The following is a 115,343-nucleotide window of genomic DNA, read 5'->3' as shown; positions in this document are numbered from 1 at the left end:
TCAGCACCTGGGGAAACCAGGAGATCTCGTCCGGCTTCCCCGTCAACATGCTCGGCGTGTGGGCGCAGTTGGCGACCGCCCAAGGGGTCGCGTCCGTCGGCGGCGACATCGGCTCGGGCCTCTCGGAGGGCCTGGGATTGTCCTCGGCCACGCTGGCCAACGCGATCAAGGGCATCGGCGCGGGAGCGTCGGCGCCGACGGGGGCGTTGGGTGTCGGCGTTTCGCTGGGCAAGTTGACCGCGCCCCCCGCCGTGGTGGGGCTGCTGCCGGGCACGCAAACCGGGGTGCAACTCGCGTCCGCGGCGTCCCCGCTGCCCGCCGCGGAAACAGGATTCCCCATGATGCCGATGATGGTGCCGCCGCCGAGCGCCTCGGCGGGCACCGGCTGGCGAAAACGTAAGCAGCAAAAGTACGAGGACGCCGCCGTTGGCCGGGAGGTCAAAGGCAAAGTGATGCCTCGAAATCCGTCGGCCGGATGACATTGACGTTGGCGCCGCACGCCTACGGGCGCCGCTCGCATCCACCGGGTCTGTCGGGTCTGTCCAAGGCGACCAGCACCAGCGCCGACGCGCGGCGTTCGCCCCACCCACTTCTTCTTCCCCAAGGTAAAAGTTCATGGATTTTGGGATACTGCCGCCCGAGATCATCTCGGCGCTGATCCACTCCGGACCCGGCGCTTGGTCATTGATCGAAGCCGCGGGCTTCTGGCAGGAATTGAGCGCGGAGCTGGAGCAATCGGCCAGCAGCTATACCGCGGAGCTGTCGTGGCTGTCCACGACGTGGCACGGTCCGTCGTCGATGGCGATGGCCCAGGCGCTGGAGCCCTATCTCGCCTGGCTGCGTCTCACCGCGCAGCAGTGCCAGCAGACCGCCGCGTCGGTGGAAGTCGTCGCCGCCGCATTCGAATGGACCCACTGGACGGTGGTTCATCCCTCGCTGGTCGCCGCCAACCGGGCGCGCCTGGCGATGTTGTTGGCCACCAACTTCTTCGGGATCAACTACCCGGCCATCGCCGAAACCGAAGCCGAGTACCACACCATGTGGGTGAACAACTCGGCCGCCATGTATCGCTACGCCGCGACCTCGGCGGGCGCCGTCAAACTGCCCCAGTTCTCACCGCCACCCCAGGTGGCCAACCCCTCGGCGGTGCCGACACAGGCCGCTATGGTGCACGCGACGACCACGAGCAATTCCGGGGCGCAAATCCTGGCCGCGGATTCGGTGGTCGGTCAAGGGGCCACCGCCGCAGACGCTTTCGACCCCAACGACGGTTGGTTCGGGTATTGGAGCACCTGGGGAAACCAATTTATCGCCGGCGGGGTACCCGTCAACATCCTCGGTGTGTGGGCACAATTGGCCACCGCCAACGCGTTCCGGTCGCTGGGCGCCGACATCGCCCCGGGTTTGGCCGACGGCGCCGCCGCGCTGGCGTCGGCGGAGACGCGACTCGTCAGCGCGGTCGGTGCCGCGGGATCGTCGTTGGCGCCCCGGGGGGCGCTGGGTATCGGAATTTCGCTGGGCCACCTGACCATGCCGCCCGCGACGGTGGGAATGCTGGGGACTTCGCAAGCGCCGGTGCAACTCGCCTCGGCGGTGTCCGCCCTTCCCCCGGGCGGCGCGCAGCCGCCGATGCTTCCAATGGCCCCAATGCGCCCGGGCCGGAGTTCGAGCGGCGGGCGTCGGCGTAACGGCCGCGACTACGACGACATCGAGTACGGCGCGGAGCTTCCGGGCACGGTGATGCACCGGCCGCCGTCGGCGGGCTGAGAAGATCGCGACGCGGTCAGTTCGATTCAGCACCACCGCGTTTCGGAGGGCATCGACCGACCGCGATCGTGGCCTTTACGGGCAGAACATTCCCCACCCGGGCTTCGATACGGCGCCCGGATGCGCGGCCGCCACCAGCGCGATACTCGTTCTGAAGGTGGCGGGGTCGGCAGTGTTCAACCGTCGCGATTGGCTGTCGGCGGCGGCGCGGTCACTCCGTGACGGGGGGTGATGAGGCGGAAAGTCCGTGCTGGATGCCCTGATTGATTTTGTCCCGCAGGGCCGGGCTGCCTGGCGGAGCTGACTCCGTGCAGGCGCAGCTGAGATGACTGAAGGGATTAGGGTCGGTGCTGGCCGATGCTGCGGTCCAGCCGGAAGCGCCAAGAACGATGGCAACACCCGCAACACCGACCAAAAGTTTCGGAATCATTTTGGCCTTGTGCTTGTCACATTAGTTTCGGATGTTCCAACTTTAGCCGCGAATCCGTCACCAGTCTGTCAACCGGCTGTAAATTTCAGGACCCAGATGCCGCCGTCGCGTACTTCGGGCAGTACGCCTTGATGCTGACGCCGACGAAGTAACCGGCGTGATAGCTGTCCAGCGAACTGCTGGACAGCACGTTGTTGGCGACCTGTTCCGGCGTCTGACCCGAATCGAGTTCGTGGCACACGGTGTGACCGGAGTTGACCGCGGCGTCGGGCGACTCGTAGTTGATCCCCTTGGCTTTCAGCGCGGCGAGGAACGCATCATCGGCCGAGGTGGCGTGCGCGGTTGCCGATGTGGCGATGGTGCCGAGTAGCCCGGCCACCGGCACGACGCCGATAGCCAAGAGCGAACGCGCCCGGCTGGGCTTGCGAATCTGGGTGCTCGTCATTTGTGATACTCCCGTGGAACAGAAGTGCCGAAGCTTGCTGAAGGCGGGGCTAGTTGGAATGCTCGCACGCCGCAGCGCCACCCGATGGGGGATCGCCGATAATGCGGTCCGTGCCACACCAACGTTTGCTCTGTCTTCGCCGGCGCGTTACCCACATGTCCTCGACGCTGTGTCGTCGGTGACCTGACGACATGCCGTACACCCGATGGCTGTGGCTCGCTGTGGTGGCGATATGTGTGGCCGGCTGCGGCGTGCGGCACGTGTCGGCGGCAAGCGCCCGAGACGTGCCCGGTACGTTCCGAAGCGGCGGCATGGACCGAACCTACATGTTGCACGTCCCGGCGGGCGACCCCGTCGGTCTGGTGCTCAGTTTGCACGGCGGCGGTGGAACCGGGATCGCGCAGCGCGCGCTGACGGGTTTCAACTCCGTTGCTGACGCCCACGACCTGCTGGTGGTCTACCCCGACGGCTACGACAAGAGCTGGGCCGACGGGCGCGGGGCGTCGCCCGCCGATCGCCGCCGCATCGACGACGTGGCCTTCCTCGTCGGGCTGGTCGGCAAGCTGCAAAACGACTACAACGTCGCCCCCGGCCACGTTTTCGTCACCGGGATGTCCAACGGCGGCTTCATGTCCAACCGGCTGGCCTGCGACCGGGCCGACGTCTTCGCCGCGGCGGCGCCGGTGGCCGGCACCCTGGGCGTGGGCGTGGCCTGCAACCCGTCGCGGCCGGTGTCGGTGTGGGAAGCCCACGGCACCGCCGACCCGCTGGTGCCGTTCAAGGGTGGGGCGGTGCGCGGTCGCGGCGGGCTCAGCCATTCGATCTCGGCGGATGCCATGGTGGCGAAGTGGCGCTCGGTGGACGGATGCGCCGGCGATCCGTCGATGGAGGTGCTGCCCGATGTCCGGGACGGCACCGTCGTCCGCCGGTTTGTCTCCGCGGCGTGTTCGGCGCCCACCGAGGTGGTCTTCTACAAGGTCGACAAGGGCGGGCACACCTGGCCGGGCGGCAAGCAATACCTGCCCGCGGCCGTCATCGGACCTACCACGCACGCGCTTGACGGGTCGGAAGCCATCGCCCAGTTTTTCCTCGCGCACGCACGGGACTAGCGCTGACACGACGGGCACCAATAGGTGACCCGCTGCCCGGAGTCGTCGACCTCGATCGGAGTGCCGCAACGACGGCACCCCCGCCCGGCCCGACCGTAGACCCAGAGCTGGCGCCCGCTGCGGGTGTCGCCGGTGGTGCACCGGTTCCAGCGGAAACGATTGAGCCAGAGCATGTCCCGGGCGCGGACGACCAAGCGGTGCGGATCCGCGATGTCGCTCACCGGCGCGGTGGGCAGATGCCCGCTGACGAAACACAGCTCGTTGCAATAGACGTTGCCGATCCCGGCCAGCACCCGCTGGTCCAGAAGCGCCTCGGCGATCGGCCTGTCCGGGACGCCCGCAAGGTTGGCGGCGGCACGTGCGGGGTCCCAATCCGCGCCCAGCAGATCGGGTCCCAAATGCGCGACGGCGTCGCCGTCCCGGTCACGATCCAGGATCTCCAGCACTCCCAGGTCGACGCCGACCGCCCGGGCGGTGTTGGTCTCCAAGACGATGCGCGCCCGGTGGTCCACCCGTACCGGGTGCTCGCTGACCCGCCAGCTGCCCTCCATCTTCAGGTGCGAGTGAATGCTGGCCTTCCCCACCCGGATGAACAGATGCTTGCCGCGGCTGACGACCTCGTCGACCACCTGCCCGGTGAGGTCGACGGTGGCGAACCGCGGCACCCGAACGTCGCAGCGGGTCAGTGTCTCGCCGAGCAGGTGCTCGCGCAGCACGGCGGCGGTGTGCCAGACGGTGTCACCTTCGGGCATCTCAACGCAGCCGCATTCCGCGTGGCGTCGTGTGGAATCCGGCTTCGGCGAGCGCGCTGAGGGGACCGGGTGTGTCCGCGCGGGGCGCGAGGGCCGGCGCCCCGTCGATGCGTTCCACCAGCATCCCCGCGACCCGGTGGGAGGCCACCAGGTCGGCCAGCGCCGTCGCCGCCGCCTGATGGGCCGCGGGATCGTCGGTGAACGTCAGCAGTGAGCGTCCGCCGCGCTCTGAGAACCAGGCCAGCTCCCCGTCGACCAGGACGACGAGCGCGCCCGCCTTGCGGCCCGGGCGGGCGCCCTCGCCGCTGGCGGCGGGCCAGGGCAGCGTCGCGCCGTACGGATTGGCCGGGTCCGCGGCGGCCAGCGCGACCGCGCGGTACTCCGGCCGTTCCGGGTCGACCCCCTCGCTGAAGGCGCGCAGCCGATCGACCGTCGACGCGACGGCGAACTGCGCCCCGCCCAGCGACTCGATGAAGTAGCCGCGCTGGGCCCGGCCCGCGTCCTCAAAGGTGCTCAGCACCTTGTACAGGGTGGCGAACCCGCCGGGGACGCCCTCGGCGGTCACCGCGCCCCGGGTGAGTACGCCGTGGCGGGCCAACAACAGTTCCGCCTGGTAGTGGGCGCGCAGCGTCGAATCCGGCTCGGGGGCGGGCAGGATCGACCATCGGCCGGCCACGGTCGGATCGGCGGGCCGGGCCTGCGCATGCGCGACGCTGTACCGGCTCAGCCGCGGCGGGCGCTGCGACCGGTGCGCCGGGGCGGAGGGTCGCGCGCGCTTGCGGGCGCCGCCGGCGCCGCCGAGGACGGCGCGCACCGGGGCGAACGTGTCGCCGGTGATCCAGCCCGCCCAGATCAGTTCCCACAGAGCGGCTTTGAGCGCGGCGTCGGCGAACCCGCTCTGCGCGAGTTGACGGAAGAAGTAGGCGCCTCCCCCGGCCAGCGTGTCCAGGATGGCGCGGTGCGCGTCGCCCAGGTCGATGTCGGCGGGCCCGGCCAGTGTCAGAGGCGCGGATTCGCCGGCGTGCAACGCGATCCAGCCGTCGCTACTCGAGATCGACCCGGCACCCGACCAGGTGACCTCGCCGGTCGCGAGCAGTTCGTCGAGCAGCGCGGGGGAGTAGTCGCGGACCCGCGGCCCCAGCACCAGCGGCTCGATCGCCGACGCGGGCATCCGCACACCGGCCAGCTGATCGATCACCGACATCAGCCCGTCCAGTCCGGAAAGGCCCGGGGCGCGTGAGGATTCGGCCCCCACGTGATGCCAGGCCGGCAGGAATCGCCCGTACGCGGCGGTACTGACCGGCTCGACCTGGGCCCGCAGCGCCGCCAGCGACCGCCGACGCAGGATGCGCAACACGTCGGCGTCGCACCACTGCTCGGCCCCCGCGACACCGGCGGATGCCGCCGTGATGTCGGCCGCGACGAAGTCGCCGCGCACCAGCCGGCCGTCACCGGCCAGCCGGCCCAGGACATCGGCCGTCACCCGCAGCCCCAGGCCGAACCGGGCGGCGGCGTCGGCCGTGCTGAACGGGGTGCGGGTGCGCGCGTAGCGGCCCAGCAATTCGCCCAGCGGGTCGGCCACCTCCTCGGTGAAGGCGGCCGGCACGCCCAGCGGGACTGGGATGCCGATCCCGTCGCGCAGCCGCCCGATGTCCTCGATGGCCACCCACCAGCTGCGGCCGGCGAACGACACCGTCAGCGCGCGGCGGGCCGCGCGCAAGCCCTCCAGCCAGCCGCCCACGTCGGCGCCGCCCGCGCGGGCGGCCACCTCGTCCTCGGTCAGCGGGCCCAGCAGCCGCAGCAGGTCCGCGACGCCTTCGGCGTCGCGCGCGGCCCGTTCGGCCGAGAGGTGCTGCAGCTGGCGGCCTGTGGCGGCGATGACCTCGGGATCGAGCAGATCGCGCAGCTCGACGCGGCCCAGCAGCTCGGCGAGCAGCGTGCTGTCCAGCGAGAGCGCGGCGGCCCGGCGCTCGGCCAGCGGGCTGTCGCCTTCGTACATGAACGCGCCGACGTAGCCGAACAACAGTGAGGTGGCGAACGGTGAGGGCCGCGCGGTCTCGACTTCGAGGACCCGCACCCTGCGCTGGGCGATGCCGGTCATCAGCGCCACCAGGGCGGGCACGTCGTAGACGTCCTGCAGGCATTCGCGGATGGTCTCCAGCACCACGGGGAAGTCGGGGTACTTGCGGGCCACCTCCAGTAGCTGGGCCGCGCGCTGGCGCTGCTGCCACAGCGGCGAGCGGCGGCCGGGGTGCCGGCGCGGCAACAACAGGGCGCGGGCCGCGCACTCGCGGAACCGCGACGCGAACAGCGCCGAGCCGCCCACCTCCGCGGTGACGATCGGGTCGATCTCGTCGGCATCGAAGACGAAAAGGTCTGCGCCGGGCGGGGATTCAATCCCCGTGTCCGACGCTAAATCAGACACAGTGTCGGGCAACCGCACCACGACGCCGTCGTCGGAGGCGGTGGGTTTCTCGTCGATGCCGTAGCGTTCCCGCAGCCGCCGGCCCACCGCCAGCGCTAGCGGCCCGTTGACCGGCAGCCCGTAGGGCGAGTGCAGGATCACCCGCCAGTCCCCGAGTTCGTCACGGAACCGCTCGACCAGCAGCGTGGTGTCGGTGGGCACCACCCCGGCGGCGGTCCGCTGCTCGTCGAGTAGCCGCGCCAGGTTGTCGGTGGCGTAGGCATCGAAACCCAGTGCGGCGCAGCGTGACTCGAACGCCACCCGGGTCAGTCCGGCCAGCTCACCGGTGAACGCGCCGAGCGCGGCACCCAGCTCGGCCGGGCGGCCTACACCGTCGCCCCGCCAGAAAGGCAACCGGGCCGGCTGCCCCGGCGCGGGGATCACCAGTACCCGGTCGTGGGTGATCTCGGTGATCCGCCAGCTGGTGGCGCCCAGCGAGATGACATCACCGGGCCGTGACTCGTAGACCATCTCCTCTTCGAGTTCGCCTACCCGCGAAGGTTTTTCGGCTTCGGAGGCCAGGTACACGGTGAACAGCCCGCGGTCGGGGATGGCCCCGCCGGAGGTCACGGCCAGCCGCTGCGCGCCGGGGCGCGCAGTCAGCGTCCCGGTGTCGCGGTCGTAGACCAACCGCGGCCGCAGCTCGGCGAAATCGGTGGACGGGTACTTGCCGCTCAACAGGTCCAGGGTGGCCTCGTACACGCTGCGCGGCAACGTCGCGAACGGGGCGGCCCGGCGCACCGTGTCGAACCACCGGTCGGCGTCCAGCGGCTCCAGCGCGGCGGCGGCCACGGTCTGCTGCGCCAGGATGTCGAGCGGATTGGCGGGCACCCGCATCGTTTCGATCTGGCCCGCCAGCATGCGCTGCACGCTGACCGCGCAGCTGATCAGGTCGGTGCGGTGCTTGGGGAACAGCACCCCCCGCGAGACCTCGCCGACCTGATGTCCGGCCCGGCCGATGCGTTGCAGGCCGCTGGCCACCGACGGCGGCGCCTCCACCTGGATCACCAGGTCGACCGCACCCATGTCGATGCCCAACTCCAGGCTGGAGGTGGCCACGACCGCCTTGAGCAGCCCGCGTTTGAGGTCCTCTTCGACCAGGGCGCGTTGTTCTTTGCTGACCGAACCGTGGTGGGCGCGTGCCAGTAGCGCGTCGGCGCCGTAGGTCTGGCCCGAGCCCATGATGTGGGCCGGCGCGCCGCCTGCCACCTTCGGATTGGCGTCCGTGGACAGTTCGACCCCGCTGCGTTCGGCGTGAATCTCGTTGAGGCGGGCGGTAAGTCGCTCGGCCAGCCGCCGCGAATTGGCGAACACGATGGTCGAGTTGTGCGCCTCGATCAAGTCGACCAGGCGGTTCTCGACGTCGGGCCAGATGGTGTTGTTCGCCGGGTTGGCCATGTCGGGCACCGGCACCGCCACGGTGAGCTCGACCGTCTTGGCCGACGGCGGCGCCACGATCGTTGTCGGGGCTCCGCCGGACAGGAACCGGGCCAGCTCCTCGGGCGGTCGCACCGTCGCCGAGAGCCCGATGCGCTGGGCGGGTCTGTCCTCCCGCAGCGCATCGAGGCGCTCCAGCGACACCGCCAGGTGCGCGCCGCGCTTGCCGGCCGCGATGGCGTGGATCTCGTCGACGATCACCGTCTGCACCCCGGCCAGGGTCTCGCGGGCGGCGGAGGTGAGCATCAAGAACAGCGACTCGGGCGTGGTGATCAGCACGTCGGGGGGCCGGTTGATGAGTTGGCGACGGGCGGCGGGCGGGGTGTCCCCGGAGCGCACGCCCACGCTGATGTCCGGCGGCGCCAGGCCCCGGCGTTCGGCGATGCGGGTGAGCCCGGCCAGGGGTGTGCGCAGGTTGCGCTCGACGTCGACGGCCAGCGCCTTGAGCGGGGACACGTAGAGCACGCGGGTGCCGGGCGGGCGGATTGCGGAGCCGGCCAGGCTGTCCAAGGCCCACAGGAACGCCGCCAGCGTCTTGCCGGACCCGGTCGGGGCGATCACCAGGGTGTTATGGCCATCGGCGATGGCGTTCCAGGCGTCGGCCTGCGCGGTGGTCGGCGCGGCGAAGGTACCGGTGAACCACTCGCGGGTGATAGCGCTGAACCGGCCCAGCGGGTCGGCGGGGCCGGGTGGCCCGGGATCGGCGCGAGTGCTCACCTTTCCATGGTGCCAAGGGGGACCGACATGATGCCGCCGCGCTCAGAGGCGCGAGGTGTTCATCGCCTCGCCGAGCTCGTCCGGAATCTCGGGGACCCGCGCGATCGCGTCCAGCAGCGCGTGCGCGCAGGCGTCGGCGAGCTTGTCGGCGTCGGTGGTGGGGTCGATGATCCGTTGCCGGCAGATCTCGAACGTCAGCGCCAGCCAGCCGTTCAGGATCACCCGCAGGTGCCGCTCGACCGCGGGTTCCATGCGCGCCGCGGGGAGTTCGGCGATCAGCCGGTTGATCCGGGACATGATGTGTTCCATCTGGCGGTTCTTGGCGTCGTCCTCGACGCCCAGCAGAACCGGGTCGGAGCGGCCCAGCCCGACGTACGCGGCCCACGCGGCCTCCGGGTTCTGCTCGTGGTAGGCCATGTAGGCCAGCACACCGACGCGGATCTCCTCGTACATGGTCAGACCGGTGGCGTCGTCCATGTTGGTGTTCTCGTACAGGCGGTCGGCCTCGTCCTTGACCACCGCCGCGAAAAACGCTCGCTTGTCGGGGAAATAGTGGTACATCAGGGCCCGCGACACCCCGGCGCGTTCCGCGATCTCATCGATGCGGACCTCGTCGTAAGGTCGCTTCCCAAAAACCTCTGCCCCTAAAGCGAGCAGCTCAGCGCGCCGATCCTCGGGGGATAGACGCCTTCGGGCGGTCGGCATGTGTCAGATAGTACTCATACGACACGAGACGACGACCACAATGGATTCATCGGCGTCATCCGAACTCCACCCCCTGGGCCAGCGGCAACTCGCCGGAATAATTGACGGTATTGGTACTTTGGCGCATGTAGGCCTTCCACGAGTCCGTGCCGGATTCTCGCCCGCCGCCGGTTTCCTTCTCGCCGCCGAACGCGCCCCCGATCTCCGCCCCGGACGTGCCGATGTTGACATTGGCGATTCCGCAGTCGGATTCGGCCAGGAACCGTTCGGCCTCGCGCAGGTCCGTGGTGAAGATGGACGACGAAAGCCCCTGTGGCACGGCGTTGTTGAGCGCTATCGCGTCGTCCAGCTCGCTGTAGGTCAGCACGTAGAGGATGGGTGCGAACGTCTCGCTCGCGACGATGGCCGTCTGCGCGGGCATCCGCACCACGGCCGGCGCCACATAGTAGGAACTCGGCTGCTCGGGTCCGTGCGGGTGCCTGCGGTCTCCGTCGATGACCTCCCCGCCGTCGGCGCGCGCGGATTCCAGCGCCCCCACCATGTCGCGGTAGGCGGTCTCGTGAATCAGCGGCCCGACCAGCGTGCCCGGTGTCGACGGGTCGCCGATCGGCAGTTGCCGGAAGGCGGACACGACGCGGGTGACAACCTCGTCGGCCACCGAATCGTGAACGATGAGCCGGCGCAGGCTGGTGCAGCGTTGACCGGCGGTGCCGGCGGCGGCGAACACCACGGCCCGCACCGCGAGGTCCAGGTCGGCCGACGGCGCCACGATGGCGGCGTTGTTGCCGCCCAATTCCAGCAGCACCCTGCCGAACCGCGCGGCGACGCGGGGGCCGACGTCGCGGCCCATCCGGACCGAACCGGTCGCCGACACCAGCGCGATGCGGGGGTCGTCCACCAGCAGCCCGCCGAGGTCGCGGTCGCCCAGCACCAGCGAGCTCACCGCGGGCGGGGCGCCGACGTCGGCCGCCGCCCGGACGATCAGCGCCTGCGTGGCCAGCGCCGTCAACGGCGTCAGCTCCGAGGGCTTCCACACCACCGGGTCCCCGCATACCAGGGCCAGCGCGGCGTTCCAGGCCCACACGGCGACGGGGAAGTTGAACGCGGTGATCACCCCCACCACACCGAGCGGGTGCCAGGTCTCCAGCAACCGGTGCCCGGGGCGCTCGGACGCGATGGTGCGGCCGTAGAGCTGGCGCGACAGGCCGACGGCGAACTGGCAGACGTCGATCATCTCCTGCACCTCGCCCGCCGCCTCGGAGGTGATCTTGCCGACCTCGACGGTCACCAGGGTGGCCAGCTCGTCCTTGTGCGCGGTGAGCAGCTCGCCCAGGCGGGCCACCAGCGCGCCGCGGACCGGGGCGGGCGTTGTTCGCCACGCCGAAAAGGCTTGGGCCGCTTCGGTGATCGTTTCCTCGGTCCGCTCGGGCGTGGTGGGCGCGACGGTGAACAGCACCTCGCCGGTGATCGGTGTGCTGGCGGGCAATCCGTGCCCGTCCGGCTCGCCGAGGCCGGCGGTGACGCCGATCGCGTCGAAGGCCTTGCGCACCCGGGCGCGTAACTGTTCGGTGGTCATGCGCATGCCTTTTCATAGAGGGCGTACGGGTCGCCGATGTCGCGGCCGATCGCCCCGGCCAGCCACTGCGCGTCGTAGCCGGATTCGTCTGGCGCGTCGGCGGTTTCGCCGTCGGAGTCGAGGTTGGACCGGAAGATGCCCGCGGCGGACGCGGGCAGGAAATCCTCGTAGACGATCGGCGCCGACGGGTCACCGCCGCGGTAGTAGCCGAGCCCCTCGGCGGCCATCCGCTCATCGGTGGGCGGGAAGTGATCCGCCCACACCGCGGCCGGGTCGGCGGCGCTCATCGCGGCGTCGTAGCGCTCACGGCCCTTCGGCGTCAGCGCGACACCCCGGGCCTCTACTTCGCCGAAGCGCACCCGCAGCGCCCCTTCGGTGATCCGGCCGTCCTCGCCACGGAACCGGCGGGGTTCGGCCATGGCGCGAAAAGAGGTCTGGCGCAACAACACCGCCGGCCCGCCGGTGCGCGGCGGCCCCTGGATGGCATCGATCATGGTGATGCCGTGCCCGCACATCCGCCGGTACAGCTCGTCGATGTCGAGGACCCGGGGCGTCAGGTGGTTGATGTGGGTGGAGCCGACGCCGGCGATGTCGGCGGCCACGGCGGACACCCGTGACAATTCGTCGTACCAGGACTTGTCGATCGGCTCGCCGGACAGCGCGAACGCCGCCACCGCGGCCGCGACGAACTCGCGCGCCCGGTCGCCGGGGCAGCCGCCCGCGGCGGCGACGGCGCGGGCGCGGTCGAGCAACGCGGGATCGAACAGCCGGCGGCGCGCCAGGAAGGCGTCGACGCGGCGGCGCAGGCCACGGTCGAAGAAGCGCGCGTCGCGGGTGGCCAGCATCGAGGTGAACACCCGGAAAGGGTTGAGCGACAGCTCGTTTGCATCAATGGGCCGGAAGGCGGTCGACACCACCGGGACCGGGGAGGCCGCGCAGCGCAGGTCGTAGTAACCGACCGCCAGCATGCCGAATGCGGCAAAAAGGTCGGCGACCGCGGCGAGTTCGGCTGGGCTGCCAACCCGGATGGCGCCGTGCCGCTCGGCCGTGACGCGCCGTAGCGAGCCGAACCGTTCGGCATCGGCATGGCGCGCCACGTAATCGGCGTTCACCTCCTCGCTCACCGCGACCAAGGTGCCGTAGGCGGGCACCTCGGCGGCGTACATCGCCGAGAGGCCCGCCGCGAACAGGGCGCGAAGCTGCCACGTCGGCAGCCATTTCGTGCGGCTCACGGCGCGCCGTTCCTGCGATAGTCTCCGGCCATGAGTGAGACGCTCGACGAAGTCGACCGGATTTTGGTGCGCGAACTGGTCGCCGACGGACGCGCGACGCTGGCGGAGTTGGCGGCCAGCGCCCGGCTGTCGGTGTCGGCGGTCCAGTCCAGGGTGCGCAGGCTCGAGGCCCGCGGCGTCATCGCCGGATACTCGGCGCGCATCGACCCCGAGGCCGTCGGGCATCTGCTGTCGGCGTTCGTGGCCATCACTCCTCTGGATCCCTCTCAACCCGATGATGCGCCCGCCCGCCTCGAGCACATCGAGGAGATCGAATCGTGCCACTCGGTGGCCGGCGAGGAAAGCTACGTCCTGCTGGTGCGGGTCGCATCCGCCCGCGCGCTCGAGGACCTGCTGCAGCGGATCCGGACCGCCGCGAACGTCAAGACCCGAAGCACCATCATTCTGAACACTTTTTACATCGATCGGCAGCATATTCCGTAAATTATCCCGTCGATATGTCATCGTACTGTAAAAGTCACGTGTTCTGTCCGTACAATGCCCGTACACTGGGCGCCATGACGGCCGCTCTGGAACGCTTCGCCCGCGCCGGCGCGCACACCGATCCCGACCGCGTCCACGAGGTGCTGGCCCGCAGCATGTTGGTCAACGGCTTCGACTTCGTGCTCGATCTGGCGCGCTCGGCCGGCTCCTACCTTTATGACGCCCGGGACGGCCGGCGCTACCTCGACATGTTCACGTTCTTTGCCTCCTCGGCGCTGGGCATGAACCACCCGGCGCTGGCCGACGACGACGAATTCCGGGAGGAGTTGGTCCACGCCGCGCTGAACAAGCCCAGCAATTCCGACGTGTACTCGGTGGCGATGGCCCGTTTCGTCGAGACGTTCGCCCGCGTCCTGGGCGACCCTGCCCTGCCGCATCTGTTTTTCGTCGACGGCGGCGCGCTCGCGGTGGAGAACGCGCTCAAGGTGGCGTTCGACTGGAAGAGCCGGTTCAACGAGGCGCGCGGTGTGGACCCTGCGCTGGGCACCCGGGTGCTGCACCTGCGCGGGGCCTTCCACGGCCGCAGCGGCTACACGCTGTCGCTGACCAACACCAATCCCGTCACCGTGGATCGCTTTCCCACGTTCGACTGGCCGCGCATCGACGCTCCCTACCTGCGGCCGGGCGCCGACGTGGCGGCGCTCGAGGCCGAGTCGCTGGCCCAGGCCCGCGCCGCCTTCCGAGCCCATCCGCACGACATCGCCTGCTTCGTGGCCGAACCCATTCAGGGCGAGGGCGGCGATCGGCACTTCCGGCCCGAGTTCTTCGCCGCCATGCGTCAACTCTGCGACGAACACGACGCCCTGCTGATCTTCGACGAGGTGCAGACCGGCTGCGGCCTGACCGGAACCGCTTGGGCCTACCGGCAATTCGGCGTGCAACCCGACGTGGTCGCGTTCGGTAAGAAGACCCAGGTGTGCGGCATCATGGCGGGCCGCCGGGTCGACGAGGTCGCCGACAACGTGTTCGCGGTGCCGTCCCGGCTGAACTCGACGTGGGGCGGCAACCTGGCCGACATGGTGCGCGCCCGCCGCATCCTGGAAGTGATCGAGGCCGACGAACTGTTCGATCACGCCGCCGCGCAGGGCGCCTACCTGCTGGGCTGCCTCGACGAACTGGCCGGGGAGTTTCCCGGTTTCGTCCGTCATCCCCGCGGCCGCGGCCTGATGTGCGCGTTCAGCCTGCCGACCACCGCCGACCGCGACGAGCTGATCCGCCGGCTGTGGCAGCGCGCGGTGATCGTCCTGCCCTCGGGTCGCGACGGCGTCCGGTTCCGTCCGGCGCTGACCGTCACGCGCACCGAGATCGACGCGGCGATGCGGGCCATTCGCGGCGCCCTGGCCGCCCGGTCCTGACGGCCTGACCCGAGCCCGGGCCCGTTTGTCACGGTTTGTCAGGGGGTATCTCTTAGAGCCGCCGCCGCGAGGCGCGTAACAAAACGACGCGGCGCGCGATGAACATAGGCGGGGCCGAATCCGGGGAGGTGAGGACGATGCAGAAAGCAGGCGAGCGACCAGGCGGTGACCGCCTGGGGCAGGAAGACCGCGAGGTGCTCGCCGCCATCCGGTTCGCCGTAGCGGCGACGGCCGCCGCCGTTGGCTTCATGCTGATCGCCGCGGTGTGGGTGAGCACCTGTCCGACGGGGGGCGTCGACACGGTGGCCTGCGGCCCGCCGCAACGCACCCTGTTGGCGTTCGGGGGACCAGTGATCGCGCTGGCCGCCGGGATCTGGGCGTTCGTGCGCACCTACCGCGTGTGGAAGGCCCAGGGGACCTGGTGGGGATGGCAGGGCGCGGGTTGGTTTCTGCTGACCGTCATGGCCCTGATGGTCGCCATGGGCGTTGCCCCGATCGCCGGTCCGGTGCTGGCCCTTTAGGTTTGCTTCCCCGCGATCTAACGTTGACGGTGCGGTGAGGAGCAGCCATGGGAGACACTTTTCACGACCCGGTCGACCATCTCAGGACCACGCGGCCGCTCGCCGGCGAGTCGCTGATCGACGTCCTGCATTGGCCGGGATACCTGTTAGTGGTCGCAGGTGTGATCGGGACCTGCGGGAGCCTTGCGGCGTTCGCGACCGGGCATCACCACGAGGGCATGACCGCGGGCGTCACGGCCGTCATCGCCGTGGTGCTGGGACTGGTCTGGCTGGCGGTGGAGCACCGCCGGATCCGCCGGATCGCGGACCGCTGGTACTCCGAACATCCCGAGGTGCTCCGGCAGCGGCCCGCCAGCTAGGGCCGACCTCCTGCAACGACTGAACCCGCTTTTTCGCGGGTGACCTGCCACGACGTCACGTGCGGTGAGATTTTGCCGGAAACCCGAATCCGAGGTTACGGGCGGGCCCGAGTGGGTATCAGGTTTGCACCATGATGAGTGCCGGAACGGTTGCGTTTGCGTGGTCACCCCATCATGGGGGACGGAATCACGAACACACCGACATAAATGCCTACTGCGACCACCAGCAAAACGATCAGCGTGACCCCGGCGATTACGCGACGCGCCTAAGCCGGCGCGTCCGGTCTGTATCGGTCGTGTCAGGCCCGTCCATAGCGGGCCGAATACCCGGCGGCGATCATGACTAACCGGCTCGAACGCACCGTCCACGGCGGGCTGCGCAGCGGTAGTAGTGTCAGTCAAACCATGCCGGGAGACCATATGAACGATGCTGGATTGCACGCTAACAAGCGTCCGCGCGGCCATCGCGCCGTCGAACTTCACGTCGCAGCGCGGCTGGAGAACCTCGCGATGCTGCGCACCCTGGTCGGCGCGATCGGCACCTTCGAGGACCTGGATTTCGATGCCGTGGCGGACCTGCGGCTCGCGGTCGATGAGGTGTGCACTCGGTTGATTCGCTCGGCTACTCCCGACGCGACGCTGAGCGTGGTGGTCGATCCGCAGGACGACCAATTGGTGGTGGAGGCCTCCGCGGCATGCGACACCCACGATGTGGTGGCGCCCGGCAGCTTCAGTTGGCATGTGCTGACGTCTTTGGCCGATGACGTCCAGACTTTTCACGATGGTCGCGAGCCCAATGAAACCGGCAGTGTTTTCGGCATCACGCTGACGGCGCGACGGGCGGCCTCCAGCAGGTGACACCGCGAGCTGCGGGCGGTTCGGTCTCGCGCCCGAACGAATACGCCGATGTTCCGGGCATGTTCCGTGAGTTGGCCTCGGTCGCGCCCGACTCCCCGGAAGTTCAGCGGCAACGGGACAAGATCGTCGAGCGTTGCCTGCCGCTGGCCGACCACATCGCGCGCCGCTTCGAGGGCCGCGGGGAACCACGGGACGACCTCGTCCAGGTGGCGCGCGTCGGGTTGGTCAATGCGGTGGTGCGCTTCGACGTCGACGCCGGCTCCGACTTCGTGTCCTTCGCGGTGCCCACGATCATGGGCGAGGTCCGCCGGCACTTCCGCGACAACAGCTGGTCGGTCAAGGTGCCGAGGCGGCTCAAAGAACTGCACCTGCGGCTCGGCACCGCCACCGCCGATCTGTCCCAACGGCTGGGCCGCGCGCCCACCGCGACCGAACTCGCCGCGGAGCTCGAGATGGACCGCGAGGAAGTGGTGGAGGGCCTGGTGGCCGGCAGCTCCTACAACACCTTGTCCATCGACAGCGGCGGCGGGGGCGAGGAGGAGGAAGCTCGCGCGATCGCCGATACCCTGGGCGATGTGGACACCGGCCTGGACCGGATCGAGGACCAGGAATCGCTGCGTCCGTTGCTCGAGGCGCTGCCCGAGCGGGAACGAACGGTGTTGGTGCTGCGGTTCTTCGAGTCGATGACCCAAACGCAGATCGCCGAGCGGGTCGGCATCTCACAGATGCACGTGTCGCGCTTGCTGGCGAAGTCGCTAACGCGGCTGCGGGACCAGTTGCAGTAGCGGCCGGGGGTTTTCGTCGTCCTCGACCCACAGCGGCTCCAGCAGCGGCTCGGCCTTCTGCGTCGTCACCGGGAGCGTGCCGTCCGGGTCGCAGACACGCAGCAGCCTGGCCACCGCCGGGCTCGGCGCCATGGCCCACGACACCTGGGCGGCCGAGCACATGACGTTGATCCGGTGCAGCGCCGAAAAGCCGGCGGTGCCAACGAATTTCAGGCCGCGCAGGTCGAGGATCACCCGCCGGGAGCGGTTGACGTTCTGTTGGACGTACGCGACGAGCTGATCCGCGTTGGCCGCGTCGAGCTCACCGTCGACCGTGATCAGGGTGCCCACCGGGCCCCGCCGGGCGGTGAACTGCGCCGTGCGGCTCTGCTGCCAAGATTGGGCCACAGACATTGCTGACTCCATTTTGTCGAGGAGGATTGCTGCTGTGGAATACGTCAGCCGACGTTGAATAGTTCGAAGAAACAGGGAATTCGCCTACCGCCACGCCATCGACGTATCCTGGGCGGCTGTGAGCTCAACCTTGTCTGTCACCTTACCCGCGGTGGCCAGGGGCGACAACGTTGTCTCTGTAGGCCTCTCAGGAGCCGCTACTTGATCTCGGCCAGCACCGTGCCCTGCGTGATGGCGGCGCCGGCCTCGACCGCGAGCCCGGTGATGACCCCGTCCTTGTGCGCGGTGACCGGGTTCTCCATCTTCATCGCCTCGAGGACCACCACCAGGTCGCCCGTGGCAACCTCCTGGCCTTCCTCGACCGCGACCTTGACCACGGTGCCCTGCATGGGCGCGGTGACCGCGTCGCCGGAGGCGGCCGCACCCGCGTGTGCCCCCCGCTTGCGTGCCTTGGGCTTCTTGCGGATGACACCCGCCTCACCGCCACCGCCGCCGCCGTTGGACAGCGCCAGTTCACCGGGCAGCGACACCTCCAGCCGGCGGCCGCCGACCTCCACGACCACCTTCTGACGGGGCCGGGCGTCCGCTTCGTCGTCCAGCGGCTCCCCGCCGGTGAACGGCTCGATGGTGTTGTCCCACTCGGTTTCGATCCAGCGCGTGTGCACCGAGAAGCTGTCGCCGTCGCCGACGAACGCCGGGTCCGACACGACGGCGCGGTGGAATGGGATGACCGTGGCCAGGCCCTCGACGTGGAACTCGTCCAGGGCGCGGCGGGAGCGGGCGAGCGCCTCCTCGCGGGTGGCGCCGTACACGATCAGCTTGGACAGCATGGAGTCGAACTGCCCGCCGATCACCGAACCGGCCTCGACGCCGGAGTCCAACCGGACACCGGGCCCGGTGGGGATGTCATAGCGGGTGACCGGTCCCGGCGCGGGCAAGAAGCCGCGCCCGGCGTCCTCGCCGTTGATCCGGAACTCGATGGCGTGCCCGCGGGGGGTCGGGTCCTCGGTGATGTCCAGCTTGTCGCCGTTGGCGATCTTGAACTGCTGCAGGACCAGGTCGATGCCGGCGGTCTCCTCGGTGACCGGGTGCTCGACCTGAAGACGGGTGTTGACCTCGAGGAAGGAGATCAGGCCGTCCTGGCCGACCAGGTATTCGACGGTCCCGGCGCCGTAGTAGTGGGCCTCTTTGCAGATCCGCTTGGCGGACTCGTGGATCTCCTTGCGCTGCGCGTCGCTCAGGAACGGCGCCGGTGCCTCTTCCACCAGCTTCTGGAACCGGCGCTGCAGCGAGCAGTCGCGGGTGCCGGCGACGATGACGTTGCCGTGCTGGTCGGCGATCACCTGCGCCTCCACGTGGCGCGGCTTGTCCAGGTAGCGCTCGACGAAGCACTCGCCGCGGCCGAACGCCGCGACGGCCTCACGGGTGGCCGACTCGAACAGCTCGGGGATCTCTTCGAGGGTGCGGGCCACCTTCATGCCCCGGCCGCCGCCACCGAAGGCCGCCTTGATGGCGATCGGCACGCCGTACTCCTGGGCGAAGGCCACCACCTCGTCGGCGTCCTTGACCGGGTCGGGGGTGCCGGGCACCAGCGGGGCCTGGGCGCGGGCGGCGATGTGGCGGGCGGTGACCTTGTCACCGAGGTCGCGGATGGACTGCGGGCTGGGGCCGATCCAGATCAGGCCCGCGTCGAGGACCGCCTGCGCGAAATCGGCGTTCTCCGACAGGAATCCGTAGCCGGGGTGGACGGCGTTGGCGCCGGACTTGGCCGCCGCGTCGAGGAGCTTGCCGAAGTCCAGGTAGGACTCCGCGGAGGTCTGCCCGCCCAAAGCGAACGCCTCGTCGGCCAGACGCACGTGGGGCGCTTCGGCGTCGGGCTCGGCGTACACCGCCACGCTGGACAGGCCCGCATCGCGGGCCGCGCGGATCACCCGGACAGCGATCTCGCCGCGGTTGGCGACGAGCACTTTGGAGATCCTCGAGCTGGCGTGACTGGCCACTGCCCCTCCTGTATGGCATCGGTCGCAGACGTATTTTCTGCGGGCGTCTTTAAGAGAATTTCTTACAACGAGTTCTCGGGAAGTCTAAGCGCCGCGCCGTTGGGCCGGCGAGGCGGTCCGGATTTATCCGGTCGGCTCGCGCAGCCTGCGCTTGATGCGGGCGAGCATCGCCGAGAGGCCGCGCAACCGCAGCGGGCTGATCAGCGCGGCCAGTCCGAGGTCGTCGTAAAAATCCTCGGGCACGGCCAGGATCTCGGCGGCGGGCTGCGCGTCGAGGCCGGTGGCCAGGATCGCCGCGAACCCCCGGGTGGTCGGTGATTCGGCGGGTGCGCTGAAGTGCAACCGCACCCGGTTCGGGTCGCTGGCGTCGACATGCAGGAACAGCGGCGTCTGGCACTCGGGGACCGGCTCCATGGCCCGCTCCTCCAGCTCGGGCGGCAGGTCCGGCAGCTCGTCGGCGAATTCCAGCAGCAGCTTCAGCTTGTCCTGCCCCTCGACCTCGGCGAAGTCGGATACCACCTCGGCCAGCGGTGCGGGCATGCTCATCGCGCACCCATCAGACGGAGACTGCCCCCGGCGCCTGCCCCGGGTCCGTGCCGGCGACGATCGGGGTGCGCACGGTGTTGCCCCACTCGGTCCACGAGCCGTCGTAATTGCGGACGCCGGGCTTGCCCAACAGGTGCGTCAGCACGAACCACGTGTGGCTGGACCGTTCGCCGATGCGGCAGTACACGACGGTCTTGTCGTCCGGCTCGAGGAAACCGTAGAGCTCCTCGAGCTCGTCGCGGCCGCGGAACCGGCCGCTCTCGTCGACCGCCTTGGCCCACGGGATCGACCGGGCGGTCGGGATGTGGCCGCCGCGCAGCACGCCCTCCTCGGGGTACTCGGGCATGTGGGTGCGCTTACCGGTGTACTCGTCCGGCGAGCGCACGTCGATCAGCGGCTGGCTGCCGAGAATCCCCAGCACTTCGTCCTTGAAGGCGCGGATGGGCTCGTCGTTGCGTGTGACCACGGGGTAGCCGGTGGACGTCTTGGTGGGGACGTCCAACGTGGTCTCCCGGCGTTCGGCCAGCCACAGGTCGCGACCGCCGTTGAGCAGGCGCACGTCCGGGTGGCCGAACAATGTGAACACCCACAGCGCATAGGCCGCCCACCAGTTGCTCTTGTCGCCGTAGATCACCACGGTGTCGTCGCGGGCGATGCCTTTGCGGTCCATCAACTCGGCGAACTGCGCACCGTTGATGTAGTCGCGGACCCGGGGGTCGTTGAGGTCGGTGTGCCAGTCGATTTTCACCGCGCCGGGGATGTGACCGACGTCGTAGAGCAACACGTCCTCGTCGGATTCGACGATCACCAGGCCGGGGGCGCCCTGGTGGGCGGACAGCCAGTCGGCGGTAACCAGTCGCTCGGGGTGGGCGTAGTTCGACAGTGTCGGGCTTGGATCGGGGGGTAATGCCACGTTGTCGAGCCTACTCATCCCGACATTTCGCCACCAACGTCGACGTGTTGTCGTGACGTCAGCCGGAGGAGCCCACCGCGTCGACGCTCGGCGTCAATTCGCCGCCCACAGCGCGGCCACCGACAGCCCGGCCCGCCCCACCAGGCGCCGCAGCAGCGGCAGGCTCACGCCGATCACGTTCGACGGGTCCCCCTCGATTCCGTCGACGAACCAGCCACCCAGGCCGTCGAGGGTGAAGCCGCCCGCCACGTGCCACGGCTCGCCGTGGGCGACGTACGCCCGCAGATCCGCCTCCGTCGGAGTAGCGAAATGCACTGTGGTACACAGCGATTCGACTTCGCGGTGGGTGATGGCGCCGTCACGCAGGCGCAGCAGGCAGTGCCCGGTGTGCAGCTCGCCGGAGCGGCCACCCATCAGGCGCCACTGGCTCACGGCGGTATCGGCCGACCCGGGCTTCCCACACAGTCGGCCGTCGATCTCGAGCATCGAATCACAGCCAATGACAACGCAATTGGCCGCGACGCCGCCGTCCAGTTCGGCGGCCACCTGTTCGGCCTTGGCCCGCGCCAGGGCGCACACCACGTCGGGCGGCGACGCGTCGGGGCCCAGCGCGGCCGCGATCGCGTCTTCGTCGACGCCGGACACCACGACCAGCGGATCGACACCCGCCTGACGCAACACCTTGAGCCGCCCGGCCGAGGCCGACGCCAGCACCAGGCGGGTCAATGCCTCATGTGCGTCATTTGCTGCATGGTGAGCCGCTGGTAGTTCGACATCGCGAACCGCAGCCGGTCGACCGGCAGGCCCCAGCGGGTCTGCTCGGGCTGTTGGGGCTCCGGCGCGCCACCGGCGCAGCCCAGCACCGCGAGCAGCGCGGCCACCTCCTCGACGGTGGGCTGACCCTTGAGGATCTGGATGTGCGGCTCGTGCGCTTGGGACGCGGGTTCAGTTGCCGCAGAACCGCTTTCGTCACTCACAGTGGCCTGATCGTTCGTCTCGTTCCCGTCACTCACTGCGTTTGTTCCGCTCACTCGACTCACAGCGGAATGTTCCCGTGCTTCTTGGGGGGCAGGTGGGCGATCTTGCGTTCCAGCAGGCGCAGCGCCGTGGCGATGTAACCGCGGGTGTGCGATGGCGGGATGACCGCGTCGACGTATCCCCGCTCGGCGGCGACGTACGGGTTGACCAGGGTGTCCTCGTACTCCTGCTGCAATTCCAGGCGCAGCGCGTCGACGTCCTTGCCCTCCTTGGCCGCCTCCTTGAGCTGCTGGCGATAGACGAATCCGACGGCGCCGGAGGCCCCCATCACGGCGATCTGCGCCGTGGGCCAGGCGATGTTGACGTCGCAGCCCATGTCCTTGGAGCCCATGACGCAGTAGGCGCCGCCGTAGGCCTTGCGGGTGATGACGGTGATCTTGGGGACGGTGGCCTCGCCGTAGGCGAACAGCAGCTTGGCGCCGCGCCGGATGATGCCGTTGTATTCCTGCCCGGTGCCCGGCAGGAAGCCCGGCACGTCGACCAGCATGATGATCGGGATGTTGAAGCAGTCGCAGGTGCGCACGAACCGGGCCGCCTTCTCCGAGGCGTTGATGTCCAGGCAGCCGGCGAACTGCGTGGGCTGGTTGGCCACGATCCCGACCGGCCGGCCCTCGATGCGGCCGAACCCGACGACGATGTTCTGCGCGTAACCCCCCTGGACCTCGAGGAATTCGTCGTCGTCGAGGATGCGGGTGATCACCTCGTGCATGTCGTAGGGCTGGTTGGGCGAGTCCGGGATCAGCGTGTCCAGCTCGAGGTCCTCGTCGGTGAGGTTGTCCTCGATGGCACCCGCGGGATGCGGCTCGGCGTAGCGGGGCGCGTCGGTGGCGTTGTTGGGCGGCAGGTAGCTCAGCAGGTCGCGAACCCAGTCGAAGGCGTCCTGCTCGCCGGAGGCGACGTAGTGCAGGGTGCCCGACTTGGCCATGTGGGTGTGGGCGCCGCCGAGCTCCTCCATGGTGACGTCCTCGCCGGTGACGGTCTTGATGACGTCGGGCCCGGTGATGAACATCTGGCTGGTCTGGTCGACCATGACCACGAAGTCGGTCAGGGCGGGGGAGTACACGTGCCCACCGGCGGCGGCGCCCATGATCAGCGAGATCTGCGGGATGACGCCGGAGGCCAGGATGTTGTTGCGGAAAATCTTGCTGTACAGGCCGAGCGAGACGACGCCCTCCTGGATGCGGGCTCCCGCGCCGTCGTTGATGCCGATCAGCGGGCGTCCGGTCTTGATCGCCAGCTCCTGGATCTTGACGATCTTCTCGCCGTACACCTCGCCGAGGCTGCCGCCGAACACCGTGGCGTCCTGGCTGAAGATGCACACGTCGCGGCCGTCGATGGTGCCGTAGCCGGTGATCACGCCGTCGCCGAGCGGGCGGTTGTTTTCCAGGCCGAAGTTCTTGCTGCGGTGCTTGGCCAGCGCGTCGAGCTCGACGAACGAGTCCTCGTCGAGCAGGGCGAGGATGCGCTCGCGGGCGGTCAGCTTGCCCTTGGCGTGCACCTTCTCGACGGCCTGTTCACCCACCGGGTGCAGCGACTCTTCCCGGCGCTTGTGCAGTTCGGCCAGCTTGCCCGCGGTGGTGTGGATGTCGATGGTGTGTTCGGCAGCAGGCTCCGCGGTGTGGTCGGTAACGCTCGTCATAGGAATCGAGCTTAGCGGCGGTAATCGCCGCGGCCGCATCAAGCCCGGGCGGGCGGTTCGGTCGGTACCGTGATCGCGTGGTCGACTGGGCGCGGGAATGCGACGTACTGGTCGCGGGATCGGGTGGTGGCGGCGTGACCGGCGCGTACACCGCGGCGCGCGAAGGCCTCGACGTGCTCCTGGTCGAGGCCACCGGCAAATTCGGCGGCACCACGGCGTACTCCGGCGGGGGCGGCGTCTGGTTCCCGTGCAATCCGGTGCTGGTCCGCGCCGGCACCGACGACACCATCGAGGACGCGCTCACCTACTACCACGCCGTGGTCGGCGACCGCACCCCGCGCGAGCTGCAGGAAACCTATGTCCGCGGCGGCGCCGGGCTGATCGAGTACCTGGAGGCCGACCCGAGCCTGAAGTTCGTGCCGCTGCCCTGGCCCGACTACTACGGCAAGGCGCCCAAGGCGCGCCTCGACGGTCAGCGTCACATCGCCGCCAAGCCGCTGGCGGTGGCCGCCGCCCCCGAATTCCGTGACGCGATCCGCGGGCCGCTGGACACCGACCGGCTCGGCGCCGCGCCGCCGTCGGACTACTACATCGGGGGCCGCGCCCTGATCGCCCGATTCCTCAAGGCCATCGGCCAGTACCCGACCGCGACGCTGCAACGCGACACCGCCCTGGTCGAACTCGTGCGGTCCGACGGCCGGGTCACCGGGGCGATCGTCGAGACCGGCGGGCAGCGCCACGCCATCGGTACCCGCCGGGGCGTGCTGCTGGCCGCCGGCGGCTTCGAAGGCAACGACGAGCTGCGCCACGCGTACGGGGTGCCGGGTAGTTCGCGAGACACCATGGGCGGCCCGGGAAGTCGCGGCCTGGCGCTGCAGGCCGGCATCGCCGCGGGCGCCGACACCGATCTGCTGGATCAGGCGTGGTGGTCGCCGGGCATGACCCACCCCGATGGCCGGTCCGCCTTCGCGCTGTGGTTCACCGGCGGCATCTTCGTCAACCAGGACGGCGACCGGTTCGTCAACGAGTCCCGGGCCTACGACCGGGCCGGCCGCGAGATCATCGCGCAGCTGCACGACGGGTCAATCACGTTGCCGTACTGGATGATCTACGACGACAAGGAGGGCGAGGTGCCGCCGGTCAAGGCCGCCAACGTCTCCCTCGTCGAGACCGAGAAGTACGTCGCCGCCGGCCTGTGGCATACCGCGGACACCCTCGAGGAACTGGCCGACAAGATCGGGGTGCCCGGTGAGCGGCTGGCGGCAACGGTGTTGCGGTTCAACGGTTTTGCCGCCTCCGGCGTCGACGAGGACTTCGGGCGCGGCGACGAGGCATTCGATCGCGCGTTCTCGGCGGGCGCGTCGCCGCTGGTGCCCATCGACCGCCCGCCCTATCACGCCGCGGCGTTCGGCATCTCGGACCTGGGCACCAAGGGTGGCCTGCGCACCGACGCCGCGGCGCGGGTGCTCGACACATCCGGCGAACCGATCGCCGGCCTGTACGCGGCGGGCAACACGATGGCCGCACCCAGCGGCACCGCCTATCCCGGCGGCGGCAACCCGATCGGAACGAGCATGCTGTTCAGCCACCTGGCCGTGCTGGACATGCGCGACCGTCGGCCCTGAGTTCTAGGCTGGGTCCGGTGACAGACCGAGATCAACTCCGAGCACCACTGGACGCCGCCGCGCTGCGCGCCGAGTTGATCGGCACCGGGCTGGGCTGGCGTCAGCTCGACGTCGTCGAGCAGACCGGCTCCACCAACGCCGACCTGCTGGCGCGCGCGTCGTCGGGCGATGACGTCGCCGGGGCCGTGCTGATCGCCGAGCACCAGACCGCCGGGCGCGGACGGCACGGCCGCGGCTGGTCGGCCACCCCGCGCGCGCAGATCACGATGTCGGTCGGAGTCAGCGTCGTCGACGTCCCGACCACCGGGTGGGGCTGGCTGCCGCTGGCCACCGGGGTGGCGGTGGTCGACACCGTCGCCCCGTTGCTGGAAGGCGCCGGGGCCCGGGTGGGGCTCAAGTGGCCCAACGACGTGCTGGCCGGGCCGGCGGATTCGCCGGGCAAGCTGGCCGGAATTCTTGCCGAAGTGGCAAAGCCGGTCGTGGTTATCGGCTTGGGGCTCAACGTGACTCAGGCCGCCGACGAGATCGACGGCCCGGGCGCGACGTCGCTGCTCGACCTCGGCGTCGCGGCGCCCGACCGCACCCGGCTGGCGTCCGCGCTGCTGGTCGAGCTCGGTCGGCGCATCGTGGCCTGGCGCGCCGCGCGCGGGGCCGACTGGGCGCTGGCCGCCGACTACCGGGCGCGCAGCCTGACCCTCGGCGCCCGGGTGCGCGCGCACCTGCCCGGCGGCAAGCAGATCGACGGGACCGCGACCGCCATCGACGACCAGGGCCGGCTGTGCCTGGACAGCGGCGGACAGACTGCCGTCGTCGCGGCCGGCGATGTGGTGCATTTGCGCTAGTTGGCCCGGGTTGTCGCGTCGCGCAGCTAAGGTCGGCGGGCATGGGCTATCCGGACAATGTGCTGGCCGCCGGCGAGCACGTCATCGTGCACCGCCACCCGCACTGGAAGCGATTGATCTGGCCGGTGCTGGTATTGCTCCTGACGACCGGGCTTGCGGCGTTCGGCTCCGGTTACCTGAACTCGACGCACTGGGAGCAGCTCGCCAAGAACATCATCTACGGCGTCATCTGGGGGATCTGGCTGGTGATCGTGGGCTGGCTGACGCTGTGGCCGTTCGGAAGCTGGCTGACGACCCATTTCGTGGTGACCAACCGGCGGGTGATGTTTCGGCACGGGGTGTTGACGCGCACCGGCATCGATATCCCGCTGGCCCGGATCAACAGTGTGGAATTTCGCGACCGGATCACCGAGCGAATGTTCCGCACCGGGACACTGATCATCGAATCGGCGTCACAAGATCCGTTGGAGTTCTACGACATTCCGCGGCTGCGCGAGGTGCACGCGCTGCTATATCACGAAGTCTTCGACACCCTGGGTTCCGAGGAATCGCCCAGCTGACCCAGGCGCCCGGCCCGATTACGCCAGGCGCGCAGCAACGTGACGTTGCCGCCCTCGATCTCGTCCTCGAAGATCTCGGCAATACCGCCGGCGGTGAGGGCGGATTCCAGGACCTTGTCGGGAGTGCGGACAAACTGGTCGGGAAATACCCAGCGCCGAAACGCCCAGAAGCGGAACGCCATCTGCAACAGGTTTCCGATGATGTAGGCCGAGATGAAGTCGGCGACGTTTTCCGCCGCCAGCGACACCGTCGGCTCGCGCAGCTGCAACACGTAGCTGGAGAACCACAGCGGCGCCATGGAAAGCAGCACCCCCACGCCGCTGAACGCGAAGAACAGCAGCGCCTCGTGGTGACGCTCGCGCCCGCCACGGTTGCGGAAGCTCCATTCCCGGTTCAGTACGTAGGACGCGATGACCGCCACGATGCCGGCGATCACCTTCGCGGTCACCGGTTTGGGTTCAAGAATTGTCAGCTTGAGCGTGTAGAAAATCGCCGAGTCGATGACGAACGTGGTACCGCCGACAATGGCGAATTTGATCAGTTCGTGGTGGCGTAGCAAATAGGGCTGCAAAACCCTTGGCAGACGCGCGATCGTGGCTTCGGCGAAGGACACAACACGTCAGTGTACGGACGGACACAAATTCGACGCAAAATTGTCCATAACGATTCGGTGTCAGGCCCGGTCAACACGCTTTTGGCGTCGGTTTGTCCCGCCGTGACACCATGATGGCCGTGCCGAGTACACGCCCGCCGGGCGCAGCCCCCCTCGAAACGCCGCCCGCGGCTGCCCGCGCCGTTCCCCGGGCCACCCCCGTCGTCGCGATGGTCGGCGGCGGCCAGCTCGCCCGGATGACCCACCAGGCGGCGATCGCTCTGGGGCAGACGCTGCGGGTGTTGGCCACCGCCGCCGACGAATCGGCCGCGCTGATCGCGCCCGACGTCGTGATCGGTTCGCACACCGACCTCGAAGACCTGCGCCGGGTGGCCGCGGGCGCCGACGTGCTGACCTTCGACCACGAGCATGTGCCCACCGAGCTGCTGGACAAGCTGGTCGCCGAGGGCGTCAATGTGGCGCCGCCGCCGCAGGCGCTGGTGCACGCCCAGGACAAGCTCGTGATGCGTCGGCGGTTGGAGGCCCTCGGCGTCCCGGTGCCCCGCTATGCAGAGATCCGAAGCGTCGACGAACTCGATGCCTTCGCGCGCGAGATCGCCGGCCCCGTGGTGGTCAAGGCGATCCGCGGCGGTTACGACGGGCGCGGGGTGCGGATGGCCCGCGACCCCTCGCACGCCCGCGAGATCGCGGCCGCGTTTCTGGCCGACGAGGTGCCGGTGATGGCCGAGGAGCAGGTGAACCTGCGCCGCGAACTGTCGGCGCTGGTGGCGCGGTCGCCGTTCGGCCAGGGCGCGGCGTGGCCGCTCGTCGAGACCGTGCAGCGCGACGGGATCTGCGTGCAGGTGATCGCCCCCGCGCCGGGCCTGCCCGACGACCCCGAAAACCTGGCCGCCGACGCGCAGCAGCTGGCCCTGCGGCTGGCCGGCGAGCTCGGGGTGGTCGGCGTGCTCGCGGTCGAGCTGTTCGAGACGGTCGAGGGGGCGCTGCTTGTCAACGAGCTGGCGATGCGGCCGCACAACTCGGGGCACTGGACCATGGACGGGTCGCGCACCAGTCAGTTCGAACAGCATCTGCGCGCGGTGCTGGACTATCCGCTCGGCGACACCGACGCCATCGCGCCGCTGACCGTGATGGCTAACGTGCTGGGCGCCGCGACACCGGCCGCGATGTCTCTCGATGAGCGGCTGCACCATCTGTTTGCGCGGATGCCGGACGCCCGCGTCCACCTGTACGGCAAACAGGAACGCCCCGGCCGCAAGGTCGGCCACATCAACTTCGTCGCCTCCGGGCCGGCGGATCAGCCAAACGTGGCGAAGCTGCGGGAACGCGCCGAGTTGGCGGCACACTGGTTGTCACACGGGCAGTGGACGGACGGATGGGATCCGCACGCCGGCGACGATAAGCAGAGCAGTGCGATCGGAAAAGGCGGGAGAAGCGGCGTAGATGACCACGGGTAGCACTCAGCAGGCTCGGGTCGGTGTGATCATGGGCAGCGACAGCGACTGGTCGGTGATGCAGGACGCGGCGGCCGCGCTGGCCGAGTTCGACGTACCCGCCGAGGTCCGGGTCGTCTCGGCGCACCGCACCCCCCAGGTGATGTTCGACTACGCCCGCGACGCCGCCGGGCGCGGCATCGAGGTGATCATCGCCGGGGCCGGGGGAGCGGCGCACCTGCCCGGAATGGTCGCGGCGGCGACGCCGCTGCCGGTGATCGGCGTGCCGGTGCCGCTGGCGCGCCTCGACGGCCTGGACTCGTTGCTGTCGATCGTGCAGATGCCCGCCGGGGTGCCGGTGGCGACGGTCTCGATCGGCGGCGCCCGCAACGCCGGCCTGCTCGCCGTGCGCATTCTCGGGTCGTCGGACCCGGCGCTGCGGGCGCGCATCGTCGACTTCCAGCAGCACCTGGCCGAGAGCGTGCGGGCCAAGGATGCGGCGCTGCAGCAACGTCAGGGTAAAGTTACCGGCGAGTAGCAAGGAGATGAGGAGGCGCTCACGATGGCTGGATGGGCCGGAAACCCCGACTTCGATCTGTTCCAACTTCCCGAGGAGCACCAGGAGTTGCGGGCGGCGATCCGGGCGTTGGCGGAGAAGGAGATCGCCCCGCACGCCGCCGACGTCGACGAGAACTCCCGTTTCCCGCAGGAGGCGCTGGAGGCCCTGAACGCGTCGGGGTTCAACGCCGTGCATGTGCCCGAGGAGTTCGGCGGGCAGGGCGCTGATTCGGTCGCGGCGTGCATCGTCATCGAAGAGGTCGCCCGCGTCGATGCGTCGGCGTCGCTGATCCCCGCGGTCAACAAGCTGGGCACGATGGGCCTGATCCTGCGCGGCTCCGATGAGCTGAAGAAGCAGGTGCTGCCGTCGGTCGCGGACGGCTCGGCGATGGCGTCCTATGCGCTGTCCGAGCGTGAGGCCGGCAGCGACGCGGCCTCGATGCGGACCCGGGCCAAGGCCGACGGGGACGACTGGATTCTCAACGGCGCCAAGTGCTGGATCACCAACGGCGGCAAGTCGAGCTGGTACACGGTGATGGCGGTGACCGATCCGGACAAGGGCGCCAACGGGATCTCGGCGTTCATGGTCCACCGCGACGACGAGGGTTTCACCGTCGGCCCGAAGGAAAAGAAGCTGGGGATCAAGGGGTCGCCGACCACCGAGCTGTACTTCGAGAACTGCCGCATCCCGGGGGATCGGATCATCGGCGAGCCGGGTACCGGCTTCAAGACCGCGCTGGCGACGCTGGATCACACCCGGCCCACGATCGGCGCCCAGGCGGTCGGTATCGCGCAGGGCGCGCTGGACGCCGCCATCGCCTACACCAAGGACCGCAAGCAGTTCGACCGTCCGGTCAGCGACAACCAAGGTGTGCAGTTCATGCTCGCCGACATGGCGATGAAGGTGGAGTCCGCGCGGCTGATGGTCTATCACGCCGCCGCGCGCGCCGAGCGCGGCGAATCCCACCTGGGCTTCATCTCCGCGGCGTCGAAGTGCCTGGCCTCCGACGTCGCGATGGAGGTCACCACGGACGCGGTGCAACTGTTCGGCGGCGCCGGCTACACCGTCGATTTCCCCGTCGAGCGGATGATGCGGGACGCCAAGATCACCCAGATCTATGAGGGCACCAATCAGATTCAGCGCGTGGTGATGTCGCGGGCGCTGCTGCGCTGATCGTTTCGCGGGGCTGTTGGGAAAACGCCGTCCGCACCGCATAGGATCGCCACGGCGCGTGAAGTCCAAGCCGACGGTCGGTAAACAGTCACCGGCTATCTCGTCGGATCGCCGCCACCGAGCAAGGGTCTTATCGCGGCCAGGGGGACTGCAGTGCGGAACGTGACTTCCCACACCCGTCGACAGATGGCCGGGAATTGATCCCGGCGCGTGCGGCGGTCACGCCGCCCGCGCAGCGGCAGTCACCGCAGCCGTTGTCGTTGCTCTTGGTCGAGGACGACCGCGCCGACGCGGTCCTGGTGGAAGACCTGATCACCGACGCCGTCACCGACACCCGGGTCGTGTGGGCCAAATCGATGGCGGACGCGGAACGTGAGCTGGAATCCGCCCGACCCGACTGCGTGCTGCTGGATCTGCACCTGCCCGACGCCAGCGGGATCGACGCGCTGGACCGCGTCGCCAAGCTGGACGCCACCGTCCCGATCGTCGTGCTGACCGGCCTGAACGACGAGTACTTCGGGGCGTCCGCGGTCGCCGCCGGTGCCCAGGACTACCTGGTCAAGGGCCGCGTCGAGCCGGAAATGCTGCGCCGGGCGCTGCTGTACGCGATCGAGCGCAAGCGCGCCGAGCTCATCGCCGCCGATCTGCGCGCGAGCCAGCTGCGGACCCGGGAGAACGCACTGCTGGAACGCGGACTGCTGCCCTCCCCGCTGCTGCTGGACAACCCGGGCGTCGACATCGTCGCCCGATACCGGCCCAGCCGCGAAGACGCCCTGCTCTGCGGTGACTTCTACGACGTCATCCAGACCCCCGACCGGATCGTGCACGTCCTGATCGGCGACGTCGCCGGGCACGGCCCGCACGAGGCCGCCCTGGGCGCGGCGCTGCGGATCGCGTTTCGGACGCTCACCTTTGCGGGCGTGCACGGCGTCGACGTGATGCGGCAGCTGGAGCGGGTGCTGTATTCGGAACGCACCGGCACCGGCATTTTCGCGACCGTGCTCACGCTCGAGATCTCACCCGAGCGCCCGCGGGTCGGCGTCATCCGCGCCGGCCATCCGGGGATGCTGCTGCAGGGCGGCGGCGCGGTGGAGTGGGTGGAGCCGCCGGGCGGCCCGGCCCTGGGCCTGCGCGCCGGCGACTGGCCCCGCCACGAGCTGGAGCTGCCCGCGGGTCACGGCCTGCTGTTGCTGACCGACGGGCTCTACGAGGGATATTCGGGACAGGGAACCGAACGGCTCGGCGAGGACGGCCTGCTCGAGCTGGCCCGCTCGCACGCAAACCGACCCGGCCCGGCGTTCGTCGACGCCCTCATCGACGGCGCCCAGGAACTCGCCGAGCCGCGTGGGGGCCTCACCGACGACATCGCCGTGCTCCGGATCGAGAGGACAACGAGGTGAACGCGTTGCGCCAACTTCGGCTATCGCAACTCACCGTGCGCGGACTGCTGGCCCTCGTCCTGTGGGGTATGGGCGCAATGGTCCTCGTCTGGGCGGCGGTCGGCGCCTTGTTATTGCAACGCGCCGACGAGGTTTCGCGCCAGATGGGCGACCAGATACAGCCGGCGCGCGTCGCGGCGACCCACCTGCAGGCGGCATTGCGGGACCAGGAGACGGGCCTGCGCGGTTACCTGATCTCCGCCGACCGGCAGTTCCTCGCGCCGTATTACGACGGGCAACGCGCCGAACAGGCGGCCGCCGACGAGATTCGGCGGCTGCTGGGCGGGCGCGCGGGGCTGATGGCCGATCTGGAGGCCATTGAATCGGCCGCCTCCGATTGGCGAACCAGCTATGCCGAACCGGTCATCGCGGGAGTCACCCCGAAGGCTCCCACTGTCGTCAGCACCCCGACGGCCGACCTCGGCAAGGCCAAATTCGACCGTCTGCGAGTGCTTTTCGATACTCAGAACGCGCACCTGTCGGATGCGGCGACGAGTGCCGCCGACGAGCTCAACGACATCAACGGCTGGCGCGACTGGGTGCTGGGCGCCATGGTGTTGATCGTGTTGGGCTCAGCCCTGCTGCTGGGGTTGCTGAGTCGCGCCGCGATCACCCGGCCGATCGCGAATCTGGCCGCGGCTTGCCGCCGGATCACCCAGGGCAACTTCGACGAAACCATCTCGGCGCCCAAGCGGCCCAAGGATATTCGCAAGATGGCTATCGACGTGGAGAGCATGCGCAAACGCATGGTCGAAGAGCTCGACGTGTCCCGTTCGGCCCAAACCCTGCTCGATGAGCAGACCGCCGAATTGCGCCGCTCCAACACCGAACTCGAACAGTTCGCCTACGTCGCCTCCCATGACCTGCAGGAACCACTGCGCAAGGTCGCCTCCTTCTGCCAGCTGCTGGAGAAGCGATACAGCGACAAGCTCGACGAGCGCGGCATCGAGTACATCGGATTCGCGGTCGACGGCGCCAAACGCATGCAGGCGCTGATCAACGACCTGCTCACTTTTTCGCGGGTCGGCCGGCTGGGCACCACCGAAACCGAGGTGCAGCTCGACGCGACGCTCGACGCCGGCCTGGCCAACCTGGCCATCGCGATCGAGGAAACCGGCGCCGAGGTGGTGCGGCCGGCGGAGCCGCTCCCGCAGATCGTGGGCGATCCGATGCTGCTGACGATGCTGTGGCAGAACCTCATCGGCAACGCGATCAAGTTCCGGCACAAGGATCGCCCGCCCCGCGTCGTCATCGAATGCGCACCCGGCGACGGCACCCACGACGGCGAATGGTTGCTGAGCGTGTCAGACAACGGCATCGGCATCCCGGAGGAATTCTCCGACAAGGTCTTCATCATCTTCCAGCGGTTGCACGGCCGGGAGGTGTACGCGGGAACCGGTGTCGGCCTTGCGTTGGTAAAGAAGATCGTCGAACACCACGGCGGCACCGTGCGAATCGACACGTCCTACACCGAGGGGACGCGATTCGAATTCACGTTGCCCATGCCCGTGCCCGTCGAGCAAGACTCAGTCGCTTTGGAAGGAGCGCATCAGTGATGACCGAAGGCAGAGTGGTCGACATCCTGCTCGTCGAAGACGATCCGGGCGACGAGCTCATCACCCGCGAAGCGTTCGAGCACAACAAGCTCAAGAACAGGCTGCACGTCGCGCACGACGGCGAGGAGGGCCTCAATTACCTGTATCGGCGCGGTGAGTTCGCTGACGCGCCGCGGCCCGACCTGATCCTGCTCGACCTGAACCTGCCCAAATACGACGGCCGCCAGCTGCTGGAGAAGATCAAGTCCGACCCTGAGCTGGCGCAGATTCCAGTCGTGGTGCTCACCACCTCCTCGGCGGAGGAGGACATCCTGAAAAGCTACAAGCTGCACGCCAACGCCTACGTCACCAAACCCGTTGACCTGGACCAGTTCATGAAGGCGGTCCGGCAGATCGACGAGTTCTTCGTTCAGGTGGTGCGGCTGCCGACCGGCTGACGGGCTACCCGGATTCCGAGTGCCGCCGCGCGAACCAGGTGATCAGCCGACCGAGCATGATCAGCAGGAACACGAAGATGATCAGCAGGAACGCCGCGTCGTAGGACAGGTCGCGAGCCGTCTTCGACGGCAGGTTGTAGAACGTCCAGATCGGGTAGGTCAGGTAGCCAACCGGTGAGTCGGTGAGCTTTCCGCTCGGCGCCGAATTCGACCAGCCCGCCGTGTACAGCATCGGCGCCGTCTCGCCGACCGCCAGCGCGAGGGCCACCAGCAGACCGGTGACGATCCCGGGGATCGCCGACTTGAGCACGATCTTGCGCAGCGTCCAGCCGAGCGGCAACCCGAGCGCCTCGGCCCCCTCCCGGTAGGACGTGGGCACCTGAGCAAGCGCGGACTCGGTGGCCTTGGCGATGTACGGAATGCTCATCGCCGACAGCGTCAGCACCCCGGCCCCCAGGGAAAACCCCCATCCGAATTTCACCACCAGCGCCAGATAGCCGACGTAGCCGAGCACGATCGACGGGATGCCGGACAAGATCTCATAGGCACCCCGCAGGATGGAACGCGTTCTGCCGCCGGCGAATTCGGAGAGATAGATCCCGGTCAACACGCTGACGGTGCCCCCGACCAGCATGACGCCGACACCGATGACCACGGTGCCGATGATGGCGTTGCGCAGCCCGCCGCCGTTGCCGCGGGTGTTCTCGGTCAGGACACTCCACTTGAATACCGGCAGGGCCCGCCCGACGACTTCGATCAGCATCCACAGCGTCGGCACGACCACCACCGCCAGGCAGCACACGCAGGCGATCCAGAACAGCGCATTGACGACCTTGCGTCGGGCACCGACCATCTCAGACACCTCGTCCCACCGGCAGTGCGGTGCCCGACACCCGGCGCACCATCGCGCGGGCCGCCACGTTGGTCAGCAACGTGATCACCATCAACACCAGGGAGACCTCGGCGAGGGTCTTCACCGCGAAGTCGGTGAAGTCGGTCATCGCCGAATCCAGCTGCGACACAACGGTGGCGGCAATCGTGGTCATCGTCGCGTAGATATTGGTGGGCATCGCGCCCAGCACCGCGCCCGACACCATGGCGACGGCCATCGTCTCGCCCAACGCACGCCCCAACCCGAGGACCACCGCGCCGATGATGCCGCTTGACACCCACGGCAGGGTGACCCGCCGCGCGCACTCCCAGTCGGTCATCCCCAGCGCCACGGCGCCCTCGCGCGGCAGCACCGGCACCTGCCGGAGCAGGTCGCGGGTGGTGCTGGCGATGATGGGAATGACCATCACCGCCAGCACCAGGCCGGACACCAACAAACCCTCCCCGTTACCGGTGTTGCCCCGGAAGTAGTCGAGCACCGGCACGTCGGGCGCGTTGCGGGCGATCACCGGAGCCACGGAGTGGGCGATGAACGGCCCGAACGTCATTGCGCCCCAAAGGCCGACGATGACGCTGGGGATGCCGGCGAGCAATTCGAGCACCATCCCAATCGCCGACGCGAGACGCTTCGGCAACCGCTCCACGATCACCAACGCCGCCCCGATCGACACCGGCACCCCGATGATCAGGGCGATCGCCGAGGTCGCCAAGGTCCCGACGATCAGCGGCAACGCCCCGTAGTAGGCGCCGACCGGATGTCGGACGCCACGGGTGACGACGGCGTCGCCGTACGTGTTGCCGGGAATCCAGTCGGTGGCGGTGAAAAAGTGCAGGCCGTTGACCCTGATCGCGGGCAGCGCCTCGAGCAGCAGGGTCGCGAGCACAAACACGAGCGCGAGCAGCGGAACCACCGCGCCCACCGCACCCAGGGAACGGATGGCCAGGCCCGGGCGGCGCGCGCCGCGGACCCGCGCCAGCGCGCCACCCATCGTGAAGTCGGTCACCAAACCCCTACTGGCCGCTGATCTTCGCGATCTGGGCGTCCGATAACTTCGCCACCTCGGTCGGCAGCGGCTGGAAGTGAACCTTGTCCAGGAACGAGGCGTTGTTGCCGTCGGTGATCGCCCAGTGCAGGAAGGCCTGCAGCGTCTGGGCGGTGGCGCCATCCTTCTGGCCGCTGTTGACGATCGCGTACTCGTAGTTGACGATCGGGTACGCGTCGGCGGCAGGACCGTTGATCAGCGAGATCGCCTGGTTCGCCGGGGTTTTCGAGGCGAAGCCGGCGGCCGCGGCCTGGATGCTTTTGGCGTCGGGCAGCAGGTACTTGTCCGAGGCGTTGGCGAGCTGCGCCTCGCCGAGCCCCTTGCCCTGGGCCTGGTCGAGGAAGCTGATGCCGATGTAGGCCACGCAGCCCGGGGTGTCCGCGCAGCCGGTCACCATGCCGCCGTTGCCGTTCTCGCCCAGCGCGCCGGGCACCGTGGGGAAGGCGACCGTGGTGCCGAAACCGGGCGATTTGCCCCAGCCGTCGGGGTCCTGCTTGGACAGGTACTGGGTGAACAGGAAGGTGTCACCGGAACCGTCGGAGCGGTGCAGCGGAACCACCGGCGTGGCCGGCAGGTTCACGCCGGGGTTCAGCCCGGCGACCTGCGGGTCGTTCCAGGTTTTGACGGTGCCGTTGTACATGCCGGCCAGCACCTTGCCGTTCAGCTTGATGTGTTCGGTGACACCGGGCAGGTTGTAGTTGACCTGCTGCGCCGAAATGGCCAGCGCGATGTTCATCAGCCCCTTGTGCGCGGCCATGTCGCCCTCGGACAGGTAGGCGTCGGAGGCGCCGATCTCGACCGCCCCGGCCGCCGCCTGGGAGATCCCGGTCCCCGAGCCGGTGCCCTGGGTGGTGATCGTGACGTTCGAATACTTGTCGTGATAGGCCGGGCCCCACAGGTTGAACAGCGGGTACAGCAGCGTGCTGCCGGTCTCCGACAACGTCACCGGCGATGACGCCCACGTCGTCGCCACCGGGCCGCCGCCGCCACCCTGAGTCGGCGAACCGTTCTGCGAGTTCGAACCGCACGCCGCCGCGGCCAACACCAATGGTGCTGTCGCGGCCATCGCCAGCAACTTACTCAAACGAACTTTCACGTTCTTCTCCTTTTCCTTTGTGCGCCTTGCGTTACCGTGCTCATCCGCTGATCTTGGCGATCTGGGCGTCGGACAACTCCACCACCGGGTCCGGCAGCGGCTGGAAGTGAACCTTGTCCAGGAACGACGGGCCGTTGCCCTCGGTGATCGCCCAGTGCAGGAACGCCTGCAGCGACTGGGCCGTCGCACCGTCGCGCTGGTTCTCGTTGACGATCGCGTATTCGTAATTGATGATCGGGTACCCGTCGGGGGCCGGGCCGTTGATCAATGAGATCGCCTGGTTCGCCGGGGTTTTCGAGGCGACGGCGGCGACCGCGGCCGCAATGCTCTTGGCCTTGGGCAGCAGGTATTTGCCGGAGGCGTTGCCCAGCTTGGCCATGCCGAGCCCGTGCTGGTCGGCCTCGTCGAGCGAGCCGATGCTGGTGTAGGCCACGCAGCCGGGGTTCGCGGCGCAGCCGGTCACCATGGCGCCGTCGCCGTTCTCGCCCAGCGCGTCGGCCACCGCCGGGAAGGCCACCGTGGTGCCGAAACCGGGCGAGCGGCCCCAGCCGTCGGGGTCCTGCTTGGACAGGTACTGGGTGAACTGAAACGTGCTGCCGGACCCGTCGGAACGGTGCAGCGGGACCACCGGGGTGTCGGGCAGTTGCAGGCCGGGGTTGATGCCGGCGATCTGCGGGTCGTTCCAGGTTTTGATCGCGCCCTGGTACATCGCGGCCAGCACCTTGCCGTTGAGCTTGAGGTGCTGATGGACACCGGGCAGGTTGTAGTTGACCTGTTGCGCCGAAATAGCCAGCGCGATGTTCATCAGCCCCTGGTGCGCGGCCATGTCGCCCGCGGACAGGTAGGCGTCGGAGGCGCCGATGATGACCGCCCCGGCCGCGACCTGGGAGATCCCGGCGCCCGAGCCGCTGCCCTGGGTGGTGATCGTGACGTTCGGGTACTTCGCGCGATAGGCGGCGCCCCACTCGCTGAACAGCGGGTAGAGCAGCGTGCTGCCGGTCTCGGAGAGCTCCACCCTGGACGTCGCCGGCGCGGTGGCGACGCTGCCGGCGCGCGGCGCACCGCCCCTGGCGGTCTCGGCATGCGAACCGCAGGCGGTGATCCCCAGGGCCGGCGGCGCAATGGCCACCAGCCCCAGCAGCGTACCCAGACGACTCTTCACGTCCTCGCTTCCTCTTCCCCGGCGAGACCCTTTCCCGCTATTGGCTTTCCGCGACCTCGGCCGTGTGCGAGGAGCCCTGATCCGAGCCCTGTGCCGGCCGGAACGGCGCGAAGTAGCGGACGGTCTCCTCATGCTTCGGCGACAGGAACAACTGCTTGGTCGGCCCCTCCTCGACCAGCCTGCCCTCGAAAAAGAAGGCGGTCCGGTCGCCGGTGCGGGCGGCCTGCGCGAGATCGTGGGTCACCATGATCACGGTCAGCCGGTCGGCGAGGGACCGGATGAGCCCCTCGATCTTTTCGGTCGTGGTGGGGTCCAGCGACGACGTCGGCTCGTCGAGCAACAGCACGTCCGGGTTCACCGCGAGCGCGCGGGCCAGGCACAACAACTGCTGCTGGCCCCCGGAGAGCCGGAACGGGGAATCACCGAGCCGATCCTTGACTGCGTCCCAGAGGCCGACCTCGGTGAGCCGGGCCTCGGCGACATTTTTGAATTGCTTGCGCGGCGCTATCTTGTGCGCGCGCACGCCGGCCACCACGTTGTCCATGATCGACATCGGGAAGGGGTTGGGACGCTGAAACAGCATGCCCACGCTGCGGCGAAACTCCATCAGGTCGCGGTCGGAGAAGATGGTGCGCCCGCCCAACAAAACATCACCGCTGTGCCGGAATCCGGAGACCTTGTCGTTCATCCGGTTCAGGGTGCGCAGGAAGGTGGTCTTCCCCGAGCCGGTCGGACCCAGCAGGGTGGTGACGGAGCGGGCGGGGAAGTCGAGGCTGACCCGCTCGAGGACCGTTTTGGGACCGAACCCCAGGGTCAGGTCGACCGCCCGCATGAGCTGGCCACCATCATCGGCGACAGGAGCCGCATCTGCGGCCGGTAACTGTTGTTCGCGACGCATTGACAACCGATGCTACGTGTTTGCGCCCGGCGGGTCGTCACCGGCCATTCACCTCTTATTCTTTGTCAAGGGTTTGTATATTCGCGATTGGTTAACTTTTGTTGACGATCGAAGGAGTTTTGTGAGGTTCGCTCGATCTGGCGTCGCACTGAGCCTGGTAGCCACCGCCGCCCTCGCGCTCGCGGGATGCGGCGACAACAACTCGTCGTCGGGATCGAGCGCCAAGTCGGCGTCGGTGGACTGCGGCGGCAAGAAAGTGTTGAAAGACAGCGGCTCGACCGCGCAGCAAAACGCCATCGAGCAGTTCGTCTATGCCTACGTGCGGGCCTGCCCGGGTTACACGCTGGACTACAACGCGAATGGGTCCGGCGCCGGCGTGACCGAGTTCCTCAACAACCAAACCGATCTCGCGGGTTCCGATGTCCCCCTGGACCCGTCCACCGGCCAGAACGACCGGGCGGCGCAGCGATGCGGTTCGCCGGCCTGGGATCTGCCCACGGTGTTCGGGCCGATCGCGGTCACCTACCACCTCAGCGGGGTCAGCGGGCTGAAACTGGACGGGCCCACCGTCGCGAAGATCTTCAACGGCACCATCACCAAGTGGGACGATCCGGCGCTCAAGGCCGTCAACTCGGGCCTCAGCCTGCCGTCGACGCCCATCACGGTCATCTTCCGCAGTGACAAATCCGGCACCACGGCCAATTTCCAGAAGTACCTCGACGGCGCGTCGGACGGCGCCTGGGGCAAGGGCGGCAGCGAGACGTTCAACGGCGGCGTCGGGCAGGGCGCGAGCGGGAACAACGGCACGTCCGCGCTGCTGCAGAACACCGAGGGGTCGATCACCTACAACGAGTGGTCGTTCGCGGTGGGCAAGCAGCTGAGCATGGCTTCGATCATCACGTCGGCGGGTCCGGACGCGGTGCCGATCACCAAGGACTCCGTCGAGAAGACGATTGCCGGGGCGACCTTCAAGGGGCAGGGCAACGACCTGGTGCTGGACACCTCGTCGTTCTATAAGCCGACACAGTCGGGCGCGTATCCGATTGTGCTGGCGACCTATGAAATCGTCTGCTCGAAGTACCCGGACGCGGCGACGGGCACGGCCGTGAAGGCGTTCATGCAGGCCGCGATCGGGCCCGGCCAGGACGGTCTGGAGCAGTACGGTTCCATCCCGCTGCCCAGCTCGTTCACAGCGAAGCTGTCGAGCGCGGTCAATGCGATTTCCTGACGACGTGAAGGACAAGCGAAGGAGGCTCGACGGTGAGCGATAGCGGGCCGGCCGCGCGAGTCGGGTCCAGGTTCGGCCCCTATCGGCTGGTGCGACTTCTGCGCCAGGGCGGCATGGGTGAGGTCTATGAGGCCGAGGACACGCGCAAGCGCCGCATGGTGGCCCTGAAGCTGATCTCGCAGCAGTTCTCCAGCAACCCGGAGTTCCGCGCCCGCCTGCAGCGGGAGGCCGACATCGCGGGGCGGCTGACCGAACCGCATGTGGTGCCGATCCACGACTACGGCGAGATCGAAGGGCGCTTCTATGTGGAGATGCGCCTCGTGGACGGCGTCGACCTGGGCACGCTGTTGCATCGGGACGGACCGCTGGCCGCACCGCGGGCGATCGCCATCATCCGCCAGGTCGCCGCCGCGCTGGACGCGGCACACGCCGCCGGGGTGACGCACCGCGACGTCACACCGGGAAACATCCTGATCACCGGCAGCGACTTCGCCTACCTGGCAGATTTCGGCATCGCGCGGGCCGCGACAGATCCGGGGCTGACCCAGGTCGGGACCGCGATCGGGACGTATTACTACATGGCCCCGGAACGATTCACCGAGGATACGGTCACCCACAGCGTCGACATCTATTCGCTCGCCTGCGTGTTAAGTGAGTGCTTGACCGGCTCGCCGCCATACCGGGCCGACACGATCGAACGGCTGGTCGCCGCGCACCTGACGAAGACGGCCCCGCCGCCCAGCCAATTGCGTCCCGGCGCGTTTCCGCCCGCCCTGGATCAGGTCATCGCCAAGGGCATGGCCAAGCATCCCGAGGAGCGCTATCGCACCGCCGGCGAATTCGCCGCCGCCGCCCATGACGCGCTGACCACATCCGAGCAGCAGAAGGCCACCACGATCCTGCGCGAAGGGGAAAACGCGGCCCAGCGCGCGGAGGCATCCGGTCAGCGACCGGAGCGCGAGCCACAGTCATGGCCCGGCGCCGAGACCATGGCGGGTCCGGTGGCCCCGAGGGCGGGCGGCACCGGTTGGCCCGAGCGCTCCGGCGAGCACCCGTCGCTGATTCGCCCCGCACCAACGACATTCGGCCACGCCTACGGGCCCGGGCCGGACTTCAGGAGGCCCCCTGTGCAGATCGACAGCAAGCGAAAGCAGTGGATCATCGTCGGCGCCGTCGCCCTCGTCGCCCTCGTCGCTTTCATCTTGGCCGTCGCCGGTTACCTGTCCACGCGGTCCTCGGGGCCGCCAGAGCAGGCTTCCGGTCAAAGTGTGTTGCCGTTCAACGGCATTGACTTCCGCCTGTCCCCGGGCGGGGTGGCACTGGACAGCGCCGGCGACGTCTACGTCACCAGCGAAGGCATGTACGGCCGGGTGGTGAAGCTGACGGCCGGTTCGAACGCCACGACGGTGCTGCCGTTCCACGGGCTCTACCAGCCACAGGGTCTGGCCGTCGACGGGGCGGGCACGGTGTACGTCGCCGACTTCAACAACCGGGTGGTCAGCCTGGCCGCGGGCTCCAACGACCAGAAGGTGCTGCCGTTCACCGGTCTGAGCTATCCCGAGGGCGTCGCGGTCGACAGCCAGGGCAGCGTGTACGTCGCCGACCGCGGCAACAGCAGGGTGGTGAAGCTGGCGGCGGGATCCACGACCCAGACCGACTTGCCGTTCACCGGACTCAAGAACCCCGACGGCGTCGCCGTCGACGCCGCGGGCACCGTGTACGTCGCCGACACCGACAACAACCGGATCGTGAAGCTCGACGTCAATTCAAACACCCAGGCCGAGTTGCCGTTTCAAAATATCTCCGTGCCGTGGGGCATCGCGGTGGACAACAGCGGCACCGTCTTCGTCACCGAACACGACAAGAGCGACGTGCTGAAGTTCCCGGCGGGCTCGAACGCGCCGACCGTCCTGCCGTTCAACGGACTCAACACGCCCTTGGCGGTGGCGGTCGACAAGGACCGTAACGTCTACGTCGCCGACCGCGGCAACGACCGGGTGGTCAAGCTGACGCCGTGAGGCTCACGAAGCCGGCTGCGGCGCGCCTAGGTACTCCTCGGTGTGCTGGCCGAGGGCTGGGGGAGGGTCGGTGGCGTCCGCGTCGAAGCTCGAATAGCGTGCCGGGGTGCGGATGACGGTCACCGCGTCCTCACCCTCGCCGACCGGCAGGGCGAGGTCGTTCTCGGCGAACAGCTCGGTGCCGACCACCTGCTTCCAGGTGTAGGCGTGGCAGGCCATCAGGCCGCCCTCCTGCAGCAACTGGACCCATTCGTCGGCGGTCTTGGCGGCCAGCGCCTTCTCGAGTTCCTCGGTCAGCTCGGGATAGTGAAGCGCCCGGGCGCGCTGGTCGATGAACCGCTCGTCGTCGCGCATGTCGGGACGGCCGATGATCTCGCACAGCTTGTCCCAGTGCTTGGGCACGTACGCGCTGATCACCAGGTACCCGTCGGCCGCCCGGAATGCGTCTGACGGCTGGGTCGCGAACCCAACGCCCTTGCGCCGCTTGGGCTTTGACGTAGAATCGGCAGGTTTGGGATCCGCGTTCGGCTTGTTCAGATGGATCGTCAGCTGGCTGGCCTGCAGGCTGACCGCGACGTCGTACATGGCGACGCGCACGACGTCGGCGACCCCGTGGCGCTCGCGGTTGAGCAGGGCGGCCAGCACCGCCTGGGCCAGCACGTGACCGCTGGCGGCATCGACCAGCTGGAACGGAATGATCTGGGGTTTGCCGCTGGGCGTGGGCATCCCGGTGGTCATGCCCGATTCGGCGGCGACCATCAGGTCCACACCGGGCCGGCTGCCCTGCGGGCCGTTGCCCCCGTAGGCGGACAGGCGCGCGTAGATGAGTTTGGGGTTGCGGGCTTGCAGCTCGTCGGGACCCAGACCCATGCGTTCCATCACCCCGGGCCGAAACCCTTCCAGCACAACGTCCGCCGTATCGACCAGACGCATGATCTGCTGCTTGGCCTCGTCGCTGCGCAGGTCCGCCATCACCGACTTCTTGCCCCGGTTGTGGGGGAGGAACAGCGTGGCCAGCGGCGGGCGGCCGGGCAAGACCGCGGTGATGTGGCGGGCCGCCTCGCCGACGGGCGCCTCGACCTTGATGACCTCGGCCCCCAGGTCGGCCAGCACCTGTCCGGCCATCGGCCCGGCGATGTTCTGGGTGAAGTCGAGTACCCGGAATCCGTCAAGAGGCTTGGCGGGCTTGCTGTTTGGCATGTGATTGTCTTCCTTTAACGCGCCGTGTTCAGCACCGCGGTGCAGTAATAGTTCTGGGCGAAGGGCGCCTCGGGGTCGGACGACTGCAGCGGCAGCCCAGTGTTGGCCAGCAACTGATTCAGCGGGGTGCGCACCGGCTGCCAGCCGCGCTGCTGCAGATAGGCCGCCACGTCATTGCGCGGGCCGGGGAAACCGAGATCCCCCAGGGCGATGTCGAGGCCGCTGCGCCGCCACTTTTCGCTCGCCGCGTTCAACGCGTCCCCGTTGATACCCGTATTCGCGAAGACCTCGACCACCAACTGGCTGCCGTCGGCGGACAGCGCGGTGATGTTGTCCAGCAAGCGATCCTGGGCCTCCGGCGGCAGGAAGCCGACCAGCCCCTCGGCGGCCCAGGCGGCGGGGCGCCCGGTGTCGAAGCCGGCCCGCCGCAGCGCGGACGGCCAGTCCTGGCGCAGGTCGACCGCGACGGTGCGCACCTCGGTGGTCGGCCGCGCGCCGAGTTCGGCGACGGTGGCGGCCTTGAATTCCAGGACCTGCGGCTGGTCGATCTCGAACACCGTGGTGCCGGCCGCCCAGGGCAGCCGATAGGCGCGTGCGTCCAGACCGGAGGCCAGGATCACCACCTGCTGGATGCTCGCGGCGCCCGCCTCGGCGAAGAACGCGTCGATGTAGCGGGTGCGGGCGGCCAGCATGTCGGTCATGCGCTGCATGCCCCACGGGGCGCCGGGCTCGTCGACGTCGGCGGCGTCGAGGTCACCGGCGGCCCACCGGGTCATGAAGTCGACACCGACCGCGCGCACCAGCGGCTCGGCGAACCGGTCGTCGATCAGCCCGTCCCGGGTCGCCCGGGCGCGCCCCGCGGCCACCATGGTGGCGGTCGCCCCCACGCTGGTCGCCAGGTCCCAGGTGTCGTCGTCGGTTCGCGCCATCGAGGAAATCCCTTCGGGTCTACTGGTTAGCCACAATAACTACCAACGCCAGGCGGCGACCCGCGGCCCGGGGCCGCGACACGGATCGGTCACGGCCGGGTGTTGCGCTCCGGGCCCCGCCGCGCGCTCGCTAACCTGGCCCAATGACCACTTCGGTTGCCGGCGCGCGGGAATGCACCGCCACGCACGACGCCGGCTGGCAGCGCGGCGCGCGGTGGGCGCGCCGGCTGGCGTGGATCAGCCTGGCCGTGGTGCTCATCGAGGGTGTCGTCGGACTGTGGCAGGGGCTCTCGGTCGGCTCCGTCGCGTTGACCGGGTGGGCCCTGGGTGGGGCGTCGGAGGCGCTGGCCAGCGCGATGGTGGTGTGGCGGTTCAGCGGTGCGCGCACCTTTTCGGCGAGCGCCGAGCGGTTCGCCCAGCGCGGCGTCGCGGTGTCGTTCTGGCTGACCGCCCCCTATATCGCCGCCGAATCCCTGCACGACCTGGCCGGTGAACACCGCGCCGAGACGTCGGTGATCGGCATCGGGCTCACCGCCCTGGCCTTGCTGCTGATGCCGGTGTTGGGCCGGGCCAACCACCGGCTGGGCGCGCGGCTGGGTTCGGGGGCCACCGCGGCCGAGGGAATCCAGAACTACCTGTGCGGCGCCCAGGCCGCCGGGGTGCTGATCGGCCTTGCGGTGACGGCGCTGTGGTCCAGCGCCTGGTGGGTCGACCCCGCGGTGGGGCTGGCCATTGCCGGTGTGGCCGGGTGGCAGGGCGTTCGCGCCTGGCGCGGCGAGGAGTGCGGCTGCTGAGCAGTGCTCAGTTGTCGCGCGGCGACCCGCTGCGCCCGGCTTCGCCGCGCTGGCGATCACCGCCGTTGTCGCGTGGCGACCCGCTGCGCCCGGCTTCGCCGCGCTGGCGATCGCCGCCGTTGTCGCGCGGCGCGTCCAGCCGGTACCGGATCAACCGGGAGCTGTTGGCCACCACGGCCACCGACGACGCGTTGTGCAGGATCGCGGCCAGCACCGGAGACAGCGCGCCGCCCGCGCCGATGATCAGCCCGGCGGCGTTGACCGCGATGGACATGCTGTAGTTCTCCCGGATGACGTCGACGGCGCGCGCACCCAGGTCCCGCACGTCGAGTAGGCGGTGCAGGTCGTCGTTGGCCAGCGCCACATCGGCGGTCTCTACGGCGACGTCGGTTCCGGCCAGGCCCATCGCGATCCCGATGTCGGCGGCCGCCAGCGCGGGGGCATCGTTGATGCCGTCACCGACCATGCCGACGATGAAGCCCTCGTCCTGCAGTTCGCGCACCGCCGCGAGTTTGTCCTCCGGCATCACCTCGGCGTGCCACTCGTCGATCTCGAGCTCACCCGCCACCACCTCGGCGATGTCCGGGTGGTCTCCGGTGAGCATCACGATCCGGCGAATGCCGTTGGCGCGCAGCTTCTTCAGCACCTCGCCGGCCTCCGGCCGCACCTCGTCGCGCAGGCTGATCAATCCCACCAGTTTGCCGTCGACGGCGAGCAGCAGCGGCGTCTCGGCCTGGCGGCGCAGCTTGTCCACCCATTCCGATGCCTTCTTGGACACCCTGACCTTTTCGGAGCGCAGCAGCCCGGGGCTGCCCAGCAGCAGGGTCCGGCCGTCGGCCCAGGTCCGCATGCCCAGCCCCACCAGCACCTCGCACTCCTCGTGCGGCGGGATGGTGATGTGACGTTCCTCGGTGGAGCGGATCACCGCCTCGGCCAGCGGGTGGCGGGAATGGATCTCCGAGCTCGCCGCATAGGCGAGCACCTGCTCGGGCTGCCAATCCTTGTGCAGCGCAATGATATTGGTCACCACCGGCCGCCCGACGGTGAGGGTTCCGGTCTTGTCGAACACGATTGCGTCCACCCGGCCGGCCTGCTCGAGGTGCGAACCGCCCTTGATCAGGATGCCGCGGCGCGCGCCGTTGCCGATCGCGGCGCTGATCGCCGTCGGGGTGGCCAGGCCCACCGCGCACGGGCAGGCGATCAGCAGCATCGTCATCGCCCGGCGGACGTCGCCGGTGATCGCCAGCGTGATGGCCGAGACGATGAACGAGGTGGGAACGAAACGGCGGGAAAAGTTTTCGCCGACGGTCTGGATCGGCGCCCGGTCGTGCTGCGCCTCTTCGACCCGGGTGATGATGCGCCCGATGGTGGTCTGATTGCCGACCGCGCTGGCCCGCACCACCAGGCGTCCGCGCACCACCACCGAACCGGCGTGCACGTGCGCGCCGACCACGATGCTGACCGGCAGATTCTCGCCGGTGATCGCGGACTGGTTGACGACGGCCTCGCCGTCGACCACTTCGCCGTCGACCGGTATCGCGACGTGGTCGTGCACCACCACCTCGTCGCCGATCTGCACGGTGTCGATCGGCACCTGCACCTCGGTGGCGGCCCTCGGGCCGCCGGCTACCTCTGGGCCGTCGTCGAGCCGCAGCCACGCCGTGTCCTGGCTGCCGCGCAACAGCTCGGAGATCGCCCGACGGGTCCGTCGCAGCGTCAGATCCTGCAGGTACTCACCGATGTTGAGCAGCCACAGCACGGTCAGCGCGACGACGTTCTCCCGCAGCACCAGGCTGGCCACGGTCGCCGCCGAGACCAGCGCGTCGGTCCCGGCCTTGCCCGAGCGCAGCGAGCGCAACGCGCCGCGCAGGAAGGGATAGCCGGTGAAGACGGTGACGCCGGTGGCGAACAGGCGGCCGCTGGGGCCGAGCAGCGGCGGCCGCGCGAACACGTAGCGGCGCACCCCGAGCAGGGCCAGCGCCGCGCCGCCGATGACCATGCGCAGAACGTCGGCGTTGCGGATCTCCGACGAATGCGGTGCGCGGGCCGGGATCAACTCGGCGGAAACGTGTGCCGCGTCGCCGATGGCCGCCAGCACCGAGGACCGGTCGCAGCGCCGGGGCGAATACCAGACGACCACCGATCCGGTGCGCGGGTAGGCGTGCACCACGCGCACGCCCTCGCACGTGGCGACGGCCTCTTCCACCGCGACGGCGCGCCGGGAGTCGGCGCGCACCCACGCGACGGAGACCCGCATGCGCCCGGCGGCGTCCGAGATCACGTGCAGCGCAGGGTCCTGCGCCCGCACCTCGTCTGCAACGTCAGGGACTAGGGCGAGGTCCATCGCGGCGATCAGTGCTCGTGGTCGTGGGTGTCGGCGATCGACGGCGTAGGCGCCTCCTCGCCGATGCGCTCGCGGGCCTCGGCCATGACGTCGGCGAGCCGCAGCCGTGCCGACTCGGCGGCCTCCTCGGCCTTACGGGTGCCGCGCAGTCCGAGCTCGGCGCCCTTCACCGCGGTCTCGTGCAGCGGCGCCTTGGCCACGGCCTTGCGCACCGCCTCGTAGGCCGTCACGCCGACCAGCCCGGTAACGACCGTCCCCGCCGCCTTCGCCAAGAGCCCGTACACCGCCATTGCCGCTACCCTTCCTCGTCGTCTCAGCGTTTAGCCCATGCTCGCTCGACGTTAACATCGAAATATTGCGATATCAATATGAATCGCACCGGCGGCCGCCCCACCCTGGCGCGGGGACGGCCTCAGAGCACCCGGGTGACTTTTTCGGCCTCGACCCTGCGGGCCCGCGCGGCCGGGTCCGCGTTGGTCACCTGCACCAGCGAGGCGCCGACGGCCATGATCGCCAGCAGGCCGTCCACCAGCTCGGCGGGCCCGGTCCAGGGAGCGCCGGACAGCACCCGGTCGCTCGATGTCAAACCCCTTGTCGCCGCGGAGGCTTGACAGTCGGCCAGCACCTCGTCGACGGTTCGCCCGCCGAGCGCGGGGCCCGGGCGCGGTTCGGGAACGATCTGGTCGCCGTGCACGCGCACCGCGGTGGCGTAGTCGGTCACGCCGATCGGCAGGTCGGGTGCCGGGCGGCCGAACGGATCCAGCGACAGCACCGCGACCTCGCCCCCCGCGACCGCGGCGTCCGCCTCGTCCAACCGCTCGGCCGTGCACAGTGCCAAGTCCGAAGCCGGGTCGGCGTCGCCCGCGAGCACCGCCTCGGCGCCGATCCACCACACCCCGAACAGCACCGCCGCCGTCTGCCAATGCGCCGGCAGCAGGATCGCGACCCGGCTCCCCGGCCCCGCCCCCAGCTCGTCGCGCAGCAGGTTGCCCGTCTTGGCGGCCCAGTTGGCCAGCGTCACGCCGGACAATTCGATGCGCTCGCCGGTGGCGTCGTCGTAATAGGTGATGCGCGGACCGACCGGGTCGGCCCGCAGCATCGGATCGAGGATGGCCCCGCTGAGCGTGCTCAGTTGATGCACTCGGGCTTGTCGGAACCGGCGGTCAGGATCGGCGATGGCGGGGGAGCGCCGGTGTCGGCGGTCACCGCGCCCGCGGTGGATACCCGGGCGGGCATGATCGATTCGGTGCCGGACAGGCCCGAGCCCGGACCGCTGTAGTCGTTGGCCAGCACCACCCGCACCGCCCCCGGCGCCAGCGAGGTGTCGGCGACCACCGGCAACCCACCCAATTCCTTGGAGACCTCCTTTGCCCCCATGTCATCGCTCTTGGGGGCGCGCACCTGGCTGGCCTTGACGTGCCCGCCGTCGTTGTTGCCCACCATACCGGTGGCAAAGCCCTTGGCGCTCAACACGTCTGACACGGCGGCGGCCAGCCCGTTGATGTCGGTGTCGTTGACGACGCTGGCGGTGGTCTTCGCGGGCGTGTAGGCGATCTCCTCGGTCTTGCCCTGCTCCTGCTCGTGCAGCAGGCCGCCGACCCAGTCGGCCACCTGGTGCGGGTCCACCCGCACCACGCTCTGCATGCCGTCGTCGCTCCAGCCGGCGCCGTCGAGCACGGGGATGGTGGCGAACGCGACGTTGCCGCCGGCCAGCTTCTGCATCTGTTGCACGAAATCCATCACGTCCCACCCGGCCGAGATCACCACCGAACGCTGCACGGCGGCTTCCAGGCGCCGCACCGTGGTGGGGCTCGACAGCGTCCTGCTGGAGATGACCCGGTGGGCCAGCGAGGCCATCACCACCTGCTGGCGCACCACCCGGTCCAGGTCGCCGCGCGGCAGTTCGTGGCGCTGGCGCACGAAGCTGAGCGCCTCCGGGCCGCTGAGCCGTTGTGGACCGGCCGGGAAGTCGGCGCCCGACAGCGGTTCGAATACCGGCTCTTTGAGGCAGACGTCGACGCCGCCGAGCGCGTCGGTGATCAGCGAGAAACCAAGCAGACCGATCTCGGCGTAGTGGTCGACGGTGACGCCGGTGAGGTCGGCGACGGTCTTGATCAGCGCCTCGCGACCGGCCTCGGTGCCCTGGGCTGCCGCGGCCGCGGCGGCGTCACCGGCCCTGACCAGGCTGGCGCGCTTGGCTTCGCGGGTCTGGCCATAGACGCCGTTGATCTTGGTCTTGCCCAGGCCGGGGGCGGCGACGTAGGAGTCACGCGGGATCGAGATCGCGGTCGCCGACTTCCCGTTGTTGGGGATGCGGATCAGGATGATCGTGTCGGTGTTGGTGGCTTCCTCGTCGCCGGCCCTGAGCGTGTCCAGTTCCTCCTGAGACAGCGGGTTGCCGTGCGCGTCGGTGCGGCTGTCCAGGCCGACCAGCAGGATGTCGAGCGCGCCGTCGTCGCCGCCCTTGCCCAGCGAGGGCGCCGACATGTGAAAGATGCCGTCTTCGAACGACCGGACATTGCTCCAGGCGATCCCGGTGCCGACGACGACCGCGAGCGTCAGCACGGTGGCAATCACACGAACCACACGTTGCACAGGCATCCCACTACATTACTTGCGACACATGAGCTTCACCGGTAGCCGATGGCGGCGTGGCCCGCCCTGCCCCGCGATTTCTTGGGCATTTCGGGTCATGCCAAACTCGAACCATGTCTCCCAGGATCGTGATCGCCGGTGCCGGTGGGCAGCTGGGCGGCTATTTGAGCTCGCTGGCGGCAGGTCAGGGCCGAGAGGTCCTGGCATGTACGTCGTCGCAGTGGGACATCACCGACCCCGCGGCGGCCGAGCGGATCGTGCAGCGCGGCGACGTGGTGATCAACTGCGCGGCCTACACCAACGTCGACGGCGCCGAGACCGACGAGGCGGGCGCCTTCGCGGTCAACGAGGCCGGTCCCGGGCACATCGCGCGGGCCTGCGCGCGGGCCGGCGCCCAGTTGATCCACGTGTCCACCGACTACGTCTTCAACGGCGACTTCGGCGGCGCGCCACCCCGGCCGTACGAGCCGACCGATCAGACCGCGCCGCAGGGTGTGTACGCCCGCAGCAAGGCCGCGGGGGAGCAGGCCGTCCTGGCGGCGCTGCCCGACGCGTCGGAAGGCATAGTGGTGCGCACCGCCTGGGTCTACACCGGCGGCACCGGCAAGGACTTCGTCGCCGTCATGCGCCGGCTGGCCGCCGGGGACGGCCCGGTGGACGTGGTCGACGACCAGACCGGCTCGCCGACCTACGTCGGCGACCTGGCCGCCGCGCTGCTGCAGATCGTCGACGACCGGGTGCCCGGCCCGATCCTGCACGCCGCCAACGAGGGCGCGGTCTCGCGCTTCGATCAGGCTCGCGCCGTCTTCGAGGAATGCGGCGCCGACGCGGCGCGGGTGCATCCGGTCAGCACCGACCGCTTTCCCCGGCCGGCGCCGAGGCCGGCCTATTCCGCGCTGTCGGGCGGTCAGTCCGCGGCCGCCGGACTGCGGCAGTTAAGGCCCTGGCGCCCTGCGCTTGTCGCGGCCCTGGCCGCCTCACCGACCAACGCTGCCAGCGATGTCGCGGCCGATCGACCGTTACCCTCTACGCGTGACTGACGTCCTGCCGGTCGTGACGGTGACCTACTCACCGGGCCCGCATCTGGAGCGCTTCCTGGCCTCGCTGTCGCTGGCCACGGAGCGAGAGGTGTGCGTGCTGCTGGCCGACAACGGCTCCACCGACGGCACCCCGCAGGCCGCCGTCGATCGCTACCCCAACGTGCGGCTGTTTCACACCGGAGCCAACCTGGGCTACGGGACCGCGATCAATCGCGCCGTCGCGCAGCTGGACCGCGAGGACGACTGGGTGATTGTGGCCAACCCGGACGTGCAGTGGGGCCCGGGCAGCATCGACGCCCTGCTGGACGCCGCGTCGCGCTGGCCGCGCGCGGGGGCGCTGGGCCCGCTGGTCCGCGATCCCGACGGGTCGGTGTACCCGTCGGCGCGCCACCTGCCCAGCCTGATCCGCGGCGGCATGCACGCGGTCGTCGGGCCGTTCTGGAAGACCAACCCGTGGTCGGCGGCGTATCGCCAGGAGCGGCTGGAGCCCAGCGAGCGGCCGGTGGGCTGGCTGTCGGGGTCGTGCCTGCTGGTGCGCCGGTCGGCGTTCGGCCAGGTCGGCGGCTTCGACGAGCGCTACTTCATGTATATGGAGGACGTCGACCTCGGCGACCGGCTCGGCAAGGCCGGCTGGCTTTCCATCTACGTGCCCTCGGCGGAAGTGCTGCACCACAAGGGCCACTCGACCGGCGGGGACCCGGCCAGCCACCTGGCCGCCCACCACAAGAGCACGTATATGTTTCTGGCCGACCGGCATGCCGGTTTGTGGCGCGCGCCGCTGCGCTGGGCGCTGCGCGCCTCGTTGGCGGTACGTTCCCGCCTGATGGTGCGCAGCGCGGTGCGCGCATCCGGCCGACGGAAACTGGTAGAAGGGCGACACTGAGGTGGGAACTCCGCAAGTCGACGTCGTGATCCTGGTGGGCGGCAAGGGCACCCGGCTGCGGCCGCTGACCCTGTCGGCGCCCAAGCCCATGCTGCCGACCGCCGGGCTGCCGTTCCTCACCCACCTGCTGTCGAGGGTCGCCGCGGCGGGCATCGAGCACGTCATCTTGAGCACGTCGTATCGGGCCGGCGTCTTCGAGGCGGAGTTCGGCGACGGCTCCAAGCTGGGCCTGCAGATCGAATACGTCACCGAGGAGCAGCCGTTGGGCACCGGCGGCGGCATCGCCAATGTCGCCGGGCATCTGCGGCACGACACCGTGATGGTGTTCAACGGCGACGTGCTCTCCGGCTGCGACCTGGGTCAGATGCTCGACTTCCACTCCGCCCAGGAGGCCGACGTCACCCTGCACCTGGTCCGGGTGGGTGACCCGCGCGCCTTCGGCTGCGTGACCACCGAAGACGGCCGGGTCACCGCCTTCCTGGAGAAGACCCAGGATCCGCCGACCGACCAGATCAACGCCGGCTGCTATGTGTTCTCGCGCGCCATGATCGACCGGATCCCGCGCGGCCGTGAGGTGTCGGTGGAACGCGAGGTGTTCCCCGCGCTGCTCTCCGATCCGGACGTCACGGTGTGCGGCTACGTCGACGCCAGCTACTGGCGCGACATGGGCACCCCGGACGACTTCGTCCGGGGGTCGGCGGATCTGGTGCGCGGCATCGCGCCGTCGCCCGCGCTGCACGGCCACCGCGGCGAGCAGCTGGTGCACGACGGCGCGGCGGTGTCGCCGGGCGCGGTGCTGATCGGCGGCACCGTGGTGGGGCGGGGCGCCGAGATCGGCCCCGGTGTGCGGCTGGACGGCGCGGTGATCTTCGACGGCGCCAAGGTCGAGGCCGGCAGCGTGATCGAGCGCTCGATCATCGGATTCGGGGCGCGTATCGGTCCGCGGGCGCTGATCCGCGACGGGGTGATCGGCGACGGCGCCGACATCGGTGCGCGCTGCGAACTGCTGCGCGGCGCCCGGGTGTGGCCCGGTGTGTCGATTCCCGACGGCGGGATCCGCTACTCGTCCGACGTCTGAGCGGAGGCTTCCGACGCCGAACGTGCGGCTGGCCGCACACTCGGCGCCGAATGTGCGGCAGGCGTCACGCTCGGCGGGCCCGCGCCCGCGAAACCAGATACGCCAGCGCGTGATCGGTTCCCTGCGGCAACGCGTCGGCGGGCCACCACCGCAGGTCCTCCGACTCGTCGCTGATCGCGATCTGCGCGCCGGCCGGCGCGTGCGCCACGAATTGCAAATCCAGATGGCGGGTGGGCACGCCCAGCGAGCACACCACTGGGTGCACGTGCACCGCGGCCAACCCGGGTTCCATGCGCAGCCCGTCGACCCCGGACTCCTCGGTCGCCTCGCGCAACGCCGCGGCGACGACGTCGGGGTCGTCGTCGTCGCAATGGCCGCCCAGCTGCACCCATCGGCCCAGGCGGCGATGCAACGTCAGCAGCACCCGGCCGCCGGTGTGATCGAGCAGCAGCGCCGACGCGGTGACGTGGCCCGGCACGCACTCGCGGCGGCAGGCGTCGTCGCGGGCCTCAACGAAGGCCAAGACGGCGTGCCGCAACGAATCCTGGCCCGCGTCGGGGGGTTCCCAATCGGACAGGATCGCGATCACCGACTCCCGCAGGCTCACCGCGAGCGCCGCCGTTTCCTGCGATCGGCCAGCGACACCCACGCCGCGCGGCAATCCGCCACCGCCGCGGCCGGCAATCCCAGCCCGTCGATCAGCACGCGACGGTCGACGAGGTCGAGCGCCTTCTCGATCTCGTTGGCCTTCAACAGCAAATCGACGTCGCAGGCGAGGTCGGGGTCGGCGTGCGAGGGCGGGGGAACGGGCAGCTGCTCGGCTTCGCGGGGTTCGAGCTCCAGCACGCCCCCGCCGTAGCTGCGGCCCATGATCTCGGTGAAGGCGAACGTCACGCTGTTGTGGAACACGGCGGCCAGCGCCGCCGGGTCGACCCCGGGCGCCAGACGCACCCGATGCACGGTGTCGGTGCTCGTCGCCGCGGCGGCGTTGACGGTCAGCCGCGGCGCCCGGTGAATCTGGCGCAGCAGGAACAGGTCTGGCACCCACAGCGACGGCGTGCTCCACCAGGGTGTGCGGATCGAGCACTTGTAGCCGCGGTGCACGCCGGCGGCTTCCCCGGCGCGGATGTGGGCGATCAACGCGGGATCGGCCGGCTCACGCGGCGCGTTGAGCAGCCAGCTGCGGTGCCCGGCGGCGATATCGCCTGCCCGGCAATCGGTGTCGTAGACCAGCCCGGACAGTTGGGCGCTGCGCGAGACGAGCGGGACGCAGTGCGCCCGCAGCCCCAGCTCGCCGGCCTGGGCGTCGGTCAAGGTGAAGAAGGCGTTGCGCCCGGTCACGATGCCCACATCCACCTCGGCGACAGACCCGAGCGGGAGCAAGGCGTCGGAGCCCTTGAGTGCGCGCAGCAGCCGGATCGCGGCGGGGTCCAGAAAGTACTTGGTCCACTTCTCGTTCTCGTGCAAGAGCGCCGGCGCCGATTCAGCGTCGAGGTCCGCCCCCGCCAAGGCGTCGGCGCCGGGCAGGTGCACGGTGCGGATGCGCGCGGGACCGGGGCCCGCGACACCGCAGAACAACACGACCTCTTGCAGGATGCCGTCGAACACCAGGCGCTCGAAGGTCAGCAGCGTGATGTCGCGGAATCGGCTGAGCAGAAAGTCGCGCACCGGCGCGGCGTAGGTGACCTGGAGCAGCTCGGCCGGCAGCACCAGGCCGACTCGCCCGCCGTCGCGCACCAATGCGGTACTCGCCACGACGAACGGCACCCAGGCGTTGGTCAGCCGGCTCGGGCGCAACCCCTCGCGCCGCATGAAGTCCAGCGCCGGGTCGCGGTGCTCCGGTGCCCAGTTGCCGAACCGGATGTAGGGCGGGTTGCCGGCGACGCCGTCCCAGCCGCCGATGTCGGCTTTAGCGGCCCCGGCGAGCCAGGTGAACAGGCTGCCGGTGTCGACGCGAGCGAACCGCCGGGCCTTGGCCGCCTCGCCCGCGATCAGCTCGACGCCGTGGGCCCGCTCGCTGCGGGCGGCCAGCTCGCGCAGGATCGCGCCGTCGCCGCAGGAGGGTTCGAGGACCTTCGGGCCGGCTTCGCGGACCCAGCGCGCCAGGAACCTCGCCACCGGCGCGGGGGTGTAGTAGCCGCCGCGGACCTTGTCGGCCGTGGCCGCCGCCTTGCCCGCGAAGTCCATTTGCTCAGTATTACTTGCGGATCAGCAATTCTCCGGGGTGCGCGGCGTCGCGCGGCCCGGCGGGCTCGGCGGCATAGCCGATCGCGATGGCGCCCAACGGCTCCCAGTCGGCGGGCAGCTCGAGCTCGGCGCGCACCAGGTCGGCGGCGAAAATCGTCGAGCCGATCCAGCAGCTGCCGAGCCCGCGCACCGCCAACGCGACGAGCAGGGCCTGCACGGCGGCCCCGACCGCCACGGTGAACATGGTGTGCTCGGCGTCGGCGCGGGCGGCGTCGGGATAGGAATGCGCGCCGTCGGGAACCAGGATCGGGATGACGACTTCGGGCGCGTCGTAGAGGATCTGGCCGCGGGCCACCCGGCGTTCGACGGAGTCGGCCGGCCGGCCGTCGCCGGCGAGGTCGGCGCGCCACTTGTCCTTCATCCGGTCCAGCAGTCGCGCCCGGGTGGCCGGGGTCTGCAGCCAGACGAACCGCACCGGGCGGGTGTGGTGCGGGGCGGGCGCGGTCAGCGCCTCGGCGACGGCCGCCTCCACCAGGTCGGCGGGCACCGGCTCGGCACTGAACCGGCGCACCGATCGGCGTAGCAACTGCGCCTGGCGGCGGCCCAGGTCGAGGGCCTCGGCGGTGCCGAGCCAGAACAGGTCTTCGGTGCCGGGCCGCAACAAGTGCCGCGCCGTCGAGCCGTCGTCGGCCACCGACAGGCCGCGCACCACCGCGACCGGCATGGCGGTCATTTTGCCCTTGACCAGATCGGCGGCCGCGGCGATCTCGTCGGCGATCGCGACCTCGGTGACCAGCAGCTCGTTGCCGTGTTGGTCGACGGCCCCCGAATAGCCGTGCAGCACAGCCAGACCCGCCGCACCCACCGCCGCGTCGGTCTGGCCGTTGCGCCACGCGCGGCCCATGGTGTCGGTGATGACCACGGCGACCTCGACGCCGAGCCGATCGCGCAGCCCGGCGCGCAGCGCCGCGGCGCTGCCGTCCGGGTCGACGGGCAGCAGCGCCAGCTCGTCGCGGCCGACGTTGGAGCCGTCCACGCCCGCCGCGGCCTGCACCAGCCCGATCCGGTTCTCGGTGATCAAGGTCTTGCCCTTGCGGGCCAGCACGCGAACGGCTTCGTCGTCGACGAGCTTGCGCCGCAGTCGGTCGCGTTCCTCGGGATCCCCGGGCGCCGGGACCAGCCGGCCCTCGCATTTGGACACCGCCTTGCTGGTGACCACCACGACGTCGCCGTCGCGCAGCCAGGGTGCGGCGGCGGCGATGGCCGCGCCCAGATCATCGCCGGGCCGGAATTCGGGCAGCCCGGCGACGGGCAGCACCTCGATCGCGGCGGCGGTGCCGTGTTCGCCGGGGGCCGGGGTCATGGCGCCGCTCCTGCGCATCGCATCGCTTCGCATCGTCGCCGGCGGGTCATGGGGTGACGCCCGCTAGCTCGAGCCCGGCGCGGACCATCTCGGCCGTCGCCTCAGGGTCGGTCATCACCAGCGGCACCGAGCGCACCGCCACCCCCTCGATGTCGGTGGCATCGCCTTCACTCACCAGCCAGCAGTCCAGGATGCCGGTGCCCCGACGTGCGCCGTAGTGGCGGCCGACGGCCTCGGCGGTGGACTCGACCCCGATCACGGAAAGGCAGGCATCGGCCATGCCGCGCAACGGCTTTCCCCCGATGATCGGCGAATAGCCGACGACCGGGGCCTTTGCCGCGCGCAGCGCGCCGCGGACGCCGGGGACGGCCAAAATGGCGCCGACGCTCACCACCGGATTCGACGGCGCCAGCAGGATGACGTCGGCGTCCGCGATGGCCGCCGTGGCTTCGGTTGTGGCGGCTGCTTTTTCGGCGCCGACGAAAGCGAAGCTGTGGGTGGGCACCTGGGCCCGGTAGCGCACCCACCACTCCTGGAAGTGGATAGCCCGCCGGTTGCCGTCGTCGGGATCGGTTATCACCACGTGCGTCTCGCAGCGGTCGTCGCTGACGGGCACCAGTCGTGCGCCCGGTTGCCAGCGGTCGCACAGCGCCGCGGTGATCTGTGACAGCGGGTAGCCGGCGTTGAGCATCTGGGTGCGCACCAGGTGGGTGCCCAGGTCGCGGTCGCCGAGCCCGAACCAGTCGGGCTGCACGCCGTAGCGCGCCAATTCCTCTTTGGCGTGCCAGGTTTCGTCGCGGTGACCCCACCCTCGCTCCGGGTCAACACCTCCACCTAAGGTGTACATGCAGGTGTCCAAATCGGGGCAGACTCGCAGTCCGTGGATCCAGGCGTCATCGCCAACGTTGACGATCGCCGTCAGCTCGTGACTGCCGGCTTCCGTGTCTGGGCGCCGTTGCGGGTGAAATTGACCCAGCCCGAACAACTGTTGAACCCCCAGCAGGAAGCGGGCGCCGCCAACCCCACCGACCAGAACGGTGACCTTCACTTGAGCCTCACAGAGCACGACAGTACTGCCCCACGAGGGTGCGGTGACGGGCCCACCGAGGCTGCCTCAAAGTCAAGGTTCCCCACCACTTGTGGGGTAGTTGTGGGCTATGTGATCAACACGCCGACGGTTCAAGACAACAGAAACGCCGAAATTCGATCACGAGATGGTATGGAAATGCGCCGAAGTGCTTGACCCGGCAGATCAACCCGTGTCTAATCACATCAGTGTCATTTCCCGGTTGGCCGGCCGACTCCGGTGTCGCAGACCGAGATTCGATCACTTGTTCGAATTGTCTGTACATCAGAACAGTGGGAAATCAATCACTCTTTCTCAATCAAGATGAGGAGGCGGACGACCGTATGTCATACGACACTTTTCGAGGCGCAATGGCGAGCACGCCGCACAATCCGATCGACTCAGCGCCGGCCCAACCCGCCCGGCCTCATTTGACTGTGGTTCCTGATGCGCCAGTCGCATTCGAGCCCGAGCCGTTGCCGGCACCCGTCGCCGACCAATGGCAAGACCGGGCGCTGTGCGCCCAAACCGACCCCGAGGCCTTCTTCCCCGAAAAGGGTGGCTCCACCCGCGAGGCCAAGAAGATCTGCCTGGGCTGCGAGGTGCGCCACGAGTGCCTCGAATACGCCCTGGAGCACGACGAGCGCTTTGGCATCTGGGGCGGTCTGTCCGAACGCGAGCGCCGCCGCCTCAAGCGCGGCATCATCTGAAAGGCGCCCGCGCCGCACTGTAGCTATTCGTCGTCGATCGTCGGATCGATGACCGTCGGTTCAACGTCGAGATAGATGGCGACCTGGGCCACCAGGATTTCGTGCAGCAAATCACCGAGTTCGACGGTGTCTTTGGCCCGTCGCTCAATTGGCTTGCGAAACAGAACAATTCGCGCCCGTGTGGAGTTTCCGCGGATGTCGACACCGGCCGGGATCAAGCGGGCCAGGGGGATCGGCCCGTCGGCGATCACCTCGGCCGGCCACTGCACACTGTCGGGATCTTTGGCCGAGATGCGCGGAATTTCGTCGACCGCCACGTCGAGGTCGGCCAGTCGGTCCTGCCAGTTCCGCTCGATGGGTTCGTAGGCCTCGAGCACCGCCATGTCGAACCGCTCGGCGCGGCTGCGCCACCCCGGCACACTAGGGGGCAGCAGCGGACCGCGCATCTCGCGACCCCTGCGGAAGAGTCGATGGGTGTCCGGTCGGCGCGGAGCCGATCCGTCCGAAAACCGATCACTTCGCGGGGAGCTGCGCGAATCACCCACGCGCCGATGGTAACGGTTGCACATCGGCGGCCGGGGAGTTGCGCGTGTCCGGCGCTTCGGGGGCGTTTGTGCACGATAGCCTTTCGAACGTGAACGTTCCCCGTCGCTGTTGCCGGCCCGGGTGCCCGCACTACGCCGTGGCGACCCTAACGTTCGTCTATTCGGACTCGACGGCAGTCGTCGGCCCGCTGGCGACCGCTCGGGAACCGCATTCCTGGGATTTGTGCGTCAACCACGCCGGCCGGATCACCGCCCCCCGCGGATGGGAGCTGGTGCGCCATGCCGGTCCCCTCGTTTCTGAGCCCAACCACCCTGACGAGGACGACCTGGTCGCCCTGGCCGACGCGGTCCGCGAGGGCGGTTCGGGGGATCACGGCGCGCCCTACGGTGGCACCGGATCGCCCGCGACCGGCTTCGTCGATCCGCACATCCATCACGGCGGCTCTCAGGCCACCGCGCCGAGCAGCAGCGTGTTCGCGCCGCCCGAGCATCGGTCCGGACGGCGCCGCGGGCATCTGCGCGTGTTGCCCGATCCCAGCGACTAGCCAAGCTAAATTCGCGCGCACCGCGCCGGCTCGTGTTCTCTTTGGCCCGATAGGCTGACGGCCAAGAGTTCACGTCGTCAGGAGTCCCCCATGTCTCGGCCCGCCGCGACTGTCCACCGTGTCGTCAAGGCGTACGACGTGCGTGGTCTAGTCGGCGAAGAGCTCGACCAGCCGCTGGTCACCGATCTGGGCGCAGCCTTCGCCAGACTGATGCGCGCCGAGGGGGCCGGCCAAGTGGTGATCGGCCACGACATGCGCGACAGTTCGCCCACGCTCGCCGCCGCCTTCGCCTCCGGCGTCACCGGCCAGGGTCTCGACGTGGTGCGCATCGGTTTGGCCTCCACCGATCAGCTCTACTTCGCCTCCGGGTTGCTGGACTGCCCCGGCGCGATGTTCACCGCGAGCCATAACCCGGCCGCCTACAACGGAATCAAGCTGTGCCGGGCGGGGGCCAAACCGGTCGGCGCCGAGAGCGGGTTGCGCGTCATCGCCGACGACGTGATTGCCGGCATCGAGGGCTCTGCGGGCTACGACGGCCAGCCCGGAACGGTCACCGACCGCGACGTCCTGGCCGACTACGGGCAATACCTGCGGTCCCTGGTGGACACCTCCGGGCTGCGCCCGCTGCGGGTGGCCGTGGACGCCGGCAACGGCATGGCCGGTCTGACCACGCCCGCGGCGCTGGGCCCGATCGGCGCGATCACGTTGTTGCCGTTGTACTTCGAGCTCGACGGCTCCTTTCCCAATCACGAGGCCAACCCGCTCGAACCCGCCAACCTGGTGGACCTGCAGACGTTTGTGCGCGAGACCGGCGCCGACATCGGGCTGGCGTTCGACGGGGACGCCGATCGCTGTTTCGTCGTCGACGAACGCGGCAACCCCGTGTCGCCGTCGACGGTGACCAGCCTGGTGGCCGCCCGGGAGCTGGGCCGCGAGATCGGCGCGACGATCATCCACAACGTGATCACCTCCCGCGCGGTGCCCGAACTGGTCAGCGAGCGCGGCGGCACGCCGCTGCGGTCCCGGGTGGGCCACTCCTATATCAAGGCGCTGATGGCCGACACCGGCGCGATCTTCGGCGGCGAACATTCGGCGCACTACTACTTCCGCGACTTCTGGGGCGCCGACTCCGGGATGCTGGCGGCGCTGTACGTGCTGGCCGCGCTCGGCGAGCAGGACCGCCCGTTATCGGAGCTGACCGCGGACTACCAGCGCTACGAATCGTCGGGCGAGATCAACTTCACCGTCGCCGACGCCGCGCAATGCACCGAAGCCGTGCTGAGATCGTTCGGCGCCCGCATCCACTCCCTCGATCACGTGGACGGGGTGACGGCGGACCTGGGCGACGGCAATTGGTTCAACCTGCGCAGCTCCAACACCGAGCCGTTGCTGCGGCTCAACGTGGAGGGCCGCACCGCCGAGGATGTCGACGCGGTGGTCGCCCAGATCAGCGCCGAAATCGCCGCGCAGACGTCGCGCGCGAAGGCCGCTCCGTGAACGCCACCGGGGCGATCGATCTCGAAGACACCGAGGGCCTGCTGACCGCCGACCGCGATGGCCTGCTGCGGGCGGCGTCGTCGGCCGGCGCGCAGGTGCGTGCGGTCGCCACCGCCGTCCAGGAGGGCGCGCTGGACCCGCTGCGGGTCGAGGACCGTCCGCGCAGCGTGATCTGGGTGGCCGGTCGCGGCACCGCCGAGACCGCCGGGGTGATGCTGGCCGCGACGCTGGGGGCGGTGGCGTCCCAGCCGTTCACCCTCGCCGCCGAGGCGCCCCCGTGGATGGGCCCGCTCGACGTGCTGATCGTCGCGGGCGACGACCCCGCCGACCCGGCGCTGGTCGCCGCCGCCGCGACCGGCGCGCGCCGCGGCGCGCGGGTCGTAGTGGCGGCGCCCTTCGAGGGTCCGCTGCGGGATGCCACCGCCGGGCGCGCGGCGATCCTGGCGCCCCGGCTGGGGATTCCCGACGAATTCGGGCTGTGCCGTTATCTGGCCGTCGGACTGGCCGTGCTGCACGCCGTGGACCCGCGGCCCAGCGTCGACCTGGGCTTGCTCGCCGACGAGCTCGACGCCGAGGCGCTGCGCAACAGCGCCGCCCGCGAGCTGTTCACCAATCCGGCCAAGCTGCTGGCCGCGCGGATCGCCGATCGCCAGATCGCGCTGGCCGGCGACGGCGCCGCGACGCTGGCGCTGGCGCGGCACGGCAGCTCGGTGCTGCTGCGTGTCGCGAATCAGGTGATCCCGGCCACCGGGCTGGCGGACGCGGTGGTCGGCCTGCGCGCCGCGGCGTCGAGCGGCCTTGACGATCCCGACGCCGCCCTGTTCCACGACGAAGAGATCGACGGGCCGCTGCCGCAGCGGCTGCGGGTGCTGGCGGTCATCCTGGCGTCCGAGCAGACGCTGGTGGCCGCCCGGACGGCCGGGCTCGACGACGTGTACCTGCTCGCCGCCGAGGATGTGCCCGACGGACCCGGCGGCGCGGCGGGTTCCGGCGTTTCGCCTGCGCTGGGGGGCCCCGGTCGCGCCGAGCAGCAGCTGGCAGTATTAGCCGTCCGGCTGGAGATGGCCGCGGTTTACATGCGACTGGTGCGGGGATAAAGAAGACAGTGGAAGTGCTTCGCGGGGCCTTGAGAACGTACGCGTGGGGTTCGCGTACGGCCATCGCCGAGTTCACCGAGCGTCCGGTTCCGGCGGCGCATCCGGAGGCCGAGCTCTGGTTCGGCGCCCACCCGGGCGATCCGGCCTGGCTGGAAACCGGCAACGGTGAGATCACCTTGCTCGAGGCGCTCGACGCCGACCCGGAGGGTCAGCTCGGGCCGGGGTCGCGGGCCCGCTTCGGTGACGTGCTGCCCTTCCTGGTGAAGGTGCTGGCCGCCGACGAGCCGCTGTCGTTGCAGGCGCACCCGAGCGCCGCGCAGGCGGCCGAGGGTTACCTGCGCGAGGAGCGGGTCGGCATCCCGCTGACCTCGCCGGTGCGCAACTACCGCGACACCTCGCACAAGCCGGAGTTGCTGGTGGCGCTGCACCCGTTCGAGGCGCTGGCCGGGTTCCGCCCCGCGTCGCGCACGGTCGAGTTGCTGCAGGCGCTGGCCGTCTCCGACCTCGACCCCTTCATCGACCTGCTGAACGACCAGTCCGACGCCGACGGTCTGCGCGCGCTGTTCACCACGTGGATCACCGCGCCGCAGCCCGACATCGACGTGCTGGTGCCCGCCGTGCTCGACGGCGCCATCGCCTACCTCAGTTCGGGGGCAACGGAATTCGCGGCCGAGGCCAAGACGGTGCTCGAGCTCGGCGAACGCTATCCCGGCGATGCCGGGGTGCTGGCGGCGCTGCTGCTCAACCGCGTCAGCCTGGCCCCGGGTGAGGCCATCTTCGTGTCGGCCGGCAACCTGCACACCTATCTGCGGGGTTTCGCGGTGGAGGTGATGGCCAACTCCGACAACGTGTTACGTGGTGGCCTGACCCCCAAGCACGTCGACGTACCCGAGCTGCTGCGGGTGCTCGACTTCGCGCCCACCACCGAGGAGCAGCTGCGGCCGCACATTCGCCGCGAGGGCTTCGGGCTGATCTATGAGACGCCGGCGGACGAGTTCGCCGTCGCGCTGTTGGAGCTGGAGGAGGAGTACGTCGGCCACGAGGTGGACGCGACGTGCAGCCACGACGGGCCGCAGATCCTGTTGTGCATCCAGGGCTGCACGACGGTGCACGGCAAATCCGGTTCGCTGACGCTGAAGCGGGGGATGGCCGCCTGGGTGGCGGCCGACGACGCCCCGATTCGGCTGGTCGCGCACGAGCCCAGCAAGCTGTTCAGGGCGACGGTAGGGCTGTAGGGGTCCGGCGCCGCTGACCCAGCCACAGCCCGGCGTTGTGCGCGATGGCACGGCCGATGATCCGCGGTGGCGGAACCATATAGAGGCTGTCCAGCAGCGAGAACCGGCGCAAAAACCATTCCGCCAGAACGGGTTCGGTTTCGGCGGCCCCCAGGAATTGGTCGAACAGCGCACCGGAGGGACGCCACCACCAGGGAATCGGTCCCGACGTGGCGGCGTGGTGGAAGGTGATGTCGCCGATGGCGTTCATCATCCACACCGGAAACGTGCTCTTGGCGGTGGCCCGGTTGAGCACGGCGGCCAGTCGATCGTCGGGGCCTTGCAGCGCGCGGCGCAGATGGCCGGCCTGCAACGAGGTCATCGTCATGCCCTGCCCGAAGGTGGGGTTGAAGCTGGCCACCGCGTCGCCGAAGGCGACGATGCCGCCCGGGAAGCGGTCCAGCTTGTCGTAGCGGCGCCACTTGCTGGCCGGAAAGGCGTGGAAAGCGGGATCGCCGAGCGGCTCGGCGCGCGCCAGCGCCGCGGTGAAGTGGGCGGGCAGCAGCTGTTCGGCCAGCGCCAGCATCTCGGGGAAGGTCCTCGGCGGTTTCACGTGGGCGACGCCGAAGGTGGTCAGGACCCAGGTGCCGTCCTCGTAGCACAGCATGCCCAGCCCCAGGGATTGGTCGTGGGAGGCGCCGGCGACCACGACCTTCTCCGCGATCAGCCCGTCGGGGATGCGGAACTGCTGGGTGGCGTAGTTGATGCCGATGTCGACGGCCTGTTCGACAGGGCGCGCGAATCCCCATTGCGTCAACCACGCCGGCAGCCGGGTGCCCCGCCCCGCCGCGTCGACGACGAGGTCGGCGGCTATGAATTCTGGCTCGCCGTCGTCGGGATGGACGGGATCCACCAGCACGCCGGTCACCCGTTGTCCCACGCGGTCGAACCGCGGTTCGGCCACCGAGCGCCGCACGATGGTGACGTTGTCGAGGTCGTGAACCCGTTTGCGCAGCTGCCATTCCAGATGCGGGCGGCTGGGCACGTAGGCGGTGAATTCGTCGCGCAGGGTTTGCCCCGTGCCCAGGACATGGCCCGCGGCGCCCAGGTGGATGCAGTCGGGCCGGTTCTCCAGCTTGGGCACGCCGGCGGCCACCATGTCGTCGAGCAGGCCGGGGAAGAGGTTCTCGAATTCGATCGCCCCGCGCGCCATCAACATGTGCAGATGGCGGTCCTGGGGCACCGTCGCCCGGTTCGCCGGGATCGCCGGCAACTCGTCGCGCTCGTAGACCGTCACCCGCGAATACGCGTCCGAAAGCACCCGCGCGGCGCACAATCCGGCGATGCTCCCGCCGACGACCACCGCATGGTCCCTCGTGTTTGCTTTGCTGTCCGGCATTTGCGGGGAGTACCCAGTACTGTGTCGGACCAATGGCTCCCAGCGTTGGGGAAAGGCGGTTGCATGGCCAATCGATGGCGGACGAAGTCGGTCGAACAATCCATCGCCGACACCGACGATCCGGACACCAAGCTGCGCAAGGAGCTGACCTGGTGGGACCTGGTCGTCTTCGGCGTCGCGGTGGTGATCGGCGCCGGCATCTTCACGGTCACCGCCTCGACGACCGGCGACATCACCGGTCCGGCCATCTGGGTGTCGTTCGTGATCGCGGCGGGAACCTGCGCGCTGGCGGCGTTGTGCTACGCCGAGTTCGCCTCGACGCTGCCGGTGGCCGGTAGCGCCTACACCTTCTCGTATGCGACCTTCGGGGAGTTCCTGGCCTGGATCATCGGCTGGAACCTGCTGCTGGAATTGGCGATCGGCGCCGCCGTGGTGGCCAAGGGCTGGTCGAGCTACCTGGGTACGGTGTTCGGGTTTGCCGGTGGCACAGTCGGATTCGGTTCGGCCCAGGTGGACTGGGGCGCGCTGGTGATCGTCGCGGGGGTGGCGACGCTGATCGCGTTGGGCACCAAGTTGTCGTCGAGGTTCTCCGCGGTGGTCACCGCGATCAAGGTGTCGGTCGTGCTGTTCGTCGTGGTGGTCGGCGCCTTCTACATCAAGCGGTCCAACTACTCGCCGTTCATCCCCAAGCCTGAGGCGAGTCACGAGGCCAACGGCATCGACCAGTCGGTCCTGTCGTTGCTGACCGGGGCGCACAGCAGCCACTACGGCTGGTACGGCCTGTTGGCGGGGGCGTCCATCGTCTTCTTCGCGTTCATCGGGTTCGACATCGTGGCCACCATGGCCGAGGAGACCAGGAATCCGCAGCGCGACGTCCCCCGCGGGATCCTGGCGTCGCTGGGCATCGTGACCGTGCTCTACGTCGCGGTCGCGATCGTGCTGTCCGGCATGGTGTCCTACACGGAACTCAAAACGGTTCCGGGCCGCGGCCAGGCGAACCTGGCGACGGCCTTTACCGCGAACGGCATTCACTGGGCCAGCAAGATCATCTCGATCGGCGCGCTGGCGGGGTTGACCACCGTGGTGATGGTGCTGATGCTCGGCCAGTGCCGGGTGCTGTTCGCGATGGCGCGCGACGGTCTGTTGCCGCGGTCGCTGGCCAAGACCGGCACGCGGGGCACCCCCGTGCGGATCACCGTGCTGGTGGCCCTGGTGGTGGCCGTGACCGCGTCGGTGTTCCCCATCACCAAGCTCGAGGAGATGGTCAACGTCGGAACGTTGTTCGCCTTCGTCCTGGTCTCCGCCGGCGTGATCGTGCTGCGCCGGACCAGGCCGGACCTGGAGCGTGGTTTCAAGGCGCCATGGGTACCGCTGCTTCCGATCGCCTCGATCGCCGCCTGCGGGTGGCTGATGCTCAACCTCACCGCGCTCACCTGGGTCCGGTTCGCCGTCTGGCTGGTGGTCGGCACGGCGATCTACGCCGGGTACGGCTACCGGCACTCGGTCCAGGGACGCCGGGAATCGGAGCCGGCGCGCAGCGACGAGCTCGAGGCCGATCCCAACAGCCCGGTGCCGTAACGGCGTACTTTACAAAACAATGGTGTTTGTCTAGACAGGAGACGCAAACGCCGGTATTGTCCAACCTCAACGTGGTGTGACTCACAAGGAGGTTTGGCATATGACCACATTCGAGCCGCAGGTAGACGAGAGAAGCGGCGCCCCCGTGTGGCGGGACAGGAAGCGCCGCCTGTGGCTGATGGGCCTGATCGCGCCGACGGCGTTGTTCGTGATGGTGCCGCTCATCTGGGCGTTGAACCGGCTCGGCTGGCATGCCGCCGCGCAGGTGCCACTGTGGATCGGGCCGATCCTGGTCTACGTGCTGCTGCCGATCCTGGACCTGCGCTTCGGCCCCGACGGGCAGAACCCGCCCGACGAGGTGATGGAGCAGCTGGAGAACGACAAGTACTACCGCTACTGCACCTACGCGTTCATCCCGTTCCAGTACCTGAGCGTGGTCTTCGGCGCCTACCTGTTCACCGCCTCGAACCTGAGCTGGCTGGGGTATGACGGCCCGCTGGGGTGGGCCGGCAAACTCGGCGTGGCGTTGTCGGTCGGGGTGCTCGGGGGCGTCGGCATCAACACCGCGCACGAGATGGGCCACAAGAAGGATTCGCTGGAGCGCTGGCTGTCCAAGCTCACCCTGGCGCAGACCTGTTACGGCCACTTCTACATCGAGCACAACCGCGGCCACCACGTGCGGGTGGCCACCCCGGAGGACCCGGCGTCGTCGCGCTTCGGGGAGACCTTCTGGGAGTTCTTGCCGCGCAGCGTCTTCGGAAGCCTGCGTTCGTCACTGCGGCTGGAAGCGCAGCGGATTCGCCGGCTGGGAAACAGTCCGTGGAATCCCAAAACGTACCCGTCCAACGACGTGCTCAACGCCTGGGCCCTGTCGGTGGTGTTGTGGGGGCTGCTGATCGCGGTCTTCGGGCCGGCGCTGATCCCGTTCGTGATCATCCAGGCGGTCTTCGGTTTCAGCCTGCTCGAGTCGGTCAATTACCTGGAGCACTACGGCCTTCTGCGGCAACAGAATTCGAGCGGCCGCTACGAGCGGTGCACCCCCGTGCACAGCTGGAATTCCGACCACGTGGTGACCAACCTGTTCCTGTACCACCTGCAGCGGCACAGCGATCACCACGCCAACCCGACCCGGCGCTACCAGACGCTGCGCAGCCTGGACGGCTCGCCCAACCTGCCCAGCGGGTACGCGTCGATGATCTCGCTGACCTACTTCCCGCCGCTGTGGCGCAAGGTGATGGACCACCGGGTACTGGCGCACTACGACGGTGACATCACCCGGGTCAACCTTGCGCCCCGGCTGCGCGCGAAGCTGCTGGCGCGTTACGGGGCCCAGGGGGCCCGGGCATGACCGCCTACCGCTGCCCCGGCTGCGACTACACCTATGACGAGGCGAAAGGCGCTCCGCGGGAAGGCTTTCGGCCGGGCACGCCCTTCGCTGATATTCCCGACGACTGGTGCTGCCCCGATTGCGCGGTGCGCGAGAAGGTCGATTTCGAAACTACGACAGTTGGATAGGCAATCGGAGAGGAGTGAACCCGATGAGCGAGGACTACAAGCTCTTCATCTGCGTGCAATGCGGATTCGAGTACGACGAGGCCAAGGGCTGGCCGGAGGACGGCATCGCGCCCGGAACCCGGTGGGACGATATCCCGGAGGACTGGAGCTGCCCGGATTGCGGCGCGGCGAAAACAGACTTCGAGATGGTGGAGGTCGCCCGTTCGTGACCGCCGGCGACGATGCAGAGGGTAGCGATGAGGAGGAGCGGCGCTATGACCGCCGCCCGCACCGCCGCGGCCATTAGCGAAAGAACAGATTTCGGCTCGCAAGCCGCTATTGTCGCGCCTGTGAAGCGGTTGCCGTACGCCGAGGCGTCGCGCGCCCTGCTGCGCGACTCGGTGCTCGATGCGATGCGGGATCTGCTGGGAACCCGGGACTGGTCGGCGATCACCCTGTCCGACGTCGCCCGCGCCGCGGGCATCAGCCGGCAGACCATCTACAACGAGTTCGGCTCCCGGCAGGGGCTGGCGCAGGGGTACGGCCTGCGCCTGGCCGACCGTCTGGTCGACGCCGTCAACGCCGCGCTGCAGGCCCACGTCGGCGACATCTATGCGGCGTTCCTGCAGGGGTTCCGCGACCTGTTCACCGAGCTGTCGGCCGACCCGTTGGTGATCTCGCTGCTGACCGGCGTCGCCAAACCGGACCTGCTGCAGATCATCACCACCGACAGCGCCCCCATCATCACCGGCGCCTCCGAACGGCTGACCACCGCGCTGACAGATAGCTGGGTGGCCACCAGCGACGAGGACGCCGGCGTGCTGGCGCGTGCCATCGTGCGGCTGGCGTTGAGCTACGTGTCGATGCCGCCCGAGGCCGACCACGACGTCGCCGCTGATCTGGCGCGGTTGATGACGCCGTTCGCCGAGCGACACGGCGTCATCAACGTTCCCTGATCCTTCCCTGGCCCGTACCGCGCGGGCGCGCACGACTACAGTGGCGCAAGAACATACCTAAGCTAATTACCGCTTGGATCCAAGCGAGCCCCCGGACGGCAGAAAAAAGAAGGAAGAGAAGCTATGACGACGACCGAAAACGCACTCACCCCCGACGTTCGAAACGGCATCGATTTCAAGGTCGCCGATTTGTCGTTGGCGGATTACGGTCGCCGGGACATCGAACTCTCGGAGCAGGAGATGCCGGGTCTGATGTCGCTGCGCCGCGAGTACCACGACGTGCAGCCGCTCAAGGGCGCGCGCATCTCGGGCTCGCTGCACATGACCGTGCAGACCGCGGTGCTGATCGAGACCCTTGTCGCGCTGGGCGCCGAGGTCCGCTGGGCGTCCTGCAACATCTTCTCCACCCAGGACCACGCCGCGGCCGCGGTGGTCGTCGGCCCGCACGGCACCCCGGAGGAGCCCAAGGGCGTTCCGGTGTATGCCTGGAAGGGCGAGACGCTCGAGGAGTACTGGTGGGCGGCCGAGCAGATTCTGACCTGGCCGGGCGAGCCCGCGAACATGATCCTGGACGACGGCGGTGACGCCACCATGCTGGTGCTGCGCGGCGCGCAGTACGAGAAGGCCGGCGTGGTGCCGCCCGACGAGGAAGACGACTCGGCCGAGCACCGGGTGTTTTTGAACCTGCTGCGCAAGCGCTTCGAGACCGACAAGGACAAGTGGACCAAGATCGCCGCGTCGATCAAGGGCGTCTCCGAGGAGACCACCACCGGTGTGCTGCGGCTCTACCAGTTCGCCGCGGCCGGCGACCTGGCCTTCCCGGCGATCAACGTCAACGACTCGGTCACCAAGTCCAAGTTCGACAACAAGTACGGCTGCCGGCACTCGCTGATCGACGGCATCAACCGCGGCACCGACGTGCTGATCGGCGGCAAGAAGGTCCTGATCTGCGGCTACGGCGACGTGGGCAAGGGTTCCGCCGAGTCCGTGGCCGGCCAGGGCGCGCGGGTGACCGTCACCGAGATCGACCCGATCAACGCCCTGCAGGCCCTGATGGAGGGCTTCGACGTCAAGCGGGTGGAGGACATGATCGGCGAGGCCGACATCATCATCACGACCACCGGCAACAAGGACATCATCACCCTCGAGCACATGAAGGCGATGAAGGACAAGGCCATCCTGGGCAACATCGGCCACTTCGACAACGAGATCCAGATCGCCCGGCTGGAGAAGTCCGGCGCCACCAAGACCAACATCCGCCCGCAGGTCGATTTGTGGACCTTCCCGGACACGGGCAAGTCGATCATCGTGCTGTCCGAGGGCCGGCTGCTGAACCTCGGCAACGCCACCGGGCACCCGTCGTTCGTGATGAGCAACAGCTTCTCCAACCAGGTCATCGCGCAGATCGAGCTGTGGACCAAGAACGACGAGTACGACAACGAGGTCTACCGGCTGCCCAAGCACCTCGACGAGAAGGTGGCCCGCATCCACGTGGAAGCCCTCGGCGGCGAGCTGACCAAGCTCACCAAGGAGCAGGCCGAATACATCGGCGTCGACGTCGACGGCCCCTACAAGGCCGACCACTACCGCTACTGAGCCGCCGCTTGTCACCGAATGTGCGGACAGCCGCAGATTCGGTGGCGACTGTGCGGACGGCCGCACAGTCGGCGGGCGCTAGGCTCGCGCCGTGCTGATCGCGATCGAAGGCGTCGACGGCGCCGGCAAGCGCACGTTGTCCGAAGGGCTGCGCGCGGCGTTTGAGGCGGCCGGACGATCGGTGGCCATGCTGGCCTTCCCGCGGTACGGGCGGTCGGTGACGGCCGACATCGCGGCCGAGGCGCTACACGGCGAGCACGGAGACCTGGCGTCGTCGGTCTACGCGATGGCCACCCTCTTCGCGCTCGACCGCGCCGCGGCGGTCGAGTACCTCGAGGGGCTGCGCCGCGAGAACGACGTGGTGATCATGGATCGCTACGTCGCCTCCAACGCGGCCTACACCGCCGCCCGCCTGCACCAGGACGCGGCCGGGCCGGCGGTGGCCTGGGTGCACGGCCTCGAGTACCGGCGGCTGGGGCTGCCCGCGCCCGACTGGCAGGTGCTGCTGGCGGTGCCGGCCGAGCTGGCCGGGCAGCGCGCGCGCAGCCGGGCCGAGTCCGATCCGAGCCGGCCGCGCGACAGCTACGAACGCGACGACGACCTTCAGCTACGCACCGGTGCGGTCTACGCCGGGCTGGCCGCCGCGGGCTGGGGCGGCCCGTGGCACGTCGTCGACAAAGACGTCGATCCGGGTCGTTTGGCCGCCGGTTTGATGGCCGGATAGCACAAATTTGTCACGATTTGGCCCTATCGAAGAAGAAACGCCCGTGTGGCGCCCCAATTTTGTCCCGATCTGGTGACACCATGGACTCCATGAGGCAAAGGATTTTGGTCGTCGATGACGACGCTTCGCTAGCCGAGATGCTCACCATCGTGCTTCGTGGGGAGGGTTTCGACACTGCGGTCATCGGTGACGGCACCCAGGCCCTGACTGCGGTGCGCGAACTGCGCCCCGATTTGGTGTTGTTGGACCTGATGTTGCCCGGCATGAACGGCATCGACGTGTGCCGGGTGTTGCGCGCCGATTCGGGCGTGCCGATCGTGATGCTGACCGCCAAGACCGACACCGTCGACGTGGTCCTGGGCCTCGAGTCGGGTGCCGACGACTACATCATGAAGCCGTTCAAGCCGAAGGAACTGGTGGCCCGGGTGCGGGCGCGGCTGCGGCGCAACGACGACGAGCCCGCCGAGATGCTGTCCATCGCCGACGTGGAGATCGACGTGCCGGCGCACAAGGTCACCCGCAACGGCGAGCAGATCTCCCTGACCCCGCTGGAGTTCGACCTGCTGGTCGCGTTGGCGCGCAAACCGCGGCAGGTGTTTACTCGTGATGTGCTGCTCGAACAGGTGTGGGGCTATCGTCACCCGGCGGATACCCGCCTGGTGAATGTGCACGTCCAGCGTCTGCGGGCCAAGGTCGAGAAAGACCCTGAGAACCCGACCGTGGTGTTGACCGTTCGAGGAGTGGGTTACAAGGCCGGACCTCCGTGACCGGCGGCGACGATGCAGAGCGCAGCGATGCTGAGGAGCGGCGCTTCGGCACCGGCGGCGACGTTGTAGAGCGTCGCGTTAGGGAGGAGCTCCGGCGGTGATCTGGGGCTCCCGGCGACGCACTCGGAGCCGCTGGGGGCGCTCCGGCCCCATGACTCGCGGCATGGGGGCAGTGAGTCGGGCCGTGGCCATCGCCTGGCGCCGCTCGTTGCAGTTGCGGGTCGTCGCGCTGACGCTGGGGCTGTCACTGGCGGTCATCCTGGCGCTCGGCTTCGTGCTGACCAGTCAGGTCACCAATCGCGTGCTCGACGTCAAGGTCAAGGGCGCCATCGAGCAGATCGAACGCGCGCGCACCACCGTCGGTGGGATCGTCAATGGCGAAGAGGCGCGCTCGCTCGACAGCAGCCTCCAACTGGCCCGCAACACGCTGACCTCCAAGACCGATTCGGCCTCCGGCGCCGGGACGGCCGGTGCCTTCGACGCGGTCCTGATGGTGCCGGGCGACGGGCCCCGCGCGGCGACCACGGCCGGCCCCGTCGATCAGGTGCCAAATTCCTTGCGCGGCTTCGTCAAGGCCGGCCAGGCGTCCTACCAATACGCGACCGTGCACACCGATGGGTTCTCGGGCCCGGCGCTGATCGTCGGCACCCCGGCGTCGTCGCAGGTGGCCAACCTGGAGCTGTACCTCATCTTTCCGCTGAAGAACGAGCAGGCCACCATCCAGCTGGTGCGCGGCACCATGATCACCGGCGGCGCCGTGCTGCTGGTGCTGCTCGCCGGGATCGCGCTGCTGGTATCGCGTCAGGTCGTGGTGCCGGTGCGATCGGCGTCGCGCATCGCCGAACGGTTCGCCGAGGGGCACCTGTCGGAACGCATGCCGGTGCGCGGCGAGGACGACATGGCGCGCCTGGCGATGTCCTTCAACGACATGGCCGAAAGCCTGTCGCGTCAGATCACCCAGCTGGAGGAGTTCGGTAACCTGCAGCGCCGCTTCACTTCTGACGTGAGCCACGAGCTGCGCACCCCGCTGACCACGGTGCGAATGGCCGCGGATCTGATCTACGACCACAGCGCGGACCTCGATCCGACGCTGGCTCGCTCCACCGAGTTGATGGTCAACGAGCTGGACCGCTTCGAGTCGCTGCTCAACGACCTGCTGGAGATTTCGCGGCACGACGCGGGTGTCGCCGAGCTATCCGTCGAGGCGGTCGATCTGCACACCACCGTGCAGAACGCGCTGAGCAACGTGGGGCATCTGGCCGAAGACGCCGGCATCGAACTCCAGGTCGACCTGCCGACAGAAGCGGTCATCGCCGAGGTCGACACCCGCCGGGTGGAACGCATCCTGCGCAACCTGATCGCCAACGCCATCGACCACGCCGAGCACAAACCGGTCAAGATCCGGATGGCCGCCGACGAGGACACGGTCGCCGTCACCGTCCGCGACTACGGGGTCGGGCTGCGGCCCGGTGAGGAGAAGCTGGTGTTCAGCCGGTTCTGGCGTGCGGACCCCTCGCGGGTTCGCCGATCCGGGGGCACCGGGCTGGGCCTGGCGATCAGCATCGAGGACGCCCGGCTGCATCAGGGCAGGCTCGAGGCGTGGGGCGAACCGGGCGACGGCTCGTGCTTCCGGCTGACACTCCCGCTGGTTCGCGGTCACAAGGTCACCACCAGTCCGCTGCCTATGAAACCGAACCCGCAGCCTTCCCAGCCAGGTGGGCAACCCGACCCGCAGGCCGGGGGGCCCGAGCGCAAGGAACGCCCGCCGCGCCAGCGTGAGCACGCCGAGAGGACCCTGTGATGCGGCGACTGTTGGGCCTGCTGATGCTGGCGGTGCTGCTCGCCGGCTGCGCCGGGGTGCCCAGCTCGTCGGCGCCGCAGGCCATCGGCACCGTCGAGCGGCCGGCGCCGTCGAACCTGCCCAAACCGACCCCGGGCATGGACCCCGATGTGCTGCTGCGCGAATTCCTCAAGGCCACAGCCGATCCGGCGAATCGGCACCTGGCCGCGCGCCAGTTTCTCACCCAGTCGGCATCCAACGCGTGGGACGACGCCGGTAGCGCACTACTGATCGACCACGTAGTGTTCGTCGAAACCCGTGCGGCCGAACGTGTTTCGGCTACCATGCGGGCGGACATACTGGGCTCGCTGTCCGACATGGGGGTGTTCGAAACCGCCGAGGGCGTGCTGCCCGACCCTGGGCCGATCGAATTGGTCAAGACCTCCGGCGGCTGGCGCATCGACCGCTTGCCCAACGGGGTCTTCCTGGACTGGCAGCAGTTTCAGGCGACCTATAAACGCAACACGCTCTACTTCGCCGATCCGACCGGCAAGACGGTGGTTCCCGATCCGCGCTATGTCGCGGTGCCCGACCGTGACCAGCTGGCCACCGAACTGGTCTCCAAGCAGATCGCCGGACCGCGGCCCGAGATGGCCCATACGGTGCGCAATCTGCTCGCACCGCCACTGCGGCTGCGCGGCCCGGTGACCCGGGCCGACGGCGGCAAGAGCGGGATCGGCCACGGTTACGGCGGGGCACGCGTCGATCTGGAGAAGCTGTCCACCACCGACCCGCACAGCAGGCAATTGGTTGCAGCACAGATCATCTGGACTCTTGCCAGGGCCGATATCAGGGGCCCGTACGTGATCAACGCCGACGGTGCGCCGCTGGACGACCGGTTCCGCGACGGGTGGACCACCTCCGATGTCGCCGCCACCGACCCCGGCGTGGCCGACGGCGCGGGCGTCGGGCTGCACGCGTTGGTGAACGGCTCGCTGGTGTCCCTGGACGGTCAGCACACGGCGATGGTGCAGGGGGCGTTCGGCCGTATGGGCGACCAAACCGGCGCCGCGCTGTCGCGCAGCGGCCGGGAGGTGGCGTCGGTGGTGACGCTGCACCGGGGCGCCCCGGACATGGCGGCCTCGTTGTGGATCGGTGATCTGGGTGCTGAAGCGGTGCAGTCCGCCGACGGGCACAGCCTGTCGCGGCCCACCTGGTCGCTGGACGACGTGGTCTGGGTGGTGGTCGACGGCAACAACGTGCTGCGGGCGATTCAGGAGCCGGCGTCGGGGCAACCCGCGCGTATTCCGGTGGATTCGGTCGCGGTGGCCACCCGGTTCCCGGGGCCGATCACCGACCTGCAGCTGTCCCGCGACAGCACGCGGGCCGCGATGGTGATCGGCGGCCAGGTGATCCTCGCCAGCGTCGAGCAGACCCAGGCCGGGCAGTACGCCCTGACCTATCCACGCCGACTGGGTTTCGGGTTGGGCAACTCGGTGGTGTCGCTGTCCTGGCGCACCGGCGACGACATCGTGGTGACCCGCACCGACGCCAACCATCCGGTCTCGTACGTGAACATCGACGGGGTGAACTCCGACGCGCCGGCCCGCGGCCTGCAGATGCCGGTGACGACCGTGGTGGCCAACCCGTCCACGGCGTATGTCGCGGGTCCCGAAGGGGTGCTGCAGTATTCGCCGTCCGCCGACGGTCAGCGGGGTTGGTCGAACGTGCCCGGGCTGACGATTCCCGGCGCGGCGCCGGTGCTGCCGGGCTAGCGGCGATCGCCAGGGCGGCGTGCAGCCCGTGTCGCCATCGCTCGACGTGAGGGATTCCGCTTGAGGATGCAAGCCCGCGCCGCGCTGCCAGCCGGCAATGTCATGCGCGGTCCAGGTGCCAGCTCGGCCGGTCACACCGAAGTACAGCCCGTTGAGTGCGGCCAATTGACCGGCGACTTCAGCCGTTTCGGGTCGCAAGGGCTCCATCACTGCTAGCACGCCGCGTGATCACAGCCCCGCCCAACCCGCGCAAACAATTCGCTATTCTGCGATGCATCGAAGTGATGCGCGAGATTTGTGTCATTTCGCCGGCAGGACGTTCGGGTTGTTGCTGAAGACGTTGTCAGGGTCGTACGTAGCCTTGATTGCCGCCAGCCGCTCGTACTTGCCGTTTCGATAGGCTTCTCGTACACGGTGTCCATCGTCGACGGCCATGAAATTCGAATACAGCCCCCCGGTCTGCCATGGTGCTGCACTGGCGAAAGTATCGCGCACCCAATCGATATGCGGCCCCGGGTCGTCTTCCGGTCGCCATCGTCCCAGCACGTTGATGAGGTAATCGGCGTGACGGTCGGTGAAGGCGGTGTCGTCTTCGCCAAGTCGGTCCTGGGCGCCGTGTTGATAGCCGAACTCGATCGCTGAGAATTCGTTGGGCATTCGGTTCGCAGCCTCAACGAGCGCTTCGATGCAGCCGTCAGTCATCTCGCGGGCGTAGCCACCTTTTGTGTAATTGCATGCACCGGGCCCGATGTCGCCGTCGTTCAATGACTGCAGCGCAACATACGGCAGGATTTGCATCTTCTCGAACACTCTCGGCGCCCCCGCCCACAATTGCTCGTACACACCTTCGGCGTCCGCCGGATCTCCCGTCCATACGCTCACGAACATGCACACCGGCGCATTCAACAGCTCGTCCGGCACGCCGGGTGTCGTCCCCGCGCGGCGTAGGTAGACCATCACTTTGAGGTCATCGCTAGCGCGCAGCATCGTCTGTCCGTGATGGCGGATCGCTGCCGCAGCGTCTTCGATGCGGTACAGCGCGATGCCGAACGGCAGCGTCGTACCCACTCTCTGCGTTGCGAATTCGAACTGCGTCACCACACCGAAGTTGGCTCCGGCTCCCCGCAGCCCCCAATACAGGTCGGGATTCTGACTGGCGCTGGCGGTCACGACACTGCCGTCAGCCAGCACCACCCTGGCTGAGATCAAGTGATCGCACGTGAGGCCGTGCTTGCGGCTCAGCCAGCCCATGCCACCCCCAAGCGCAAGGCCAGCGACCCCGGTCTGCGACATGACGCCGGCCGGCGTAGCGAGGCCGAAAGCTTGTGTGGCACGGTCTATGTCACCGAGCAAGCAACCGCCGCCGACTCGCACCCGCCCGGCGTCGGGATCGACGGTGATCTGGCGCATTCGGCCGAGGCCGATGACGACGCCGTTATCGACCATGGAGTATCCGGCGACACTATGGCCGCCGCCCCTCACCGCGAGCGGGATGGCCCGCTCGCGGGTGAATGCGATCGCTGTGGCGACATCGACGTCGGTAGCGCATCGCACCACCAGCGCCGGATAGCGGTCGATCATGTAGTTCCAGATTCGGCGCTCTCGTTGGTAGTCGTGATGGCGTGGATGCACCGCGTCGCCGGCCAGCCGGCTGTTCAGCGCGGTGATCAGGTGGTCCGGAATGTGCTGGGTGGGGCCAGCTTCCGCACGGCTCATGGTTTGGCTACTGGTATCGGCAATGACTCATTGGACACCAACCCGACGGTAAGGGAATCGCCGCGAACCACCTAGCCGATGAGCGCAGCTATTTGGACGCAGCACGCAGAGTGCTGTGTCACTATCGTGTAGGGCCGAGCGCCGTGCGCAGGGTCACCGAGGGTGCCTCGCCGTAGCGCTTGGCATGCGCGCTGGCGAAGCGGCCAAGGTTGTTGAAGCCTCACCGATGGGCGACTGACGCCACCGTGACCGTTGACGGGTTGGACTCCAGCAGCGTCTGGTGCGCTCGCCGGAGCCGGACCTCATGCAGGTATGGCATGGGCGACGTGTCCAGATAGCGTTGGAAACCTTGCTGCAACCAAACCGATGTTATGGCGACGTAACGGCCCGATCGTGGTGTGGCAAAGAACATTCAGCCGCCGCGTGCATCGCCGGCTCATGGATGCAGATACAGCGTTTACCGTTGCTAGTCGCGATGTCGCGGAATGCGCCACCTTGCCGGGCGCTTCGGTTTGTAACGCCGCGGCGTGCTTTCAGCAAACACTGCACGACTCTCGTGTTTCTTTCCGGCATCGGAAATGGCTCCACATCAGGGTCATCCGGAGTCCGCGCAGATGTGTGGCTCACATGCTGGCTACTTGATGGCATTTCCGGCGTCGACCGGCAAGGTGATGCCGGTGATGTAGCGGCCCGAGCGGCCGCAGAGATACACCATCGCGTCGCTGACGTCGCTTACCTCGATAAGCGCGACGGGCATGAGATTTGCCAGTGCCGCTTCGTATCCGGGGTTATCCGCCACTAGCCGGTCGACCGCTTCGTTGATGATCATCGGGCTGGCGACACCGGTCGGATGCACTGTATTGACACGAATATTCTTCTCTCCGAGGATATTTGCGTAATACCGCATTAACCCGACAGCACCTTCCTTTGCGGCGATGTAGCCTAAGGCCCCCTGAGTCTTCATACCAAACCGTGTGTGCATGCCCGAAAGGGCGGCGGTTGAGCTGGTGATCACGATGGCTCCACCGTCACCGTGCTGCAGGAGGGCGGGTAGTGCCGCTTCGATGGTGTGATACACACCTTTGAGCATCACGTCAACCGCATCATTGAAGGCCGAAATTTCCTGGGCCTGGGCGCCCACCATCGGCAAGATTCCAGCGTTGGCCAAGACGAAGTCGATTCGCCCGAGTTCGGATACGCCCTCGGCCACAACGGCTTGAAGCTTGCCGAAGTCGCGAACATCGACCTGCTCGGCCACGACGCGGCGGCCGGTCTTCTCGACGAGATTGACAGTTTCGTCCAAGTCCTCGGGTGTGGCCATCGGATAGCCAACGCTGTCGATCTGTCGACATATGTCGACGGCCAAGATGTCGGCGCCTTCTTCGGCGAAGCGGACGGCATGCGAGCGACCCTGCCCGCGCGCCGCACCGGTGATGAAGGCGACCTTTCCCTCGAAGTCAGTTGACACTGCTATCTCCCCTGGTGACGTCAGTCAGTTACCACGCCGACGGTAGGTCGGCTGAACACGCTATGGACAGCCACCGCACGCAACACTCGGGACAGATTGCGCACGTGGCCGTTTCGATGAAATGGGCTTCGCGCACAGGCGCTGTGCCGCAATCCGGCCCGATTACTGCGCTCCGCCGCCGATTTGGTGTGGAGTCGCGATTTATCTGTTGAGTTCGGAGTGCGGCCGGCCTCCTTTACGGCGTCGTTGCCTTGAGCCCGTAGAGGACCGGGAACTGGGGTCCGCTTTCCGGCATCGCCCACCACCCGCCGTCGGATCGAACCATCGAGGGCCAGCGCCGCCAAGGAAGAAGGCAGGTCTCGGTAAGACTTCGGATAGTGAATCCGGCTTGCGCGATGGCGGTGGCGACTTCGCCCAGGCCGTGTGGCCACTCGTAGTGCACAGTGTCGCCGGCCAGCGCTGGACCGTCGGTATAGCTATGGCTGGTGTCACGTTCGATGGCCCCACGACCGCCCAGATAGTCGTGGCGAAGCACCAAATCGTCAGAGCGGCCGGGAGTTTGGGTGGGCCCGAGCGCGTTCAGTATTGGATGAAACTCCACAAGGTACAAGAAACCGCCCGGTTTCAGTAGAAGCGCTACCGTGTGAGCCCACGCCGTCAAATCAGGCAGGTAACAGAGCGCGCCCTTTCCCGTGTAGACAATGTCGAAGCGTTTCCCGCCCAACGCTTCGACGGCGTCGTACACGTCGGCGTGCACATACTCGATTGATAATCCAGCCTCACGTGCGACGCGGCGCGCCTCGTGCAAAGACATATGCGAGAAATCGAGCCCCGTGGTTCTCGCGCCCTGGAGCGCGAATGCCATTGTCTCCGTGCCTAAGTGGCATTGAAGGTGCAGGACATCACGACCTTCGAGCTCGCCGAGATCACGCCACTCGAAGGGTGCAAACCAGCTCATCGGGTCGCGGTTGCCGACCTGGTAAAACTTGCTGAGCACGTGGATTGGAGCGCGAGCATCCCAGTTGCGCCTATTAGCAATCAGTTTCATCTGAGTATCGGAGTCAAGCATTACCAACGCGGCCTTTCGGTCGGTCTTCCTAGAATCTGTTTACATTGTGGGCGCACGGGTGTTCATCGGAACAGTTCGCCGCCGAACCAATCCTTACTGGTGATCTCCTCCAGTTCAGTTGGCGACGGTGCGGGCGTGCGCAGCGGTGTAGCGCTCTCCCACGATCCGTCCGGGAGCGAATATGTCACTCAGATAAGCAACTTCGTCGGTGCTGATTGCGACCGAGGTGGCCGCGAGATTCTCCCGTACGTACGCAACGCGCTTGGTTCCCGGAATCGGCACGACGTCCAGCGGTTGTGCCAATAGCCAGGCCAAGGCCAGCTGTCCCGGCCGGCAACCCTTGTTGGCGGCCAGCTCGGCAAGGGCCGCGACTGGTCGGAGGTTTGTTGGGAGGTTGTCGGCCGAGAACCGCGGATTGCTCGCTCGAAAGTCGTTGGAGTCAAACGTGTCACCGGGTTGCAGCCCACCGGTCAGAGCTGATCTGCCCAACGGGCTGAACGGCACCAACGTGATGCCGAGTTCGCGGCACGTTGCGGTGATTCCGCCCTCGACGCGCCGCTCCCACAGTGAGTACTCGCTCTGTAGCGCGGTGATGGGGTGAACGACATGCGCCCGGCGGATCAGCTCAGGCCCTGCCTCACTGAGTCCCAGCGCGCGAACCTTGCCTGATGTGACAAGTCGGGCCATCGCCCCGACGGTGTCTTCGATGGGGACAAGCGGATCGAGCCGGTGGCAGTAGTACAGGTCGATGACGTCGGTGTCCAGCCGACGAAGGCTCGCCTCGCACGCCGCGGCGACGTACTCGGGACGCCCGTCGAGCACAATCCCGTTCCCGGCATCGTTCACCTTTGCGCCGAACTTCGTTGCCAGGACGACGTTGTGGCGGCGGCCACGTATCGCGGCGCCGATCAGCTGCTCGTTGTGGCCGAAACCGCGGACGTTCGTCGCCGTGGCGATGTCAGCAGCACCGTACACATCGGAGGTGTCCAGGAAGTCCACTCCGAGATCGATCGCCGATCGGATCGTCTCGACGGACTCACTGTCATCGGCGGCTCCGTAGAACTGAGACATTCCCATGCAGCCCAACCCGACGGGGCGCACCGTCAGCTCGGAATGCCCGAGCCGCACACGCGCTGAACCCTTGGCCTCTTCGACCGTCATGACCACCCCTACATATCTGAGAGTAGAGCTCTCATATATGTTGAACGCGACAGCGTGGGATTCATTCCCAAGTTGGCACGTTCCACAGAAACGGGAAAGGATTCGGTGCGCCGCGACGCCGCCATGAACCGCGAACGGCTCGTCAGAGCCGCTGAGGAGGTCTTCGCCGAGCGGGGACCGGCCGCCACCCTCCGTGATGTCGCCAACGCGGCCGCGGTGGGTCCGGCGACGCTGTATCGGCGGTTCGCCAACAAGGACGCTCTGGTCCAGGAGGTGCTCAGCGGATTCTTTCAACATCTGATCGACGTGGCTGTCATCGCCGAGCAGTCGCCTCCGCAGACTGGCCTCGACGTCTTTCTGCGGACCGTGGGCGTCGAGCTTGCTGCCAAGGCGGGACTCTCCGCGCCAGTCTGGGGAGAACTCGCGCCCGAACCTCTCGTCGAGGAACTCCGCCGGCGTTCGACCGAGTTACTGCGACGCGCGCAACGCGCGGGTGCTGCCCGTGCGGACGTCACCCCCGACGACATCACTGCTGCCGTCTGGGCACTGCGCGGCGTCATCCAATCCGAGCGCACCGACCCGGCCCACCATGGCCATGAACTCTGGCGGCGCCATCTGGAGACGACCCTGCGGGGTTTCCGGAGTGCACCGGGTTGACGACTATTCTCGCCGGCGTCTGAGGAATGAAGGGGTCCCCTTACAAACGGAGCGATCTGGTCGTCCTTGCCCTGATTGAATAAGGCGGCCGGCGAGCGGAGCGGGCGGTGTTGCTCGCGACGTATGAAGCCCTTTAGGTGCTCGGTCTGTCTAAGGGATAACTCGATCATTTGTGAACGTCGCCGCCCTGGATCTAGCGAGAGCTACAGTCCCATCGGTCAACCGCGATGGGGCGGGTGAGTTGGACCAACGAACAACGTATTCAGCTCCAGGCCACCGTCGATCCCAATATCTTGTGCCGTGATGTATCCGGTGCTGTCACGGGCAAGAAAGGAAACGAGATCGGCCACTTCCTCTGGACGTCCGAATCGTTCGCTGGGTATTGCGGCGCGGATGCGCTCTTGGTCCGGGTGAGGCAGGGTCATGATCCTGGGCGTCGCGATCATGCCCGGCAGCACCAAGTTGGCGGTTATTCCGTGCCCAGAGTTCTCTATGGCGATCGTGCGCATCATCCCGCGCAGGCCGGCCTTGGATGCTGCGTAAGCGACTTTGCCGGCCGCGCCCATGCGGCCCGCCATACTCGAAATTGCGATTACACGGCCGAAGCGGCGTGCTCGCATGCCAGGCAGACATCCCTGGATCGCGCAAAAGGTGCCGGTGAGATTTACGTCGATATCGCGCGACCACTGCGCCGATGACATCGAGTGCGCCGGTGCGAAAGTGTCGACAACCCCTGCCACCGCCACGCAAATGTCGATATCTTTGACGGCCCACTGCGGAATGGGGTCAGCCGGCAGGTCTACCACGGCATCAGCCGGACCTATGGCGTCTGTCGTACGCACTTCTACTCCATCGGCGCGCAAGCGATCGCAGATGGCTGCACCGATCCCGCCGTTCGCGCCCGTCACAAGCGCCCGTCGCTTCATCGATCCGACCTCCTCTCGTTAGGTCCTTTCCTCGTACTCTTGAAACGTCCAATGTCTGGTTTGAAAGCAGACGGATTTGTTGTGCCGAACTCGATTGGCGCGCGGCTACAACCAACCGAGACGACGCATCCGGTCGTCGGTGGCTCGTCGGGCCACATCCGTGTGGGGCGCGAATATTTCAAAGCCATGGGGGGCCCCGGCGTGGAGATGAAACTCTGTCGGCACGCCCGCCGCTACAAGTCGTTTGGCGTAGGTCAGGTCCTCGTCGCAGAAGATATCGAGCCCGCCTACATCGATGTAGGCGGGCGGCAAATCAGTCAGATCGGCGGCGCGCGCTGGCGAGGCGTACTGCGAGACGTCGTCTCTGCCGGCCAAGTCTCCGAGAAATGCGCGCCAGCCGGTGATGTTGTCGTCGTAGTCCCACGTCGTAAATTGCGGCGAACGTCGGTCGGTGGTTGTTGTCCGATCGTCGAGCATCGGCGAAAGCAGGAGTTGCTGCGCCAATGCGGGGCCGCCTCGATCGCGCGCCAGTAGAGTTACTCCCGCGGCAAGCCCACCGCCCGCGCTGCCTCCCATCACCGCGATGCGTGCGGGGTCGATACCGAGCTCGGTTGCGTGACTGGCAAGCCAACGAAGCGCGGTGTAGCAGTCCTCGACTGGAATGGGATATGGATGCTCGGGCGCAACCCGATAATGCACCGACAACAGCGGTACGCCGGACGCGGCAACGTAACTCCGGGCCAGCATGTCATACCTGCGGTGCCAACCCATGATCATCCCGCCACCATGCAGAAAAAGCGCGGCGCTGCCCGGTGGGCCGGTATCGGCACGCCGGTAGAGGAATAAAGCCAGCCGCGTGCCGTCGATGGCGGCCGCCGCGTATTCCTCGACCTCTATTCCATTGACGGACAGCGATACTCGCGCGGCGCGGTCCAGCGCACTTTTGATAGTGGCCCGCCGAGCCTGCCAATCGCCGGCGGGCGGTCGAGCAGCCCTCGCCGGGGCTGACAACAACGGTCCGAGGGCTTGCACTAACTGTTGGTCCATCGAGTGAGCCATCCCCGCAACTGGAACTGAGTCGCAGTCACGCGACGGCCCATAGCTACCCACAGCGCCGAGACTATGGTCCATCCCTCTCACCGGATAGCCGGATGGCGCGCGGCTGTGTTCAAATCACGCAAACTCGCTGCGGGAGCTGCAAACCCGGAAGCTGGGCGGCGCAGGGTCTAGCTGGCAACGTTGCGACCCCTAACGCACGCCCGAACGAATTTTCAGTCGTCGGAACTGCGGGACGGGTCCGCAGCGCGCTCGGGGTAGCGGCCTAATAGGCCCACAATCCATGTGACGATCACACGGATGCACACATAGATCGCCAGGACGAAGACAGCTGCAAGTGCAGGATTGTCGAATAACTCGATCAGCCTGTGCATGCCGCACCCGCGAACGTCGGGACGACCGCGGGACGGCTGCTGCTGACTCGCGCACATGTGCCGGTCCAGATCTGTCTCGATGCAGATTGGCAAACGATCGACATTCGTTTGTCTCCTCAGTATTTCCGGTGCCCGCTTTTGGCCACGCGCCGTCGCGCAGTCGCTGCGTCGATTCGCTCGTCACTACGAACGTCCTGCTGGGCCACAGACACGTTGCGTCGCAGGGTTTTCAAGCATTATATGCAAGTCGTATCGTCGCCCACTTCGAGTGACAATCCATCCAGCCGCCGCAGCCGCAGTATTACGGCAGCAGCCGTGTGGGCGAATTGACCGTATCCGCACGGAGTTTGGCCACGTGTGGCGACTGCACGTCACCAAGCATTACCTCCGGCGTGGCAGGTATGCGCACGTAGCGCCGAGATTATTTTCGTGGTTGCTGCGGCACTGTCTCCTCCCAGTGGAAAGAAGGTGACGAAGCCGTGGACCAGCGACGTGAATTGGCGATGGTCGACGATGACGCCCGCGGCCCGCATGGCCTCCGCGTACTTAGTGCCTTCGTCGCGCAATGGGTCGAACCCACCGGTCACCACGAGCGCCGGCGGCAATCCTGAGAGGTCGTCCGCCAGCAGTGGGGACACGCGTGGGTCCGAGAGCTCCACATCGGCCCCGTCGAGGTAGTTGCGCCGAAACCAGTCCAAATCCCTTTCGGTGAGCAGGAACCCGTCTGCGAACACCGTCCGAGAATAAGTCGTGTTGACATAGTCGGTCGCCGGGTAGAGCAGCAGTTGAAGCGCGGGCAGTTGCACATCCTCGTCACGGGCAAGCTGCGATACCACGGCGGCGAGAGTTCCGCCTGCACTGTCGCCCCCGACCGCGACCCGTTTCGGGTCGATGCCGAGCTCGGGGGCGTTGTCAACGGCCCACCGGTAGGCCGCGAATGCGTCAAGGACCGGAGCAGGGAACTTGTGTTCGGGAGCCAATCGATAGTCGATGGACAACACGTGTATTCCGCCGTCGCGACAGATCAGTCGGCACTGATCGTCGTGGCTTTCGAGGCTGCCGAGCGTGAAGCCGCCGCCGTGGTAGAAGACCAGGATTGCGCTAGGACCGCCGGCCACGTCCGGGTCAGGGCGGTAATGCCGGGCGGGGATGAGGCCGGCAGGACCGGGTATCGACAGGTTGGTCACGCCGGCTACCGGGATGTGCTGGCTGAAGCTGGCGGTCAGAGTCTCCAGTCGGGATCGCTCGGCGACGACATCGTCGCTTGACACCAAACCGTCGTTGCCAACCGCGTTCTGTGCGGCAAGGACAAGCTGCAGTGTGCTGTCGAGGGCATAGCCGTCGAGGATGACCGAACGACGGCCCAGGAGTAAGCGTTTGATGCGGGAGGGTATTCGGGGAAGCACGCGCAGCGCCACGCTAGTCGCGACGTTAGCGATCACCTCCTGGCGATGGCTGTTCTCGTGCCTCCGCGGTGACTCGCTGGCGTTCACCGGAAGTTTTCGCTTGCCCACCCTGCGACGGTATGGCCAGAGCATCGGGCGAGGTAGCCGCTGTGCGCGGCGCGATGGACGAACCGCGCACCAGTACGCAGAAGCGGTTTCGAACGTCGGTGTGCGGAATTTCGCCGACGTCTCCGTCCAGCAGGCAGGCGAGGATGCACATGGCGATCAGACACATCGCGCACACTTCTGGCCAGATTGCGCTGTCCCTTTCATGGGATTAGCGGATGAACGCCGGCAAGGTTACCGTTGTTTACGCAGGTGGATGGAGCCAGCTGCAGGCGACGGGCCAGATATATGATGTGGACATCACAGCGATCCGCGTCGAGTTGGATCGTTCCGCTGTCGGGGAGGCTCTGAGCGATGCGCTCGGCGCGGAGGTAGTGCCTCAACCCGACAGCCATGTCGGAAAGGGGAGTGCGTCATGGCCGACCCGACGGAAGACACCAGGGTGGCGTCGGAGACCCACCCGTGGAGTTCAGTGCGGTCGCTGGACGACTTCGCTGCGTTACGGCAACGTCAACTGGAGTCATCGTCGTCTTGGTGGCCAGACATTGGACCCCTCGAGAACTCCGCCTCGTTTTCGTTCGCGCACCGCATGCGTCGGCTCGGTCCGATCTCAGTGCTGGACATCGATTTTCATGACGATGTCTGGGTGAACGGCGGTGAGTCTCGTCCTCATTATCACGTCACCTTGCCGCTGGCGAATTCCTCGGCCGCGGCGGACTGTGGTTTCTCCGTCGTCGCGGCACCCGGCTCTGTAGGGGTATATCGGCCGGAAGGCAAAGCGGGCATGTCCGGTTATACCGGGCGTCTGCTGGCTGTGATGATCGATCGCCATGCCGTCGAAGACGCTCTTTCGGACGCACTCGGGCGCTTGGTAACTTCCCAAATCGACTTCCAACCCTTGATGACGACTACGACTCAAGCCGTGCGCAGCTGGATCACGATGGTATCGGTGTTCACCGAGCAGTTGTTCCGGCCTCGCAGTGTCCTGCACCAGCCAATGGTCGGAATGCCCTTCGCCGAAAGCGTGGTCCGCGGCCTACTCCTGGCCACCGAGCATCCACACCGCGCGGCGTTGGAGGGGGAGGCGGCCGATGCCGCGCCGCGGGCCATCCGCACCGCAATCGAGGTCATCGAGGCGGAAGCGGACCAGCCGCTGACGGTATCGACGCTGGCCGAGCGCAGCTGTGCCAGCGTCCGCTCGTTACAGCAGGGCTTCAAGCATCACCTGGGCACATCGCCAATGGCATACCTGCGCGAAGTCCGGCTGCGCAGAGCACACCAGGACTTGCTCGAATCAGACCCATCAACCGTCACCGTAGCCTCGGTCGCATACCGCTGGGGCTTCACCAACCTCGGCAGATTCGCCGCCACCCACACCGAGCGCTATCGGGAACCACCGGTGGTGACGCTGCGCCGCAGCGCTTAGTCGATGAGCACGATTCACGCGTACCGAGTGATATCCCCTGTCCGGGCCCCGGATCGGCTTTCGCGTCGGCCGATGGTGAAGGTACCCACGCTGCGCACGGGCGTTGTGCGCTGCGGCATGGCTTCGAAGGTATCGCGGTTCGCGCACGCAGACTAACCGAATTGCCCACAACCCCGCCAGATTGCGCCTAGTACGCGCCAGTTGCACTCCGCCGCTGGGTTACCGATGGCGCGTCACCGTAGCGGTTTGCATGCGTGGGGGCCAACCGACGAGCTTGGTGACGCCCAGCAGTACGCAACTGAGGGATACGGTCACATCCGACGGGCCGGAATCGATTCGCGTCGGATGCCCTCGACGCGGCCCCAAGCTGCGTTGGGTCGCTGCTCGCAAGTGCGCTCGCCCGTGCGCAGCGTGGCCAGAAGGCTGCGTGCGGCGGGTAGTCGCATTGCCACGGCACACATAGCGTTACCGGTATGACTGGCACAGCGATCATCGTCCTCAACCGGGGGTGAACAGCCATGGACTTGTTGTTGCGATACACGATCAGTCCTATCCGGCGGACATCCGAGAACTGGCGGACCCGAAAGGCGTCGCGAGCAGCGACGTTGACTGTAACCACTAGCAAAGCCTCTAATTGGCAAGCACGGCAACGGCTGTCGCACAGAGTGTTTGGACGCGACGCTTCGGAGTGCGGGGATGTCCACACGGCGCTCGCCGCATCGGGAATCTTCAGCAGGACCGATACGAGTGCGGTCTCCGCCTTGGCGAACCAGCTCACACCCGAACGATTTGCGCCAGAACGTATCGTGGACGCCCAGGACGGCCTCGGTGATCGTCTCTTTGTGATCATTTCGGGAAAAGTCAAGGTTTCATACCGGCTTCCTGGCGGTGGCGAAATCATTCTGACCATCCTGGGATCAACAGAAATATTCGGTGCGACGGCGCTTTTCGACCCGGGATCGAATGAAACCACCGTGACCACCCTGACCGAGGTTGTTGCGGTGCCGATTGAACGCGACCAACTCTTGGTGTGGATGGCCGAACGACCCGAGGTCCGCGATCAGGTCCTGCGCCTCTTTGCGCGGTGGGCGAACGCGACGACGAACTCCCTGGCCGACTTTGTGTTTGCCGACGCTCATAAGCGCATCGCGAGTCGACTGCTGTTTCTGAGGCAGCGGTTTGGCCGGCGCGAGGGTGACGTGGTGAGGGTCGTGCATGACCTGACATTGAAAGACTTCGCTCACCTGGTTGGCGATGATCCGAAGACGATCGTCGCGGTTCTACAGGATTTCGAGGATCGCGGGTGGATCCGCTTGGAGGGCAACAGTGTCGTCATCGTGGATGGGCACGCCCTTGCCTCACTGAGTCCGATGAGTTTGTCCGAGGTGGCTTGTGCGTGACCGATTCTCCCTGGCGGATTTGAGCGTTCGGGTGCTGGGGGCACCTATGGCGGGCGGTCCGTCGACACCTGAGTTGGCGGCCGCGGTAACCAACGCCGGCGGCCTTGGTTTCCTCGCGGCCGGCATGTTGTCAGCCGAGGGTCTGGCCGACGCGATTGTGGCGGCGAGGAAGCTGACCGGCGGTGCACTCGGTGTGAATCTGTTTGTGCCACAAGAGCAAGTGGCCACCACGGAGGGGCTGGATGCGTTCGCGGCGGCGCTGGCGCCGGAGGCTCAACAGTACGGTGTGGCGCTTGGTGAACCGCGCCATGACGACGATGAGTGGGCCGCGAAGCTCGAGGTGGTATGCGATCTGCGACCTGAGGTGGTGTCGTTCACGTTCGGCGCACCGAGCGATGACCTGTGTCGCCGCCTCGCCGGCGTGGGCACGTCGAGCTTCGCAACCCTCACCACGGTGGGCGAAGCGGTGATCGCGATCGGCTCGGGAGTGGACGCCTTGGTAGCCCAGGGCCCCGCAGCGGGTGGGCACCGCGCCACTTTTGATGCCCTCGTGGCGCCGCCTCGTGATCCCCTCGAGGATATGGTCACCGCCCTAGCGGCGTGTTGCGACTGTCCCGTCGTGGCGGCCGGAGGTATAGGAACACCTCGTCATGTCAGGCGGATGCGTGACGCGGGTGCCACCGCGGTACAGGTCGGTACGGCGCTGTTGCTCGCCGACGAGGCCGGCACGAACCCCACGCATCGGGCCGCCTTGTGTGACCCGCAGTTCACCCACACGACGGTGACGCGTGCGTTCACCGGACGCTATGCGCGCGCATTGCACAACCGATTCATCGACCAACACGAGGCGGACGCGATCTTCGGCTTCCCAGAAGTAGCCAGGGTGACCGCCCCTATCCAAGCGGCGGCGGTGAAGCTGGGCGACCCGCACGGTACCGCGATGTGGGCCGGCGCCGCTTTCCATCACGTCAAACCCGGCTCGGCCGTAGACCTCATTCGCGAGTTCGCGGTCTGAAAACTACAGAAAGGCAACGCAAATGGAATTCGCTGGTGAGAAGGTAGCGATCATCACCGGTGCATCGCGCGGAATCGGTGCAGGCTTGGTCGAGGGATACCGCAAGCACGGCTTCCGGGTGATCGCCAACTCCCGCACCATCGCCGGCTCGCCGCACCCCGAAGTCCTGACCGTCCCAGGCGATATCGCCGATCCCAGAACTGCCGAACGCCTCGTTCGCGAAGCGGTGACGCGGTTCGGTCGCATCGACACCCTGATCAACAACGCGGGCGCGTTCATCGCCAAGCCTTTCATCTACTACACGCCCGAGGACTATGCGTTGGTCACGTCGGTGAACGTGCTTGGCTTCTTCCATGTCACCCGACGCGTCATCGCCGAAATGCTGGCGCAAGACAAGGGCGGTCATGTCGTCAACATCACCACCACGCTGGCCGAGCAGGGTCAGGCTGCCGTCCCATCGGCGTTGACGGCGCTCACCAAAGGGGGGCTTGCCGCCGTCACCCGATCGCTCGCCATCGAGTACGCCACGCACGGAATCCGGGTCAATGCAATATCTCCGGGTGTCATCGATACGCCCCTGCACGCCGAAGTCGATGCCTCCGCCGCTTATGCCGGAATGCATCCCCAAAACCGGATAGGCGCCGTCGCCGACATCGTGCACGGCGCGCTTTATCTAGAGACTGCACCCTTTGTCACCGGCGAGGTGCTGCATATCGACGGCGGACAGAGCGCGGGCCACTGAGCGTGAGCGAGCTGATAACCAGGTCGACTGATTCACCTGCGGGACCGCACGGCGATCTGGGCCGGCGCGTACGTTCCAACCAGGAGCACCTGGCCGCTAATCTGCAGCAGCACTACGACTTCATCGTCTGCGGTGCCGGATCGTCCGGCTGCGTCGTCGCCCGTCGGCTGGCCGAAGATCCAGCTGTCAGCGTGTTGTTGTTGGAGGCCGGCGGCAGCGACGAGATACCGAGTGTCACCGAGTCAAATCTTTGGCATACAAATCTGGGCGGCGCAACGGATTGGGCTTTCCGGGCTGAGCCGAACCAGCACCTTAACGGCCGGACGCTCATGCAGTCGATGGGTAAGGTCCTCGGCGGCGGGTCGAGCATCAACTTGATGGCCTGGGCTCGTGGGCACAAGTCGGATTGGGATTTCTTTGCCGCGGAGTCGGGGAACAAAGCGTGGAGCTATGCGTCGGTTCTCGACATCTACCGTCGTATCGAGAATTGGCATGGCGCCCCCGATGGTGACTACCGGGGCAGCGGCGGACCGATCTACGTGCAACCGAAATCGAACCCTCATCCTGTCAGTTCCGTCGTGATCGAAGCCGCCGGCTGTCTCGGCATCGAACCCTTTGACCATCCGAACGGAAAGATGATGGAAGGCAAGGGCGGGGCGGCGATCATCGAAGTTCGAGCTCGCGACGGCAAGCGGCATTCTGTCTTCCGTTCTTACACATATCCATACATGGACCGGCCAAATCTGACGGTGCTGTCAAACGCATTTGTGCGCCGGGTGATCATCGGCCGCGGCCAGGCGACGGCAGTCGAGGTTTCCTACGGCGGCAGCGTTAAACGATTTCAGGCTGGAGCAGAGATCGTACTTTCGATGGGTGCAATCCATACCCCCAAAGTTCTCATGCTGTCTGGAGTCGGTGATCGAGAGAAACTGCGTTCTTTGGGAATACCTGTCGAGCAGCATCTGCCCGGTGTTGGCCGTAACTTCCACGACCACTTGGGCCTTTCGTGCATGTGGGAAGTCCCCGCTTGCCAGCCTGCCGATCAGCCGGGTGATGTCGTGATGTTCTGGCCTAGCTGCGGCGACCTCGACAAACCGGACCTGTTCGCATGCCAGGGGGCGCTGCCGCTGGCAAGCCCGGAGAATATCGCGCGTTTCGGTCTACCCGAGACGTGCTGGACGATGTTCGGTGCGATTACGCAACCAAAAAGCCGCGGCAGGGTGGAGCTGATCAGTTCGGATCCTGATCAGCCCGTCAGGGTGGTGGACAACGGTCTGTCACACCACGACGATGTCCGACTCGCTGTGAAATGCGTCGAAGGCATGCGGGAACTCGGTAATTCTGCGGCGCTGCGCCCCTTTTTCAAGCGCGAGGTGATGCCCGGTGATCTGAAGGGTGAGGACATGTTGGCGTATGTGCGTGATGCCGCACTCAGCTATTGGCACCAAGTGGGCACGGCCAAGATGGGACTCGATCCGCTTGCCGTCGTTGACGGCGGCCTGAAGGTTCACGGCGTGGAAAACCTGCGTGTCGCAGACGGATCCATCATGCCAAGGATCACCACTGCGAACACCATGGCACCCTGCGTGGTCATTGGTGAGCGCGCCGCGGACGAGATCAAGACCGAGCATCGGCTGGCGGGCGCGGTGTGATGAAGGGTCGACGGCAAAGTTGGTGTGGCACCGTACCATTTGCGCCGTCGAAACGTGGTTCACAGCAATGCTATTAGAGATCACGCTACCCAGGTGCGTCGTGTCCCTGTCCGTCACGAGGGAGATCGTTCTCCCAATCGAGAGGAGAATTGCATGCGCGACCCTGACTTTCACCAGACGGTTTTCGACAAGACCACGGACGGGATCGCCTTGCGACGGCCCAACCGTCTGACCGTTCTGGGCTGGGATGCATAGCAGATGTCGACCGATGCATTCGAGATCGCTTTGGTTCGCCGCGTTTTCCGCGATGAGCTCACATATGCACCGCAGCTGATCAGCCCGGTTTCGCCCGGCCGGCGTGGGCGCAAGAAGCTGGTGGCAGGCCACATCGCAAACGTTCTGGCGGCATCGCACACCACCACACGGCCGAGGACCAGAACGGGTGAATCGGTCGATATTCATACCCAGATGACCGTTAGCCAATGGAAGCTGTATCAACATTCGATGCTCGCGCTAGCGAGCCAATCCGCGGATGAAGTGGTTACTGGCGGGAGTCCGTTGTTTACCGGGCGCTTACTGCGGTCGCTCACAGAATTCGACGAGTTGCTCAGCGGTGCGGGAATTCCGCGCGTCGTCGTGCGGACGATGGAAGACCCGCAGCGCGTGATCGAGGCGGTGGTGGGGTAGCGCGAGCGGGTAACTGTCACCCCCGCCCGTCACACTGACGCCATGCTCGACCTGATCCTGCCGACAGAATGCGGCGGCTGCGGGGCGCCGTCGACGCGTTGGTGCGACGCGTGCGCCACCGAGTTGGCCGTCAGGCCGGACGAACCGCACGTGGTGAACCCGCGCATCGACCCGGATGTCCCGGTGTTCGCGCTCGGCCGCTACGCCAACGCACGCCGGCAGGCGATCCTGGCGCTCAAGGAGCATCACCGCGCCGATCTCGTCGTGCCGCTGGCGCGCACACTGGCCCTCGGCGTGCACCGGCTGCTGTCGTGGGGGATCGTCGACACCCCGCTGACCATCGTGCCGGCACCGACCCGGCGTTCGGCCGCGCGCCGCCGCGGCGGTGACCCGGTCACCCGGTTGGCGCGCGCCGCGGTGGCCGCGCATCCGGAGGTCGCGGTCGCCGCGGCGTTGCGGATCAAGGCGTTAACGCGTGACTCGGTGGGCCTGGGCACCGCCGCCCGCGAGCGCAACATCACCGGCCGGGTCGTGCTGCGCGGCCGGCCGCCGCGCACCGACGTCATGGTCGTCGACGACATCGTCACCACCGGGGCGACGGCGCGGGAGTCGGTGCGCGTTCTGCACGCCGCGGGGGTCCGGGTCGTCGCGGTACTGGCGATCGCCGCCGCGTGAAACTGTGCGGCAGCCAAGAGGTGATGAAGAAGTCGCAACAGCTTGCGAAATTAGTGGCATGGGTAGGCGAACACGAGCTAACGTCGAAAACAACGTTCAACGACTCACTGGTCGGGATATTTCCAGGTTGAGGCCACTTGTGGGAAGGGGTGAGTAATCGACACCTTGCACCGGCGGGCAGCCTGCGGCGGTAGCCAGTCTCGAACCGCTCTCACCTCGTCGGCGCATCAAGCCAGCCGGGCACGCAGGGCGCGTGCGACGTGTAAAGAGAAACGAGTTGTCACGTATGTCAAGGCTATCCGTGGATTCCGGTCAGATTCTGGACCAACCGCCGTCCACTACCGATGGGCAAGCCCAACCGACAACCACCGCCGAAGTTGTGTTCAAGGGCCGCAACGTAGAAATCCCCGATCATTACCGTCTTTACGTCTCGCAGAAACTCGCCCGCCTCGAGCGGTTCGATCGCTCCATCTACCTTTTCGATGTCGAGCTCAAGCACGCGCCCAACCGGCGGCAGCGCAAGTCCTGTCAACGCGTGGAGATCACCGCCCGCGGCCGGGGTCCGGTGAGCCGGGCCGAGGCCTGCGCCAACAGTTTCTACGCAGCGTTCGAGTCCGCGGTCGACAAGCTGGAGAGCCGGCTGCGCCGCGTCAAGGACCGCCGCAAGGTCCACTACGGCGACAAGACACCGGTCTCGCTGGCCGCCGCCACCGCAGTGCCGCCGCCCACACCGACGCGCGGCGCCCCCGACGCGACGGCCGAGCACGACGGCGTGGAGGCGGACCACGAGCCGGGACGGATCGTGCGGACCAAGGAGCATCCGGCCACACCGATGACGGTCGACGACGCGCTCTACGAGATGGAGCTCGTCGGGCACGACTTCTTCTTGTTCCATGACAAGCACACCGAACGGCCATGCGTGGTCTACCGGCGCCACGCCTACGACTACGGCTTGATCCGACTGGGCTGATCAGGCTCTCCTGAGGTTCGGCTGCTTACCGGGTCGTCGCCTACCATGGGAGTCGCTCAATGCAAGACTCCTACCAACAGGGGACAACACCGTGCTGTCGAAGTTGCTGCGCCTTGGCGAAGGTCGCATGCTCAAGCGTCTCAAGCGGGTGTCTGACTACGTCAACACCTTGTCCGACGAGATCGAGAAGCTCACCGACGCCGAGTTGCGGGCCAAGACCGACGAGTTCAAGAAGCGCAACGCCGACGGCGAGAGCCTCGACGACCTGCTGCCCGAGGCGTTCGCGGTGGCCCGGGAAGCGGCCTGGCGGGTGCTTGACCAGCGCCCGTTCGACGTGCAGGTGATGGGCGCGGCGGCGCTGCACTTCGGCAACGTCGCCGAGATGAAGACCGGTGAGGGCAAGACCCTGACCTCGGTGCTGCCGGCCTACCTCAACGGCGTCGGCGGCAAGGGCGTGCACGTCGTCACCGTCAACGACTACCTGGCCAAACGCGACAGCGAATGGATGGGCCGCGTGCACCGCTTCCTCGGCTTGGACGTCGGCGTGATCCTGGCCCAGATGACCCCCGATGAGCGCCGAGTCGCCTACAACGCCGACATCACCTACGGCACCAACAACGAGTTCGGGTTCGACTACCTGCGCGACAACATGGCGCATTCGCTCGACGATCTGGTGCAGCGCGGGCACAACTTCGCGATCGTCGACGAGGTCGACTCCATCCTGATCGACGAGGCCCGCACCCCGCTGATCATCTCCGGACCGGCCGACGGCGCCTCCAACTGGTACCTCGAGTTCGCCCGGTTGGCGCCGCTGATGGAGAAGGACACCCACTACGAGGTGGACCTGCGCAAACGCACCGTCGGGGTGCACGAGCTGGGCGTGGAATTCGTCGAGGACCAGCTCGGCATCGACAACCTCTACGAGGCCGCCAACTCGCCGCTGGTCAGTTACCTCAACAACGCGCTGAAGGCCAAGGAGCTGTTCAACCGCGACAAGGACTACATCGTGCGCGACGGCGAGGTCCTCATTGTCGACGAGTTCACCGGCCGCGTGCTCTACGGGCGCCGCTACAACGAGGGCATGCACCAGGCCATCGAGGCCAAGGAGCACGTCGAGATCAAGGCCGAGAACCAGACGCTGGCCACCATCACGCTGCAGAACTACTTCCGGCTCTACGACAAGCTCGCCGGCATGACCGGTACCGCCCAGACCGAGGCGGCCGAGCTGCACGAGATCTACAAGCTCGGCGTTGTCCCGATCCCGACGAACAAGCCGATGGTCCGCGCCGACCAGTCCGACCTGATCTACAAGACCGAGGAAGCCAAGTACATCGCGGTGGTCGACGACGTCGTCGAGCGCTACGAAAAGGGCCAGCCGGTGCTGATCGGTACCACCAGCGTGGAGCGCTCGGAGTACCTGTCGCGGCAGTTCCAGAAGCGCCGGGTGCCACACAACGTGCTGAACGCGAAGTTCCACGAGCAGGAGGCGACCATCATCGCGGTCGCCGGCCGGCGCGGCGGCGTCACGGTGGCCACCAACATGGCCGGTCGAGGCACCGACATCGTGCTGGGCGGCAACGTCGACTTCCTCACCGACCTGCGGCTGCGTGAGCGCGGACTCGATCCGGTGGAGACGGCTGACGAGTACGAAGCGGCGTGGCACGAGGAGTTGCCGAAGGTCAAGGAGGAGGCCGGCAAAGAGGCCGAAGAGGTGATCGAGGCCGGCGGCCTGTACGTGCTGGGCACCGAACGGCACGAGTCGCGGCGGATCGACAACCAGTTGCGTGGCCGTTCCGGCCGCCAGGGCGACCCGGGCGAGTCCCGCTTCTACCTGTCGCTGGGCGACGAACTGATGCGCCGCTTCAACGGCGCCGCGCTCGAGGCGATGCTCAACCGGCTGAATCTGCCCGACGACGTGCCCATCGAGGCCAAGATGGTCACCCGGGCGATCAAGAGCGCCCAGACCCAGGTGGAGCAGCAGAACTTCGAGGTCCGCAAGAACGTCCTCAAGTACGACGAGGTGATGAATCAGCAGCGCAAGGTGATCTACGCCGAGCGCCGCCGCATCCTGGAGGGCGAGAACCTCAAGGAGCAGGCGCTGGACATGGTCCGCGACGTGGTCACCGCCTACGTCGACGGCGCGACGACCGAGGGCTACGCGGAGGATTGGGACCTGGATTCCCTGTGGACGGCGCTGAAGACGCTGTACCCGGTGGGCATCGACCACGAGCCGCTGACCCACCACGACGCCGACTCCGAGCGCGACGACCTCACCCGCGAGGAATTGCTTGAGGCGCTGCTGAAGGACGCCGAAAATGCCTATGCCGCAAGGGAGTCCGAGCTTGAGGAGATCGCGGGCGAGGGCGCGATGCGTCAGCTGGAGCGCAACGTGCTGCTCAACGTCATCGACCGTAAATGGCGCGAGCACCTCTACGAGATGGACTACCTCAAGGAGGGCATCGGGCTGCGTGCGATGGCGCAGCGCGATCCGCTGGTCGAGTACCAGCGCGAGGGTTACGACATGTTCATGGCCATGCTCGACGGCTTGAAAGAGGAGTCGGTCGGATTTCTGTTCAATGTCACCGTCGAGGCGGTGCCCAGCCCGCAGGTCGCCCCGGTCCAGGCGCCGGAGGGGCTGGAGGAATTCGCGACCGCCGCGGCCGGCCAGCAACGCGGTGCGACGACGGCCGTGCGCGAAGAGGCTCCAAGCACGTTGCGCGCCAAGGGTATTGACAACCAGGCGCCGGCGCTCACGTATTCCGGCCCGTCGGAGGACGGCTCGGCGGCGGTGCAGCGCAATGGCGGCGATGGCAAGGCGCCGGCCGGGGTTCCCGGGGGTGCGAGCCGGCGCGAGCGCCGCGCCGCGGCGCGGCAACAGGGCCGTGGCGCCAAGCCGCCCAAGTCGGTCAAGCGCCGCTAGCTCGGCGCCCTCTTTCCGCTCGAGTGTGCGGCAGGCCGCACACTCGGCGCCGAACGCGCGGCAGGCCGCACATTCGGCGCCGATGTGAGGCATCCGCCCCATGTTCAAACGCGCCCGCGAGGCGCACAATCAGCGAATGAAGCGATTCTTGATAGTCGGTTACGGCGCCGCCGCTTATCTGCTGTTTCTCGCCGCATTTCTGTATCTCGTGGCCTTCCTGGGAAACTTCTGGGTGCCGCGAACCGTCGATCACGGGCTGTCGGCGCCCATCGGTCAAGCGGTGCTGATCAACATCGTTCTGCTTGCCGTGTTCGCCTTCCAGCACAGCGTCATGGCGCGGCCGTCGTTCAAGGAGCGGTGGACGCGTTTCGTGCCGGCGTCGATCGAACGCAGCACCTATGTGGTGCTGTCCAGCGTCGCGCTGGTGCTGCTCTACTGGCAATGGCGGACGATGCCCGCCGTCGTCTGGGATGTGCGACTGCCGGCGGGGCGCCTGGTGCTGTGGACATTGTTCTGGCTCGGCTGGGTGGTTGCGCTCGCCGCGACGTTCATGGTCAGCCACTTCGACCTGTTCGGCCTCCGCCAGGTGTATCTGGCGTGGCGCGGAAAGCCCTACACGCACATAGGTTTTCACGCCCGGATGCTGTACCGGCTGGTGCGCCATCCGCTCATGCTCGGGTTCGTCATCGTCTTCTGGGCGGTACCCACCATGACCGCCGGACACCTGCTCTTCTCGCTCGCCATGACGGGCTATATCTTGGCCGCCACCCATCTAGAGGAGCGCGACCTGGTGGAGGCGCTGGGTGAGCAGTATCGCGACTACCGCCGCCGGGTACCGATGTTGCTGCCGCTGGGACACCGGCCGCGCCAGGAGCCGACCCGACCGGCGGAGCTGCATTAGCGTTCGGGCAAGCGTGGCGGTCCGCTGACGGCGGGCCGGGTGACCTGTCAGGATTGACGGCATGGATGTCAAGGAGGTGTTGCTGCCCGGGGTCGGTCTTCGCTACGAATTCACCGATCGCAACGGCGACCGCATCGGCATCATCGCGCGGCGCGCCGGCGATTTCGACATCGTCGTCTACGCCCGCGACGATCCGGACGAGGCCCGGCCGCTGCTCCACCTCAACGACCAGGAGGCCGAGGCCGTGGCCCAGATCCTGGGGGCGCCCCGGATCGCCGAGCGGTTCACCGAACTGGCCCGCGAGATACCCGGGCTCGAGACGGGGCAGGTGCACATCCTGGCCGGCAGCCCCTTCGTGGACCACCCGCTGGGTGACACCCACGCCCGCACCCGCACCGGGGCGTCCATCGTCGCCATCGTGCGCAACGAGGAAGTGCTGGCCTCACCGGGCCCCGCCGAGACGCTGCATGTCCGAGACGTGCTGATCGTCATCGGCACCGAAGACGGCATCGCGGGCGTCGAGCAAATCATCGACAAAGGTTGACTCGGTGCAAATCTCAGGGACGCTGCTGCTACAGCTCGGCGCCCTCCTGACCACGCTGGCCGTATTGGGCGGCGCCGCACGCCGATTCGCGTTGTCGCCCATTCCCGTGTATCTGCTGGCCGGCCTGGCCCTGGGCAAGGGCGGGATCCTGCCGATGGCCGCCGGCGGGGAGTTCATCACCACCAGCGCACCCATCGGCGTCGTATTGCTGCTGCTGACCCTCGGGTGCGAGTTCTCGGCGGCCGAGTTCTCCAGCAGCATGCGCCACCACCTGCCGTCCGCGGCCGTCGACGTCGTCCTGAACGCCGCGCCCGGCGCGATCGCCGGCTGGCTGCTGGGATTGGATGGGGTGGCCATCCTGTGCCTGGCCGGCGTCACCTATATCTCCTCGTCGGGCGTCATCGCGCGGCTGCTGGAGGACTTGCATCGGCTCGGTAACCGGGAAACGCCGGCGGTGCTGTCCGTGCTGGTGCTCGAAGACTTCGCGATGGCCGCCTACCTGCCGCTGTTCGCCGTCCTGGCGTCGGGTGGTGGGTGGCTGCGCGCGGTCGGCGGGATGGCGGTGGCGGTGGGCGCACTGGTGGCGGCGTTCGCCGCCTCCTACCGCTGGGGTCACCACGTGGACCGGCTGGTCGAGCACCCTGACTCCGAACAGCTGATGCTGCGGGTGCTGGGCATCACGCTGATCGTGGCGGCGCTGGCCGAATCGCTGCACGCCTCGGCCGCCGTCGGCGCGTTCCTGGTGGGCCTGACGCTGACCGGGGAAACGGCCGAGCGGGCCCGCCAGGTGCTGAGCCCGCTGCGTGATCTGTTCGCCGCCATCTTCTTCCTGGCGATCGGCTACTCGGTGGGCCCCCAGGAGCTGATCCCCATGCTTCCCGCGGCCCTGATCCTGGCCGCGGTGACCGCGGCGACCAAGGTGGCCACCGGGATGTTCGCCGCCCGGCGCGACGGCGTGGCGCGGCGCGGTCAGCTACGCGCGGGCACCGCGCTGATCGCCCGCGGCGAATTCTCGTTGATCATCATCGGATTGGCCGGCAAGTCGCTGCCCGCCGTCGCGGCGCTGGCGACGTCCTACGTTTTCGTCATGGCGGTCATGGGGCCCGTGCTGGCGCGCTACACCGGCGGTCCGCGGACGGCCGGTGTAGCCGGCTGACCGGCGCGCTCACCCGATGTGCAGGGCCACCACGATCCATCGGGTCCCGCTCGCGACGTTGACCTGCTCCACCCGGCAGGCGATGGCATGTATCCGGCTCCCGCGGCTGTAGGAGCCGAAGACTTCGGCCGCCGCCTCGGGTTCGCGGTGACCCGCCGGCTGCAGTCGCATGCGGCGCAACACCGCGGCACCGGCGCGGCCGGGCGTCTGCCCGGCCACCGAACGGCCAACCGCGACAACAGAATCCACCAAACTGGGCGCCAGCAACGGATTCAGCTGTGCGGCCGGGCGGCGGCGGTCGATGACCTCCAGCACGCGCCGCAGCGCGGCGTCGGCGAAGATCGCGGCCTGGCGCATCGGCGCGGACATGACCGCGGCCGAATCCGGCGCCGGCGCCCTGCTCGGTTGCCCGGTGTAGGGGCGGGGCGCGGCGTGGCCGCTGCGGCGGCGTGACGGGGTGCGCGAGGACCGCCGGCACGGCGGCACGGTGCGCGGCACGTCCTGGGTTTCCGGCTCGTAATCGACGACTGGTATGACGGTGAAAGCGTCGGAGCGATTCGCCACGGGATCGGTGTTCAACGCGCACTCTCCAACTCTTTCGGCCGGACCGGAAGCCTGCTGGAGAGGGGCAGACAGTGGTCATCATGGCATAACTCTCCGATCGCGCGTGTTCATGCCCGAGTGCGCCCCGGGCCGGACGATTACCGTGAGCGAGACACCGCTCGAGGCGACAGGGCGATGAATCGACGAGGAGGACTGCGCCGAATGGTGACCCGGTTGTCCCCGCCGGACGCGTCGTTTTATCGGCTGGAAAATACCGCCACCCCCATGTACGTCGGATCGCTGGCAATCCTGCGTCGTCCGCGCGCCGGACTGAGCTACGAGAAGCTGCTGGCAACCGTCGAGCAGCGGCTGCCCCAGATTCCGCGCTACCGGCAGAAAGTCCGCGAGGTGCCCGTCGGCACGGCCCGGCCGGTGTGGATCGACGACAACGACTTCGACATCACCTACCACGTACGGCGCTCGGCGCTGCCCTCGCCGGGCAGCGACGGGCAATTGCATGAGCTGATCGCTCGGCTGGCCGCGCGGCCCCTGGACAAGTCGCGGCCGCTGTGGGAGATGTACCTGGTCGAGGGCCTGTCCAAGAACCGGCTCGCCCTCTACACCAAATCGCATCAGGCGCTGGTCAACGGGATGGCGGCGCTGGAAATCAACCACGTCATCAGCGACCGGACGAAACGCCCGCCGCCGGCGCCGGAAGACATCTGGGTACCGGAACGCGACCCGGGCAATACCCGGCTGGTGCTCGGCGCGATCGGTGAGTGGCTGGTGGGCCCGAGCGCGCAGCTGCAGGCCGTCGGCTCCGCGATCGGCGGCCTGATGACGAATTACGGCGAGCTCGTCGGCGCCGGCCGCCGGACCCTCGGTTTCGTGCGCAACCTGGCCCGGGGCGACGCGCCCAGCAGCCCGCTCAATGCCACCGTGTCGCGGCATCGCCGGTTCACCGTCGCCACCGGCAGCCTCGAGGATTACCGCGCCGTGCGGGCCCGTTATGACTGCGACATCAACGACGTGGTGCTCGCGGTGATCGCCGGCGCGCTGGGCAATTGGCTGATGTCGCGCGGGGTGGCGGTCTCGCCGACCGCGACGGTGCGGGCGATGGCGCCGCTGTCGGTGCACGACGACGGCGACCTCGACGCGAGCGGCCCCGGCCAGCCGATCAGTCAGGTGGTGCCGTTCCTCGTCGACCTGCCCATGGGGGAGCCGAACGCCGTGGTGCGGCTCTCGCAGATCGCGCACGCCACCGAGGCCAATCCGACGGCCGCCCAGCTGGTGGACGCCAGGACCATCGTCACGCTGTCGGGGTTCGCGCCGCCGACGCTGCACGCCATGGGAATCCGCGTCGCGACCAGTTTCCCGAGCTTCTCCAAGCGCACGTTCAACCTGCTGATCACCAACGCGCCCGGGGCCCAGTCGCAGATGTACGTCGCCGGCACCAAGTTGCTGGAGACCTACGCGGTGCCGCCGCTGCTGCACAACCAGGCGCTGGCGATCAGCGTGACGTCGTACAACGGCATGCTCTATTACGGAATCAACGCCGACCGCGAAGCCATGAGCGATGTGGACCTGCTGCCGGGGCTGCTGAACCAATCGCTCGAGGAGCTGCTGGAGGCCTCCCGGTCCTAGTGGGCGGTGAAAACCCTGCGTACGGCTATGATTCGTTGCTGTGAAGCCCGCCGCGCCCCAGATTGCAGACGCCGTCTACGAAGCCGAATTGTTCCGGCTGCAAACAGAATTGGTGAAGCTGCAGGAGTGGGTGCGCTATTCCGGGGCGCGGCTGGTGGTGATCTTCGAAGGTCGTGACGCCGCCGGCAAGGGCGGCGCCATCAAACGGGTCACCGAATACCTCAGCCCGCGGGTTGCGCGGGTCGCCGCGCTGCCGGTGCCGACGGATCGCGAACGCGGCCAATGGTATTACCAGCGCTACATCGCCCACCTGCCCACCAAAGGTGAGATCGTGCTGTTCGACCGGTCGTGGTACAACCGGGCCGGCATCGAAAAAGTCATGGGATTCTGTACGCCGCAAGAGCATGCGCTGTTTCTGCGGCAGACACCGATCTTCGAGCAGATGCTGATCGACGACGGGATACTGCTGCGCAAGTATTGGTTCTCGGTCTCCGAGGAAGAACAGCTGCGCCGGTTCAAGGCGCGCCTGAACGACCCGGTCCGGCGATGGAAGCTCAGTCCGATCGACCTGGAATCGGTATACCGGTGGGAGGATTATTCACGCGCGAAGGACGAGATGATGGTGCACACCGATACCCCGGAGAGCCCGTGGTATGTCGTGGAATCGGATATCAAGAAACACGCCCGACTGAACATGATGGCCCATCTGTTGTCCACGATCTCCTACCGCGACGTCGAGACGCCCAAGGTCGAGTTGCCGGGGCATCCCGTCGTGAGTGGCAACTACCAGCGCCCCCCGCGTGAGTTGTCGAGGTATGTCGACGACTACGCGGCGACACTCATCTAGCCGTGGCGATCATCTACATCCCCGCCACGCTGCCCATGCTGCAGCGGCTCGTCGCCGAGGGCTCGGTGCGGCCGGTCAACGGCACGGCATTCGCGCTGACGCCGACGTTGCGCGAGGCCTACGCCGAGGGCGATGACGACGAGCTCGCAGACGTCGCGATGCGCGAGGCGGCGCTGGCCTCGCTGCGCCTGCTGGCCGCCGGGGCTGACGCGCCGTCGGAGTCCCTGCCGCCGCGCCGCGCGGTGCTGGCCGCCGACGTCGACGATCTCACCTATCGTCCCGACCTCGACGACGCCGTGGTCAGGCTGCCCGGCGCGGTCGCGATCGAGGACGTGATCGCCGCCTACGTCGACAACGCCGCCGCCGAAGAGGCGGTCGCGAAGGCCATCGAGGCCGTGGACGCCGCCGACCTGGGTGATGAGGACGCCGACCTGATTGTCGGCGATGCGCTCGACCACGATTTAGCCTGGTACGCCAACCAGGAGCTGCCGTTTTTGCTCGACCTGATGTGACGCCGAAATCTGAAACTCCAGGCCGCAACAGTGGCTACGACACCGTAGGTTACGGTACCGTAGGTTTCGTGAAGCACACAGAATCGATCACAATGTGAGCGTAGGCAAAGCGCCACATAGTGAGCAGGAGTTTCCTCTGGGCAAACGGAACCCATCGATCACGGGCAACGTCGTCGACACCAAGCGACCCGTGGTCGCCGGTGCCGAGCGGCACCCCGGCTGGCATGCACTGCGCACGCTCGCCGCGCGCATCACCACGCCGCTGCTGCCCGATGACTATCTGCACCTGGCCAACCCGCTCTGGTCGGCGCGTGAACTGCGGGGACGGGTCCTGCAGGTGCGCCGCGAGACGGAGGATTCCGCCACCCTGGTCATCAAACCGGGCTGGGGTTTCAACTTCGACTACCAGCCGGGCCAGTACATCGGCATCGGACTGCTGATGGACGGACGCTGGCGCTGGCGGTCGTATTCACTGACGTCGACCCCGGCCGCGACCGCCGCACGCTCCGGTTCGGCGCGCACCGTGACCATCACCGTCAAGGCGATGCCCGAAGGTTTCCTGTCGTCGCACCTGGTGGCCGGTGTCGAGCCCGGCACCGTCGTCCGACTCGCCGCGCCGCAGGGCAACTTCGTCCTGCCCGACCCGGCGCCCGCGTCGATCCTGTTCCTCACCGCCGGCTCCGGGATCACGCCGGTGATGTCGATGTTGCGAACCCTGGTGCGCCGCAACCAAATCGGTGACATCACCCACCTGCACTCAGCGCCCACCGAATCCCACGTGATGTTTCGTTCCGAGCTGGCCGCGCTGCAGGCCGACCACCCGGGCTATCGGTTGCAGCTGCGCGAGACGCGGACACAGGGCCGCCTCGACCTGTCCGTGCTGGACGCCGTCGTGCCGGACTGGCGCGAGCGCCAGACCTGGGCCTGCGGGCCGGAGGGCCTGCTCATTGCGACTGAACGCGCATGGTCCGCCGCGGGCATCACCGACCGTTTGCATCTCGAGCGGTTCGCGGTGTCCAAGGCCGCGCCCGCCGGTGCCGGCGGAACGGTCACCTTTGCCCAAAGCGGACGCACCGTCGCCGCCGACGCGGCGACGTCGTTGATGGATGCGGGGGAGGGCGTCGGGGTTCAGATGCCCTTCGGGTGCCGCATGGGTATCTGCCAGTCCTGCGTGGTCAGCCTGGTGGAAGGTCACGTGCGCGATTTGCGCACCGGCCAGGAGCACGAACCGGGAACCCGGGTGCAGACCTGCGTGTCGGCCGCATCCGGTGATTGCGTCCTCGACATTTAAAGGCTACTCACAGGTAACCTACGGCTTCGTAGGTTACGATAGCGTAGGTCTGGAGTACGTTAAGGACCGAACAAACAATCGTAGGGAGATCACGACGATGGCGATCAAAGACGTCGACGTATTCGCCCATCTGACGGACGCCGATATCGAAAGTCTGGCTTTTGAGCTCGATGCCATCCGCCAGGACGTGGAAGACTCGCGCGGCGAGCGGGACGCTCGCTACATCCGCCGCACCATCGCGGCCCAGCGTGCGCTGGAGGTGACCGGCCGGCTGTTGCTGGCCGCCGGCTCGCGCCGCTCGGCCTGGTGGGCGGGGACGGTGACCCTGGGCGTGGCCAAGATCGTCGAGAACATGGAGATCGGCCACAACGTCATGCACGGCCAGTGGGACTGGATGAACGACCCCGAGATTCACTCCTCGACGTGGGAGTGGGACATGAGCGGGTCGTCCAAGCACTGGCGCTACACCCACAACTTCGTGCACCACAAGTACACCAACATCCTCGGGATGGACGACGACGTCGGCTACGGCCTGCTGCGCGTCACCCGCGACCAGCGCTGGAAGCGCTTCAACGTCTTCAACCTGGTGTACAACACGCTGCTGGCGCTCCTGTTCGAATGGGGAGTCGGCCTGCAGCATGTGGAGCTCGGCAAGATCGCCAAGAAGCGGATGGATAACGACGAGGCCCGGCAGCGGACCGAGGAGTTCCTGGCCAAGGCCGGGCGGCAGGTGCTCAAGGACTATGTCGCGTTCCCGGCACTCACCTCGTTGTCGCCCGGCGCGACCTACATGTCGACGTTGAAGGCCAACGCGCTTGCCAATGTGATCCGCAACGTGTGGGCCAACGCGGTGATCTTCTGCGGCCATTTCCCCGATGGCGCAGAGAAATTCACCAAGACCGACATGATCGGCGAGACCAAGGGGCAGTGGTATCTGCGCCAGATGCTGGGCAGTGCCAACTTCGAGGCCGGCCCCGCGCTGCGCTTCATGAGCGGCAACCTGTGCCACCAGATCGAGCACCACCTGTATCCGGACCTGCCGAGCAACCGGTTGCACGAAATCTCGCTGCGGGTGCGCCAGATCTGCGACAAGTACGACTTGCCTTACACCACAGGATCTTTCCTGCTCCAGTACGGCAAGACGTGGCGCACGATAGCCAAGCTCTCGCTGCCGAACAAGTACCTGCGCGACGACGCCGACAACGCACCGGAAACCCGCAGCGAGCGGATGTTCGCCGAACTCGAGCCCGGCTTCCTGGGTACCGATCCGGTCACCGGCCGTCGTCGTGGGCTCAAGTCCGCGATCACCGCGGTGCGGGGCTGGCGGCGCGGGAAGCGGGCGGCCGCGGCGCGCAGTATTGACGACGGCCTCGCCGCCTAACTGCCCTTTCCGTTTGCAGCGAATGTGTATTCACTGCGAATGTCGGCGCGCGCTATTACGGGTGCGCGACGAGGTAGGTCTCGTTGCCCAGGTCCTCGGTGAGTTCGTCGATGTCGAACGGCCGGTCGAGCCGAGCGTGGAATGCCGTTTTGTCGACGAGGAGGCCGATCTCCGCGGTCTGCCAAGCGAACAATCGCCCGACGAGCGGGTAGATGCGGCGCATGATCGCCCGCTCGGCGGAACTGCAGCGGGAGGCGCAGTAGCCGACGTGGCCGATTTCGTCGGTGAGGATGTCGTTGTAGAGCAGTTCGATTCGTTGCGCGACCTCCGGCTCGTCGGCGAAAAGCTTTCGGCCGATGCGGCGCAGTTCGTCAAACATGATGCAGCCGGCCATCTCCCCGGCGCCGACGAACAGGAAGCCGAGCCGTTCGGGCATGAACACGCTCACCTTGACGAACTGGCGCAGCACGAACGGCGGGGGGACGACCTGGAAGGTCAGGTCGAAGACGTCGAGCGAGTACGCCAGCAGCCGGGTGTGGTAGTGCTCTTCGAGTTCGAGGTAGACGTTCTCGGGCGGCAGGCTCGCATCGCTGTTGCGCCCATAGGTTTCGCCGAGCCCGACGCCGAAGCGCTCGGCCTGATTCAGTTTGGCGGTCGCCAGCAGGAACAGCATCTTGGGATCCAGGCCCGGCTCTGGTCGCCGGCGGCGCAGGTTGCGCAGGAACGTCGGTCGGTCGGCGGGATAAGCGGACCGGACGGGATTGGCTTCGAGCTCGTTGAAGAACCGCTCTCGATTCGCCAACCGCCTGTTGAGCAGGTCGGCTTCCCCGTCCCGCCGGGCCAAGAAATCCCGGTAGCCCTCGATGCCCGTGCGATTCATCGTTTCTCCATTCCCTTGACAATTGTTGTTACGTAACGACTTAACAGCGCGGCATCGTGCGCGCCGGTGGACAGCAGCGCGAAAAGCCCAGTAAGGAAAAACGTTGCGAGTTCCGTCGGGTCGGCGCCGGCGGGTACCTGCCCCGCGCGCTGGGCCCGCCTGATCACGTCCGCCACGAACTGCGCGAGGGGATGCTGCGCCACTCCGTCTTCGACCGGACGGGTCGAGGAGAAATGCAACCCGAGCATGTCCCGGAATACCATGCCGCCCAACCGATGTTCGGCGTCGAGCACATGGCGCACGAGTTGTGAGAGCACGGACACCAAATCGCCCTTGGCGCCGGCAAGTTCACTGATGATCCGGGTTTCCTCGTTACGCTCCGCCTCGATCAGCACGTGTTCCTTGGTCGGGAAGTGGAAGTAGAACGTCCCCCGCACCACGCCCGCGGACGCGGCGATGGCGCTGACGTCCGCGGCGGCAAACCCACGTTGCGAGATCTCGGACAGGGCCGCGTCGAACAAGCGTGCCCGGGTCTCGAGCCGCCGGGCCTCCCGAGCGCCCGCGGCCGAAGATTTCGCCGGCGGTGCTGAGCGGGGTGACAGCATGGAGGCACCGTACGCCCAATTGCTGACGGGCGTCAATGACAGGCGTCAGTGACCGGCCCGGCGTGCCCGTCGCCGCTCGGCCACACACCCTTGCTAGACATATATCGTCAGCCTTTCGGTAAGCGCGCGCGTACCTTGGTGCGTGCGCGGACACTGAGGACGCCCCAGGATGAGCGGTCAATGCAGCGACGACATCGAACGCATCGCTCACCGCCTGGGGTTTAGCTGCGAGCATGCGTCACCGTGGGTGACGCTGAGGAATCCGTTCGGATTGGCGAACTGGACGTTGCCCGTTCTCGAAGTGCTGATCGTCGCGGGCGCCGTGCTGGCGCTCTGGTGGGCGATCCGTCGGCTGCGCCGCGACGGCGACCCCGTCAACATCGTGATCTGGTCCGCCACGGTGATCTACCTGCTGATCGTCGAGCCGCCGCTGTACTTTCCCACGGTTTTCGGCGTCGACGATTCCATCGGTGCGGTCTTCGCGCACAACGTCTTTACGGTCCAGTTCATGTATGACCGGCTGCCGATCTACATCGTCGCGCTGTATCCGGCGATGATGACGTTGGCCTACGAAGTGGTGCGCGGCCTCGGCGTATTCCGGGACTGGGGCGCGGTCGTCGGCGCGGTATGCGTGGGATTCGTCCATCACTGCTTCTACGAAATCTTCGACCAGTTGGGTCCGCAACTGCGCTGGTGGGCGTGGAACACCGACAACGCGATCAACCATCCGATGTTGGCGTCGGTGCCGATGAGCAGCGTGTTGCTCTTCGCCACCGTCGGACCCGCCTGCGTCGCATTGTTTGCCCAGTTGTTCGTGACTCGTCCCATTGAGCGGGGCCGATTGCTGAGCCGAATAAGCTTGATCGGCCGCACATTCGGAGTGGCCGCGTTGGTGCCGGTCGGCTTGGCCATCGCCAATGTTCCGATCTTGCTGGCCGGTGGCGGGGATTCCGACAGTGCCCTGCGGCGGGCCGTGTACGTCGTCATGCTCGGTGCTTTCGCCGTGGTGGCGATCCCGGTCCTGGGTCGTCAGTGGCGCAACTCCGCGTTCACGCCCAACGCGTGCAATCCCTTCGTCGGAATCTTCGGGTTCGCATTCTTGATCGTGCTCGGGGTGCTGTGGTTGTCGGCCATGCCGGCCTACCTGAACGCCTCGCATGGCCTCACGCCCGATGGAACACGCACTGGCAACCCGATATACGCGCTGGTGTGCTTTGTGCTCGCTGTCACGCTGACCATGTCGGTGACGATCCGCGTCGGGCGTCCATCAGTGCTCATGCGTCGAGCGCAGCGGACGCGCCAAGAGGTAACGCCATGACTGACCCCCGAAATCGCCGGTTCCGGCGTCTTCAGCAGCTGCCGGTCACCTTTTCGGCCAGTGCCGCCAGCTTGGCGTCGAGTTCCTTTGCCGCGCTGAGTAATTCAGGATTGGGTTCGACGACCATCAGCGACGACGGCTTGACGTAGGTCACGCTGCTGCCCGTGCCGTTGTCGGTAAGAAGCAGCTCCACCGGGGCGAACAGGCCCGCGGACACATCGTGGCGCAGCATGGTGATGGCGATCAACGGATTGCCGAGGATGACGCGCAACGCCTTGCGGTCGACGCCGGCCTTGGTGATCCAGGCGCTGTGGTCGACAGTGCCGAACAACATGAATCCGCTTGGGCCGACATGGGTTTGGACACGCTGCTGGTATGCCTGCCAGTCGTAGGTGGAAGTCGCGATGTCGTTGATCGGCACCGGGCTTTCGCCGATGTCGGCCAGTAGCGCGGCGACCAGCTCGTCGCAGCTCTTGGTGCTGTCGTAGCGCACTCGGACGCCGTCGAAATGGGTTTCAGATGCAGACATGCTCGACCTCCTCGAGTTCGATGTTGTCGTGCACCTGCGCGCTGGGGGTGCGATCGATCAGCAGGCTCAGCATTTCGGGCCGGCTGTAGTGGCCACCGGCGTCCATGAGGACCTTGCGGGCGTCGATCAACGACAAGTCGAGATCGGCGATCACCTCACCCTCGCCGGAGCGCAGCGGCTCGCCCAGGTATTCACCCTGGGGCGTGATGATCGCGGTGAATTGGCCACCCGAGATCGGACCGATCGGACAGCCCGTGTCGGCCATGATCTGTGCCTGCTGATCGGCATCGAGCCACGCGGTCGCATTGACGACGAAGGCGCCCGACTCGAGCGCGTGATTGCGCACGCTGATCTCCATCTGTTGCGCGAACAACTCGCCTCCGAACGATCCGGGAAACATGCTCGAGTGGATCTGCTCGCCGTCGGCGATCAAGGCGTACCGTTCCAGCGCGTTGAAGTGCTCATAACACGCCAACTGTCCGATGCGCCCGACCGCGCTATCGACCGCGCGCAGCCCGCTGCCGTCGCCTTGGCCCCAGACCATCCGTTCGTGGTAGGTCGGCATGATCTTGCGGCGGCGCTGCAGCAGGGTGCCGTCGGCGTCGAACAGCAGCTGCGTGTTGTACAACGAACCACCGTCGCGCTCGTTGACACCGATCGAGACCACCATGCCGGCCGCGCGCGCCGCCGCGGCGATCACATCGACGGCGGGCGACGGTATCGTCACGGCCTGATCCAGCAGCCTGAGGTGCTCGGGCCGCATCTCGAAGGGGCGCTCGACGAACGAGAAGTACGGGTAGTAAGGCACCACCGTCTCCGGGAACGTCGCGAACTGAACGCCGTGGCGCGCCAGCTGCTCGATCTTGCTGACCACGCGCTCGACGGTCCCCTCGCGGCTGTAGAGCACCGGGCTGAGTTGGACCGCGGCAGCGCGGATCACGGTCATCGCCCCGCCGCCTAGCCCAGTCGCTCGATGATGGTGGCGTTGGCCATGCCGCCGCCCTCGCACATCGTCTGCAGCCCGTACCGGCCGCCGCGCTGCTCCAAGGCGTTGACCAGCGTCGTCATCAGGCGAGCGCCGCTGGCGCCCAAGGGATGACCGATCGCGATCGCCCCGCCGTTGACGTTGGTCTTGGCGAGATCCGCGCCGGTGTCCTTAGCCCAGGCCAGCACGACGGGTGCGAACGCCTCGTTCACCTCGAACAGGTCGATGTCGGCCACGGTCAGACCCGCCTTCGACAGCACCTTCTCGGTCGCCGGAATAACCCCGGTCAGCATGTAGAGCGGGTCGGAGCCCACCACGGTGGTGGTGTGGATCCGGGCCAGTGGGCGCAGGCCCAGTTTCTTGGCGACCTCGCTGCTGGTGATCATGACCGCGGCGCTACCGTCGGACAGCGGCGACGAGTTGCCCGGGGTGATCTCCCAATTGATCTGCGGGAAGCGCGCTTTGGCCGCCTCGCTGTAGAACGCCGGCTGCAGTCCCGCCAGCGTCTGGACCGTCGTGCCGGGCCGGATGATCTCGTCGGTGGCAAGCCCGGCGATCGGGATGAGCTCGTTGTCGAACAGCCCTTCCTTGGTGGCGCGGGCGGCCTTCTCATGGCTGCCGGCGGAGAACTCGTCGAGCTCGGTGCGCGAAAAGCCCCACTTCGCGGCGATCAGCTCGGCGCTGATGCCTTGTGGCACCAGGCCATCGGGGTAGCGCGCGTCCATGCCCTCGCCGAACGGGTTGCTGCCCGGCGACACCTGGGTGCCCATCGGGACGCGACTCATCGATTCGACGCCGGCCGCGATCACCAGGTCGTAGGCGCCGGCGATCACACCCTGGGCCGCGAAGCTGATGGCCTGCTGGCTGCTGCCGCACTGGCGGTCGATGGTGACACCGGGCACCGTCTCCGGGAATCCCGCACCCAGCAGGGCGTTGCGCGCGATGTTGACGGCCTGGTCGCCGACCTGCGTGACGGCGCCGGCGATGACATCGTCGACCTGCGCCGGATCGACACCGGTGCGCGCCACCAGTTCGCGCAGGCTGTGCGCGAGCAGGTCGGCGGGCAGCACATTGTGCAGCGCTCCACTGGCTTTGCCCTTGCCGATAGGGGTGCGCACTGCTCCGACGATGACGGCGTCGCGGCCCTGGTTCATGGCTCCTCCTCGAGTCACCTGGGTATATTAAGCTGTACTTAGATAAACACCTCGGTATGCTGAAAGCAACCCAGCTGGGGAGGTGATTTAGATGACACTGCTGCAAGGACCGCTGGCCGACCGCGAACGCTGGTCGGCGGTGGGCGAGTGCGCAATCGAAAAGACGATGGCGGTCGTCGGTACCAAATCCGCGATGCTGATCATGCGCGAGGCGTACTACGGCACCACTCGGTTCGACGATTTCGCCCGACGGGTGGGCATCACCAAGGCCGCCACCTCGGCGCGGTTGGCCGAACTCGTCGAGCTTGGGCTGTTACGGCGCCAGCCCTATCGGGAGCCTGGCCAGCGCAGCCGCGAGGAGTACGTGCTGACCCAGGCGGGCATCGATTTCATGCCGGTGGTGTGGGCGATGTTCGAGTGGGGGAGGCATCATCTGCCGGGGCGCCACCGGCTGCGGCTGACCCACCTGGGCTGCGGGGCCGAGGTGAGCGTCGAAATCCGGTGCACCGAAGGACATTTGGTGTCGCTCGACGAGCTCGGGATGCGGCTGGCTAAGAAGTCTGGTTGAGTGCGGACAGCAGCCGGCGGGCGGCCGCGACGCGGCGGGCGGCGGGCCCGGTCAGTGTGTCCAGCGCGCACTCGGGGTCGGCCGGCGGACCCATGTGCGCGCAGCCGCGCGGGCAGTCCTCGATGGCGCCGGCCAAGTCCGAGAACGCCATCATGACGTCGTCGGGCCGGATGTGGGCCAGCCCGAAGGATCGGATGCCCGGCGTGTCGATCACCCAGCCGGTGGTCGCCAGTGGCAGCGCCACCGATTGGGTGGAGGTGTGCCGTCCCCGGCCGATGTCGGTCACGTCGCCGACGGCGCGGTCCGCGTCAGGCACCAGCCGGTTCACCAACGTCGACTTGCCGACGCCGGAATGCCCGAGCAGCACGGTGATCTTGCCGGCGAGCAAGTCCGCCACGGCGAGCAGGGGATCGTCGCGGCCCGCGACGACCACCGTCAGATCCAGGTCGACGAACTGCTCCGCGAACGGCTCCGGCGGGGCGAGGTCGGTCTTGGTCAGGCACAGGATCGGCGTGAGTCCGCCGGCGTAGGCGGCGATCAGCGTCCGGTCCACTAGCCCGGTGCGTGGTGGCGGGTCGGCCAGCGCCACCACGATCAGCAGCTGGTCGGCGTTGGCGACCACCACCCGTTCGGTCGGGTCGGTGTCATCGGCGGTGCGCCGCAACACGGTTCGGCGCTCACCGCGACGCACGATGCGGGCCAGTGTGTCCGGCCGCCCGGACAGATCGCCGACCACATCGACCTCGTCGCCGACCACGATCGGTGTGCGGCCCAGCTCCCGGGCCCGCATGGCGGTGACCCGACGGTCGACGTCGCCGCCCAGCACGCATCCCCAGCGGCCGCGGTCGACACTGACCACCATGGCTGCTTCGGCGTCGGCGTGCTCGGGACGGGTCTTCGTCCGCGGCCGCGAACCCCGGCCGGAGCGAATCTTGACGTCGGACTCGTCGTAGTCGCCGGGCTTCACATGCCGCGCTCTTCCCGCGCGCTCAGCATGCGGGCCCACAGCCGCGGAAAGTCCGGCAGCGTCTTGGTGGTGGCGCCGATGTCGTCCACCTCCACGCCGGCCACCCGCAGCCCGACGATCGCGCCGGCCATCGCCATTCGATGGTCGGCATACGCGCGCCAGACCCCGCGCCGCAGCGGTGTCGCGGTGATCACCAGGCCGTCGGGCGTTTCGGCGCAATCGCCGCCGAGGCGATTGATCTCGGTGCTCAGCGCCGCGAGCCGATCGGTCTCGTGGCCGCGCAGATGCGCGATCCCGGACAGGCGGGACACCGATCCCGGGGCGGCCAGCGCCGCCAGGGCGGCCACCGACGGTGTCAGCTCGCCGACCGCGCGCAGGTCGACGTCAAAACCGCCGTAGTCACCGGATCCGCGCGCCTCCAGAAACGAATCGTTCTGGGTGACAACGGCATTCAGCTTGCTTAACACGTTCAGGATGTCCTCGGCGGGCTGCACGCTGTCCGCCGGCCAGCCCGTGATGCGCACCGCGCCGCCGGTGACCACGGCCGCCGCCAGGAACGGAACGGCGTTCGTCAGATCCGGCTCGACCTCCCAGTGCCGCGCCGCGACCGGCCCCGGCCGCACCGTCCAGCGGTTGGGAACGGAGTCGTCGACGTCGACGCCGGCCTGGCGCAGCATCACCACGGTCATCGCGATGTGCGGTGCCGACGGCAGCGCTGAACCGGTGTGCTGCACGGTCAGCCCCTCGTCGAACGAGGCCGCGCACAACAGCAACCCGGAGACGAACTGCGACGAGGCCGAGGCGTCGATCTCGACGGTGCCGCCCGTGATCGCACCGGTGCCCAGCACCCGGAACGGCAGACCCGAACCGTCGATCCGCACACCGAGCCCGCGCAGCGCATCCAGCAGCGGCACGATGGGCCGCGCCCTGGCCTGCTCGTCGCCGTCGAACTCGACGATCGATTCGGCGAGCGCCGCCAGCGGCGGGACGAACCGCAGCACCGTGCCGGCCAGGCCGCAATCGACCTGTGCCATCGGTTCCGGGCACACGCGGCCGTCGACGGTCAACTCCGTCCCGTCGCCGTCGACGCGCAAACCCAGCGTGCGCAGCGCCCCGATCATCAAATCGGTGTCCCGGCTGCGCAGCGCCCCGCTGATGGTCGGGGCGCCCTGTCCCTGGGCGGCCGCCAGCGCCGCCAGCACCAGGGCCCGGTTGGTCTGCGATTTCGAACCGGGAACGGTCACGGTCGCGTACACCGGTTGCGGTGCCTGGGGGGCCGTCCACGTACTCACTGGTCCATCATCGCCTGTCACCGGTTGCTATCACCAATAGGAGTTTCGGTGGCTCTGCCACCCATAGGAATTCGGTGGCTCTGCTACCCATAGGAGTTCGGTGGCTCTGCCACCATGGAGGTATGTGTGGACGGTTCGCGGTCACAACCGACCCGGCGCTGCTGGCCCAGAAGATCAAGGCGATCGACGAGGCCACCGGCGCCGACGCCGAATCGAACGCGCCCAACTACAACGTGGCGCCGACCTCGACCATCGCGACCGTGGTCAGCCGGCATTCCGAACCCGAGGACGAGCCGTCGCGGCGGGTGCGGCTGATGCGCTGGGGTCTGGTGCCGCCGTGGGCCAAGACCGGTGCCGACGGCTCGCCCGACACCAAGGGGCCGATGCTGATCAACGCCCGCGCCGACAAAATCACCAGCTCACCCGCCTTCCGGACCAGCGCCAAGTCCAAGCGATGCCTAATCCCGATGGACGGCTACTACGAATGGCGGGTCAATTCCGACGCCGCGGCCGGCAAGAAGTCGCGCAAGACACCGTTTTTCATGTACCGGGAGGACGGCGAGCCGCTGTTCATGGCGGGCCTGTGGTCGGTGTGGAAGCCCGCCAAGGACGCTTCGCCGCTGCTGAGCTGCACGATCATCACCACCGACGCGCCCGGGGAGCTCGCTCAGATCCACGATCGGATGCCGCTGGTGATGCCCGAGCGCGACTGGGACCGGTGGCTCGACCCCGACGCCCCTGTCGACCAAAAGCTGCTGGCCCGCACGCCCGACGTGAGCGCCATCCGCACACGCGAGGTGTCAACGCTGGTCAACAACGTGCGCAACAACGGCCCCCAGCTACTCGAGCCGGCCGAGCCGGAGCCCGAGCAGGCACGGCTTCTCTAGCGCTGTTCGCGCGGGTCATGCCGCCCCGGGATTGTCGGCTTCTTCGTCGTCGTCGCCGTCGCGTAGCAGTTTTTCGGGGTGGTGAAAAGTGTTGGTGCGCGGTTGGCCGCGGTCGAGGTGTGGGGGTGGGATCCATTCGGTGTCACCCTTGGCGTCTTTGCGGGTGGTCCAGCCGCGGGGTTGGAGCATGCGGTGATGCGGGCCGCAGGCGAAGGTGAGGTCGTTGATGTCGGTGCTGTGGCAGGTGGCGTAGTCGGTGACGTGGTGGACTTCGCAGTAGTAGCCCGACACGGTGCACCCGGGTGTGGTGCAGCCGCGGTCTTTGGCGTGCAAGACGATTCGTTGGGCGGGGGAGGCCAGCCGTTTGGTGTGATAGAGGGCCAGGGCTTTGCCGTTGTCGAAGATGGCTAGGTAGTGGTGGGCGTGGCGGCCCAGGCGGATCACATCGGTCATGGGCACGATGGTGCCCCCACCGGTCAGGCCGCGTCCGGCGGCGGCCTCCAGTTCGGCCAGGGTGGTGGTGACGATGATGCAGGCCGGCAGCCCGTTGTGCTGGCCCAACTTCCCGGAGGCCAGCAGGCCGCGCAGCCCGGCCAGCAG

At 67.8% G+C, this 115,343-nt stretch carries 106 protein-coding genes and 1 pseudogene (1 of these 107 running past the window's edge); 60 read left to right on the top strand and 47 right to left on the bottom strand.

Going from position 1 to position 115,343, the window contains the following annotated elements; genetic code table 11:
* Positions 1-479, top strand: the final stretch of a protein-coding gene (locus A5775_RS00545; RefSeq protein ID WP_067245619.1) for a PPE family protein. 658 nt of this gene lie to the left of the window's left edge; only the last 479 of its 1,137 coding nucleotides appear in the window; the start codon falls outside the window, past its left edge; its stop codon occupies positions 477-479.
* 136 nt (positions 480-615) lie between these two features.
* Positions 616-1,767, top strand: coding sequence for a PPE family protein (locus A5775_RS00540; RefSeq protein ID WP_067245616.1), 1,152 nt, complete (start codon positions 616-618; stop codon positions 1,765-1,767).
* A 515-nt stretch (positions 1,768-2,282) separates the two neighbouring features.
* On the opposite strand, the gene A5775_RS00535 is transcribed toward A5775_RS00540, so the two are convergent.
* On the bottom strand, positions 2,283-2,642 hold the full coding sequence (locus tag A5775_RS00535; RefSeq protein WP_067245613.1) for a DUF732 domain-containing protein: 360 nt from the start codon (positions 2,640-2,642) through the stop codon (positions 2,283-2,285).
* A gap of 191 nt (positions 2,643-2,833) precedes the next feature.
* Here A5775_RS00535 and A5775_RS00530 point away from each other — a divergent pair, with 191 nt between their 5' ends.
* Positions 2,834-3,751, top strand: a complete 918-nt coding sequence (locus A5775_RS00530) for a PHB depolymerase family esterase (protein WP_067245609.1) — start codon at positions 2,834-2,836, stop codon at positions 3,749-3,751.
* Here the strand turns inward: A5775_RS00530 and nei2 are convergent.
* From nei2 to A5775_RS00505, 5 genes are read right to left on the bottom strand one after another with little or no spacing between them, the layout of a single operon-like run.
* The gene (gene nei2 / locus A5775_RS00525; RefSeq protein ID WP_067245605.1) at positions 3,748-4,503 is read right to left on the bottom strand and encodes an endonuclease VIII Nei2; all 756 of its coding nucleotides are present in this window, start codon (positions 4,501-4,503) and stop codon (positions 3,748-3,750) included. The genes A5775_RS00530 and nei2 overlap by 4 nt on opposite strands.
* Before the next feature lies 1 nt (position 4,504).
* Positions 4,505-9,121, bottom strand: coding sequence for an ATP-dependent helicase (locus tag A5775_RS00520; RefSeq protein ID WP_067245602.1), 4,617 nt, complete (start codon positions 9,119-9,121; stop codon positions 4,505-4,507).
* Between the two features lie 42 nt (positions 9,122-9,163).
* Positions 9,164-9,826, bottom strand: coding sequence for a TetR/AcrR family transcriptional regulator (locus tag A5775_RS00515; protein ID WP_067245598.1), 663 nt, complete (start codon positions 9,824-9,826; stop codon positions 9,164-9,166).
* Positions 9,827-9,881: 55 nt separating this feature from the next.
* A complete protein-coding gene (locus A5775_RS00510) occupies positions 9,882-11,402 on the bottom strand; it encodes an aldehyde dehydrogenase family protein (protein WP_067245719.1) in 1,521 nt (506 codons plus the stop codon).
* Positions 11,399-12,634 carry a 2-oxoadipate dioxygenase/decarboxylase family protein gene (locus A5775_RS00505; RefSeq protein ID WP_067245595.1) on the bottom strand — a complete coding sequence of 412 codons (1,236 nt, stop codon included), beginning with the start codon at positions 12,632-12,634 and terminating at the stop codon, positions 11,399-11,401. Before A5775_RS00505 ends, A5775_RS00510 begins: the two co-directional genes overlap by 4 nt.
* 30 nt (positions 12,635-12,664) lie before the next feature.
* On the opposite strand from A5775_RS00505, the gene A5775_RS00500 reads away from it, so the two are divergent.
* The 6 genes from A5775_RS00500 to A5775_RS00475 all read left to right on the top strand — a co-directional run bounded on the left by A5775_RS00500 (position 12,665) and on the right by A5775_RS00475 (position 17,055).
* Positions 12,665-13,117 (top strand): Lrp/AsnC family transcriptional regulator, encoded by a 453-nt coding sequence (locus tag A5775_RS00500; protein ID WP_067245592.1) that lies wholly within the window; start codon positions 12,665-12,667, stop codon positions 13,115-13,117.
* Positions 13,118-13,191: 74 nt separating this feature from the next.
* On the top strand, positions 13,192-14,532 hold the full coding sequence (gene lat, locus A5775_RS00495) for an L-lysine 6-transaminase (RefSeq protein ID WP_067245716.1): 1,341 nt from the start codon (positions 13,192-13,194) through the stop codon (positions 14,530-14,532).
* Positions 14,533-14,669: 137 nt separating this feature from the next.
* Positions 14,670-15,053, top strand: coding sequence for a hypothetical protein (locus A5775_RS00490; RefSeq protein ID WP_067245589.1), 384 nt, complete (start codon positions 14,670-14,672; stop codon positions 15,051-15,053).
* A 47-nt stretch (positions 15,054-15,100) separates the two neighbouring features.
* On the top strand, positions 15,101-15,412 hold the full coding sequence (usfY, locus tag A5775_RS00485; protein WP_067245586.1) for a protein UsfY: 312 nt from the start codon (positions 15,101-15,103) through the stop codon (positions 15,410-15,412).
* Positions 15,413-15,832: 420 nt separating this feature from the next.
* Complete coding sequence (locus A5775_RS00480; protein ID WP_067166079.1) at positions 15,833-16,270, top strand: ATP-binding protein; 438 nt, start codon at positions 15,833-15,835, stop codon at positions 16,268-16,270.
* Positions 16,267-17,055 (top strand): RNA polymerase sigma factor SigF, encoded by a 789-nt coding sequence (locus A5775_RS00475; RefSeq protein WP_067245582.1) that lies wholly within the window; start codon positions 16,267-16,269, stop codon positions 17,053-17,055. Before A5775_RS00480 ends, A5775_RS00475 begins: the two co-directional genes overlap by 4 nt.
* Here A5775_RS00475 and A5775_RS00470 read toward each other — a convergent pair.
* The 7 genes from A5775_RS00470 to A5775_RS00440 all read right to left on the bottom strand — a co-directional run bounded on the left by A5775_RS00470 (position 17,026) and on the right by A5775_RS00440 (position 23,584).
* Positions 17,026-17,460 (bottom strand): STAS domain-containing protein, encoded by a 435-nt coding sequence (locus A5775_RS00470; protein ID WP_067245578.1) that lies wholly within the window; start codon positions 17,458-17,460, stop codon positions 17,026-17,028. The two genes, A5775_RS00475 and A5775_RS00470, sit on opposite strands and share 30 nt — an antisense overlap.
* A gap of 185 nt (positions 17,461-17,645) precedes the next feature.
* Positions 17,646-19,448 carry an acetyl/propionyl/methylcrotonyl-CoA carboxylase subunit alpha gene (locus A5775_RS00465; RefSeq protein WP_067245575.1) on the bottom strand — a complete coding sequence of 601 codons (1,803 nt, stop codon included), beginning with the start codon at positions 19,446-19,448 and terminating at the stop codon, positions 17,646-17,648.
* Positions 19,449-19,571: 123 nt separating this feature from the next.
* Positions 19,572-19,994: a SufE family protein gene (locus tag A5775_RS00460; RefSeq protein WP_067245572.1), complete on the bottom strand. Its 423-nt coding sequence runs from the start codon at positions 19,992-19,994 to the stop codon at positions 19,572-19,574.
* Between the two features lie 10 nt (positions 19,995-20,004).
* Positions 20,005-20,907 carry a sulfurtransferase gene (locus tag A5775_RS00455; protein ID WP_067245713.1) on the bottom strand — a complete coding sequence of 301 codons (903 nt, stop codon included), beginning with the start codon at positions 20,905-20,907 and terminating at the stop codon, positions 20,005-20,007.
* A 93-nt stretch (positions 20,908-21,000) separates the two neighbouring features.
* A complete protein-coding gene (locus A5775_RS00450) occupies positions 21,001-21,633 on the bottom strand; it encodes a nucleoside triphosphate pyrophosphatase (RefSeq protein WP_067245568.1) in 633 nt (210 codons plus the stop codon).
* The gene (locus A5775_RS00445) at positions 21,630-21,920 is read right to left on the bottom strand and encodes an acyl-CoA carboxylase subunit epsilon (RefSeq protein ID WP_067245565.1); all 291 of its coding nucleotides are present in this window, start codon (positions 21,918-21,920) and stop codon (positions 21,630-21,632) included. The genes A5775_RS00450 and A5775_RS00445 overlap by 4 nt, the downstream gene beginning before the upstream one ends.
* Positions 21,921-21,943: 23 nt before the next feature.
* Positions 21,944-23,584, bottom strand: coding sequence for an acyl-CoA carboxylase subunit beta (locus A5775_RS00440; protein WP_067245561.1), 1,641 nt, complete (start codon positions 23,582-23,584; stop codon positions 21,944-21,946).
* Positions 23,585-23,661: 77 nt separating this feature from the next.
* Here A5775_RS00440 and A5775_RS00435 point away from each other — a divergent pair, with 77 nt between their 5' ends.
* From A5775_RS00435 to A5775_RS00425, 3 genes are read left to right on the top strand one after another with little or no spacing between them, the layout of a single operon-like run.
* A complete protein-coding gene (locus tag A5775_RS00435) occupies positions 23,662-25,209 on the top strand; it encodes an FAD-binding protein (protein ID WP_067245557.1) in 1,548 nt (515 codons plus the stop codon).
* Between the two features lie 17 nt (positions 25,210-25,226).
* Positions 25,227-26,051 (top strand): biotin--[acetyl-CoA-carboxylase] ligase, encoded by an 825-nt coding sequence (locus A5775_RS00430; RefSeq protein WP_067245553.1) that lies wholly within the window; start codon positions 25,227-25,229, stop codon positions 26,049-26,051.
* A 41-nt stretch (positions 26,052-26,092) separates the two neighbouring features.
* Positions 26,093-26,611 (top strand): PH domain-containing protein, encoded by a 519-nt coding sequence (locus A5775_RS00425; protein WP_067245549.1) that lies wholly within the window; start codon positions 26,093-26,095, stop codon positions 26,609-26,611.
* Here A5775_RS00425 and A5775_RS00420 read toward each other — a convergent pair.
* The gene (locus tag A5775_RS00420; protein ID WP_067245546.1) at positions 26,566-27,225 is read right to left on the bottom strand and encodes a GtrA family protein; all 660 of its coding nucleotides are present in this window, start codon (positions 27,223-27,225) and stop codon (positions 26,566-26,568) included. The genes A5775_RS00425 and A5775_RS00420 overlap by 46 nt on opposite strands.
* Before the next feature lie 110 nt (positions 27,226-27,335).
* On the opposite strand from A5775_RS00420, the gene A5775_RS00415 reads away from it, so the two are divergent.
* From A5775_RS00415 to A5775_RS00390, 6 genes are all read left to right on the top strand, one after another.
* Complete coding sequence (locus A5775_RS00415) at positions 27,336-28,682, top strand: 5-(carboxyamino)imidazole ribonucleotide synthase (RefSeq protein ID WP_082952818.1); 1,347 nt, start codon at positions 27,336-27,338, stop codon at positions 28,680-28,682.
* Positions 28,669-29,196 carry a 5-(carboxyamino)imidazole ribonucleotide mutase gene (gene purE / locus A5775_RS00410; RefSeq protein WP_067245539.1) on the top strand — a complete coding sequence of 176 codons (528 nt, stop codon included), beginning with the start codon at positions 28,669-28,671 and terminating at the stop codon, positions 29,194-29,196. Before A5775_RS00415 ends, purE begins: the two co-directional genes overlap by 14 nt.
* Positions 29,197-29,220: 24 nt before the next feature.
* Positions 29,221-30,390, top strand: a complete 1,170-nt coding sequence (locus A5775_RS00405; RefSeq protein WP_067245530.1) for an acyl-CoA dehydrogenase — start codon at positions 29,221-29,223, stop codon at positions 30,388-30,390.
* A 254-nt stretch (positions 30,391-30,644) separates the two neighbouring features.
* Positions 30,645-31,790 carry a PP2C family protein-serine/threonine phosphatase gene (locus A5775_RS00400; RefSeq protein WP_156660526.1) on the top strand — a complete coding sequence of 382 codons (1,146 nt, stop codon included), beginning with the start codon at positions 30,645-30,647 and terminating at the stop codon, positions 31,788-31,790.
* Positions 31,787-33,385 carry a CHASE3 domain-containing protein gene (locus A5775_RS00395; protein WP_067245523.1) on the top strand — a complete coding sequence of 533 codons (1,599 nt, stop codon included), beginning with the start codon at positions 31,787-31,789 and terminating at the stop codon, positions 33,383-33,385. Before A5775_RS00400 ends, A5775_RS00395 begins: the two co-directional genes overlap by 4 nt.
* Positions 33,382-33,822 (top strand): response regulator, encoded by a 441-nt coding sequence (locus A5775_RS00390; protein ID WP_156660524.1) that lies wholly within the window; start codon positions 33,382-33,384, stop codon positions 33,820-33,822. The genes A5775_RS00395 and A5775_RS00390 overlap by 4 nt, the downstream gene beginning before the upstream one ends.
* A gap of 4 nt (positions 33,823-33,826) precedes the next feature.
* Here A5775_RS00390 and pstA read toward each other — a convergent pair whose 3' ends face one another.
* Genes pstA through A5775_RS00365 form a run of 5 tightly spaced genes read right to left on the bottom strand, consistent with a single transcriptional unit; the run spans position 33,827 to position 38,846 of the window.
* Complete coding sequence (pstA, locus tag A5775_RS00385) at positions 33,827-34,675, bottom strand: phosphate ABC transporter permease PstA (RefSeq protein ID WP_067245516.1); 849 nt, start codon at positions 34,673-34,675, stop codon at positions 33,827-33,829.
* 1 nt (position 34,676) lies between these two features.
* Positions 34,677-35,702, bottom strand: a complete 1,026-nt coding sequence (gene pstC, locus A5775_RS00380) for a phosphate ABC transporter permease subunit PstC (RefSeq protein WP_067245710.1) — start codon at positions 35,700-35,702, stop codon at positions 34,677-34,679.
* A gap of 22 nt (positions 35,703-35,724) precedes the next feature.
* Complete coding sequence (gene pstS / locus A5775_RS00375) at positions 35,725-36,852, bottom strand: phosphate ABC transporter substrate-binding protein PstS (protein ID WP_156660522.1); 1,128 nt, start codon at positions 36,850-36,852, stop codon at positions 35,725-35,727.
* Positions 36,853-36,892: 40 nt separating this feature from the next.
* The gene (gene pstS / locus A5775_RS00370) at positions 36,893-38,014 is read right to left on the bottom strand and encodes a phosphate ABC transporter substrate-binding protein PstS (protein ID WP_067245512.1); all 1,122 of its coding nucleotides are present in this window, start codon (positions 38,012-38,014) and stop codon (positions 36,893-36,895) included.
* A gap of 37 nt (positions 38,015-38,051) precedes the next feature.
* Positions 38,052-38,846 carry an ATP-binding cassette domain-containing protein gene (locus A5775_RS00365; protein ID WP_067245508.1) on the bottom strand — a complete coding sequence of 265 codons (795 nt, stop codon included), beginning with the start codon at positions 38,844-38,846 and terminating at the stop codon, positions 38,052-38,054.
* Positions 38,847-39,033: 187 nt separating this feature from the next.
* On the opposite strand from A5775_RS00365, the gene pstS (A5775_RS00360) reads away from it, so the two are divergent.
* Positions 39,034-40,140 carry a phosphate ABC transporter substrate-binding protein PstS gene (gene pstS / locus A5775_RS00360; protein WP_067245504.1) on the top strand — a complete coding sequence of 369 codons (1,107 nt, stop codon included), beginning with the start codon at positions 39,034-39,036 and terminating at the stop codon, positions 40,138-40,140.
* A 32-nt stretch (positions 40,141-40,172) separates the two neighbouring features.
* Positions 40,173-42,158 (top strand): serine/threonine-protein kinase PknD, encoded by a 1,986-nt coding sequence (locus tag A5775_RS00355; protein WP_067245500.1) that lies wholly within the window; start codon positions 40,173-40,175, stop codon positions 42,156-42,158.
* 3 nt (positions 42,159-42,161) lie between these two features.
* Here A5775_RS00355 and A5775_RS00350 read toward each other — a convergent pair whose 3' ends face one another.
* Positions 42,162-43,358 (bottom strand): CoA transferase, encoded by a 1,197-nt coding sequence (locus tag A5775_RS00350; RefSeq protein WP_067245497.1) that lies wholly within the window; start codon positions 43,356-43,358, stop codon positions 42,162-42,164.
* 14 nt (positions 43,359-43,372) lie between these two features.
* Positions 43,373-44,287, bottom strand: coding sequence for a class I SAM-dependent methyltransferase (locus A5775_RS00345; RefSeq protein ID WP_067245494.1), 915 nt, complete (start codon positions 44,285-44,287; stop codon positions 43,373-43,375).
* A 143-nt stretch (positions 44,288-44,430) separates the two neighbouring features.
* Here A5775_RS00345 and A5775_RS00340 point away from each other — a divergent pair, with 143 nt between their 5' ends.
* Positions 44,431-45,081, top strand: a complete 651-nt coding sequence (locus A5775_RS00340; protein WP_067245482.1) for a cation transporter — start codon at positions 44,431-44,433, stop codon at positions 45,079-45,081.
* A gap of 133 nt (positions 45,082-45,214) precedes the next feature.
* Here A5775_RS00340 and A5775_RS00335 read toward each other — a convergent pair.
* From A5775_RS00335 to A5775_RS00320, 4 genes and pseudogenes are all read right to left on the bottom strand, one after another.
* Positions 45,215-47,425, bottom strand: a pseudogene (locus tag A5775_RS00335) (heavy metal translocating P-type ATPase); the annotation flags it as partial.
* Between the two features lie 8 nt (positions 47,426-47,433).
* A complete protein-coding gene (locus A5775_RS00330) occupies positions 47,434-47,715 on the bottom strand; it encodes a DUF1490 family protein (protein ID WP_067245481.1) in 282 nt (93 codons plus the stop codon).
* A gap of 122 nt (positions 47,716-47,837) precedes the next feature.
* Positions 47,838-48,566, bottom strand: coding sequence for a TIGR03089 family protein (locus tag A5775_RS00325; protein ID WP_197512275.1), 729 nt, complete (start codon positions 48,564-48,566; stop codon positions 47,838-47,840).
* Positions 48,554-50,026, bottom strand: a complete 1,473-nt coding sequence (locus A5775_RS00320) for an LCP family protein (RefSeq protein WP_067245480.1) — start codon at positions 50,024-50,026, stop codon at positions 48,554-48,556. Before A5775_RS00320 ends, A5775_RS00325 begins: the two co-directional genes overlap by 13 nt.
* A 107-nt stretch (positions 50,027-50,133) precedes the next feature.
* Here A5775_RS00320 and rfbD point away from each other — a divergent pair, with 107 nt between their 5' ends.
* Genes rfbD through A5775_RS00305 form a run of 3 tightly spaced genes read left to right on the top strand, consistent with a single transcriptional unit; the run spans position 50,134 to position 53,021 of the window.
* The gene (gene rfbD / locus A5775_RS00315) at positions 50,134-51,060 is read left to right on the top strand and encodes a dTDP-4-dehydrorhamnose reductase (protein ID WP_067245475.1); all 927 of its coding nucleotides are present in this window, start codon (positions 50,134-50,136) and stop codon (positions 51,058-51,060) included.
* Positions 51,053-51,943: a glycosyltransferase family 2 protein gene (locus A5775_RS00310; protein ID WP_067245473.1), complete on the top strand. Its 891-nt coding sequence runs from the start codon at positions 51,053-51,055 to the stop codon at positions 51,941-51,943. Before rfbD ends, A5775_RS00310 begins: the two co-directional genes overlap by 8 nt.
* A 1-nt stretch (position 51,944) precedes the next feature.
* Positions 51,945-53,021: a sugar phosphate nucleotidyltransferase gene (locus A5775_RS00305; RefSeq protein ID WP_067245471.1), complete on the top strand. Its 1,077-nt coding sequence runs from the start codon at positions 51,945-51,947 to the stop codon at positions 53,019-53,021.
* A gap of 64 nt (positions 53,022-53,085) precedes the next feature.
* On the opposite strand, the gene A5775_RS00300 is transcribed toward A5775_RS00305, so the two are convergent.
* The 4 genes from A5775_RS00300 to cofD are packed head-to-tail and all read right to left on the bottom strand — an operon-like array spanning position 53,086 to position 57,619.
* On the bottom strand, positions 53,086-53,628 hold the full coding sequence (locus A5775_RS00300; RefSeq protein WP_067245702.1) for an NUDIX hydrolase: 543 nt from the start codon (positions 53,626-53,628) through the stop codon (positions 53,086-53,088).
* Positions 53,625-55,208, bottom strand: a complete 1,584-nt coding sequence (locus tag A5775_RS00295) for a class I SAM-dependent methyltransferase (RefSeq protein ID WP_067245469.1) — start codon at positions 55,206-55,208, stop codon at positions 53,625-53,627. The genes A5775_RS00300 and A5775_RS00295 overlap by 4 nt, the downstream gene beginning before the upstream one ends.
* 10 nt (positions 55,209-55,218) lie before the next feature.
* Positions 55,219-56,571: a coenzyme F420-0:L-glutamate ligase gene (locus A5775_RS00290; protein WP_067245466.1), complete on the bottom strand. Its 1,353-nt coding sequence runs from the start codon at positions 56,569-56,571 to the stop codon at positions 55,219-55,221.
* Between the two features lie 46 nt (positions 56,572-56,617).
* Positions 56,618-57,619, bottom strand: coding sequence for a 2-phospho-L-lactate transferase (gene cofD, locus A5775_RS00285; protein WP_067245461.1), 1,002 nt, complete (start codon positions 57,617-57,619; stop codon positions 56,618-56,620).
* Between the two features lie 389 nt (positions 57,620-58,008).
* On the opposite strand from cofD, the gene A5775_RS00280 reads away from it, so the two are divergent.
* Complete coding sequence (locus tag A5775_RS00280) at positions 58,009-58,347, top strand: WhiB family transcriptional regulator (protein ID WP_067245459.1); 339 nt, start codon at positions 58,009-58,011, stop codon at positions 58,345-58,347.
* Between the two features lie 23 nt (positions 58,348-58,370).
* On the opposite strand, the gene A5775_RS00275 is transcribed toward A5775_RS00280, so the two are convergent.
* The gene (locus A5775_RS00275) at positions 58,371-58,793 is read right to left on the bottom strand and encodes a metallopeptidase family protein (protein ID WP_067245444.1); all 423 of its coding nucleotides are present in this window, start codon (positions 58,791-58,793) and stop codon (positions 58,371-58,373) included.
* Positions 58,794-58,981: 188 nt separating this feature from the next.
* Here A5775_RS00275 and A5775_RS00270 point away from each other — a divergent pair, with 188 nt between their 5' ends.
* The 4 genes from A5775_RS00270 to manA all read left to right on the top strand — a co-directional run bounded on the left by A5775_RS00270 (position 58,982) and on the right by manA (position 63,266).
* Positions 58,982-59,437 (top strand): DUF3499 domain-containing protein, encoded by a 456-nt coding sequence (locus A5775_RS00270; RefSeq protein WP_197512273.1) that lies wholly within the window; start codon positions 58,982-58,984, stop codon positions 59,435-59,437.
* A 90-nt stretch (positions 59,438-59,527) separates the two neighbouring features.
* The gene (locus tag A5775_RS00265; RefSeq protein ID WP_067245440.1) at positions 59,528-60,934 is read left to right on the top strand and encodes a phosphomannomutase/phosphoglucomutase; all 1,407 of its coding nucleotides are present in this window, start codon (positions 59,528-59,530) and stop codon (positions 60,932-60,934) included.
* A complete protein-coding gene (locus A5775_RS00260; protein ID WP_067245425.1) occupies positions 60,931-62,031 on the top strand; it encodes a TobH protein in 1,101 nt (366 codons plus the stop codon). The genes A5775_RS00265 and A5775_RS00260 overlap by 4 nt, the downstream gene beginning before the upstream one ends.
* An 8-nt stretch (positions 62,032-62,039) precedes the next feature.
* The gene (gene manA / locus A5775_RS00255; RefSeq protein ID WP_067245423.1) at positions 62,040-63,266 is read left to right on the top strand and encodes a mannose-6-phosphate isomerase, class I; all 1,227 of its coding nucleotides are present in this window, start codon (positions 62,040-62,042) and stop codon (positions 63,264-63,266) included.
* On the opposite strand, the gene A5775_RS00250 is transcribed toward manA, so the two are convergent.
* A complete protein-coding gene (locus tag A5775_RS00250; RefSeq protein ID WP_197512271.1) occupies positions 63,244-64,608 on the bottom strand; it encodes an NAD(P)/FAD-dependent oxidoreductase in 1,365 nt (454 codons plus the stop codon). The two genes, manA and A5775_RS00250, sit on opposite strands and share 23 nt — an antisense overlap.
* 99 nt (positions 64,609-64,707) lie before the next feature.
* Between A5775_RS00250 and A5775_RS00245 the strand changes: the two genes are divergently transcribed.
* From A5775_RS00245 to lpqB, 10 genes are all read left to right on the top strand, one after another.
* Positions 64,708-66,222 (top strand): APC family permease, encoded by a 1,515-nt coding sequence (locus A5775_RS00245; RefSeq protein ID WP_067245416.1) that lies wholly within the window; start codon positions 64,708-64,710, stop codon positions 66,220-66,222.
* A 100-nt stretch (positions 66,223-66,322) separates the two neighbouring features.
* Complete coding sequence (locus tag A5775_RS00240) at positions 66,323-67,570, top strand: alkane 1-monooxygenase (RefSeq protein WP_067245413.1); 1,248 nt, start codon at positions 66,323-66,325, stop codon at positions 67,568-67,570.
* Positions 67,567-67,737, top strand: coding sequence for a rubredoxin (locus tag A5775_RS24490; protein ID WP_082952816.1), 171 nt, complete (start codon positions 67,567-67,569; stop codon positions 67,735-67,737). Before A5775_RS00240 ends, A5775_RS24490 begins: the two co-directional genes overlap by 4 nt.
* A 23-nt stretch (positions 67,738-67,760) precedes the next feature.
* The gene (locus tag A5775_RS00235; protein ID WP_067245698.1) at positions 67,761-67,946 is read left to right on the top strand and encodes a rubredoxin; all 186 of its coding nucleotides are present in this window, start codon (positions 67,761-67,763) and stop codon (positions 67,944-67,946) included.
* 45 nt (positions 67,947-67,991) lie between these two features.
* On the top strand, positions 67,992-68,672 hold the full coding sequence (locus tag A5775_RS00230; RefSeq protein ID WP_156660516.1) for a TetR family transcriptional regulator: 681 nt from the start codon (positions 67,992-67,994) through the stop codon (positions 68,670-68,672).
* A gap of 123 nt (positions 68,673-68,795) precedes the next feature.
* Positions 68,796-70,268 (top strand): adenosylhomocysteinase, encoded by a 1,473-nt coding sequence (gene ahcY / locus A5775_RS00225; protein ID WP_067245407.1) that lies wholly within the window; start codon positions 68,796-68,798, stop codon positions 70,266-70,268.
* 91 nt (positions 70,269-70,359) lie between these two features.
* Positions 70,360-70,992 (top strand): dTMP kinase, encoded by a 633-nt coding sequence (locus A5775_RS00220; protein ID WP_067245392.1) that lies wholly within the window; start codon positions 70,360-70,362, stop codon positions 70,990-70,992.
* An 80-nt stretch (positions 70,993-71,072) separates the two neighbouring features.
* Positions 71,073-71,759 carry a two-component system response regulator MtrA gene (gene mtrA / locus A5775_RS00215; protein ID WP_007168097.1) on the top strand — a complete coding sequence of 229 codons (687 nt, stop codon included), beginning with the start codon at positions 71,073-71,075 and terminating at the stop codon, positions 71,757-71,759.
* Positions 71,760-71,856: 97 nt separating this feature from the next.
* Complete coding sequence (gene mtrB / locus A5775_RS00210) at positions 71,857-73,560, top strand: MtrAB system histidine kinase MtrB (RefSeq protein WP_082952815.1); 1,704 nt, start codon at positions 71,857-71,859, stop codon at positions 73,558-73,560.
* A complete protein-coding gene (gene lpqB, locus A5775_RS00205) occupies positions 73,560-75,314 on the top strand; it encodes an MtrAB system accessory lipoprotein LpqB (RefSeq protein WP_197512269.1) in 1,755 nt (584 codons plus the stop codon). Before mtrB ends, lpqB begins: the two co-directional genes overlap by 1 nt.
* A 300-nt stretch (positions 75,315-75,614) precedes the next feature.
* On the opposite strand, the gene A5775_RS00200 is transcribed toward lpqB, so the two are convergent.
* The 4 genes from A5775_RS00200 to A5775_RS00185 form a co-directional block, all read right to left on the bottom strand.
* Positions 75,615-77,030 carry an FAD-binding oxidoreductase gene (locus A5775_RS00200; RefSeq protein ID WP_082952814.1) on the bottom strand — a complete coding sequence of 472 codons (1,416 nt, stop codon included), beginning with the start codon at positions 77,028-77,030 and terminating at the stop codon, positions 75,615-75,617.
* Positions 77,031-77,664: 634 nt separating this feature from the next.
* Positions 77,665-78,498 (bottom strand): mycofactocin-coupled SDR family oxidoreductase, encoded by an 834-nt coding sequence (locus A5775_RS00195; RefSeq protein ID WP_067245378.1) that lies wholly within the window; start codon positions 78,496-78,498, stop codon positions 77,665-77,667.
* 235 nt (positions 78,499-78,733) lie between these two features.
* Positions 78,734-79,546 (bottom strand): class I SAM-dependent methyltransferase, encoded by an 813-nt coding sequence (locus A5775_RS00190; RefSeq protein WP_231995080.1) that lies wholly within the window; start codon positions 79,544-79,546, stop codon positions 78,734-78,736.
* Positions 79,547-79,681: 135 nt separating this feature from the next.
* On the bottom strand, positions 79,682-80,728 hold the full coding sequence (locus A5775_RS00185) for an aldo/keto reductase (RefSeq protein ID WP_067245691.1): 1,047 nt from the start codon (positions 80,726-80,728) through the stop codon (positions 79,682-79,684).
* A 72-nt stretch (positions 80,729-80,800) separates the two neighbouring features.
* Here A5775_RS00185 and A5775_RS00180 point away from each other — a divergent pair, with 72 nt between their 5' ends.
* Positions 80,801-81,385, top strand: a complete 585-nt coding sequence (locus A5775_RS00180) for a TetR/AcrR family transcriptional regulator (RefSeq protein WP_156660514.1) — start codon at positions 80,801-80,803, stop codon at positions 81,383-81,385.
* Between the two features lie 218 nt (positions 81,386-81,603).
* Here A5775_RS00180 and A5775_RS00175 read toward each other — a convergent pair whose 3' ends face one another.
* The 3 genes from A5775_RS00175 to A5775_RS00160 form a co-directional block, all read right to left on the bottom strand.
* Positions 81,604-82,311, bottom strand: a complete 708-nt coding sequence (locus A5775_RS00175) for an SDR family NAD(P)-dependent oxidoreductase (RefSeq protein ID WP_067245370.1) — start codon at positions 82,309-82,311, stop codon at positions 81,604-81,606.
* Positions 82,312-82,416: 105 nt separating this feature from the next.
* Positions 82,417-83,370, bottom strand: a complete 954-nt coding sequence (locus A5775_RS00170) for an alpha/beta hydrolase (RefSeq protein ID WP_067245368.1) — start codon at positions 83,368-83,370, stop codon at positions 82,417-82,419.
* A 742-nt stretch (positions 83,371-84,112) separates the two neighbouring features.
* On the bottom strand, positions 84,113-85,183 hold the full coding sequence (locus A5775_RS00160; RefSeq protein ID WP_231995081.1) for an alpha/beta hydrolase: 1,071 nt from the start codon (positions 85,181-85,183) through the stop codon (positions 84,113-84,115).
* A gap of 484 nt (positions 85,184-85,667) precedes the next feature.
* On the opposite strand from A5775_RS00160, the gene A5775_RS00155 reads away from it, so the two are divergent.
* From A5775_RS00155 to A5775_RS00100, 12 genes are all read left to right on the top strand, one after another.
* Positions 85,668-86,678 carry an AraC family transcriptional regulator gene (locus A5775_RS00155; protein WP_082952812.1) on the top strand — a complete coding sequence of 337 codons (1,011 nt, stop codon included), beginning with the start codon at positions 85,668-85,670 and terminating at the stop codon, positions 86,676-86,678.
* Positions 86,679-87,439: 761 nt separating this feature from the next.
* Positions 87,440-88,078 (top strand): Crp/Fnr family transcriptional regulator, encoded by a 639-nt coding sequence (locus A5775_RS00150; protein WP_197512265.1) that lies wholly within the window; start codon positions 87,440-87,442, stop codon positions 88,076-88,078.
* Complete coding sequence (locus A5775_RS00145; RefSeq protein ID WP_231995079.1) at positions 88,071-89,093, top strand: nitronate monooxygenase; 1,023 nt, start codon at positions 88,071-88,073, stop codon at positions 89,091-89,093. The genes A5775_RS00150 and A5775_RS00145 overlap by 8 nt, the downstream gene beginning before the upstream one ends.
* Before the next feature lie 22 nt (positions 89,094-89,115).
* The gene (locus A5775_RS00140) at positions 89,116-89,835 is read left to right on the top strand and encodes an SDR family NAD(P)-dependent oxidoreductase (protein WP_067245355.1); all 720 of its coding nucleotides are present in this window, start codon (positions 89,116-89,118) and stop codon (positions 89,833-89,835) included.
* 89 nt (positions 89,836-89,924) lie between these two features.
* Positions 89,925-91,487 (top strand): GMC family oxidoreductase, encoded by a 1,563-nt coding sequence (locus tag A5775_RS00135; protein ID WP_082952821.1) that lies wholly within the window; start codon positions 89,925-89,927, stop codon positions 91,485-91,487.
* Positions 91,488-91,745: 258 nt separating this feature from the next.
* Positions 91,746-92,174, top strand: coding sequence for a hypothetical protein (locus A5775_RS00130; protein ID WP_067245352.1), 429 nt, complete (start codon positions 91,746-91,748; stop codon positions 92,172-92,174).
* Between the two features lie 42 nt (positions 92,175-92,216).
* Positions 92,217-92,849: a ComF family protein gene (locus tag A5775_RS00125; protein WP_067245347.1), complete on the top strand. Its 633-nt coding sequence runs from the start codon at positions 92,217-92,219 to the stop codon at positions 92,847-92,849.
* A 301-nt stretch (positions 92,850-93,150) separates the two neighbouring features.
* On the top strand, positions 93,151-93,819 hold the full coding sequence (hpf, locus tag A5775_RS00120) for a ribosome hibernation-promoting factor, HPF/YfiA family (RefSeq protein ID WP_067245343.1): 669 nt from the start codon (positions 93,151-93,153) through the stop codon (positions 93,817-93,819).
* Positions 93,820-93,910: 91 nt separating this feature from the next.
* Positions 93,911-96,739 (top strand): preprotein translocase subunit SecA, encoded by a 2,829-nt coding sequence (secA, locus tag A5775_RS00115; protein ID WP_067245339.1) that lies wholly within the window; start codon positions 93,911-93,913, stop codon positions 96,737-96,739.
* A gap of 136 nt (positions 96,740-96,875) precedes the next feature.
* Positions 96,876-97,640 (top strand): methanethiol S-methyltransferase, encoded by a 765-nt coding sequence (gene mddA / locus A5775_RS00110; RefSeq protein WP_067245681.1) that lies wholly within the window; start codon positions 96,876-96,878, stop codon positions 97,638-97,640.
* Between the two features lie 61 nt (positions 97,641-97,701).
* On the top strand, positions 97,702-98,184 hold the full coding sequence (locus A5775_RS00105; RefSeq protein ID WP_067245336.1) for a cation:proton antiporter regulatory subunit: 483 nt from the start codon (positions 97,702-97,704) through the stop codon (positions 98,182-98,184).
* Positions 98,185-98,188: 4 nt separating this feature from the next.
* The gene (locus A5775_RS00100) at positions 98,189-99,340 is read left to right on the top strand and encodes a cation:proton antiporter (RefSeq protein WP_067245332.1); all 1,152 of its coding nucleotides are present in this window, start codon (positions 98,189-98,191) and stop codon (positions 99,338-99,340) included.
* A gap of 9 nt (positions 99,341-99,349) precedes the next feature.
* Here A5775_RS00100 and A5775_RS00095 read toward each other — a convergent pair whose 3' ends face one another.
* A complete protein-coding gene (locus A5775_RS00095; protein ID WP_369827749.1) occupies positions 99,350-99,919 on the bottom strand; it encodes an Rv3235 family protein in 570 nt (189 codons plus the stop codon).
* Positions 99,920-100,105: 186 nt separating this feature from the next.
* On the opposite strand from A5775_RS00095, the gene A5775_RS00090 reads away from it, so the two are divergent.
* The 5 genes from A5775_RS00090 (at position 100,106) to A5775_RS00070 (ending at position 105,558) form a co-directional block, all read left to right on the top strand.
* Entirely contained in the window at positions 100,106-101,527 is a 1,422-nt protein-coding gene (locus A5775_RS00090) for a wax ester/triacylglycerol synthase family O-acyltransferase (RefSeq protein WP_067245327.1), read from the top strand.
* Positions 101,528-101,567: 40 nt separating this feature from the next.
* Positions 101,568-102,374 (top strand): polyphosphate kinase 2, encoded by an 807-nt coding sequence (gene ppk2, locus A5775_RS00085; RefSeq protein ID WP_067245324.1) that lies wholly within the window; start codon positions 101,568-101,570, stop codon positions 102,372-102,374.
* Positions 102,375-102,376: 2 nt separating this feature from the next.
* Complete coding sequence (locus A5775_RS00080; protein ID WP_067245321.1) at positions 102,377-102,886, top strand: hypothetical protein; 510 nt, start codon at positions 102,377-102,379, stop codon at positions 102,884-102,886.
* Between the two features lie 136 nt (positions 102,887-103,022).
* Positions 103,023-104,177, top strand: a complete 1,155-nt coding sequence (locus A5775_RS00075; protein ID WP_067245672.1) for a ferredoxin reductase — start codon at positions 103,023-103,025, stop codon at positions 104,175-104,177.
* 97 nt (positions 104,178-104,274) lie between these two features.
* Positions 104,275-105,558: a fatty acid desaturase gene (locus A5775_RS00070; protein ID WP_067245317.1), complete on the top strand. Its 1,284-nt coding sequence runs from the start codon at positions 104,275-104,277 to the stop codon at positions 105,556-105,558.
* A 55-nt stretch (positions 105,559-105,613) separates the two neighbouring features.
* On the opposite strand, the gene A5775_RS00065 is transcribed toward A5775_RS00070, so the two are convergent.
* Together A5775_RS00065 and A5775_RS00060 are read right to left on the bottom strand one after the other, a co-directional pair.
* The gene (locus tag A5775_RS00065; RefSeq protein ID WP_067245314.1) at positions 105,614-106,438 is read right to left on the bottom strand and encodes a hypothetical protein; all 825 of its coding nucleotides are present in this window, start codon (positions 106,436-106,438) and stop codon (positions 105,614-105,616) included.
* Complete coding sequence (locus A5775_RS00060) at positions 106,435-107,043, bottom strand: TetR/AcrR family transcriptional regulator (protein ID WP_067245309.1); 609 nt, start codon at positions 107,041-107,043, stop codon at positions 106,435-106,437. Before A5775_RS00060 ends, A5775_RS00065 begins: the two co-directional genes overlap by 4 nt.
* A 169-nt stretch (positions 107,044-107,212) precedes the next feature.
* Here A5775_RS00060 and A5775_RS00055 point away from each other — a divergent pair, with 169 nt between their 5' ends.
* Entirely contained in the window at positions 107,213-108,361 is a 1,149-nt protein-coding gene (locus A5775_RS00055) for a hypothetical protein (protein ID WP_067245306.1), read from the top strand.
* A gap of 31 nt (positions 108,362-108,392) precedes the next feature.
* Here the strand turns inward: A5775_RS00055 and A5775_RS00050 are convergent, their stop codons facing one another.
* Genes A5775_RS00050 through A5775_RS00040 form a run of 3 tightly spaced genes read right to left on the bottom strand, consistent with a single transcriptional unit; the run spans position 108,393 to position 111,029 of the window.
* Complete coding sequence (locus A5775_RS00050) at positions 108,393-108,890, bottom strand: DUF302 domain-containing protein (protein ID WP_067245303.1); 498 nt, start codon at positions 108,888-108,890, stop codon at positions 108,393-108,395.
* Positions 108,877-109,836 carry a carbon-nitrogen hydrolase family protein gene (locus tag A5775_RS00045; RefSeq protein ID WP_067245300.1) on the bottom strand — a complete coding sequence of 320 codons (960 nt, stop codon included), beginning with the start codon at positions 109,834-109,836 and terminating at the stop codon, positions 108,877-108,879. Before A5775_RS00045 ends, A5775_RS00050 begins: the two co-directional genes overlap by 14 nt.
* A gap of 11 nt (positions 109,837-109,847) precedes the next feature.
* Entirely contained in the window at positions 109,848-111,029 is a 1,182-nt protein-coding gene (locus tag A5775_RS00040) for an acetyl-CoA C-acyltransferase (protein WP_067245297.1), read from the bottom strand.
* Between the two features lie 91 nt (positions 111,030-111,120).
* On the opposite strand from A5775_RS00040, the gene A5775_RS00035 reads away from it, so the two are divergent.
* The gene (locus A5775_RS00035; protein ID WP_067245294.1) at positions 111,121-111,597 is read left to right on the top strand and encodes a helix-turn-helix domain-containing protein; all 477 of its coding nucleotides are present in this window, start codon (positions 111,121-111,123) and stop codon (positions 111,595-111,597) included.
* On the opposite strand, the gene rsgA is transcribed toward A5775_RS00035, so the two are convergent.
* Entirely contained in the window at positions 111,581-112,564 is a 984-nt protein-coding gene (rsgA, locus tag A5775_RS00030) for a ribosome small subunit-dependent GTPase A (protein ID WP_067245291.1), read from the bottom strand. The two genes, A5775_RS00035 and rsgA, sit on opposite strands and share 17 nt — an antisense overlap.
* Positions 112,561-113,856 (bottom strand): 3-phosphoshikimate 1-carboxyvinyltransferase, encoded by a 1,296-nt coding sequence (aroA, locus tag A5775_RS00025; protein WP_067245289.1) that lies wholly within the window; start codon positions 113,854-113,856, stop codon positions 112,561-112,563. The genes rsgA and aroA overlap by 4 nt, the downstream gene beginning before the upstream one ends.
* Positions 113,857-113,978: 122 nt before the next feature.
* Between aroA and A5775_RS00020 the strand changes: the two genes are divergently transcribed.
* Complete coding sequence (locus tag A5775_RS00020) at positions 113,979-114,743, top strand: SOS response-associated peptidase (RefSeq protein ID WP_067245286.1); 765 nt, start codon at positions 113,979-113,981, stop codon at positions 114,741-114,743.
* 15 nt (positions 114,744-114,758) lie between these two features.
* On the opposite strand, the gene A5775_RS00015 is transcribed toward A5775_RS00020, so the two are convergent.
* Positions 114,759-115,343, bottom strand: a 585-nt coding sequence (locus tag A5775_RS00015; RefSeq protein WP_156660512.1) for an HNH endonuclease signature motif containing protein, incomplete at its 5' end; no start/stop codon positions are given.

The organism is Mycobacterium sp. 852002-10029_SCH5224772 (genome assembly GCF_001667315.1).
Lineage (GTDB): Bacteria > Actinomycetota > Actinomycetes > Mycobacteriales > Mycobacteriaceae > Mycobacterium.
Note: the sequence above shows the minus strand (reverse complement) of the source record. Positions and strands in the feature narration are given on the sequence as shown.

Excerpts from the sequence above, each read along its gene's own strand:
- purE (WP_067245539.1), top strand. The coding sequence starts at position 28,669 with ATGACCACGGGTAGCACTCAGCAGGCTCGGGTCGGTGTGATCATGGGC.
- A5775_RS00235 (WP_067245698.1), top strand. The coding sequence starts at position 67,761 with ATGAGCGAGGACTACAAGCTCTTCATCTGCGTGCAATGCGGATTCGAG.
- A5775_RS00125 (WP_067245347.1), top strand. The coding sequence starts at position 92,217 with ATGCTCGACCTGATCCTGCCGACAGAATGCGGCGGCTGCGGGGCGCCG.
- rfbD (WP_067245475.1), top strand. The coding sequence starts at position 50,134 with ATGTCTCCCAGGATCGTGATCGCCGGTGCCGGTGGGCAGCTGGGCGGC.
- A5775_RS00175 (WP_067245370.1), bottom strand. The coding sequence starts at position 82,311 with ATGAAGCGACGGGCGCTTGTGACGGGCGCGAACGGCGGGATCGGTGCA.
- A5775_RS00365 (WP_067245508.1), bottom strand. The coding sequence starts at position 38,846 with ATGCGGGCGGTCGACCTGACCCTGGGGTTCGGTCCCAAAACGGTCCTC.
- mtrA (WP_007168097.1), top strand. The coding sequence starts at position 71,073 with ATGGACTCCATGAGGCAAAGGATTTTGGTCGTCGATGACGACGCTTCG.
- A5775_RS00540 (WP_067245616.1), top strand. The coding sequence starts at position 616 with ATGGATTTTGGGATACTGCCGCCCGAGATCATCTCGGCGCTGATCCAC.
- A5775_RS00190 (WP_231995080.1), bottom strand. The coding sequence starts at position 79,546 with ATGAAACTGATTGCTAATAGGCGCAACTGGGATGCTCGCGCTCCAATC.
- A5775_RS00040 (WP_067245297.1), bottom strand. The coding sequence starts at position 111,029 with ATGAACCAGGGCCGCGACGCCGTCATCGTCGGAGCAGTGCGCACCCCT.
- mddA (WP_067245681.1), top strand. The coding sequence starts at position 96,876 with ATGAAGCGATTCTTGATAGTCGGTTACGGCGCCGCCGCTTATCTGCTG.
- A5775_RS00140 (WP_067245355.1), top strand. The coding sequence starts at position 89,116 with ATGGAATTCGCTGGTGAGAAGGTAGCGATCATCACCGGTGCATCGCGC.
- A5775_RS00405 (WP_067245530.1), top strand. The coding sequence starts at position 29,221 with ATGGCTGGATGGGCCGGAAACCCCGACTTCGATCTGTTCCAACTTCCC.
- ahcY (WP_067245407.1), top strand. The coding sequence starts at position 68,796 with ATGACGACGACCGAAAACGCACTCACCCCCGACGTTCGAAACGGCATC.
- A5775_RS00060 (WP_067245309.1), bottom strand. The coding sequence starts at position 107,043 with ATGCTGTCACCCCGCTCAGCACCGCCGGCGAAATCTTCGGCCGCGGGC.
- A5775_RS00470 (WP_067245578.1), bottom strand. The coding sequence starts at position 17,460 with ATGGAGTCAGCAATGTCTGTGGCCCAATCTTGGCAGCAGAGCCGCACG.
- A5775_RS00480 (WP_067166079.1), top strand. The coding sequence starts at position 15,833 with ATGAACGATGCTGGATTGCACGCTAACAAGCGTCCGCGCGGCCATCGC.
- A5775_RS00275 (WP_067245444.1), bottom strand. The coding sequence starts at position 58,793 with ATGCGCGGTCCGCTGCTGCCCCCTAGTGTGCCGGGGTGGCGCAGCCGC.
- A5775_RS00045 (WP_067245300.1), bottom strand. The coding sequence starts at position 109,836 with ATGACCGTGATCCGCGCTGCCGCGGTCCAACTCAGCCCGGTGCTCTAC.
- A5775_RS00240 (WP_067245413.1), top strand. The coding sequence starts at position 66,323 with ATGACCACATTCGAGCCGCAGGTAGACGAGAGAAGCGGCGCCCCCGTG.
- A5775_RS00425 (WP_067245549.1), top strand. The coding sequence starts at position 26,093 with ATGGGCTATCCGGACAATGTGCTGGCCGCCGGCGAGCACGTCATCGTG.
- A5775_RS00460 (WP_067245572.1), bottom strand. The coding sequence starts at position 19,994 with ATGAGCATGCCCGCACCGCTGGCCGAGGTGGTATCCGACTTCGCCGAG.
- A5775_RS00130 (WP_067245352.1), top strand. The coding sequence starts at position 91,746 with ATGTCGACCGATGCATTCGAGATCGCTTTGGTTCGCCGCGTTTTCCGC.
- A5775_RS00530 (WP_067245609.1), top strand. The coding sequence starts at position 2,834 with ATGCCGTACACCCGATGGCTGTGGCTCGCTGTGGTGGCGATATGTGTG.
- nei2 (WP_067245605.1), bottom strand. The coding sequence starts at position 4,503 with ATGCCCGAAGGTGACACCGTCTGGCACACCGCCGCCGTGCTGCGCGAG.
- A5775_RS00035 (WP_067245294.1), top strand. The coding sequence starts at position 111,121 with ATGACACTGCTGCAAGGACCGCTGGCCGACCGCGAACGCTGGTCGGCG.
- A5775_RS00280 (WP_067245459.1), top strand. The coding sequence starts at position 58,009 with ATGGCGAGCACGCCGCACAATCCGATCGACTCAGCGCCGGCCCAACCC.
- A5775_RS00295 (WP_067245469.1), bottom strand. The coding sequence starts at position 55,208 with ATGGACTTCGCGGGCAAGGCGGCGGCCACGGCCGACAAGGTCCGCGGC.
- A5775_RS00345 (WP_067245494.1), bottom strand. The coding sequence starts at position 44,287 with ATGGCGCGAACCGACGACGACACCTGGGACCTGGCGACCAGCGTGGGG.
- A5775_RS00265 (WP_067245440.1), top strand. The coding sequence starts at position 59,528 with ATGTCTCGGCCCGCCGCGACTGTCCACCGTGTCGTCAAGGCGTACGAC.
- A5775_RS00230 (WP_156660516.1), top strand. The coding sequence starts at position 67,992 with ATGACCGCCGCCCGCACCGCCGCGGCCATTAGCGAAAGAACAGATTTC.
- A5775_RS00170 (WP_067245368.1), bottom strand. The coding sequence starts at position 83,370 with ATGGCTCACTCGATGGACCAACAGTTAGTGCAAGCCCTCGGACCGTTG.
- A5775_RS00245 (WP_067245416.1), top strand. The coding sequence starts at position 64,708 with ATGGCCAATCGATGGCGGACGAAGTCGGTCGAACAATCCATCGCCGAC.
- pstC (WP_067245710.1), bottom strand. The coding sequence starts at position 35,702 with ATGGGTGGCGCGCTGGCGCGGGTCCGCGGCGCGCGCCGCCCGGGCCTG.
- A5775_RS00340 (WP_067245482.1), top strand. The coding sequence starts at position 44,431 with ATGACCACTTCGGTTGCCGGCGCGCGGGAATGCACCGCCACGCACGAC.
- A5775_RS00490 (WP_067245589.1), top strand. The coding sequence starts at position 14,670 with ATGCAGAAAGCAGGCGAGCGACCAGGCGGTGACCGCCTGGGGCAGGAA.
- A5775_RS00320 (WP_067245480.1), bottom strand. The coding sequence starts at position 50,026 with ATGCCTGTGCAACGTGTGGTTCGTGTGATTGCCACCGTGCTGACGCTC.
- A5775_RS00050 (WP_067245303.1), bottom strand. The coding sequence starts at position 108,890 with ATGTCTGCATCTGAAACCCATTTCGACGGCGTCCGAGTGCGCTACGAC.
- pstA (WP_067245516.1), bottom strand. The coding sequence starts at position 34,675 with ATGGTCGGTGCCCGACGCAAGGTCGTCAATGCGCTGTTCTGGATCGCC.
- A5775_RS00185 (WP_067245691.1), bottom strand. The coding sequence starts at position 80,728 with ATGACGGTCGAAGAGGCCAAGGGTTCAGCGCGTGTGCGGCTCGGGCAT.
- A5775_RS00020 (WP_067245286.1), top strand. The coding sequence starts at position 113,979 with ATGTGTGGACGGTTCGCGGTCACAACCGACCCGGCGCTGCTGGCCCAG.
- A5775_RS00350 (WP_067245497.1), bottom strand. The coding sequence starts at position 43,358 with ATGCCAAACAGCAAGCCCGCCAAGCCTCTTGACGGATTCCGGGTACTC.
- A5775_RS00535 (WP_067245613.1), bottom strand. The coding sequence starts at position 2,642 with ATGACGAGCACCCAGATTCGCAAGCCCAGCCGGGCGCGTTCGCTCTTG.
- usfY (WP_067245586.1), top strand. The coding sequence starts at position 15,101 with ATGGGAGACACTTTTCACGACCCGGTCGACCATCTCAGGACCACGCGG.
- A5775_RS00105 (WP_067245336.1), top strand. The coding sequence starts at position 97,702 with ATGGATGTCAAGGAGGTGTTGCTGCCCGGGGTCGGTCTTCGCTACGAA.
- A5775_RS00500 (WP_067245592.1), top strand. The coding sequence starts at position 12,665 with ATGAGTGAGACGCTCGACGAAGTCGACCGGATTTTGGTGCGCGAACTG.
- A5775_RS00090 (WP_067245327.1), top strand. The coding sequence starts at position 100,106 with ATGGTGACCCGGTTGTCCCCGCCGGACGCGTCGTTTTATCGGCTGGAA.
- A5775_RS00290 (WP_067245466.1), bottom strand. The coding sequence starts at position 56,571 with ATGACCCCGGCCCCCGGCGAACACGGCACCGCCGCCGCGATCGAGGTG.
- A5775_RS00510 (WP_067245719.1), bottom strand. The coding sequence starts at position 11,402 with ATGACCACCGAACAGTTACGCGCCCGGGTGCGCAAGGCCTTCGACGCG.
- A5775_RS00330 (WP_067245481.1), bottom strand. The coding sequence starts at position 47,715 with ATGGCGGTGTACGGGCTCTTGGCGAAGGCGGCGGGGACGGTCGTTACC.
- A5775_RS00055 (WP_067245306.1), top strand. The coding sequence starts at position 107,213 with ATGAGCGGTCAATGCAGCGACGACATCGAACGCATCGCTCACCGCCTG.
- A5775_RS24490 (WP_082952816.1), top strand. The coding sequence starts at position 67,567 with ATGACCGCCTACCGCTGCCCCGGCTGCGACTACACCTATGACGAGGCG.
- A5775_RS00440 (WP_067245561.1), bottom strand. The coding sequence starts at position 23,584 with ATGACGAGCGTTACCGACCACACCGCGGAGCCTGCTGCCGAACACACC.
- lpqB (WP_197512269.1), top strand. The coding sequence starts at position 73,560 with ATGCGGCGACTGTTGGGCCTGCTGATGCTGGCGGTGCTGCTCGCCGGC.
- A5775_RS00515 (WP_067245598.1), bottom strand. The coding sequence starts at position 9,826 with ATGCCGACCGCCCGAAGGCGTCTATCCCCCGAGGATCGGCGCGCTGAG.
- A5775_RS00065 (WP_067245314.1), bottom strand. The coding sequence starts at position 106,438 with ATGAATCGCACGGGCATCGAGGGCTACCGGGATTTCTTGGCCCGGCGG.
- A5775_RS00415 (WP_082952818.1), top strand. The coding sequence starts at position 27,336 with ATGATGGCCGTGCCGAGTACACGCCCGCCGGGCGCAGCCCCCCTCGAA.
- lat (WP_067245716.1), top strand. The coding sequence starts at position 13,192 with ATGACGGCCGCTCTGGAACGCTTCGCCCGCGCCGGCGCGCACACCGAT.
- A5775_RS00200 (WP_082952814.1), bottom strand. The coding sequence starts at position 77,030 with ATGAGCCGTGCGGAAGCTGGCCCCACCCAGCACATTCCGGACCACCTG.
- A5775_RS00070 (WP_067245317.1), top strand. The coding sequence starts at position 104,275 with ATGGCGATCAAAGACGTCGACGTATTCGCCCATCTGACGGACGCCGAT.
- A5775_RS00155 (WP_082952812.1), top strand. The coding sequence starts at position 85,668 with ATGGCCGACCCGACGGAAGACACCAGGGTGGCGTCGGAGACCCACCCG.